We start from the raw sequence: 112,717 nt of genomic DNA, 5'->3' as shown, positions 1-112,717 counted from the left end.
GGCCGTTGAATCGACGATCATCGCGTTGATGCCGCCGGTCTCGGCGATCAGCGGCACCAGCGGGCGGTCGTCGCCTTCGAGGAGCGACGCGGCGATCTTCTTGGCGGTCGGCGTCGAGCCGGTGAAGGCCACGCCGGCGATGCGCGGGTCCGAGGTGAGCGCGGCGCCCACCTCCGGGCCGCCGGTCACCAGCACCAGCGCATCCTCGGGCACGCCCGCCTGATGGGCGAGGCGAACGGCCGCACGGGCGATCTCGGGCGTCTGCGGCGCGGGCTTGGCGACGACGGCGTTGCCCGCGACCAGCGCCGCGGCGGTCTGGCCGAGGAAGATCGCGAGCGGGAAGTTCCAAGGCGCGATCGTCGCCCACACGCCGCGGCCGTCCATGCGCAGCTCGTTGCGCTCGCCCGTCGGCCCGGGGAGGGTGATCGGCGCGAGGCCGGTGCGCGCCTGGAGCGCGTAATAGCGGCAGAAATCGGCCGCCTCGCGGACCTCGCCGAGCGCATCGGGGATGGTCTTGAAGGCTTCCTTGACGGCGAGCGCCATCAGCTCGATGCGATTCTCCTCGAGCAAGTCGGCAAGGCGCTCGAGGATCGCGGCGCGGGTAGCGAGCGGCGTCGCGGCCCAGCCGGGGAAGGCGGCCGTGGCGCGGTCGATGGCGGACCGAACCTCGCCGCCTGCGCTCCCCTCCCGCTTGCGGGAGGGGGCGGGGGAGGGGATGCTTGCAGCGGAATCCGCCCTCGCCACGTCAGTCCCTCCCCTAGCCCCTCCCGCAAGCGGGAGGGGAACGTTCGGGACGGGCGTTGCGGCAATCGCCGCCGCGGTATCCGCAAGGATCGTCCGCTCAGCCAGGTCGATGCCGCTCGAATTCTTCCATGCGCCGAACAGCTCGACGGGCAGGGGGATGCTCGGGTGCCGCGTACCGCCCACCGCCGCGATCTTCTCCACCGGATCGGCGAGCAGCTCGGCCTCGCTCAGCTGCTCGTCGGCGAGCTGGTGGACGAAGCTGGAGTTTGCGCCGTTCTCGAGCAAGCGACGGACCAGATAGGCCAGCAAGTCGCGGTGCCCGCCCACCGGCGCGTAGATGCGGCAGTGATAGCCCTGTTCGTTGACCAGCCGCTCGTACAGCCCTTCGCCCATCCCGTGGAGGCGCTGGAACTCGAAGTCGCGATTGTCGCCCGCCCAGTCGAGGATGGTGGCGACGGTCAGCGCGTTGTGGCTGGCGAAGGCCGGCACGATGTTCCGGGCCGCAAGCATGTCGCGCGCGCAGGCGAGGTACGACACGTCCGTCGCCGCCTTGCGGGTGAACAGCGGGTAGTCCGACAGGCCTTCCACCTGCGTGCGCTTGATCTCGCTGTCCCAATAGGCGCCCTTGACCAGGCGGACGTGCATCGGCCGGCCGAGATCGTCGGCCCAGCCGATCACCGCGCGGGCGCGCTTGCCATAGGCCTGCACCGCCATGCCGAAGCCGTTCCAGCCCTTGAGCTCCGGCCGCCGCGCGACCGAGCCGATGATGTCGAGGCTCATTTCCAGCCGCTCGCTCTCCTCGGCGTCGACGGTGAGCGGGATGCCTTGCGCGGCGGACTCCGAGGCGAGCTGCGCCAGCATGTCGGTCAGCTCGGGCACGCAGCGGTCATATTGCGCGACTTCGTAGCGGGGGTGGAGCGCCGAGAGCTTCACCGAGATCGAATGCCCCGCCTTGGGATCGCGGCCGACGGCGCGGATCGCTTCGAAATAGGCCTGGAAATAGCGTTCGGCATCGGCCTTGGTCCGCGCCGCCTCGCCCAGCATGTCGAAGCTGGCGGTGAAGCCCTTGTTCTCTGGCTTCTTCATCCGCTTCATCGCCTCGTCGATGGTGCGGCCCATCACGAAGACCTCGCCCATCCGCTTCATCGCGGCGCCCACTGCCTGGCGGACGAAGGGCTCGCCGGCGCGCGAGATCAGCCGGCGGAGCGCCCCCGTCTTCTCGTCGCCGACCAGCGCGCGGCCGAGCATCAGGCCCCAGGTGGCGGAATTGACCAGCACCGAATTGGACTTGCCCGAATGCGCCTTCCAGTCGGCATCGCCGATCTTGTCGGCGATCAGCAGGTCGGCCGTTTCGGGATCGGGCACGCGCAGGAACGCCTCGGCGAGGCTGAGCAGCGCGACGCCCTCGGACGAGTTGAGCCGGTATTCCTGGAGGAACTGGTTCACCCAGCCGCGGGTCTGCGCCGCGCGCAGGTCCGCCAGCAGCGCCAGCGCATGATCCATCACCCGCTCGCGCGAATCGGGCGTGAGTCGCGCGCGCTCCAGAAGCGGTTTTAGAACATCGGGTTCGGCCGCACGATGCAGCTTGGCCATCAATTCGCGGTGGTGTGACGGTACGGCAGTCGGCATTTTCCAGTTTCCGGTCGGCTAAAGCTTGCAGGGAGGCCGGTGGCCCCACTAGATATGGCGTGCCTATGAAAGATAATTACGCGAGAGGATAGTCTTGGCGGCGACCGTCACCCCGCAGGAGATGGCCGAACGGATCGGCGCCGAGCATGTCTCGGACTGGGTGGAGGTCACCCAGGCGATGATCGACCAGTTCGCGGAAGCGACCGGCGACCACCAGTTCATCCATGTCGATCCGGTGCGCGCGGCGGAGACGCCGTTCGGCGGCACGATCGCCCATGGTTTCCTCTCGCTGTCGCTGATGCCGATGCTCGCCGCGCGCACCGATGCGCCGGCGATCGCGGGCGCGCGGATGGGCGTGAACTATGGGGGGAACAAGGTGCGGTTCCTCACCCCGGTGCGCTCGGGCAAGCGGGTGCGCGGGCGGTTCACGCTCAGGAAGTTCGTCGAGCGGCAGCCCGGCGTCTGGGAACAGTTGCAGGAATATCAGCTCGAGATCGAAGGCGAGGAGAAGCCGGCGGTGATCGCCGAGTGGATCGCGCTGGTTTACGTCTAATTTCCCCTCCCGCTTGCGGGAGGGGTTAGGGGAGGGGCTGGTCTAGCCTCGAAACAACGGAACCGGAGGGGCTCAGCCCCTCCCCCAGCCCCTCCCGCAAGCGGGAGGGGAGCGAAGAAGGAAGGACAGGAAATGCGCTCCGCAGTCATCGTTTCCACCGCCCGTACGGGCATCGGCCGGGCCTATCGCGGGGCGTTCAACGCCACCCCGGCGCCGACGCTGGGCGCGCACGCGATCCGCGCGGCGGTCGAGCGGGCCGGCATCGAGCCGGGCCAGGTCGACGACGTGGTGTTCGGCGCCGCGCTCCAGCAGGGCAGCCAGGCGCCCAACATCGCCCGCCTCGCGCTGCTCCGCGCCGGGCTGCCGGTGGACGTGCCGGGCATGTCGATCGACCGCCAGTGCGCGTCGGGCCTGATGGCGATCGCGACGGCGGCCAAGCAGATCGTCGTCGACAATATGGACATCACCCTCGGCGGTGGCGTCGAGTCGATCAGCATCGTGCAGACCCCGCAGATGCGCGTCGAGCCCGATCGCGAACTGATCGCGATGCACAACGACACCTATATGCCGATGCTCCAGACCGCCGAAGTGGTCGCCGCGCGCTATGGCATCGGGCGCGATGCGTGCGACGCCTATGCCTTCCAGTCGCAGCAGCGCACCGCCGCCGCGCAGGCCGCCGGCAAGTTCGACGACGAGATCGTCCCCGTCACCGCGACGATGAACCTGGTCAACAAGGAGACCAAGGAAGTCTCGCAGAAGGAAATCACGCTTTCCAAGGACGAGGGCAACCGCCCCGAGACGACGCTGGAGGGCCTGCAGGCGCTGCAGCCGGTGGTACCGAACGGCACCGTCACCGCGGGCAATGCCAGCCAGCTGTCCGACGGCTCCTCGGCGTGCGTGCTGATGGAGGAGAAGCTGGCTTCGCAGCGCGGCTTCACCCCGCTCGGCCGTTATGTCGGCATGGCGGTGGCGGGTACCAAGCCCGACGAGATGGGCATCGGCCCGGTCTATGCCATCCCCAAGCTGCTCGAGCGCTTCAACCTGAAGATGGACGATATCGGTCTTTGGGAGCTCAACGAGGCCTTCGCGGTGCAGGTGCTCTACTGCCGCGACAAGCTCGGCATTCCCAATGAGCTGCTCAACGTCAACGGCGGCGCGATTTCAATCGGCCACCCATACGGCATGTCGGGCGCGCGGATGACCGGCCATGCGCTGATCGAAGGCAAGCGCCGCGGTGCCAAGTACGTCGTCGTGACGATGTGCATCGGCGGCGGCATGGGTGCTGCGGGTCTTTTCGAGACGCTGTAACCACTTGACCGGAGGGTGCGGCGCGCTGCACCCTCCACGCCATGACAGCAGCCAGCTATCGCGACGGGGTGTCGCTGCGGAACGGCCTCCGCGCCATCGGCCAGAGCTTCGTGTTTCAGGGCCGCTCGACGCGCAGCGAGCTGACCAGCGCGCTGATCCTGATCGCGATCGGCGAACTGCTGCTGTTCCTCGGCTTCCACTTCTTCCATCCGCCGACGGCGCTGAGCGTCACCGTCTTCTGGCGCCGTGTCGCGGTGGAAGAGGCGCTGGCGCTGCTGCTGTTCGTGCCGCTGATCGGGCTGATCGTGCGCCGGCTGCACGATGTCGGCCTGCCGGCGATCCCCGGGCTGCTGCTCGCCGCAATCGGCGTGGCGGGCGATCTCGACCGCACCCGGGTGGCTATCGGACTACATCCCGGCGTTCCGATGTTGCCGCTGGCCGGGCAAGTCGCGCTCGCGATCCTGGCAGTCGCGCTCTACTGGTCGCCGGCGATCGGTGCCAATCGTTTCGGCAGCGACCCGCGCACCGCATGAAATAAGAGCAGCGTTCGCTGGTTATTTATTGCTCCCGTAACCATTGTTAGCGATATCGCCTGTCCGAGGCTCGAGAAGAAGCCGGCAGGGGAGAGAGGGCTCGATGGAACATGGCGTAGCGCTGGTGGCCGATATTGGCCGACAATCTGTCCGCTTCGGCCTCACCGGGGGCGTGGAGGGCGACGAGCCGCGCGAGGTCAAGCGCTTTTCCAACAGCGATCATCAGACCTTCACCAGTGCCCTGGTGGCGTATCTTTGCAGCGTAGGCCTGCGCGACGCGCGGCTGCCGAGCGTGCTCGCCGTGGCCGGTGCGGTGCGCGGCGACCTGATCAACTTGACCGGCAGCCGCTGGTACATTTCGCTCGCGGGCGTCGAAGCGGTGCTGCGCGAGAAGCCGGTGGCGCTCAACGAGTGCGCCGCCAATGCGCTGGCGCTCACCCGATTGCCGCCGACAACGTTTACCGCGCTCCCCGGCCCGGCGCCCAAACCGATCGCGCCGGGCGGCAATTATGCGGTGATCGGCGTGGGCACCGGCCTGGGCGTCGCCGCGCTGATCAGCGCCGATGGCCGCCATGTGCCGGTGCAGAGCGAGGCGGGGCATATCGGCTTCGCCCCGCAGACCGGCGACGAGGAGCGGTTCGCCACCTTCTGCAAGACGCGCGGCGGGCTGGTCGAGGTCGAGACGCTGCTCAGCGCCAACGGGCTGCTGCTTGCCTATGAGGCGTTGTCCGGCGGCAAGCGGCTGCCCGCGCCGGAGGACGTGACCCGTAATGCGGGGCGCGATCCGATCGCCGCCGCGGTCGTGCGGATGTTCGTCGAGCATCTCGGTGCGTTCGTCGGCGATCTCGTCCTGACCTTCGATGCCTGGGACGGCGTGTTCCTCACCGGCGCGATCGCGCGTGCGCTGGAGACGCAGCTGAAGCAGCCCGGTTTCCGCCGGAGGATGGAGGCGCGCGCCGCCTTTCGCCGCCAGCTCGCCGAAACGCCGGTCGCGCTGGTCAACCGCGCCGACCTCGAACTGATCGGCGCCGCCGCCGCGATCCGGAACGCCTGAGCGGACCTGCACGTTACCCGACAGTATCCAAACTCGGGAGACGATCATGGCCGACAAGGTCGAACTGAAGAAGCATTTCTGGTCCAAGCTGGCGGACAGCCCCTTCATGATGGCGGGCCTGCAGGACGGCCAGCACAGCGAGCCGCTGACCGCGCAGCTCGACGAGGACCAGGTCGACACGATCTTCTTCTTCATCGGCAAGGACAATCGCATGGCCAAGGGTGGTCCGGCGATGCTGCAGTTCGTGTCCAAGGGGCATGATTTCTTCGCCTGCCTCTCGGGCACCGCGCGCGTCGACAACGACTTCGCGATGATCGACAAGCTGTGGAACAGCCAGGTCGAAGCCTGGTTTCCGGGCGGCAAGCAGGACCCGAACCTCGCGCTGCTCCGCGTCGACATCGATGATGCCGAGCTGTGGGAGACGGACATGTCGCTCACCGGCAAGGTGAAGATGCTGTTCGGCGGCACGATCAAGTCGGACGAGACCGGCAGCCACGCCAAGGTGGAGACGACCGCGGAGCGATGAGCCGAGATTGACGGCGGCACGCGGTCGCGCGATTCAGGGCCATGGGTCCTTCGCTCGCACACCGCGTCCGCACCGAGGCGCATGCCGTATGGCTCGCCATCCGCGATCCGCGTACGCCGATGGCTGCGCGGATCGTTGGCATCCTGGTCGCAGCCTATGCGCTGTCACCGATCGACCTCATTCCCGATTTCATCCCCGTGCTGGGACTGGTGGACGACGCCATCCTGATCCCGCTCGGCGTGTGGCTGTTCGAGCGGCTGATCCCGGCCGAGCAGTTTGCCGAGCACCGCGCGGCGGCGGAGGAAGCCAGCCACCGGCCGGTGAGCTGGGGCGGGATCGCGATCGTGCTGGGAGTGTGGGCGCTGCTCGCCTGGGGCGTGTGGAGCTGGCTGGTGACGAAGTATGATTGAGGCTTGCGTCCTCCACCCCACCTTCGTCATTCCGGCGAAAGCCGGAATCCATTGGGGTCGCCGGATCGGCTCCTGCTACGCTCGAGTGGCGAATGGATCCCGACTTTCGTCGGGATGACGGCTGAAAGGGCGTGGCGCCTTCTCAGCGCTCGCCTTCTTCCTTGTCCACGCGCATCACTGGCGTCACGTCCGGATAGGGCATGATGATCTTGCCATCCGGGGCTGCGGTGTAGGTGGTCTGCGTCGGGTAGGGCATGCTGATGCCTTCTTCCGCCAGCTTGCGGACGATCGCGATCAGGATGCGATCGCGGGTCGGGTGGCCGACATCCCAGCTGCCGGTCGCCACCTCGGCGATCAGCTCATAGTCGAGCGAGCTCGCGCCGAAGCCCGAAAAGCCGTTGCGCACCGCGGTTGCGCCGTTCGCCTCGACGATCTCCTTGAAGATGTCGTGCAGTCGCTCGAGCTTTTCCGGCGGCGTCTCGTACGCCACGCCGATCTTGAACGGCAGCCGGATGCGCGTGCGATCGGTGAGGTTCTGCAGTTCCTTGTCGAGCAGCTGGCGGTTCGAGATGATGTGCATCTCGCCGTCGAACGACCGGACGCGGGTCGATTTGAGGCCGATTTCGGCCACCGTGCCGCTGGTCTGGTCGAACTTGATGTTGTCGCCGACGCGGAAGGGGCGGGTGAACAGGATTGAGAGCGCCGCGATCAGGTCGCCGAAGATGCCTTGCGCGGCAAGACCGATGGCGATGCCGCCGACGCCCAGACCGGCGATCAGGCCGGTCACGTTCACCCCGACATTGCCGAGCACCATCACCAGCGCGATGGCGAACAGCGCGATCGAGATGAGCAGCCGGATGATGCCGACGGCGCTCGCCAGACTCTCGCTGGGATTGTCGCTGCGGGTGCGGTGCTCGATCAGCCCGAAGATCACCTCGCGGATCCAGATCGCGACCTGGAAGGTCACCGCGATGGTGAACAGGAAGGTGATCGTCTTGTCGAGCAGCGGCGGGGTCTCCGCCACGTTCACCACCAGCCGGATCGCCGTCATTACGATGAAGAAGTTGTTGGTACGTGCGATCGTGCGGCCGAAGATCGTGTACCAGTTGGCGCCATTGCCGTCGCTGTTCCGACACAGCCGCATCCCCCAGGAGCGCAGCGTGTGGAGGAACAGCGCGATGCCGATCGCGATGCCGGTGGCGACGAGGATGCTCAGCCAATGGTCGGCGATCCAGTCCGGCGTGTCGCCGATGAATGCCTTGAGTTGGCTTTCGAAATGGGTGGGCTTGGTGCGGGCGGTGATCAGCATCGGGTCTCGTCAGGCTGCCTTGACGGGCTGTTCGGCCGGATCGGTCTCCAGGAAGACGATCAGGCCGCGTTCGTAGCGGTCGAGGTACTGCGTCGTACGGGGCAGGCGCAAGCCGGCGCGGAACAGCGCCTGCCCCGGCTTGTCGCGCGCCAGCTCGATCAGCCGCGGATGGACATAGGATTTGCGGGCGATGGCGGGGGTGTTGCCCAGCGCCTCGGTGACCGGTTCCAGCAGCGTCTTCAGGCCGACATAGTCCTCGGCCTGCGCCAGCGTGCGGAAGGCGATCACGCTCGCCCCCCAGGTGCGAAAATGCTTGGCGCTGAAATGCTCGCCCATCGCCTCGCGGATATAGGCGTTGACGTCGCTGGAGGTGACGGGGTGCGCCTCGCCGGAATCGTCGATCCAGCGGAACAGGTTCTGGCCGGGCAAGTCCTGGCAGCGCTTGACGAAGCGGCTGAGCGACTTGTCGGTCACCGTCATCACCCGCAGCTTGCCGGATTTGGCGCGGAACTGGAGCTTGAGGGTACCTCCGGCGACCTTCACATGGCGCTTGCGCAGCGTGGTGGCGCCGAAGCTCTTGTTCTCCTGCGCATAGGTCTCGTTGCCGACGCGGATCGAGCCGAGGTCGAGCAGCCGGACCACCGCGGCCACCGCCTTGTCCTTGCAAAGGCCGCGCAGACGCAGATCGGCCTCCACCTTGCGGCGCAGGCGGGGCAGGCGTTCGCCGAACATGCCGCAGCGATCATATTTCGCCGCCTCCTGCGCCTCGCGGAAGCCGGTGTGGTAGCGATACTGCTTGCGGCCCTTCACGTCGTAGCCGGTCGCCTGGATGTGACCGTTCGGGTCCGGGCAGAACCACGCATTCTCATAGGCGGGCGGCAGGCCGATCGCGTTCAGCCGGTCGATTTCGTCGCGGTCGGTGATGCGATTGCCGTCCGCGTCGAAATAGCCCCAGCCGTGGCGCATCTTGCGCCGGGTGATGCCGGGGGCCTGGTCTTCGACATAGACGATGTCGGCGCTGTCCATCGCGGTTCCTTGGGGCAGAGCCTAGGCAAATGCGCCGCAGCAACAATTCGTTCCGGAACAAGGGGCAGGGGCTCCGGGTTGGCCCGGCATCTTCCGAAACGGGAAAGGATGCCCCATGGCCAATCTGCAGAATGCGCGCGTGCTGATGCTCGCCACCGACGGTTTCGAGGAATCGGAGCTGTTCGAGCCGCGTCAGGCGCTGCTCGACGCCGGCGCGCAGGTGACGCTCGCCTCGATCAAGACCGACCCGATCACCGGCGAAAGCGGCGGCGAGAAGGGCAAGAGCATCACGCCGGACACGACGCTCGACCAGGTCGAGCTCGATCAGTTCGACGCGCTGGTGTTGCCGGGCGGCGTCGGCAATCCGGACAAGCTGCGGATGAACGAGAAGGCGGTCGAGATCGCGCGCACTTTCATGGATTCGAAGCGGCTGGTCGCGGCGATCTGCCATGCGCCGTGGCTGCTCGCCGAGGCCGATGTGGTCGCCGGGCGCCGGCTGACCAGCTGGCCGTCGATCCGCACCGATCTCGCCAACGCGGGTGCCGATGTGGTGGATCAGGAAGTCGTCACCGACGGCAACCTGATCACCAGCCGCAAGCCCGACGACATTCCCGCGTTCAACCGCGCGGTGATCGCCGCGCTGGAAGACGTGACCGCCCCGGCCTGAACCCGAGGCGGTTGATCCAGCGCTGCGCGGGGCGCTCCACCCAGCGGTGGAGCGCCACCGACGCGGCGAGGACCAGCGCCAAGTACAATGCCGCGAGCGGCCAGCCGATGGTCGCGGTGCGGACAAAGGCGAGCTTGAAGGCGAACCACAGCAGGAAGTGGCTGAGATAGGTCGCGTAGCTGATCTCGCCGAGGCGGTGGAGCAGCGTGCCTTCGAGCGGATTGCCCGGGCGGCCGGCGGTCAGCGCCAGTCCCAACAGCAGCGCGGCTAGGGCTGCAGGAACACTCAGCGCTTCCGGTGCGCCCAGCCGCCACGCGATGCCGAACAGTGCGGCGATGCTGAAGCTGGCAAGGACGGCGCGGCGTTCTCGCCATCGCTGCCAAAGGGCATGGACGAGCGTGCCGGTCGCAAACTCCAGCAGGCAGCGTACGACGCCGAGATGCGGGATATCCTGCCCCAATGTATCGGCACCCCGCAGTGCGAACGCCGCGCCTAGCGTCAGCAGCAGTGCCCCGATCGCGCGCAGAAGGGCGGGCGTGGCCCGGCGGTGCCAGTCGATCGCCATCGCCCAGAGCGGGAACAGCAGATAGGCCGCCAGCTCGCACGAGATCGACCATGCGGGATCGTTCCAGCGCAGCGGTTCGGCGAACCCCCACGCCTGGACGAGCAGCAGATGGGCCGGCAGCGCGGCCAGGGGAAATTCCGGCGCCGCTCGGGCGCTGGCGCGCAGTACGACCAGCAGCAGGACCGCAACGCCGAGCATGACCGCGTGCAGCGGCCAAATCCGCGCGATCCGTCGGCGCAGGAAGTCGGGCACCGCCGCCAGCCCAGCGGCACGCAATCGCTCGCCATGGCTGAGCGCCAGCACAAAGCCGGACAGCAGGAAGAAGAAGTCGACCGCGAGATAGCCCTTGGCGAGGACGGCCTCAACTGCCGTGGGCAGGGCCGCGAGCGCGCCGCGCAGGTGGTAGAGCACCACCCACCACGCCGCGACTCCGCGCGCCGAGGTAAGCGCACGCAGCTCTGCCCGCCCGCTCATGCGGCGGCGGGGCGCGCCTTGCGCAGCGGCCGCCAGTCCGCCGCCGCGCGCTTGCGGGCGCAATAGGTGTCGAGCCCGATCTGCGCGCCGATTAGCATGTAGATGAAGGGCTGGAAGGCGATTGCCACGAACGCCGCGCCGAGCAGGTACACGATATGGCCGTTCTGCAGCGCAGCGGCGAGCGGCGCGATCCAGGCCTCACCCCCCTCGGCCCGCGCGTAGCGGCGGCGCAGTACCTCCATGCGGAGCAGCCCTGCCAGGTTGATAAGCAGCCACATCGCGAGCCCAGGATAGCCCTGTTCGCCGAGCATCTCGAAATAGGCGCTGTGATAGGCCCGCGCCTTGTCGACCTCCAGCGAGCGGTCGACCACCGCCACGCCGCCCTGGTCCTCCACCGCCACCTTCTCGTAGCGGATCTGGTTCTGGCGATAGGCTTCGAACCCGCCTCCCAGCGGGTGCTCGCGGGCATAGTCCATCGTCCATTGCCACACGGCGAGGCGGGTGGAGGCGGAGGCGTCGCCCTGATAGGTCTTGATCGTCCCCATCCGCTCGGTGAAGGCGGAAGGCAGGAAGGGCAGGGCGGCCAGGCCCATCGCCGCCACGCAGCCGAGATAGAGCAGCTTCTTCTGGCTGTCCCGCAGCATCAGCAGCGCGACCAGCCCGATGCACAGCAGTCCGGTGCGGGTCGAGGTGCCGATCGGGATGAGCAGGCAGGCGAAGCACAGCGCATAGGCGAAGGCCTTCATCCGCCAGTCGGGCGCGAAGATCGTGCCGTGGCGGGTGAACCACAGGATCAGCGGCAGGATCGCGATCGCGACCGTCGAGATGGTGCTGCCCTCGTACAGCCCCGAATTGTTCGAGACCATCAAGTTCAGCTCGCCATAGCCGCCCCCCGAAAGGATGGTCTTGATCGCGCCGACGATGATGATCGAGCTGGCCGACAGCACCATGAACAGCAGCAGCGCCTCGATGCGCAGCCGCGTGCGCAGGGTGAGCGGCAGGAAGGCGGCGAAGGCCAGCGCCTTCCACGCCCAGTCCCATTTGTCCTTGGCCTCGACCGGAAAGTCGGCGTGGAGCGTGGTGAACCAGCAATAGCCGATCAGCGCGACGATCAGCAGCTGGCGCGGCGCCACGCGCACGTCGCGCTTGTCGTCGAACAGCAGGAAGCCGCCCAGCGCCAGCGCCGCCGCCATCGCCGAGATCGGTAGGGCGTTGAGCAGCAGATAGGTCAGCCGCTGCGGCGCGACGATGTCGATATAGGCATAGACCAGCACGAACAGGAACGGCTTGCGAAAGCCGCTGCCGAACAGTGCCGCCAGGAACAGGACGAAGACATAGTCACGCACCGCGCTTGCCCCAGCGTCTGTGCGTCTTTTCCCTAAGCGCGGCGTCCTCGCGATCGAGATCGGGCCGGCGGAGCAGCAGGAAGGCCGCGAGCAGCATCAGCCCATGGGTGAGCGCGAGCGAGAGATTGTCGATCATCGGGCGGGCCGTTCCTTCCGCGTCCTCCCTAGCGCAGGCGCAGTTGACGTGCCGTTAAGCGCGCCGTGGCATGCAGGCGGGCATGCGAGTCCTCCATCTTCTGGATCATGGCCTGCCGCTCCACAGCGGCTATGCGTTTCGCACCCGGGCGATCCTGAAGGCCGAGCTGGCCCGCGGCTGGGACGTGGCGGCGGTCACCGGCCCGCGGCACGGGCCCGCGCCCGCCGGCGAGGAGATCGTCGACGGCCTGCGCTTCTTCCGCACCGGTCCGGTCGCAGCCAAGCTGCCCGGCTTGAGCGAATGGCGCGAGATCGACGCCTTTGCGCAGCGCATTCACCAGGTGGTGAAAAACTTTCGCCCCGACGTGCTCCATGCGCACTCGCCGGTGCTCTGCGCCCTGGCCGGGCTGCGGGTGCGGCGCTGGAGCGGGGTGCCCCTGCTCTACGAGATCCGCGCTTTCTGGGAGGATGCCGCCGTCGGCAACGGCACCGGGCGGGAGGGGAGCCTGCGCTACCGCGTGACCAAGGCGCTGGAGACGCACGCCGTCCGCCAGGCCGATGCGGTGGCGGTGATCTGCGAGGGGTTGCGCGGTGACCTGATCGCGCGGGGCATCGACCCGGCCAAGATCGCGGTCTCGCCCAACGGCGTCGATATGGACCTGTTCGGCGAGCCCGTGCCGCAGGATGCCGCGCTTGCTGCGCAACTGGAACTGTCGGGGGCAGAGACGATCGGCTTCATCGGCAGCTTCTACGACTATGAGGGGCTCGACGTGCTGATCGCCGCGATGCCTGCGCTCGTTGCGGCACGCCCGGCGATGCAGTTGCTGCTCATCGGCGGCGGCCCGGCCGAGCCGGCCTTGCGCGCCCAGGCGGCGGCGTCCCCCGTCGCTGACCGCATCCATTTCCTCGGCCGCGTGCCCCACGAGGCGGTCGAGCGCTACTACAGCCTGATCGATGTGCTGGTCTATCCGCGCAAGAAGATGCGGCTCACCGACCTCGTCACCCCGCTCAAGCCGTTGGAAGCAATGGCGCAGCAGCGGCTGGTCGCGGCGTCGGACGTGGGCGGGCACCGCGAGCTGATCGAGGACGGCGTCACCGGCACCTTGTTTCCCGCCGATGACCCGGCGGCGCTGGCAAAGGCGCTTGAAAATCTATTTTGTATGCGCGATCAATGGGATGTGCGCAAAATACGGGCCCGCGCGTATATCGAGGCCGAGCGCAACTGGTTTGTAAATATTGCCGTCTATGACGGTTTGTATGAAAACCTTGCCATAAAGATGGCATGAGAACCACGTGGTCGCACACGTATCGGGTGAACGCATGAAGGTGCCGCTCGTCCCCTTTGCCGCCCTCTTGCTGGGCGGCGTATCGGCTCTGGCCGTGGCCGCCCTGCCGGCGGCGGACCTGAATCTACTGACGGTCGAGGCGATCGGCACGCCCGCTCCGTCCGGCAGCGTTTTCACGTTTTTGTTTGCGGTCGCCGCCGGCACGATCGGGGCGGGTGCGGGAGCGCTGGCCGCACACTGGTTCACGCGACGCACTCCCGTCGCCGCCGCGCCGATTGATCTGGATGACCTGCCGGCGCCGATTATCCGCCGCGCCGATGCCCATCCCGACGCGCGGCCGCGCCCGCCGCTGCGGGCTAGCCACGACCTCGACATGCCCGCCTGGGCGCTGCCGAAAGTACCGGTGGAGCAGGAAACCGCCGCTGCCGAACGCGATTTGCCCGCCGATCTCGATCAGCCGCTCGCCGCGTTCGACCCCAAGGCGATCCCGGCGGTGCCGCTGCCACCCCCTGTTCCGCCGCGTCGCGAGCGCGCCGCGAGCGCCGCGCTGCGGACGCCGGCGAGCCGCGACCCCGGCGACCGGCTGGTGCGCCCCGAAACTGACGCCACGGTGCACGCCCTTCTCGAACGGCTGGAGCGGGGCGTGGTCCGCCGCAACCAGGCGTCCCAAGGGCGCGGACGCGTGCGGACCGATCGCGGGCTGGACGACGCACTCGCCGCACTGCGCAGTCTCGCCCGCCAAGCCTGAGCGGCGCGTCAGCACTCCTCGACGGTAAGCGCCTCGATCGCGGCGTGCAGCACCCCGTCGGCCGTCTCCAGCGTCGCTACGTGCAGATCGGCGAGGAGATGACCGCCGAGCGGCAGCTCCAGCTCGGGTAATGCGACGAACCAGGCATGGGCCACGACGCTCTCGTCCAGCGCCAGCCGCAATCGATGCCGGGCACCGCTGAACGTGATGCTCGCCCACGGCACCCAGCTTGCCTCGATGATCCGCAGCACACAGCCTTCCGCCGCCGCGGCGGCGATCAGCGCGCGTTCGAGTCGCGCGCCGACGTCGCGCCGCCGCGCCGCCCGGGCTTCCAGGCCGGCGGGGCGGCGAGGAAGGCGCGCAGCCGCGCCGTCAGCTCCGGTCCCGGTACGCGGCCCTGCCGCAGATCGCCGACCAGTCGCGGATCGTGCGCCGCCAAGCGCCCGAACCGCGTCGCCGGCATCTGCGTCTGTTCCAGGAACGCTTCGATTTCCCCTTGCAAGGACACCCATGTCCTCCTCCTTCGACTCGGATGATCACGATATGTTCTCATCTGAGTCTTGCCTAGGAAAAATCCTATGTGTAGGAAAGAGGGTATGGAAGCCGATGTTCAACGGGCGAATTTTGCGAAGCTGGTGGCCGCCAAGGGAGTGCGTCTTGCCACGTTGTCGCGCGTGCTCGGCCGCAACCCGGCCTATCTGCAGCAATATCTGATGCGCGGTTCGCCGCGTGAACTGCCCGAGCGCGACCGGGCGCGGCTGGCCGAATATCTGGGTGTCGACGAGACGCTGCTGGGCGGCCGGCCGCAGGCGGCGCTGGTGACGGTGCCGCGGATTGACCTGGGCGCGTCGGCGGGGCCGGGTGGCTGGGCGGAAGACGAGACGCTTCAGGCGCCCTTCGCCTTTCCGCCGTTGCTGCTGCGCCAGCTCGGCGTTCGCCCGGAGGCGGCCTCGATGGTGCGCGTAGCGGGCGATTCGATGGCGCCGACGCTGAACGACAGCGACGAGATTCTGGTCGATCGCGATCGCTGCCGGATCGATCCCCGCAGCATCTTCGTGCTGCGGGTAGAGGGCGAGCTGCTGGTCAAGCGGCTGCGGCCGGCGGTGGGGGGCGTGGAGCTGGTGAGCGACAATCCGGCCTATCCGGTGCGGCTGGCGCGTGCGGGGCGTTTTCAGCTGATCGGACGGGTCGCCTGGCTCGGGCGCGCGCTGTGAGCGCGGACGCGCACGTCGCCGCGTTCATCCGGGAGCATCTGCCGGTCGTGCCGGTTCCGGGCGTGCCGGAGCTGCGGCTGCACAAGGCAGGGCCCGCGAGCGGTGTCGGCCGGCTGGGCGATGCGGCACCCTATTGGGCTTATTGGTGGGGCGGTGGGCTGGCGCTCGCGCGGTACGTGCTGGACCATCCGGCGCAGGTCGCAGGGCGCCGTGTGGTCGATCTCGGCGCGGGGTCGGGGCTGGTCGGGATCGCCGCTGCGCGCGGCGGAGCGGCGCGGGTCACGGCTTCGGAGGAGGATCCCGACGCTCGCGTTGCGATCGGGCTCAATGCCGCGCTGAACGACGTGTCGATGGCAGAAATCGTCGGGGACGTCACCGGCGGCCCGGCGCCCCACGCCGATCTGCTGCTCGTCGGCGACGTGTTCTACGCGCCGGAGGTGGCGGCGCGGGTCACCGCCTTCCTCGATCGCTGCGTGGCCGCGGGCGTGGCGGTGCTGGTCGGCGATCCGTGGCGGTCGCCGCTGCCGGTCGATCGGCTGACGCTGTTGGCGCGCTACGACGTTACCGAAACCGGCGTCACCAAGCCCGCCGGGATATTCGCCTATCGCGCCGGGTGAGGCCGGGGGCAGACTGCCCCCGGCTGCCGTTTACCAGACGTGCACGCGCGCTTCGGGGGCGAGGTACAGCGCGTCGCCCGGCTTCACGCCAAACGCCTTGTACCACGCGTCCATGTTCCGGACGATGCCGTTGACGCGGTACTTGTCCGGGCTGTGCGGATCGGACAGCAGCTGCGCCCGCACGGCGCCTTCGCGTGCCTTGCCCTGCCAGCTGGCGGCATAGGCAAGGAAGAAGCGCTGGTCGCCGGTCAGGCCGTCCAGCACCTTGGGTTCGCCGTGGCGGGCGACATAGCGGCGATAAGCGGCATAGGCGACTTCGAGCCCGCCGAGATCGGCCAGGTTCTCGCCTAGGGTCAGCTGGCCCTTGATGTGCACGCCGGGGATCGGCTCATAGGCGTCGAACTGCTTTACCAGCGCCTGGGCGTGCGCGGTGTAGCGCTCGGCCGACTGCGCCGTCCACCAGTCGCGCAGCTTGCCGCCGGCGTCGAACTGGCGGCCCTCGTCGTCGAAGCCATGACCCATTTCGTGGCCGATCGTGGCACCCGTCTCGCCATAGTTCACCGCCGGATCGGCGGCGGGATCGAAGAAGGGCGGCTGGAGCTGCGCGGCCGGGAAGGTCACCTGGTTCATCACCGGATCGTAATAGGCGTTCACCGTCTGCGGGGTCATGTCCCACAAGGTGCGATCGACCGGCTTGCCGAGCCGCGACAGCTGCAGCTTCCACTCGAATTCATCCGAGGCGAGATCGTTGGCCAGCGGATCGGTCGCGCTGACCGGCATCGACGCATAATCGATATACTTGTCCGGATGGCCGATGCGCGGATCGAAGGCGGCGAGCTTGGCAAGCGCTTCCTTGCGGGTCGGCGCGTCCATCCAGGCGGCAGCCTTGATCTTGTCCGCATAGGATGCGCGCAGATCCTCGACCAGCTCCTTCGACAGCGCTTCCGCCGCCGGTCCCCAGTGGCGCTCGGCATAGATCTTGCCGATCGCCTCGCCCAGCGCGCCGTTGACGACGCGGACGCCGCGCTTCCAGCGCTCCGACTGCGCCTGCACGTCGCGCAGGGTATGGCCGTAGAAATCGAACTGTGCGGCATCGAACGCCTTGGGCAGCACCGCGGCATGATCGCTGATGAAGCGGAAGCGCAGCCAGTCCTTCCAGGTGGCGAGCGGCACGTCGCCGAGCCGCTTGGCGGCCGCGGTGACGGCGGTCGTCTCGCGCACGACGACGGTCGGCATCTTGCCCAGGCCTTGATGCGCGAGCACGGCGTCCCAGTCGAACTCGGGTGCCAGCTTGGCGAGCTGGGCGCGGTCCATCGGGTTGTAGGTCTTCTGCGGGTCGCGGCGCGCCTCGGGCGTCCACTGGTCCTTGGCGAGGCTGGTCTCGAGCGCGAGGATCGCATCGGCCTTGGCTTCGGCGTCGGGGATGTCGGCCAGCTGCTGGATCTTGACGATATAGGCGCGGTACGCCTTGCGGATCGTCTCGTACTTCTCGCCGGGCAGCAGATAATAATCGCGGGTCGGCAGGCCGAGTCCGGCCTGACCGGCCATCACCGTGTAGCGGGTCGGATCCTTCTCGTCGGCCGAGATGCCGATGCCGATCGGGCTGGCATAGCCGTGATCGGCCATCAGCAGCTCCAGCGCCCGGCGGTCCTGCACCGCGTCGATGCGAGCGAGATAGGGCTTCAGCGGCGCGGTGCCGCGCGCCTCGATCCCGGCCTCGTCCATATAGGCATGGTAGTAGGTCGCGACCTGGCGGAGCACCGGATCGCTGGGCGCGGCGCCGGCATCCTCGATCAGCTTGCGCACCTCGACTTCGGTCTCGTCGGGGAGGTCGTAGTTGTAGCCGATCCGCGCCTTGTCGGGCGCGATCGGCGCGTCGCGCAGCCAGCTGCCCAGCGCATAGGCGTAGAAGTCATCGCCCGGCTTCACGGTTCGATCCATCGTCGCGAGATCGACGCCCCATGGGCCGTACTTGGCTTTGTCGGCGGTCTGGGCGAGGGCGGGGGAAGCGAGCAGGGAAGTGCCGAGCAGCAGCGCTGCGAGACGCGGAAGACGCATGGAGGCGGAGTCCTTCTGGGTGATGTAGCTGGCTAGCACGGTGACGGGGCGCGCTCAATCGCTTCCCGGCACCTGCGTGGTGCCAAAAGAAAAGGCGCCCGGATCGCTCCGGACGCCCCTTCTTCAGCGGATCGCGGAAGGATCAGCTCGAATAGTACATGTCGTACTCGACCGGGCTCGGGGTCATTTCCCAACGGGCCACGTCGGCGCGCTTGATCTCGATATAGGCCTCGATCTGGTCCTTCGAGAACACGTCGCCCTTCAGCAGGAAGTCGAAATCGGCTTCCAGGCTGTCCAGCGCCTCGCGGAGCGAACCGCACACGGTCGGCACTTCGGCCAGCTCGGCCGGGGGCAGATCGTACAGGTTCTTGTCCATCGGGTCGCCCGGATGGATCTTGTTCTGGATGCCGTCCAGGCCCGCCATCAGCAGCGCCGAATAGCAGAGATACGGGTTGGCCAGCGCGTCCGGGAAGCGGAACTCGACGCGCTTCGCCTTGCTGCCGGTACCGTACGGGATGCGGCACGAAGCCGAACGGTTGCGGCTCGAATAGGCGAGCAGCACCGGCGCCTCATAGCCCGGGACCAGGCGCTTGTAGCTGTTGGTCGACGGGTTGGTGAAGGCGTTGAGCGCCTTGGCGTGCTTGATCACGCCGCCGATGAAGTAGAGGCAGGTGTCCGACAGACCCGCATAACCGTTGCCGGCGAACAGCGGATTGCCCTTCTCCCAGATCGACATGTGGGTGTGCATGCCCGAGCCGTTATCTTCCTTGATCGGCTTCGGCATGAAGGTCGCGGTCTTGCCATAGGCCTGGGCGACCTGGTGCACGACATACTTGTAGATCTGCATGCGATCGGCGGTGGTCACCAGCGTGCCGAAGGTCAGGCCCAGCTCGTGCTGCGCGGCGGCGACTTCGTGGTGGTGCTTGTCGCAGGGCAGGCCCATCTCCAGCATGGTCGAAACCATTTCGCCGCGGATGTCGACGGCGCTGTCGACCGGCGCGACGGGGAAATAGCCGCCCTTGGCGCGCGGACGGTGGCCGAGGTTGCCGGCTTCATATTCGCGGCCCGAATTGCCCGGCAGCTCGATGTCGTCGATCTTGTAGTAGCTGGTCGAGTAGCTGTTCTCGAAGCGCACGTCGTCGAACATGAAGAATTCGGCTTCGGGGCCGACATAGATGGTGTCGCCGATGCCGGTGGTCTTCAGATACGCCTCGGCGCGCTTTGCGGTCGAGCGCGGGTCGCGGGCATAGAGCTCGCCGGTCGAGGGCTCCACGATGTCGCACACCAGGATCAGCATCGGGGTGGCCGAGAACGGATCGATCCACACCGCGTCCAGATCCGGCTTCAGGATCATGTCGGACTCGTTGATCGCCTTCCAGCCCTCGATCGACGAACCGTCGAACATCAGTCCGTCGGTCAGCTCGTCCTCCCCCAGGATCGACGCGACCATGGTCAGGTGCTGCCACTTGCCCTTGGGGTCGGTGAAGCGCAGGTCGATCCACTCGATCTCCTGGTCCTTCACCATCTTCAGGATGTCACTGGCCGAATTCGCCATCGTAGTTGCCCTTTCGCTCTCTTTCGTCTGCCCGACGAATCGGGCAATAAAATTGCTCGTGCGCCGGCCTCATCGCCGTCGCTTGAACCTTCGTCAAACGGCGTTTTCGTTGCGCTCACCCGTGCGGATGCGCAGCGCGGTCTCGACCGGGATCACGAAGATCTTGCCATCGCCGATCCGGCCGGTCTGCGCGGCTGCGGCGATCGCTTCCACGACGCGCTCGGCCAGCGTGTCTTCCACCACCACTTCCAGCTTCACCTTGGGGAGGAAGTCCACGACATACTCGGCGCCGCGATAGAGCTCGGTATGGCCCTTCTGGCGGCCGAAGCCCTTGGCTTCGGTGACGGTGATCCCCGAGACGCCCACTTCGTGCAGCGCCTCCTTCACTTCATCCAGCTTGAACGGCTTGATGATGGCTTCGATCTTTTTCACATGGTCCCCCAGGCAGCGGTTTCGGGCCGCGACAGGAATGATTCCTGGGTGTTTAGCAACCTGCATGCCAGAACGGGAATAGCCAGCGTGTCCCCACGCGCCGAACGGATTTCGGCGCAGGAATTTGCCTGATAATCAGGCAACGCCTGCCCAATCGCGCGGCAGATCAGGCCGCGCGGACCTCGGCGAGGAACCGGTCGATCCCGTCGGATAGCGCTTCGGCCTTGGTGCGCAGGCCGGTCGAGAGATCGGCGATCGCACTGGCATTGCCCGATGCCGCCTGTGCGGCGGCGCGGACCTGTTCGATATCCGCCTGCACACCGCGCGTTCCGCACACGCTCTCATTGACGTTGCGGGCGATGTTGTGGGTCGCGTGGTGCTGGTCGCGCACCGCAGCTTCGATGCTGGAGGAGAGGCCCGCAATGCCCGTGATTGCCTGCTCGACCCGTGCATGGTTGGTGGTGACGCGGTCCACCACCGCTCGGATGCCGGCGACCTTGGTGCCGACGCTCTGCGCGGCGTGGCGGACCTGGCCCGCCAGCGCCTTGATCTCGTTCGCCACCACGGTGAAGCCGCGCCCGGCCTCGCCCGCGCGCGCCGCCTCGATCGCGGCGTTGAGCGCGAGCAGGTTCACCTGCCCGGCGATTTCACCGATCGTGGCGGTGACCGCGCCGACATTCTGGGCGAAGGCGTCCAGCTCCGCCGTTCCCAGCCGACTGTCGTCGACCAGTGCGACAGCTTCGGCTGCCGAAGCACGCGCCGTAACCGTGTCGCGGCCGATCGCATCGAGCGTGGCGGCCAGCGCTTCCGATTCCCGCGCGATTGCGGCGAGATTGTCGTGGCTCTGCGCAACCGCGGCGGCGAGCGCGGTGGCCGAGGCGCTGTTGGCGCTCGCGCGCTCGACGGTGGCGGCGGCACCTGCGCGCAGTGTGCCGGCGAGATCACGCAACTGCCCGGCCATCGCGCCGACTTCGGCCTCGATCCGCTCGCTCGCGGTTTCGATACGGCGGGCGCGGGCGGTCTGCTCGGCGGCCTCGCGAACGCGGTCCTCGGCGGCGAGCTGGATGATGCGGCGGTTACTGATCGCGGCGAACAGCTCCCCCCCGCGGGTGAGGATCATGCCTTCCTGCCCGTCGGCGGCCGAATAGGCGTCGACCAGCGCGCGTGCCGACTGGGCATAATCGGCGACGGGGCAGGGCCGCACCATCGATTCCAGCCGCCGCCCATAGGCGGGGTTGCGCAGCAGCGCATGACCATAAGGGTTGAGCAGCAGCCGGCGCACGTCCTTTTCGAACACCGCGCCCAGCGGCCGGTGCCGGGCGTCGAGCACCGGCAGGAGCCGCAGCGTCGGATCATCCTGGAAGCAGCGCACCGCCTCGCCGAGCGGGGTTTCCAGCGTCAGCCAGGGCGGCGCGCGTTCGGCCTCGGTAAGCCACGCGAAGAGGAAGCGGAGATGGGCGGGCATGTCGAGCATCGCCGCCTCGGTAGGGCACGGCGGTAAACGAGCGATTAGTGTTTGATGACAGGTTTACGACATTCCCCCATGAAATCTTCGCATATTTGCGGCTGAAGCTGCCCGTGAACGTTAACCGGCAAACGATCACGCGCTGGACAAGGGAAGCTTCGATGCGGTCGCCGCCGATGAATGCGCCAGCCGAGCTGCGACGGCGGATCGTCGATGGCGTCGCGTCGGCGAGCGCGCGCTCGGTGGTGGTGGCGCGGGGCTCGCTGGTGCTGCTGGCGCATGGCCTTTCCGCGGTGCAGCCGGAGCAGCGCGGCGACTGCTGGATCGAGACGAATGGCGAGACGCTGACCGCCGAGGATACCATGGCGCTGCTGCGGCACTGGACGACCGGCGCGCCCTTCGCACACGGCGTTTAGCGGCCCGAAGCGCTACTTTCTGGACGCGGGCGGCTTCTGGTGGCAGAGGGCCGCCTTCATTTATTTCAATCCCGGTACCGCCATGCGGGCGGCCGGGCCGACCAGAGCGTTACGAGGACCCGCTTTCATGACCGTCGACACGCGCGCGCCCGCGCTGCTTCCCGAACATCCCGCCTTCGCCACCGCCAAGGTGCTGTGGGTCCGCCACTGGAACGAGCACCTGTTCAGCTTCGCGATCGAGCGGCCGGCCAGCTTCCGCTTCCGCTCCGGCGAGTTCGTGATGATCGGGCTGGAAGGCGAGGGCGGCAAGCCGCTGATGCGCGCCTATTCGGTCGCCAGCCCCTCTTGGGCGGAAGAGCTCGAATTCCTCTCGATCAAGGTGCAGGACGGTCCGCTGACCTCGAAGCTGCAGAAGATCGTGCCGGGCGACGACATCTATCTCGGCAAGAAGTCGACCGGCACGCTGGTGGCCGATGCGCTGCTGCCGGGCCGCCGGCTGTTCCTGCTTTCCACCGGTACGGGCCTGGCGCCGTTCCTCAGCGTGGCGCGCGACCCCGAGATCTATGAGCGGTTCGAGCAGGTGATCGCGGTGCACAGCGTGCGCCGGGTGAGCGATCTCGCCTATCATGACGAGCTCGCCGCCAAGCTGGCCGACGATCCCTTGATCGGTGAGCAGGCCGCACACCAGTTCCACTATGTGCCGACCGTCACCCGCGAGCCGTTTCATACCAGCGAGCGGATCGGCGCGCTGCTCGAGAACGGCAAGCTGTTCGAAGGCGTGCCGGGCGATCCGGTGCTGCACCCGGAAACCGACCGCGTGATGCTGTGCGGATCGATGGACATGATCCGCGACTTCGCCACGCTGCTCGAAGGCAAGGGCTTCAAGGAAGGCTCGAACAACGCACCCGGCGATTTCGTGATCGAGCGCGCCTTCGTCGGCTGAGGTCTAATTCACCCACTAGCGTCTCCTCCACCGCGAAGCGGGGGAGGGGACCGTCGCTGAAGGCGGTGGTGGAGGGAGAATTCCCTCCGCCGCCGGCAAACCCCCTCCGCCATTTGCTTCGCAAATGGTCCTCTCCCCCGGAGCTGCGCTCCGAAGGAGGAAACACTCAGGCCGCCAGCGCCGTCGTCCCGCTCACGGCGCGGATGTCCGCCGCCAGTTCGTCCACCCGCGCCGGATCGGCATCCCAGGCGAACATGAACCGCGCGCCGCCGCCGATGAAGGTGTAGAAGCGCCAGCCGCGCGCGCGCAGGCCTTCCAGCACCGGTTCGGGCGCGCGAACGAAGACGCCGTTGGCTTCCACCGGGAACATCAGCTCGATACCCGGAAGCCCGTCGATCTGCCCTGCCAGACGCTGCGCACAGCCATTGGCGTGGCGTGCATTGCGCAGCCAGGCACCATTCTCCAGCATCCCAACCCAGGGCGCCGCCAGGAACCGCATCTTGGAGGCGAGCTGCCCGGCCTGTTTGCAGCGATAGTCGAAGTCCTGCGCCAGCGCGCGATCGAAGAAGAGGACCGCTTCGCCCACCGCCATGCCGTTCTTGGTGCCGCCGAAGCAGAGCACGTCGACACCGGCGCGCCAGGTAATGTCGGCCGGATCGCAGCCCAGCGTCGCCACGGCATGGGCGAAGCGGGCGCCGTCCATGTGCAGCTTGAGGCCCAGCTCGCGGCACACGGCTGAAAGCGCCTTCACTTCGTCCACCGTATAGACTTGGCCGGTCTCGGTCGGCTGGGTGATCGTCACCACGCGCGGCTTGGGGAAGTGGATGTCGGAGCGGCTGGTCGCTACCGCGCGTACTGCGGCCGGGGTCAGCTTGCCGTCCTCGCTCTGCGCGACGAGCAGCTTGGAGCCATTGGAGAAGAATTCCGGCGCGCCGCATTCGTCGGTTTCGACATGCGCGGCGGCCGAGCAGATCACGCTGTGATAGGACTGGCAGAGGGCCGCCAGCGCCAGCGAATTGGCCGCCGTGCCGTTGAACGCGAAGAACACTTCGCAATCGGTATCGAACAGCGTGCGGAAGGCATCCGCGGCGGTGTGGGTCCAGCGATCGTCGCCATAAGCGGGGGCGTGGCCCGTGTTGGCTGCTTCCATCGCTGCCCATGCCTCGGGGCAGATTCCGGCATAATTGTCGCTGGCGAATTGCTGGGCTTCGGTCGTCACGCTCTACTGCCTTCTTCCTGTTCCAGGAGGCGGGGCAACGACAGGAGATGTGGCGTGGACACCGTGTTGCCGGGTTCGGCCACATCCCTCCACTTGGTCATGGAGGCACCACCTTGCACGGGGCAGGTTGGTGCCGGGCGTCGGCCCGACTCTTGATGCTGGCGGCGCGGATAGCGGAAGTTGCGAGGGGGCGCAAGATTGTTGCGGAGCGCCATTTGCAGTTGGGCGCGCCCGCGTCACATTATCACCGTCATCCCCGCGAAGGCGGGGATCCATTGGCGCTGAACCCGCGGTTCTTGCCCCCGGCGCACAGGCGAATGGATTCCCGCCTTCGCGGGAATGACGAGGTTTTGGTCTGGGTCAGCCGACCTCAGTACGGCGGCTGATGCAGGCCCTTGGGGCTGGTGGTGAAGATCTCGCAGCCTGTCTCGGTGATGCCGATCGAATGCTCGAACTGCGCCGAAAGCGAGCGGTCGCGCGTTACCGCCGTCCAGCCGTCGTCGAGCAGCTTCACGTCCGGGCGGCCGATATTGATCATCGGCTCGATCGTGAAGAACATGCCCGGGCGCAGCTCGGGGCCGGTGCCGGGGCGGCCGACATGCACCACCTCGGGCGCATCGTGGAACACCTGGCCGAGGCCGTGCCCGCAGAAATCGCGGACCACGCCGTACCGATGCTTCTCGGCATGGCGCTGGATCGCATGGCTGATGTCGCCGAGATGGTTGCCGGGCTTGGCCTGCTCGATGCCGAGCATCAGGCACTCGTAGGTCACGTCGACCAGCCGGCGCGCCTTGATCGGCACGTCACCGACGAGATACATGCGGCTGGTATCGCCGTGCCAGCCGCCGAGCAGCGGGGTCACGTCGATATTGACGATGTCGCCGTCCTTGAGGACGCGGTCGCCGGGGATGCCGTGGCAGACGACATGGTTGATCGAGATGCAGCAGCTATGGGTGTAGCCGCGATAGCCGAGCGTCGCGGGCACGCCGCCGCCAGCCACGGTCATCGCGCGGACGATGTCGTCCAGCTCCTGCGTCGTCACGCCGGGGACGACGTGCGGCACCAGCGCATCGAGGATCTCGGCGGCGAGGCGGCCGGCCCTGCGCATGCCTTCGAAGCCTCCCGGGCCATGGAGCTTGATCGCATGGCTGCGCGCCTGCGGCATGTCCGCCGTCACGTTCACATATTCGGTCATGCTTGCGATATAGGCGCCCCGGGCGCAAAGGGCGAGGGGGCATGGGAGGAATGCGGATGCAGGAATCGAGCGCGGCGTGGCTGGAAGGCGGATGTGCCTGCGGCGAGGTGCGCTACCGCGTTGCCGCCGATCCGATCCTGGTCAACAATTGCTACTGCACCCTCTGCCAGCGCCAGACCGGCTCGACCAGCGTGGTCAACCTGTTCATCGAAAGCGAGAAGCTGGAACTGCTCGCGGGCGAGACCAGCAGCCATGTCGTGAAGGCAGGCTCCGGCGGCCCGCACGAGATCGTCCGCTGCGCGACGTGCAGCACGGCGCTGTGGAGCTTCTACCCGCGGCTGGGTCGACTGGGTGCCGGCGTGCGCGTAGCGACGCTGGACGAACCCGCGCGCATCCGGCCGGACGCGGCCATCTACACCGCCGATCGCATGCCGTGGGTGACGCTGCCCGAAGGCGTGCCGCAGTTCGAGGGCGCTTATGATCCGGCCGCGATCCTGCCGGCCGATCGGCTGGCCCGGATGCGCGCCCTGGCCGAGCGCAAGCGGGCGGAGGGCCTTTGATGGCGCCGCGGATCTGGACCGCCGCCCTGGTGGTGATCGGCGACGAAATCCTGTCGGGTCGCACCCAGGACAAGAATATCGCGCAGCTCGCAACCTGGCTGAATGCGCAAGGCATCCGACTCGCCGAGGTGCGGGTGGTTCCCGACCAGCAGGCGGCGATCGTCGAGGCGGTCAACACGCTGCGCGGCCGCAACGATTACTGCTTCACGACCGGCGGCATCGGGCCGACCCATGACGACATCACGGTGGATGCCATCGCCGCGGCGCTGTCGGTGCCGGTGGTGGTGCATGCCGGTGCACGCGCGGCGCTCGCCGACTATTATGCCAGCAAGGGCGGGCTCACCGAGGCGCGGCTGCGGATGGCGCGGGTGCCGGAGGGCGCCGAGCTGATCGTCAACCGCATGTCGGGCGCACCGGGAATCCGCTGGGGCAACATCTTCATCCTCGCGGGCGTGCCGCACATCGCCGCGGGCATGCTTGATGCGCTGACCGGCACGCTGGAGGGCGGCCTGCCGGTCGTCTCGCGCACGATCGGCTGCTGGGTGGCGGAGAGCGAGATCGCCGATCTGCTGGGCGAAACCGAGCGTGCGCACGAGGGGGTGTCGATCGGCAGCTACCCGTTCTTCCGCGAAGGGTGCGTCGGCGCGAATTTCGTGGTGCGCGCAACAGATTCGACGCTCGTCGACCAGGTCATCGCAGTGCTCGCCGATGGACTGGAAGCGCGCGGCTTCGAATCAGTCGACGGCGGGATCTAAGGAAGGCGCCTTAGCCGCCCGGCGTCAGTAATGCCCGCGCCCGCGCCGCATCCTCGTCCATCTGGGCGGTCAGCGCTTCCAGGCTGTCGAACTTGGCCTCGGGGCGCAGATAGTCGATCAGCCCCACTTCCAGCGTCTGGCCGTACAGGTCGCCGCTGAAATCGAAGAAGAAGCTCTCCAGCAGTTCGATTGGGGGATCGAAGCTCGGGCGGATGCCCAGGTTCGCCACCCCGTCCAGCAGGCGCCCGTCGGGCAGGCGCCCGCGGACGGCGTAGATGCCGTATTTCGGGCGAAGATATTTGCCGAGCCGCATGTTGGCGGTCGGGTAGCCGAGCTGGCGCCCCAGCTTGGCGCCAGCTTCCACCTCGGCTGCGATCACGAAAGGCCGCGTGAGCAGCGTGGCCGCCCCGCGGGGGTTGCCGGCCTTCAGATCGTCGCGGATGCGACTGGACGAGACGATCTGGCCGTCCAGTGCTACCGCGCCCACCGCCTCGGCGGCGAAACCGAGCTCCTCGCCGAGCGTGGCGAGCGTCGCGACACTGCCCTCGCGGCCCTTGCCGAAGGTGAAGTCCTCGCCGGTCACCACACCGGCGGCACCGACCGTGTCGACCAGCTGCTCGGCGAACTGCCGCGCGGTAAGGCGGGCAAGGGTGGCGTCGAAGTGGAAGACCAGCATGCCGTCGGCGCCCGCGGCGGCGAACAGGCGCTCGCGCTGGTCGAGCGTGGTCAGCCGGAAGGGCGGGGCGTCGGGCTGGAAGAAGCGGCGCGGATGCGGGTCGAAGGTGGCGACGATCGCCGGGCGCCCCTCGGCACGCGCACGCGCTACCGCGCGGCCGACCACCGCCTGGTGCCCAAGATGGAAGCCATCGAAATTCCCGAGCGCGACGATCGCGCCCCGGAGAGGAGGCGGAACCGCCGAGCCGCCGTCCAGCCGCTGCATGGCGTGGCTATAGGGATTGGCCGGGGCGATGCCAATGGGGTGGGGGAGCGCGCAAACACTTAAGCCCCTCTTCGAAGTAGGAGGGGCTAAGAGCTCTTCATCCCCGCCCGCAGCACGCGCAATACATTCCCGCCCATCACCTTGGCGATCTCCTGCTCGGAAAATCCGCGATCGACCAGCGCCTGGGTGACCACCACCAGCTGCGACGCATCGAACCCCGTGGTCACCGCACCGTCGAAGTCCGAGCCCAGCCCGACATGATCAATCCCCACCAGATCGCGGACATGCGCGATCGCCGCCGCGACTGCCTTGGGGCTGGTCGAGCAGACCGCGGCCTCCCAATAGCCGATCCCGACAACCCCGCCGGTGCGGGCGATGCCGCGGATCTCGTCGTCGGTGAGGTTGCGGTTGACCTTGCACGTCGCCTGCACGCCGCCATGGCTGGAGACCACCGGCCGCCGCGCCATGGCGAGGATGTCCGCCACCGCCGCATGGCTGGCATGGGCGACGTCGACCACCATGCCCAGCACCTCCATCCGCCGCAGCACCTGCCGGCCGAGCGGCGTCAGCCCGCCTTTGGCCTGCCCATGCATCGAGCCCGCCGCTGCGTTGTCGAAGAAATGCGCGAACCCGGCCATGCGGAACCCGGCCGCGTAGAGGCGATCGAGATTGGCGGGGTTGCCCTCCAGGTCCTGGAGCCCCTCGATCGAGAGCAACCCGCCGGTCACCTTGTGCCCAGCGGCGCGATCCGCGAGCAACCGGTCGAGCTCGGCGGGGGTGCGGATCACGCGCAGCGCGCCGTTCGAGGCCGCCGCCGCGCGCTCCAGCTTCTCCGCATGCCAGAGCGAGCGCTGGAGCAGCGATCCCCAGGTGCGGGGCGGCTGCAACTGGGCGATGGCGAGCAGCGTGATGTTGTCGCTGTCCGCGCCATTGGCATCATAATTCTGGTGCCGCGGCGTCTTGGTGACCGAGGAGAAGACCTGGAGCGCGACATTGCCCGCCTGCAGCCGCGGCAGGTCGACTTGGCCGCGATTGGCGCGATCGAGCAGGTTGCGCCGCCAGAGCAGCGTATCGGCATGCATGTCGGCGATGGCGAGGCTGGTATGCAGCGCGCGGGTCTGCGGCGTGACATGGGGGAGGGACACCGGCACGACGCGGTTCATGCCCGCCTCCACCGCCGCCGGGGCGATCCCGAAAAAGCCGAACGCCGCGATGGCCAGTACCGCCGCGACGCCGATCAGGATCGGGCGCTTCATCGCCGCCGGAGGAGCGTCACGAAGTCATAGGCGGGGCGGTCGCCGTCCGCCGGATGCGGCTCGCGTGCGGTTTCCTCCCAATCCGCGGGGGCGAAGGCAGGGACATGCGCGTCGCCCCCGGCTTCGAGGTGCACCTCGGTCAGCTCGATCCGATCGGCCCGATCCAGGAACAGCGCGAAAACCTCCGCGCCGCCGATCACCGCCACGTCCTCGCCTGCCAGCGCCAACGCCTGCTCCACGTCATGCGCCACCTCTGCGCCCTCTGCCTGCCAGCCAGTATCGCGGGTCAGGACAATGTGGCGCCGGCCGGGCAGGGGGGCGGGGAAGGACTCGAAGGTTTTGCGGCCCATGATCATCGGCCGGCCCACCGTCTGCGCCTTGAAACGCTTCAGGTCAGCAGGCAGCCGCCAGGGCAGCTGGCCGTCGCGGCCGATCACGCCATTGTCCGCGCGCGCGAGGTGGAAGCTGATCATACCGCGACGGGTGCCTTGATGTGCGGCTGCGCGACATAGTCGTGGATCGCGAAATCCTCATATTCATAGGCGTCGATCGACGGCGCCTTGCGGAGGATCTCCAGCCGCGGCAGCGGGCCGGGCGTGCGGCGGAGCTGTTCCTGCGCCTGCTCGAGATGGTTGAGATAGAGGTGGCAGTCGCCGCCGGTCCAAATGAAGTCGCCGACCTCGAGCCCCGCCTGCTGCGCGAGCAGATGGGAGAGAAGCGCATAGCTGGCGATGTTGAACGGCACGCCGAGGAAGATGTCGGCCGAGCGCTGGTAGAGCTGCAGGCTCAGCCGGCCGTTGGCGACATGGCATTGGAACAGGCAATGGCACGGCGCCAGCGCCATCGCGCCCAGCTCGCCCGGGTTCCAGGCGGAGACCACCATCCGGCGTGAGGCGGGATTGGTCTTCAGCGTCTCGATCAGCTCGGCGATCTGGTCGATGTGGCGGCCATCGGTGGCCTCCCAGTCGCGCCACTGCTTGCCGTAGACCGGGCCGAGATCGCCGTTCTCATCGGCCCATTCGTCCCAGATGCTGACCTTGCGCTCCTGCAGCCAGCGGACATTGGTGTCGCCGCGTAGGAACCACAAAAGCTCGATCAGGATCGAGCGGAGGTGGAGCTTCTTGGTGGTCAGCAGCGGGAAGCCCTTGCGCAGGTCGAAGCGCATCTGCGCGCCGAACACGCTGCGCGTGCCGGTGCCGGTGCGGTCCATCACCTCCACGCCGTCGTTCAGTGCGCGGGCCATCAGGTCGAGATACTGGTGCATCGTCCGGAACCTAGCGGGCAGCGCCGCGCGAGTCATCCGGCTTCGCGCCGTTTCGGAGAACCGAACTGGATCGGGTTGCGGTTCGCGTTGGCGGCACGGGGTGGCAAGCCGGGACATGTCGGTTGTTTCTCCGGAACCGTATATCCTGGACTTCGGCGCCGCGCGTGCGCTGTTTGGCGGCCTGGCAGAAGCACGCAGCGAAATCGCCGCCTTCGCCTATCTGGCGCGCGATGGCCGCCTGCTCGGCATGCGGCACATGCACGGCGGCGAGGTGGATGCTGTCGATGTCCCGGTGCGGCAGGTGGTGGCGGACGCGCTGGCCTTCGACGCCGCCGGCGTGGTGATGGCGCATAATCATCCGAGTGGCGATCCGCAGCCGAGCGCGGCCGACCGCGCGACGACCCGGCGGCTGCTCGTGGCACTGGATCCGGTGGATGTTCGCCTGCTCGACCATTTGGTGATCGGCAGCGATCACGTCGTCAGCTTCCGCGCACTCGGGTGGCTGTGATCGAACGTCGATCGCGCCTCGATGTTCGCGTCGGCATCGCCCGCCCAGCCCGAGGAAGCCGCCGCAGCGATCGCCCTCCCTGTTCGGCTGATCCTCACGATCCAGCGGGGAGGGGGCGCAAGCGCTGAAGCCTCCTGCGGACCCGGCCTTCGCAGGCGCCTGGGTGATGACATCCTGTGGGGAAGAACGGGCGATGAGTACGCGCCCCGCAACGCCGAAATTACCGCGACTTACAAAAGGCTATGGGATTCCTTGGGATCGCGAAATGGAGCGGTGAAGGGAATCGAAACGCGATTGCAACCTATTGAAACAGCGAGAAATACTGCGCTGCAGCGAAAAATTTGGCCCTAGCGGGTGGCCCCACTCCCTTTCTGTAAATCGGGTTCGAAGCACAAGCGTGGAAAATGCCTTCCTGGAAGAATAGCCGGAATGCGGTTTCATTGCGGCACGGAAATTTTCAGAAGCGTGTGCCGCAGTTCTGCACCGCCGCGACCGACCAGCTCAAGACATCCAGCGTCATTGACGTGAGTGCCGGCTCTCGCTGAAATCCGCCATTCGTATTGCGCGAACCAGCCGGTCGGCTTTGCGTTTCAACATCGGCCGTTCGCGCCGTTCGGCGGAAGCTCAAAAGCTGCCGCCGTGTCGTTTCGAGCCAGAATGCGCCAAAGCGCAACCTGACGGCATCGAGGCGCTGAACGGGGCCAACAAGCCGACCTATGAAGTTTGGCATGGGGAGTCGGTTGCAGGACATCTTGGCTGAGCCGGGCTTATGGCGGATCGGCACGATGCTTGCGAGATCTCACCAGCGTCCGTCCGCGACGCGCTGCAGTTCCTTCCAGTGGTCATCTTCCTCCGCTCGAGTCACTCGCGCAAGAACGCGAGCGGGTGGATCCGCTGTGGATCCAGAGTCTAAAATCGGCAGCCCGCAATAGCTTGTACGCAATCGATGACGCAGAAGCTTAACTAGAATATCCCAATTTGGTGGAAATTTGACGTCCTGTCTGGTCACCACGCGCGAAGATGTTAGGTTGTGACGGAGTTGGGGAAACAGAGCAGTGCAGAGTGAAAGGAAGAGGCGCAACGACGCCCGATTGAACACGGCGGTGCGCGCCCACGTCAATGGTTACGCTTGCCCAAAAAGGCGGTTGCCGAGATGATAAGTGACGCTGTTCCCATCGCCCGACATTTCACGCCCGTTCCATCACCTTATCAAGCAGAGGATGTGCCGATCGAGGAACTGTGGCCGGGCTTGTCGCGGGGAGAGCGCAAGCGTTGGGCTAATTTGCTCGGCGAGTACCGCGTGATAATCTTGGCCGACGCCGGCGCGGGCAAGACGCACGAGCTGCGCGGCGCGGCGATACAGCAGTTGAGCCTGGGAAAATTGGCCTTTTTCCTAAGGCTGGAGGATATCAATGCGGCATTCGGCGAAGCGTTCGAGATCGGCTCGACGGACGCGTTCGAGACTTGGTTGACCGGCTCGGGCGAAGCATGGTTCTTCCTCGATTCCGTCGACGAATTACGCCTGTCTGAGCCTCGCGCGTTCGAAGCTGCGATACGGGCGTTCGCTAACCGGCTGGCAGGCGCGCTCCAGCGGGCGCACATCTACATCACCAGTCGGCCCTATGCGTGGCGAACGTCTCTGGACCGTGCTCTCGTCAACGAGATACTGCCGCACCAGCCGCTCGTCGAGCAGAAGCTTGGCGGTACTAGCGACGACGAGGACGACGGCGGTTTCGACGGAGTGGCTGGCGCGGTCGATGTCGTTGAGCGCGGTGTAGAAGCGCCTGAAGAGGACAATCAGGGCGACGACCATCCCCTTCAGACCAGCGGAGACGGGAACAGTGACAGCGGCGACGCGCCCAAAGGCGAATTGTCGGTCTATATCCTGGCACCACTTAGCGATGACGATATCCGCCAGTTTGCTGCGGCCGCTGGGATCCCCGACCTTGATGCGTTCTTGGCAGCGTTGGAGCATCGCAATCTGCTCGCGCTGGCACGTTCGCCATTCGATTTGCGCGATCTGATTGAGGCGTGGGCCACCGATGGAGCTCTTGGCAATCGTCTTGATGTGTTGCGCGGAAGCGTACGGCGTCTGCTGAGGGATGCCAGTTTAGGTGACCAGCAGCACGAAGCGGCGCTTGCTGCCGCACGACTATTGGCGATCGCAACTAGCCTGACTGGCAAATCCAACATCCGTTTGCCAGGGCTAGGCGGCCAGGGAGCAATAGACGCTGAACCCTTGCTGTCGCGGTGGGACAAACCGAGGATCAGCCTGCTGCTGGGGAGCGGTGTGTTCGGCGATCCGGTTTTCGGTGAGGTGCGTTTTCGTCACCGCGAAGTCCGCGATCTGTTAGCCGCCGAGTGGGCCAGCACGCAATTCAGCAACGATGTTGGGCGTGCAGAGATCGAAAGACTGATTTACGCTGCGCCCTATGGTGTAGACACGCTCACGCCGCGCCTCCGCCCGTTGTTACCGTGGCTGATCCTGTTCGATGCCATCGTCCGCGAGCGTGTTTTGAAAATGCATCCCGAAGTCGCGATCGAGGGCGGCGACGCCGCGAGCCTCGAGCTTGCGCCGCGTGAAGCCCTGCTGGCGACGCTCATGCAACATGTAGTCGACCCGGCCTCGCTGATGCACGGCCTCGACAATGCTGCCATCGCGCGCATTGCGCAGACTGACCTGGAAGGGTTCGTCCTGACTCTGATAGAAAGGTATCGCGAAAACGACGATGCGATCTTCGTGCTCGGCCGGCTCGTCTGGCAAGGTGAACTAGCTTCTTGCCTGCCCCCGCTGATTGCTGTCGCGGCGGACTCGACGCGTGGTATTTACGCGCGCCTTGTATCGGTTCGCGCAGTTGCCACGATTGGCAGCGCCGATCAAATTCATGCGCTCTGGGCTGCGGTGAATGCGAACAGGGGGGCGATGCCGCGCCGGTTGCTAGCCGAGTTCGCCGAATATGCCGTAGTCGATCGAGAGTCGGTCGACCTGTTGCTTGCATCAATCGAACGTCTGGAAGCCCGGGAGCAGTTCGAAGCGACAGGCCTCACGCACGCGATCAACCACTTCATCGAGCGCGCTCAGATGGATGGCGGAGAGGCGACCGGCGGAGTGATCGGACAACTGGCAGACGGCTTTCGCAGGTTGTTCGAGCGACCCCCATATGTCGAGCGCGGCGAATGTCACGTGTCTGAAGAATTCCAGTGGCTTATGAGCCCCGCGCTCCACATCGTCGAACGGCTCATTACGCTTCGCTCTGCATATGCGATGTCCGAGTCAGCTTTGTTCATTCTTGCGTCGGTGCCGGCGCTGCGGTTCTGGCGCGCAGACGATTATCAGGAACGCAAATCCACCGTCGATGTTTTGGTGCCGGCATGGACCGCACTAAACGATGCGCTCTTCTGGCATACCGTCGCCGCCTATCGGGCGGCGAAGAGCGCGACTGGCGGTCAACTTACCGATGACTGGCCGATCAACTTTATCGGCCATTTCTGGTTTTTCGATGGCCCCAGCTTCGACCGCACGCTCGCTTGGGTGACCTCGCGCGAACTTCCCGACGACCGGCAGGTTGCCCTGGCACGCTCGTTTACGACTTACGTGCAGAACGGTCGGCCTGACACTTGGCTGGCAGCGATGAAGGCCGTAGTCAGCGGCGACCCAGTGCTTGAGGCTGCGCTGGCAGCGAAAGTCGCCCCGCCGGAGACGGAATCGAGCCGGCAGCATGCGGCTTGGGAGCGCCGGCATCAGCGGGAGCGCGCAAAGCGAGAGCGCCGCGAGAAACGCAATCGCGCGATGTTCGTTGCTGAACTCACCGCCGATTCCGGTCGGGTGCGCAACCCCCCGGGTATCAAACAAGGGCAATTCGCGCGGATCCACTATAATCTGCTGCGCTTGGTGGAGGGCGAGGGGCTGCGTGAAAGTCGCGCGCAAGGCTCCAACTGGACTTCGCTGATTCCAGAGTTTGGTCGCGACGTCGCCGAAGCTTATCGTGACGCAGCGATCGCATTTTGGCGTGGGTACAAGCCCGGACTGCGCTCGGAAGGCGCCGACACCAATCAAATTCCCTATGCGTTGATCTTCGCCATGGCGGGCCTCGATATCGAACTGTCGATCAAGGGCGCCGCGGCCAACCTTAGCGTCCCGCATGTTCGTCGCGCATTGCGCTATGCGATGTGGGAGCTAAACGGATTTCCACGCTGGTTTCAGACGCTTTATCGGTCTCGGCCCAAACTTGGGTTCGAATTCATCTGGACAGAGATTGCGTGGGAACTTTCTAACACGCCTGCCAACGAAGCGCTCCACTATGTGCTGAGCAAACTCGTCTATTACGCGCCGTGGCTCCATGCCGATTTGGCAGCGCCTCTGTTCGACTGGCTGAAGGTAAGTCAGGCACCAAGCCTCGGCACGCTGCGCTATCTGCGCACTATCGTCATGAGCGGAAAGGGTGCTACATCCTTCGATGTCGCCTTGCTCGCCCGTCAAAAATTGGCGGATAGCGCGACACCTGATGACCAACGGCCGACTTGGTACGCAATATGGGTCGACAGCGAGCCGGGGGCGGCCGTTGCGTCGCTCGATCGCCTCCTCGCGGGTGGTACGCTTGCCGACAACCTTCGGTTCGCAATGGCGTTCGTGAATGCGCTGCTGGGGGGGCGGAGCGATACCAGTCCGACGCATAGCTTCGGGCTTTTCAAGACGCCGACATATCTCAAGCAGCTTTACCTGCTGATGCACCGCGAAATCCCGGTAGCGGACGACCTGCATCGCGCCGGCACCGGAGTCTACTCACCCAATGCTCGAGATGACGCTCAGGATGCGCGCGAGCGTCTGTTCCAGCTGCTAGACCAGATTCCCGGCCCGATGGCCTATGATGCGATCCGTGAACTTGCCGAGACGCACCCCGTACCGCGCTACCGGGATACGATGGCAGGTTATGCCTACTCGCACGCGGTCGCCGACGGCGATCTTGCGGCATGGAGTGTAGATAATGTGGCTGCGCTGGCGCGACGTTTAGGCTCGCGTGACGATTGAATGGGAGGGGCAGGTGCAACAGATTGAACGTCCTGACAACGTCCCGACCGTTCTCCGTTCAAAGGCTGCAATCGCGGGGCGCGAACGCATGCGGGCGTTCTTCGCTTTGCCGCCCTCGCAGCGTGCCCAGTCACCGGTTCCTCCGCCCGGCCTGCGGAGTGATGACAGTGAACTCGTTGACGCGCTGGCTGACATGTCGGCGGCGAAATGCGCGTTCTGCGAGGCCCGAGACGATCTGATCGCACACCGCTTTCGCCCGTCCGGCAATGCGCTACCGCTGTCCGACAACAAGAACATCGCGCATCTCTATTACTTATGGCTGTCCGATGCATGGCAGAACCTTTATCCGATCTGCCGAGGCTGTCTGCCGTTGGAAACGCAGTTTCCGATTGCAGGTGAGCGCACACAGCTCCCGCAAAAACGCCAGATCAACAACTATCTCGAGCGCGGCGACGGATTGTGGCCATCGTTTCCGCCCAAGGAAGAACCGCTCCTCCTCGATCCCGTGCAAGACTGGGGGTTTGAGCGGCATCTCATTCCTAAGCTCAACGGCGAGATCGTAGGCGAATCCCGCCGTGGTGAGATCACCACGGCGGTCTATGACCTCAACCGCGAAGAGCGCAGAGGTCAGCGCTACCAGATCTACGCGGAGCGGATCGATCGGCTGCTGACCCTGGTCGCCGAAGAGGCGCCAAACGCCGATGCCGAGGACTGGCAGGCTTTGTTCGATTTCAATGCGATGGAATTCGGCGGCAGTTGGTTCCTGATGCTGCGCCGGATCGCGCGTTGGGTCGGCGGGTCGAGGGGGGTGCGCTGGCGCACGTCTCGCAAATTTATCCGCGCTTTCTTCATACGGCTCAGCGCCACCGACGACGCAACCGATGTTGTGCAAAATGCCCTCGCCGCCATGGCTCGAGAGGACGAAGGCCTGCGCTCCGGTCGCTGGAGACTTGCGTCGATTTACTCGCTGCGCACGCCGATCTCAGAAGTCGAACTGACTAACTTCAAGGCAATTGAGAAGCTTCACCTGAAGTTCACGGCACCCCGGCAGCCGAACCCTGAGGCACCGGGACCAAATGCGCCATCGCTCGTCATTCTCGGCGAGAACGCCACCGGCAAAAGCTCGATCCTAGAAGGGATCGCGCTCGCGCTCGCGAGCGGGCCAGCGCGTACCGCGCTTGATATTCCATGGTCGAGCCTGGTGCTCGATGCATCGCAAATGGGCGGGGAACGACGCGACAGTCCAAAGCGCGCTGAGGTGAGGGTCACGCTGGTCAACGATCAGTCAGTTAGACTAATGATCGATCAGGGCTCGCCCATTGTCCGCAGTGAATTCGGAAATCAGCAAGTGCCGGTATTCGCCTATGGTGCGTTTCGGCGCTATCTGACGCAGACGCGTCGTGCGGCGCCGCACAAGCATATCCGCAATCTGTTCGACGGTAGCACGCTCTCCAATCCCGAACCATGGCTGAAGAGCCTGCCTGCCGACACATTCAATCTGGTGATCCGCACTCTCCATGATCTGCTTTCGATCGAGGGCAAGTTCGATGTGATTCAGAAGGTCGGCAGCCAGCTGCGCATGGTCACGTCGATTACCGATCCGGATGGCGAAGTGAGGTTCAACAGGGCGCCGCTGCAGTCGGTCTCGTCGGGCTACCGCTCGATGCTGGCGATGGTGTGTGACATCATGCGCGGGCTTCTAGATCCGCAGGTCTATGAAAAGTTCGAGAGCTTCGAGACCGCGCAGGGCATTGTGCTGATCGACGAGATTGAGGCGCACCTCCATCCGCGCTGGAAAGTGCAGGTGATGACCAGCTTGCGCAGCGCATTGCCAGGCATGACATTCATCGTCACGACCCATGATCCGCTCTGCTTGCGTGGAATGGGAGAAGGCGAGGTTTGCGTGCTTCAGCGCGTTGCTGCGTCCGACAGCGATCAGGCGAGCAACCTGCCGATCCTGGTCGAACAAATCCCGGACCTGCCCGAGGTCGCTACCCTGCGTATCGAGCAGTTGCTAACCTCTGACTTCTTTCAACTGCTGTCGAGTGATGATGCCGATTCCGACCGTCGGCTCGCGCATATCGCCGAGCTGATCCGCGACAAGCGTGCCAACGCTTTGAGCGGCAGCGACGCAGCTGTGTTGAAGAAATTCGAGGAAGATATCGCCAGCGCACTACCGGTCGGCTCGAGTGAAATCCACCAACTCGTTCAAAGCGCAGTGGCGGATTATCTAAAGAACCGCCGCGACGCGAGCAGCAAGACCTTGGCGAAACTGCGTGCCGAAGCCAAGGCCGACATCCTGCGCGCCCTGGAGACTATTTAACAATGCGCAAGGTTGAACGCGACACGGTCGATACTCCCAAATCGATGCTGCCGGGTGCAGCCGGACCGAAAGAACTCGCGGATGCGATCGCGCATCGCAACGAACCGTCCCCCAAGAAGGCGTTCGAATATAAGGCGTACAAGCGCGCCGATGTCCGCCTTGCGCTGGAGCTCCTGTTTCACGGCAAATGCGCCTATTGCGAAACATCCTATGCGGCGACGGCGCCAGTGGACATCGAACACTATCGTCCCAAGGGCGCCGTTGCTGAAGACGCCGCGCATGGCGGTTATTGGTGGTTAGCGATGGACTGGGCAAATCTCCTCCCCAGTTGCATCGATTGTAATCGGAAACGCGGGCAGCAGGTCTTCGTGGTCTCGACCAACCTGGAAGAACTTGCCCGTACCTCGAAGCCGATCAGCAGACAGGCCGGTAAGAAGGATAGCTTCCCGCTTGCAGGAACCGGCGCACGGGCGATTTACGATGCGACCGATTTCAGCGGCGAACATGCGCTCTTGCTCAATCCGTGCATTGACGATCCAGCGGCTAGCCTCGCCTACAGCTTCGACCCCAATCATCCCGCCGGGCTGATTTTGCCAACGGGGCCGCAAGCCCAGGCCGAACGCGGAGCCGTGTCTATTCAAGTCTACGGTCTTAATCGCCAGAAGCTCGTCGAGGATCGAACCCGGTTACTGCGTCGTCTCGAATACCTCGGTGACATGGTGATTGATCTTGCCGCATCGATCCAAGAGCTCGAAGAGCCTGCGGTCGCGGTCAAGCTCGCAGGAACACCGGCGGCGGGCGTCGCGACACGGCTGCGCCTGCTGCGCGACCGCACTCTTGCGGAGATAAAGGCTGCCAAAGCTGATGATGCGCCTTACTCATCAATGGCAGCGGCATGGTTCAACCAATTTGTCGTCCAGTTCGCGGGAACCTTGCCCGTTGCTGGCGGCGCCGGAGTGTCCTAGATATCCCACAATGCGCTCGATCTACCATTACGCCGCGCCATCGAGACCATAGGCGTTGCTTCGTGGGACGCCTCCGCGCGAGTATTGGAGCAGCAGAGATTATGGCAGCTTTCGCAAAACGATTGCCCAAAACGTGACAGTCCGCAACCTGCCCAGCGTCGGTCGTTCTCAGCCAACCGTCGGGTGGTCGCAAACCTTAGGTTTAACCGAAACCCGACCTTCACGGCCACCCTCACGAACGACGGCTTCGTCCCAATGCACGTCCTCCCACTTCCGGCAGCAGTCGACCAATATACGCCGCTCCGGTGCTGCGCCCGGAAGGTCGGTTTATATCATCCCTTATTATGGATTATCTTTATGGCGTAGTCGTGCAGAAAGCGTCGAGGCATGCGCCACGGTTAGCCGTACCAGCTCGCGATGGAGAATATCTTCACCGGAACTTAACGGAACAGTGTAGAGGCCATAATCATGGTCTCTAGGCGGCGCGTCTAACCCTGCCGTATAGCCGGCTTGGCTGAGATTGTTGACGGCACGATTTAAAAAATTGGCGTCTTCAGAGCCAATGTATTCAAGAGCAGCATCGCGGATACAAAATGCTAGCCAGTCAGATCGTGTCCTTAGCTCAGCAATGGTAACTGCCCTGCCCAGGTAATCATCAGGGAAATTACGCTTCGCCGAGTCTCGAATTTTAGCAAAGAAATCGGACGGAAGTGAATTAATTATTCTGCGATGCATTTCTTCAGCCACATGGGGTAAAACCATCCATTGTGCACCATTTACATCCTCACTCCAAATATGTTTGTGCAGGAAGTCTCTCGCTTCGCTATGCCCAGCTCGACCAAGTTCTTTGCTAATGGCTTCGAATCGATCGATCATATAAAATAGGAGATTGATCTTCTTTTTTCCTGCGGCGTGCCCGGCGTCTCCCCATGCCAAAGGAGTGCTAAGCAAAGCTGGCAAGTGACTGTCTATGTTAAATAGAGGCATGTCAGGAAGAACTTCTACACCGAATGGCATGCCGATTTCATTGGCCCATCGCTTTATCTTAGTAAGATCTCGGACATGTCTAGTCTCGCGCACGGCGCTAGCGTTCATGCGGACGCGCAGGGCAATCGCTCCAAATCTTGACGCGCCGATTTCCCTGCGAAGGGCTTCAGCCATTTTGCTGAAGCGACTTCCTGTGATAGCATCGTCGATGTAAACGACGAACGAGGCTTCTTTGATCAAATCGATTGTCGCTAGGTCTTTAGCCGAAATCGCTACTGTATTCCCAAGAAGAGCGCGATCATTGCGCGGGCATCCCCATTCTACGACATCGACAATGACCCCCTTTGTACGAAGTACACTTGCAAGGACGGCAACGGGCACCGTATTCCCAAGTGGAGCCTCAATAAGAACCACCTTGCCGTATCGGCTGTGGCAAATCCACTCAGCGATATCAACGGCGACCTGCGCCAGTGACTCGAACTGCGCGCATCCGAGCTGGTAGAGGCCGTGAGCGCCAAGCTGCATGACCTTGTGCACCAGGGGAACCGAGATAGCGCCTCCTGCTTCAAAGTTATCGATGTCAAACAGTAGTGAGAAACTCTGCGCCGCCATAAAGTTGGCTGCCGATTGACCTAGGGAATCCCGTGCTGGGCTGGGAGCGAAGTATTCTTTGCGATTTTCAAGGAACTTCACAAGATTGCTGTGGAATACTTTGTTTTCTTCCATTAGGGCGATGGAAATTGGTTCATCTATGTCAAGGTCGATGCAGAATTGATATAGTACCTTCCTCAATTCTTCTGGTTTAGCAAACCTGTAACGGGCTGCAATCGCGGCCGACGTTCCAAATGACACGTCTGGCTTGAGCATGTCAAACTCGCCTTTCAATAATTGGCTGGCCCCGATCAAGTTCGAGCTCAAAAGAAGGCTTCGCCTGTAAAATTTTATCCTGCTCCTAAAACTAGATTTGGTTACAGTTTCACTGAACAAGGGTAATGTTGATCGCATATAGGAGAACCTTTCTTAATCACCCTAATGCGCCAAACACTTGGATTTGCCAACCATGCAGGCAGAGCGTCCGTTTAAGCCGCACCAATTTCGCCAGGTAGCGTTAAAGGGTGGTTTTCTTAAGGTCTCGCGGAGTGGGGCATGGCTAACGGCTTCGGTCCATGGTGCACGATCGCCTGCCTGGTCCCCAACAGAGCGGGAAGCTTTCGTTTCGGCTTCAACGTGTCGGGCAGAGCCGGTCGCAAGCGAGGGTGGCTAGGTGTTTGGTCCCAGAGGCAGTCAATTTTTCTCAGGTATGTGGTCATTGTCGGCGACGCGATTATCGCGAGTGGCGTGTTCCGTCCCCAGCGTCCGCGCCGCCATCCACTGCGGTACATGCCAGCTGCCGGGAAGAGACCGCGCCACCACCCCTGGCAAGAAAGACCAAAGCAGAATCCCGAAGAGGAATGCGCCGAGCATCATCCGTAGCTCGCGCTTACGCTGGAGATCGGTCGACCGCGCCCGAACGACTAGCCCATCCATCCGTCCGATCACTTTATGTAGGTCGGCACGCGCGTCATCCATCTGACGCTTATCATCCGCCCTCGCATCGGCCGCCGCCTTCGCCAGCTGCTGGACCATCATGGATGGGGTAAGTTTCACGGCCGGTGCCTGCTCGATGCGGGCGATGCCTTCGGTCACTGCGGCGAGCTGCCGACTGATGGCGCCCAGCGTCGGGCTGTAATCCGGTATTTTCTCGCGCGCGGCGGTCAGTCCCTGGATGGCTGTGTGGAGGAGCGAAATCTCCTGCCGCAGGCTTTCGAAGGCCTGGGTGGGATCATCGGCGATGCCATATTGGCGGGAAATATCGTTCATGCGCGCGAGCCTACATCCCAATGTTGAGGCCGCGCGAGCGGCCGAGCCATTCGTGGAGGTCGTGAGACATCGACGCGCCACCCTGAGACTTCAAACCCAGCTCCAGTGCGCGATTGCGCAGCAGCGACTCGAGCTGGGGGTCGCGGTGGAGCGCTTTGGCCATCGTGGTCATGGCATCCCTGGTGGACCGCGCGGCATCGTAATCGCCGCTCCGCTCCAGAGTTTTCAGCTGCTGCGCCTTGTTCTGCCAATCGGCGACGAAGCGGTCGGCGCGGTTGGCGGCATCGATGCGGATTTCGCCCTCGGCGATCATCGCCTGGATAGCGCGACAGGTGCGGCCATTCGCGGCTTCGCTGATAAGGGCAGGGTCCTTGTTCATCGCGACGCGCATGTCTTCGCCGCCGCCGGGGCGAAGTGCCTCGATCTCCTTGCGGGCGCTGCCAAAGGCTTCGCGCTGGTGGGGCAGGGGCTCGAAGCCCTGACGCTTCATGCCGACGATGTCCTGCGCCGCCCGGCCAAATCGCTGCACCGCCTGTTCGAGCGGACTGGGCCGGGTCGGCATGCGGATTGGCGCGCTGCTGAGCTTCAGCCCGTCGAACATCCCGCGACGGGGCGGGGTCGGCGCTGGCGATAGCGCCGGCTGCACGTCGGGCGCGCGGGTATAGTCCGACGCCATGTCCTTCCCGCGTTCGCGCGCCAGCGTGCGGGCCAGCCGCCCGGCATCGGCGAAATCATCCCGGCCATAATGCAGATCGACACGCTCCCGATGACGCGACAGCGCGACATAGGCAGCGTGACGGTCCAGCCCCGGCGTTGCGAGCACATGGACACGGTCGACGGTCATACCCTGCGCCTTGTGGATGGTCGCGGCATAGCCGTGATCGACATGGGCATAATCCTTGAGGTCGAAGGCGACACTTCGCCCGTCATCGGTGCGCACGCGCATCGCGATTCCGCTGACCTGTTCGATCGTGCCCAGCGTGCCGTTCTTCACCTCCAGGCTGCGCTCATTCTTGAGGAACATGATGCGGTCGCCCGCCGCAAACGATCGGCGTCCCCGTTCGACGACGAGATCAACGTCGCTGCCCAGCATCTGCGCCGCCCGCATCCGGTCACGCGCTGCCGTGTTCAACTCGCGCACTTCGTCATTGGTGTGGATGAGGATGATGCGGCTGGTCTCCGGGGCAGCCTGCCGGTCGTTGTCCCAGCGTTCGATCAGCACCTCACGAGCAGCTTCGCGCGTCTCGGCGGCATGGACATGGCCAGCCTCCGTATAGGCGGCCAGCGCTTCGGCGGTGCGGCCGGTCGCGAGCTGTCGTGTTGCATCGCGCTGCCAGTCTTCGGACTGGCGGCGGATGGTGGTGATTTCCACAGCGCCATGCCGCTCGGCAATCGAGCGGAACGCAGCACCCGCTTCGATCGCCTGGAGCTGTTGCGGATCGCCGACCAGCACGACCTTCGCGCCGCGCTTCTCTGCTTCGCGGATAATGCGCTCCATCTGCCGCGTGCCGATCATCCCGGCCTCGTCGATGACGAGGACGGATTTGTCGGTCAGCAACTCGCGACCCTGGCCCCATTGATGCTCCAGACTGGCGATGGTGCGCGACGCGATGCCCGAGCCGCTTTCCAGATTCTCCGCGGCGATGCCGGACAACGCCGCGCCGTGAATAAAATAGCCCGCCTTTTCCCACGCCTCACGTGCGACGCCGAGCATCGCGCTCTTGCCGGTGCCGGCATAGCCGATGACGCTGCTGATGCCCCTCGCGGCGGTCACCTGCTCCAGCGCGCCACGCTGTTCGGGCGAGAGGCGAAGCCCGCGCTGTTCGGCGACGCCGAGCGCGCGTTCCAGATGGCGCTCGGCAACCGCATGGTGACGGCGCGCATCGAGCGTCGCAGTGGCGTGTTGGAGCCGCTGTTCGGTTTCCAGCATCGCGCGTGAGGTAAAGCGATCGTCGCCGCGCCCGTCCTTGCCCAGGTTCACCAGCTCGGGCGATGCTCGCACCGCCGCCATCACCTGGTCGAACTGGTCCTTCCCCTCGCTATGCCGGTGCACGAACATCGCCAGATCGCGGGTGGTGAAGGTTGCCTGGTTGTGGGTGATCGCGTCGAGCGCGATGCTGGGATTGCCAAGGATCTTCTCGCCATTGGTGAGGGCGATGGCGTGATGTTCTTCGAGCCGCTCGCTGAAACGCCCCTGCGTCACCATGCGCGACGCGGCGGGGCCGATCTTGTGCTGGGGCTCCAGATCGATGCCCTGCGCTTCCAGGCTGCGGTGATCGACCCGCGCGTCGATATCGAGTTCGGCGAGGCGCTGATTGACGTGCTCCGCCCAGGCTCCGCGCCAGTGGGTCAGCAGCTCGGTCCGGTTCCAGTCGCGGACCTTCGCGCCGAACCCATTTTCGCTGACACCGCGAAGTCCCAGCATCACATGCGCATGGGGCTTCACCAGTCCATCGGCGCCGATATCCCAATGGACATTGAGATCGGCGACCATGCCGCGATCGACGAATTCGCGCTGGACGAACGACCGAGCTAGTCCAATACCATCGGCCTGCTGCATCTCGCGTGGAAGGGCGAACTCGATTTCGCGGGCCAGCTGCGCGTCCTTGCGCAGCTCGGCGGCCTCGACAGCGTTCCACAGCGGCTCGCGGTCGCGCCACGCCTCGGGCGCGTTCTCGGGCAGCAGCACTTCGCTGTGCACGACGCCGGCCTTGTTGGAGAAGTCATGGTCCCGGCCTAGCCGCTGATCGTGCAGCCGTGATGCCGACCGATAGGCCGCAGCCGCCACTGCGCTCGATCCGGCAGCGCGGGACATGACTTTGGCCGAGAAGTGGTAGATCGCCATGACGACGCACCAGATACGCCTAAAAGTGCACGTCGGCACGACGTATAAGCGCGCCCTCGAACGATTTCATCGCTCTCTGGACCGCGAGATCTCACGAAGTTTCAGGCTATTGGCGTGTTCTGGCTGTAGCGATATCTGGTCTGTCCGACCGACACAAGGGAAGGACCGGACGATGCGAAAGCCCCGAGACTATGATGTGGACCTGAAAGCGCTCGCCGACAAGGCGCGCCAACTGAAAACGCGCAAACAGAACCAGCTCGGCGAACTGGTGATGGCGACCGGCGCGGATACGCTGGGCGTAGAGGAACTGGCCGGCGCGTTGCTCCATGCAGCAGGCATCGATGCAGCGACGCGGGAGGCGTGGCGCAAACGGGGCGCCGCTTTCTTTCAGCGTAAACAGCAAGGCGCTGGCGGCCGCACTGGCCGCGAGCCGGGCGGCGCTGCGGCGAGTGACTGAGGCGCGGAATCGACTCCAGGCGAAGCAGGCGCGGCATGTCGCCGTAAATGGCAGGTGAAACGGCGCGAACGCACGCGGCAGCTGATTGAGCTGGGCGGGCTTGTGGCTAAGGCGGGGCTGGTCGAGCTGACCGACGACGACCGTGCGGCAATCCTCGGGATCTTGATCGAAGCGGCGGCGAAACTTCGCGCGAGGGACGGCGCCGACCGCGAGCAATTGGTCGCCATCTGGCGCAGGCGGGGACGCCGCGCGTTCAGCGAAGATGAGGTGGGCCCGCGCTGACCGTTGCTGGCGCTACGCCTTCAGTTCCGATTGAGGCCCATCTCGCGACTTTGCAGCTTCCGCTTCCATAGGCTTTCGAGGAAAAGAACCTGTTCGTAGCTCGCAGCCGACCCGGCACATTCGAGAATGGCGATCTGATAATCGCTTGGATCGGCGCTTTTCAGGCCGATGTTGCCGCCATGCCCGTCCGATGCATAGTTGAGCCAACGGGCGTAGAATCCTCCTTCGCCGGTAGCCGATCCAACATACTGTTCTTTCGTACGTGCCGATGTCAGCAGATAGACACCGCGTGCCGCCCGCAGCGCCTCGACCCAGCCGAGCGGAAGCGTGGCAACGTCCGAGACGTTTGCGATGAACCGATCGTATCCCGGGAATGCATCTTCGCGGAATTCCCGTGTGAGCTGAACGATTGCCTTGTCCTGGTTGTCGGCTCGCTGGATCCAACTCCGAGTGCCGGCGCCCCATTCGATCCAAAGCTTGCCGACGTAACTGACGAGCAACGGCGAAGGCGTCACGCGATATCGATCGAGTTGGCTTGTCGTCAGTTCGCTACCGGGTCTCTCGTACAGCGGGTCGACCCAGTCGCTCGCCGCTGGCCCGATCCGCTCGGCGAGGTAGAGCCCGGAAAACAGGGTGCCACCATTTGCCGGGACCACGAAGCTTGCCCAGAACGGGGCCGCGAGTTTCGCGCGGTTCGCGTCGCTCTGCACGGACTGATATTCGTCAAAGGCGGTCCGCTGATCGCGCCAGAGGAGATAGGGCGTGCGGCCCGAAGGCGATTTGGCCTGGTGACGCAATAGGCGCACATCGGAACGCGCCAAGCCGCATTTCGCCAAGGCATCACCGAAGGTCAGGCTCATGGCTAGCCCCGCATCATCCTGCATTCCGTGCGGTCGCCTCCAGCTGGGCGATGCGCTCCGAGCAAATTTCTTGCACGACGCGGCCCAGTTCCTCGACCCGCTCTACGAGCCAAGTCAGCTCCTCGATGCTGATCCGGTAATGCTTCGAATATCGCGCCTTCACATAGGCTTCCTTGAGCTTCTCGAACATGCCACGCTGCTTGCGGTTGTCGCCGGGCCAGACATGCGTCAGGCGCGCGTCAAGTCGTTCGGCTTGGGTACGCAGGAAGGCCAGATTGTGAACGTGCGGCGTGTAGAAGGTCACCACCAATAGGACGCAGTGATATAGGCGCTCGGCGGACTGGTGAAGGATGAACGCCGGCTCTTTGGTTCGTCCTTGGGCGACGAGATCGCGAGCAGTTGCCAAATAGACCAGCGCGCTGGGAAACCACTCGTCGTAATACTCCTTCGCCAAGGTGAGCGCCGCATGCGGCGACTTCGGCTTGGGCTGGTGCAGCTCGCTCTTGTCGCTCTGGTAGAGCGCGATGCCGTCGCGGGCGACGTCCATGAAGAAATAGCGGCCATGGGCGAGCCCGTCGTTCACCTCCTGCAGGCTGTGAACGATGAAATTGACGGGGGTCTTGATGCTGCCGGTGATGCCAAATTCGCGCATCAGCCGATCATCGACATTCGCCCAATATTTGATGCGGTCGGTCAGGCGCTTGTCGTTGACGATGATCAGCAGGTCATAATCGGACTTGTAGCCTTTGGCGGTATGCGGCTCGTCGATCCAGTTGCCGCGCGCGTAGCTGCCGTACAGGATGACCTTGAGGATGCGGCCCTTCTTCTTCCACTCGTGGCTGGCGAGGGCGAAGGCGTCATCGAATTCCTCGAAGACGATCTGCACCACGCGCTCCAGCTCGCGCTGCTTGGCAGGCGGAAGATGATCGAGATTGCTGCGCATGGCGGAAGCTACCCTGTCGGGCTTGCCGCCCGATGGCAAGCCACCCGGCGGCAAGCGGTCTGTTCGAATGCCGGCGATCACCAAGGCCAAAGCCGGCGCCACCACGGTTCCGGCGTATCGATGATCCGCATGAAAAGGGTGAGGGCGGCAGCAAATTCCGCCTCCACTTCCTCCGCGCTGATGCCGTGGCGTCGCCCAAGCGTCGGATAGTCGATCTCCTCGAACCGCATCGCCCAGAAGATCGCGCGCTGCCGCTCGGTCATCCGACGAAGGGCACGAAAGCCCCGGCGTCGGAAGACATGGGGTGGAAGCCGCCCGGTCATGACCGTGCCTCCCCACCGGAAAGGAGGAAGTCCGCCGCCTTGCTCGCCGCACTGGCAGCCCGGAAGATCGCCTTCTCGTCACCGCGCAGCACCGCGAGCCACGACCCGATATAGTCGCTGTGCCGGACGCTGGGCACAATGCCGAGAGACGCGCAGGTGAACGCGGCCGACATTTCCGCGACGAGTTCCTCTTTTGCGTACGACGCCGATCCGAAGGCACCGGACTGGTCGCGGTCCAAGCGGCTCCGATGGCCGGTGAAATGGCCAAGCTCGTGCAGCGCCGTCCGGTACCAGTTCACTGGATCATGGAAGGCGGCCTGCGGCGGCACCTGCACGACGTCCTGCAATGGCGAATAATAGGCCTCGCTCCCGCCGATCCGGAAATCCGCGCCGCTGGCTGCAATCACCCGATCCGCCTCGGCAATCGCCAAAACGGGATCGGGCAGAACCGGAATGCTGGTCATCGCCTCGGGCAGGCCGTCGCACTGGTCGACATTGAACACGGTGAAGCGCTTCAGAAAGGCAATGGTCCGCGCCTCCCGGTCTTCGCCTTGGGCCTTCTCGGCCTCGTCCTTCGGGGTGAAGCGGTCCGCATAGCAGACCACCGTGCCCTTTTCGCCGCGCCGAACGTGCCCGCCCGCCGCTTCGGCCTGCCGGTAGGTCAGCCAGCGCTGGCCAGCATAGCCGCCATCGATCGCCGCCGCCCACAGGATCAGCACATTGATCCCCGAATAGGCTCGGGCCGATACGGCGTTCCTCGGCATGGTACAGGGGCACCGCGCCGCATCCCAGGGCTGTACCCACGGCAACCGGCCTTGCTCCAGCTCCGCGATGATCCGGGCGGTCACCTCGCCGTAGAGGCTCTGACGTTCGTTGCTCTGCATCTCCTTGCTCCTTCCTAAAACCGCCATCGACCGGCGCCGGGGTGGCGAGGGGCGGCAGGAGCGGACCGACAGCCCCGCCGGACGAAGGCGGGGCGCACCCGAAGGGCAGGAACGAACGTGGATGACCCGGCAGCAAGGCTGCCGGGTTGCGCCGCGCCGAGGCGGGGCTACAGGGCCGTGACGCCCCCTGCCACCATGACGCCGAAGGCACCGCGCCGCCGCGCCACCGGCGCGGCGACCGCCAGAGGCATGGCGCCCATGCCGACCGGTCAGCGACGCGGACCGGTCAGCGTCATGCGATCGTCACGGCGAAGCCGCCGAGACGCCGCAAGGCGGCTCGGCTGGAGCGGCACGCGGAAGTAGAGCGCGGTCAGGCTGGAACAGCCTGAGGCGCCACGTCATCCGCCCTCAAAGTAATTTTCCCGCACTTTTGGAACGGTAGCGGACGAATGGGAACGTCTAGGGACAAACTCCCGTAAAACAGCCAATTTTCATGCCATTGACGACGGCGATCGTCACCCCAACTCTGTCTCCGACAAGCACAAAAGGACCCCGCAAGACACAGGAGACTGAACCATGATCCAACAGCAACCTGACCGCTTCCTTCGCCTCAAGGAGGTGCTCCGCAGGACCAGCCTGTCTCGCGCGACGCTCTACCGGAAGATCCAGAAGGGGACCTTCCCCAAGCAGGTGCGCATCGCCACCCGCTGCGCCGGCTGGCGGGAATCCGCCGTCAACGAGTGGATGCACAATCCCATCTTCTACCATGTAGACGACGTTCGCTGATCGCCTGCCATATTGCTACTCGTGGCAGAGAAGCCGATTCACAGTCCGCCGCTTCCGCGCGAGGTTGCCTGCGCTCTGCGTTCGCGCCAAAAGAACTTCCAAGCGATGATTACAGAAGCCGATACCTGCCGGAAGTTGATCGTTCCTCGGTTGCAAGCAGCCGGATGGGAGGATGCGCCTTGCGCGATTCAGGAGCAGCGCACCTTCACCGATGGGCGGGTGATGTTCGTCGGCGGAACCCCGCGCCGCGGACAGAAGAAACGCGCCGACTACATCCTGCGCTATCGTCCAGATTATCCGATCGCGGTCATCGAGGCCAAGGCTGGGTATCGATCGGCGCAGGATGGGGTTCAACAGGCGCGGGACTATGCCGAAGTGCTGGGATTGCGCTTCGCCTATGCCAGCAACGGGCATGAGATCATCGAGATCGACATGGTCGCGGGCACCGAAGCGGTGCGCGCCGACTTCCCATCGCCGGACGAACTGTGGCAGCGGCTCCGGGAGCGGCTGGACCTTCCTGAACCCGTAGCCGACCGTGTGCTCGAGCCCGGCTTCCCGGATGCCGAGCGACCGCTGCGTTACTATCAGGAGATTTCGGTCAACCGCTCGCTGGAGGCGATCCATGGTGGCCAGCGACGCCTCCTGCTCAACCTGTGCACTGGCGCCGGAAAGACCGCCGTTGCGTTCCAGATCTGCTGGCGGCTTTGGTCCGCCAGCTGGAACAAGCGCGGGGACCACCGGCGGCCGAAGATCCTGTTTCTCGCCGATCGCAACATTCTGGTCGACGATCCCAAGGACAAGACCTTCATCCCGTTCGGCGATGCCCGGTGGAAGCTCGGCGCAGGCGCGGTCAGTCATGGCCGCGACATCTATTTTTCCACCTACCAAGCCATCGCCGCAGACGAGCGGCGCCCCGGCCTCTACCACGAGTTCGCCCGCGACTTCTTCGACCTGATCGTCATCGACGAATGCCACCGCGGCAGCGCCCGATCCGACAGCAGCTGGCGCGAGATCCTCGAATGGTTCGAACCAGCCTATCAGCTCGGCATGACGGCGACGCCGCTGCGCGAAGAGAGCCGCGACACCTACCGCTATTTCGGCGACGCGCTCTATACCTACAGCCTGGCGCAGGGCATCGCCGACGGCTTCCTGGCCCCATACCGCGTGCACCGGATCGTAACCGATCTCGACGCCGTTGGCTGGCGACCCAGCGCGGGCGAGTTGGACCGGTTCGGCCGCGCGGTGCCGGACGAGGAATATCAGACCCGCGATTTCGAGCGCACCGTTGCGCTCCGTGCGCGCACCGAAGCCATCGCCCGGCACCTCACCGATTTCCTGAGGAACACCGATCGCTACGCGAAGACGATCGTCTTCTGCGTCGATCAGGATCATGCCAGCGAGATGCGTGCCGCCCTGGTGCGGCTGAACGCGGACATGGTCGCGCGTCACCCCGATTATGTCGCCCGTGTCACCGCCGACGAAGGCGACATCGGCAAAGCGATGCTCGGCCGCTTTCAGGACGTCGAGGCGGAAACGCCGGTCATCCTGACGACCTCGCAATTGCTCACCACCGGCGTAGATGCGCCGACCTGCAAAAACGTCGTCCTGGCGCGGGTCGTCGGCTCGATGGCCGAGTTTAAGCAGATCATCGGCCGCGGCACCCGGATGCGGGAGGATTACGGCAAGCTGTGGTTCTCGATCCTCGACTATACCGGCACCGCCACCGAGAAGTTCGCCGACCCGTCTTTCGACGGGGAGCCGAGCGCCGAAACCACGACTGAAATCGACGAAACCGGCGAGACCGTCACGACGGAAACCGTCGAAGACGAGGCGCCGGATAATGCGGCACCCGATCAACAACCGAGCGGTCCCACCGATGTGCCGCCGGACGACGAAGACGACGGCCTTCCCCGCAAATTCTATGTCGACGGCGGCGAGGTCGAAGTCGTCGCGCACATGGTCTACGACCTTGACGCGGACGGCAAACGCCTGACCTGCCGCAAGCTCACCGACTGGACTGGCGAAAAGGTCCGCACCCTGTTCGCCACCCCGGCCGCATTCCGTGCGGAATGGGCGATGCCGGACAAGCGCGGCGCCGTCATCGATGCCCTGGCCGAACGCGGCATTGATCTCCACGCGCTCGCACAGGAAGCGGGGCGCCCGGAAGACGATCCGTTCGACCTGATCTGCCACCTTGCCTGGAACGCACCGCTTACCACTCGGGCCGAGCGGGCACGCAGGGTGCGCGACACTGATCTCTTCAGCAAATATGGCGACGATGCCCGCGCGATCCTCGACGCGCTGCTCGATCGCTATGCCGGCGGCGGTGCCGAGGAACTGGTGCTGCCGCAGGCGCTGAAGGTGCAGCCGGTCTCCGATTTCGGCAATCCCAGCGAGATCGCGCGCCGATTTGGCGGCCCGCAGGCGATGCGGCAGGCGGTGGACGCGCTCCATCAGGCACTTTACGCGGCTTGACTTTCGCTGCTTCGCTGCCAATGTAGCAACATATCGTCAAGCGCTAGGAGGGCGTCATGGGCATCACCAGCGTTACCAGCCGAGAGTTCAATCAGGACGCCGCCCGCGCCAAGAAAGCGGCCCTGAACGGCCCCGTTTTCATTACCGATCGCGGTCGTCCCGCACATGTCCTGCTGTCGATTGAGGAATATCAGCGGCTGACCGGCAAAGGCCGAACGCTGGCCGATGCGCTGGCCGATTGGAACGGCGGCGATTTCGACTTCGATCCGCCCAAGATGGATTTCGTATCGCGTCCGGCCGAATTCGACTGATGTTCCTGCTCGATACCAACGCGATCTCTGCGCTGCGCCGTCCGAACCAGGGGAATCCAAATGTCCTCGCCTGGGCCGCGCGGATCAACCTGGCCGATTTCTTTCTCTCCACGATCACGGTGTTCGAGATTGAACGCGGCATCCTGCTTCTGAATCGCCGCGATCCCGCCCAAGCCGCCAAGTTGCGCGCGTGGATGGACGATCGCGTAATGGCCGATTTTGCCGACCGCATCCTGCCGGTCGATATTCCCGTCGCGCGCCGTTGCGCCGCGCTGCACGTGCCAGATCCGCGTCCCGAGCGCGACGCGATGATCGCTGCCACCGCCCTTGTCCACGGCCTCACCGTCGTCACCCGTAACACCGCCGATTTCCTTGCGACCGGCGTTCCGCTCCTCAATCCTTGGGAAGACCCCGCCTGATGGCCCGCGCGCCGCGTACCACGACCCCGCAGACCACCGCCCAACGCCTCGACACCATCGTGAAATCCGCGCGCAAGATCATGCGCAAGGACAAGGGGTTGAACGGCGACCTCGATCGGCTGCCGGTGCTCACCTGGGTGATGTTCCTGAAGTTTCTCGACGATCTGGAGCGCGTCCACGCCGATGAAGCCGAATTGGCGGGCCAGCCGTTCCATGCGGCCATCGACGCACCGTATCGCTGGCGCGACTGGGCAGCGGACAAGGAGGGCATTACCGGCCCGGACCTGCTCAACTTCATCACCGCCGAGGAAGCGACCCGACCCGATGGCTCCACCGGACCGGGCCTGTTCGCTTATCTGCGGTCCCTGCGCGGCACCAATGGCGGACGTGATCGGCGCGACGTGATCGCGACCGTCTTCCGCGGTGTGCAGAACCGCATGGAAAGCGGCTATCTGCTGCGCGACGTGATCAATCTGATCCACGGCATCCATTTCGACAGCTCGGAAGAGATGCACACGCTCGGCCGCCTGTACGAAACGCTGCTGCGTGAAATGCGCGACGTGGCCGGCGATAGCGGCGAATTCTACACGCCCCGCGCCGTCGTGCGCTTCATGGTCGAGCGGATCGACCCGAAGATCGGCGAAACCGTGCTCGATCCCGCCTGCGGCACCGGCGGCTTCCTCACCGAATCCTATGCCCATATGGCCGCCCAGGCGAACAGCGTGGAGAAGCGCCGCCAGTTGCAGGCCGGTTCGCTGCTCGGCGGCGAAGCCAAGCCGCTGCCCTATTTGCTCGCGCAGATGAACCTGCTGCTCCACGGGCTGGAGGCACCGGACATCGACGCGGGTAACGCGCTGCGTTTCCGCCTGACCGACATTGGCGAGCGCGAGCGCGTGGACGTGATCCTCTCCAACCCGCCCTTTGGCGGCGAGGAAGAGGCGGGCATTCTCGGCAACTTCCCCGCCGATCGCCGTACCTCGGAAACCGCGTTGCTGTTCCTCCAGCTCATCATGCGGCGACTGAAGCGCAAGTGCAAAGGCCGGGCGGCGGTGGTCGTGCCGCATGGCGTGCTGTTCGGTGACGGTGTCGCTGCGCGGATCAAGGCCGATCTGCTCGAACAGTTCAATCTGCACACCGTGGTGCGCCTGCCTGAGGGCGTGTTCGCTCCCTATACCGACATCGCCTCGAACCTGCTGTTCTTCGACACCACCGGGCCGACTAGCGATATCTGGTTTTGGGAACAGCCCGCGCCGGAGGGTCGCAAGAAATACAGCAAGACCGCGCCGCTCCAATCGGCCGACCTCGCCGATCTCGCCGCCTGGTGGGACGTGCGCGGCGAAGACCCTCGCGCCTGGAAGGTCAGCGCCCCGGCGCTGATCGAGCGCGACGAGGCCGGCGCGGTGCGAGCCGTCAATCTTGACCAGAAGAACCCTAACACCAAGGCGGTCGAGGACCACCGAACGCCTGCCCAGATCGTGGCGGCGGCGCTGGAAAAGGAAGCCGAGGTGTTGGCGATCCTCGAAGATCTGCGCGGCCTGGTGGCGGAGCGGGGCGCGGCATGACCTGGCCGATAGTGGCTCTGGGGGAGGTCGCGCGACAGCGTAAGTCCTTCATCACGATTGATAACGAGGCGATGTACAAGCGTTGTCGGGTTCAGACCGGAGCCCGTGGGGTCGTGCTTCGCGACGCTGTCCCTGGTAGCGAGATCAAAACGAAGAAGCAGCAGGTTTGCAGATCTGGTGACTTTATTGTTGCGGAGATTGACGCCAAGGCGGGTGGCTATGGGCTGGTTCCGGCTGCTTTGGAGGGTGCGGTCGTCAGTAGCCACTATTTCCTTTTTGAGGTTGATGAGGATCGTCTAGACCGAGAATTTCTTGGCTGGTACTCAAGATCGAACCAATTTTTCAATCAGGTCCGTGCGGTCGGCTCGACGAACTACGCGGCGATCCGACCTGCAAACGTCCTGAGCTATAGAGTCCCTCTTCCTTCGATCCCGGAACAGCGCCGGATCGTGGAAAGGCTGGACGCGGCAGCGACCGCAATCGACGCGCGGTCGCGCACGGCGACCTGTGTCGATGCTGAAATCGACGCGATGCTGGCTGCCGCGTTCGCCCGTATCATCGCCGATGCACCACCTCGTCCCATGGCCGAGGTAGCCCCGCTGGTCCGCCGTTCTGTAGCCATAGATAGCCAGGCTGAGTATGGCGAAATTGGCGTTCGGAGCTTCTACCGGGGCATCTTCCTTCGCAGGACGATGACAGGCGAAGAATTTTCGTGGCAGAAGCTGTTCAGAATTGAAGAGAATGATCTTGTCTTCAGCAACCTCATGGCATGGGAAAGGGCAGTCGCTTTGGCCGGCAGTGAGCATGCGGGCGCAGTGGGGAATCATAGAATGTTGACGTGCGAGGTTGATCAATCGATTTGCCTCCCTCACTTTATTTATTATTTCTTCAAGACTGAAGAAGGTTATAGGAAAATACTTGCTGCCTCGCCGGGAACAATGGTTCGGAACAAGACGCTCTCAAATAAGCTGTTGCCGAAGATTGAGGTGCCGATCCCGTCACTCGATGCGCAGCACTGGTTTGACGGCCTTCAGGCCAAGGCTCGATCGGCCCGGCTGGCCCAAGCCGCGGCCGCGACCGAACTTGCGGGCCTTTTGCCCTCGATGCTTCATAAGGCATTCGGCGACAGCGCGCGCACCGTCTGAACTGGGGAACAGCATTGGCAAAACTCAGCAGCAAGCAAATTCATGGCGAGGTCCGCCAAATACTCGATCAGCACCCCGGCGGGCTGCGCTGGGCCGAGGTGCTCAAGCTGATCGCTGCGACGCACCCAGAGACGCCGTGGAACACTCTGCGCGGGGCGACGCATGCGCTGTTCCAGAGCGGCGACGGCATCGTCAAGATCGCGCGCGGCACCTACCAGCTCGCCAAATATGCCGAGGCCGAGGCCGCCGACGCTGTGGCGCAGGACGAGGCCGTCGCCGCCACCCCCGTGGCGATCGACACCCCCGATCGCGGCACTGCATCGGTTTCCGAACAGGACTTCTACGCCAGCTTCGCCGAATGGCTGGAGGAGAATGACGAGGTCACCGTAGCGGGAGCGCTGGGCGGCAGCAGCCTGGGCGGTAAATGGGGCACGCCCGATGTGATCGGCGTGCTGAAGCCGCGCGCGCAGGACATCTTTAAGTTCGAACCGCAGATCGTCACCGCCGAGATCAAGGCGACGCCCGCCCAGCCGGTCGTTGCCTTCGGTCAAGCAGTTGCCTATCGCCTGTTCTCGCATAAAAGCTACATCGTCGTGCCGCGCACCACGAGCAGCGACGATATGAGCCGCCTGAAATCGCTGTGCAGCATCCACGGTGTCGGCCTGGTGGTCTTCACACTCGACAAGGATCTGCCCGATTATAACGTCGTCGTTCTGCCGGCGATCGCCAGCCCGGACATGTTCTACGTCAACAACATGCTCGATCGCTTGAAGAACAGCGAACCGCACTTGCTGAACCGCCTGTTCTAGGCTTGATGAGCCGCTTCACGACGACGGAAGATCTTTCGGCGGGGGCGGTCATCGATGGGGAAGCGTAGCATTACCGATGAGGAGATCGCCCTTATCAAGGCGATGCTCCACCGCGGCATGCGGAACGCGGCCATTCAATTCTATTTCAATCGCCCGGATCGGCCGGTCAACTCAGGCAGGATCACCAATATCGGTGACGGCACCTACAGCGACTCCGCACTCATACCGATGGCGGACGACGCAACACTGGATGCCTTTCTCGCCGGTTTCGGGCAGGCTTCCCTTGTCGTCCCGCCGGCACCAGGTGTTCAGGTTGCGCCCGCGCCGTGGGGGCCGCTCGACCGGGAGACACTGCTGGCGATGTTCCAGCAGGATGCGGACGGCACTTGGCGTTTTCGGCCTGGCGAAACCGACGCGCATGAATGCAAGGCCAGCTTTCGGCTGCGCAACGCGCATGTCTGGCTTCGTGCGGTGGCGGCGTTGGCGAACAATCGCGGCGGCTATATCCTCTTCGGGGTGCACGACAAGGACGCCGCCTGCGCCGATGGCCTTGACAAGAGCTTCGCCGTCATCGGCCTGACCGGCTCCGATTTTGCGAATCTCGATCCGGCTGATCTCACCTCGCACATCAAGGCGAAGCTCGATCCCACCCCTCGTGTCGGAACGGCGACGATCGAACTGGGCGGGAAGACCGTAGGCGTCCTGCACGTCGAACAGCACCCAAGCCGGCCCGTGATCGCCACCCGGCAAGAGGGGGACATCCGCGAAGGTGATATCTTCTTTCGCTATCCAGGGCAGTCTTCCCGGATCAAATATGGCGATCTGCGCACGATGCTGGACGAGCGGGACGCAATTGCCCGCCAGCAGATCCTTCCGATGGTTGAGAAGCTGCTGCAGCGCGGTCCCGATCGCGTGCTGCTGGCCGATTTGGAGGAGGGGGTTCTTGATGACGGCAAGCGGCCGATCACGATCGACAAGTCGCTGCTCGACCAGTTGAGCTTCATCCGCGAAGGCGAGTTCAACGAGGTGGTGGGCGCGCCGGCGCTCCGCCTGATCGGAGAGGTTCGGGCGGCGGGCGAAGAACGTATCGGAAGCCGCGGCGTGGTGACCGACGTCAATCTTCTGACGAACTTTCTCAACCGAGAGACGCTGTTCCGGCCAGTCGAGTATATTCGTTTCGCGGTGGAGGCATCGCACGCCGAGTGGTTGCCGATCTTCTATTTCGCGCAGGAGTCGCAGCTGGATCGCGCAGATCTCGCCGCCTTCATCGGCGGGTTGGGTGGGTCCGCGAAGCGTCGGGAGATGTTCGCGAGCCGCGCCATGGGAACCAAGGCGGCGTTCAAGAAGCCGGTCGGAACGCCCGCCACAATGCTGCAGGAGATCGAACTCGGCTTGCTGCCCGAACCTGCGAACAGCAAGGATGCGAACAACGTCGCAATGGCGATTTGCGGCTTGGTATCTCCGGAAGGCTTCGAGCCAGCGACGCTGCTCGACCTGCTGTCGCGCTGCGTCGCCCTGGCCAGCACCGATTCGAAGGGTGGCATCATGAGCAACATCAGGCGAGCGGCCTGCCGCCTAGACGAACTACTATTCGCCCCCGTTGGCAAAGGATGATGGTTCACCTCGCTTGTTTCAGGCGGTTATTTGACGGCTGTGCCCATGATGCTCGGTGACCGAAGGTGTTCAGCCGAGCATCACTCCCGGAAAGGGCAAAATCGTGGCTCCGCTGCGCAGGCTATCGAGCAGGTTCGACCACCACTGCGCCATCGCTACTCGCTCCTTCCAGTGCGTGCCGCGATGATAGGCAGCGCGTACCTTGTCGGTATCGCCATGGGCCAGCGCGCGCTCGATCGCGTCGTAGGACCACTTGCCGGATTCGTTCAGCAGGGTGCTCGCCATGGCGCGGAAGCCATGGGCTGTCATTTCATTGGTTGAATAGCCCAAGCGGCGGAGCGCGGCGTTGAGGGTGTTGTCTGACATCGGCCGCGTGCGCGATCGCATCGATGGGAAGACATAGCCGTTGGACCCGGTGATTGACCGGATCTCCAGCAGAATGGCGATGGATTGGGTCGAGAGCGGGACGTGATGCGGCTTGCGCATCTTCATCTTCTCGGCTGGGATGGTCCACACGGCGGCGTCGAGGTCGATCTCATCCCATCGCGCATGGCGCAGTTCTCCGGGGCGCACGAACACATGCGGTGCCAGTTGCAGCGCCCATTTGGTCATGCCCTGGCCCTCGTAGGCGTCAATCGCGCGCAGCAGTTTGCCGACTTCCTCGGCCTCTGTGACAGCGCCATAGTGCGTGACCGTCGGGGTCATCAGGGCGCCGCGTAGATCCCTCGTCGGGTCGGATTTCAGCCGGGCAGTGGCAACTGCGTAGCGGAACACCGCGCTGGCCAATTGCAGGGTACGGCGGGCGCTCTCCAGCTTGCCTCGCTTCTCGATCTTCCGAATCGCGGCAAGAGCGTCGATAGGCTCGATCTCATGGATCGGCATTTTGCCGATAGAGTTGTCGAGCAGGCTGAGGAGATGTTCGCAGCGCGCGGCTGTGGAGGGCGCCCAGGCTCGGTCGCCGTCGCGACGACGCTTCCGACAATATTCGTTCGCGATGCTAGTGAACGTGTTTTCTGCCAGCGCCCCGGCACGAAGCTTCTCGCGCTGCTTCTCCAGGCCGGGGTCCTTGCCCTCGGCTAATAGATCTCGGGCCTCATCCCGCTTCTTCCGGGCGTCGCGCAGGCTGACCTGGGGGTATGTGCCCAGGCCCAGCTTCTTCTCAACACCGCCCACGCGGTACTTCATCCGCCAGAGCTTGCCCCCTGAGGGTTGGACCAGAACAAATAGGCCCTGCATGTCGCAAAGCTTATAGGCCTTCTCGCGCGGCTTGGCCTTACGAATAGCTATATCTGTCAAAGGCATAGTGGAGCCCTTTCCGAGGCGTGGCCCCCACGTTGGGGGCCACGGGCGTTTTTCGGCCCGCTTTTCTCGCAAAGTGGCCCCCACCTTCGGGAGCTTTCCTGAAATCTTGCGCGATCCAGTGAGCCGGACAACGCCAAAAATACCGCAGATTTCCGCGGTTTACAAAGCTCTGTGGGATGTCGTGAGATAGAGAATTGGAGCGGGTGAAGGGAATCGAACCCTCGTCGTAAGCTTGGGAAGCTTCTGCTCTACCATTGAGCTACACCCGCGTACGCGTCACATGGCTGCGGCCTGGCAGCGTCGCTGTCGGGCGGAATAGCGTCGCTTCGGCGTAGTGGCAATGGGATAGTTGTCGCTATTGGCGGGGCCGCGCGGCGGCAATATGGCGCGGGAGGCAGGCGCTGCGCTTGGCAGGATCCGTTATGCAGGATAACGATCCGGTCATGAGGTCCTATGGGAGTGGGTTCTTGGAAAGCTACGATATTCTGGTCGTCGGCAGTGGTCATGGTGGTGCGCAGTGTGCGGTGGCGCTGCGGCAGGCAGGGTTCGCGGGTACGCTCGCGGTGATCGGCGAGGATCCCGAGTTGCCCTATGAGCGGCCGCCGCTCTCCAAGGACTATCTGAAGGGCGAGAAGAGCTTCGAGCGCATCCTGATTCGCGCGTCCGGCTTCTGGGAGGAGCGGGCGGTGACGATGCTGACCGGCCGCCGCGTGGTCGCGGTCGATCCCGCGGCGAAGACCGTCACCGACGCGGCGGGTGCGAAGATCGGATATGGCGCGCTGGTCTGGTCAGCAGGGGGCAGCGCACGGCGGCTGGCGTGCAGCGGGCATGACCTTGCCGGCGTCCATGCGATCCGTACCCGCCGCGATGTCGACCAGCTACTCGCCGAACTGCCTGCCACCAAGCGGATCGTCGTGATCGGCGGCGGCTATATCGGGCTGGAGGCGGCGGCCGCGCTGATCCAGGCCGACAAGCAGGTGGTGGTGCTGGAGGCGATGGACCGGGTGCTCGCCCGCGTCGCCGGGGAGCCGCTGTCGCGCTTCTATGAGGCCGAGCACCGCGCCCACGACGTAGAGATCCGCACCGGCGCGATGGTCGAGTGCCTGGAGGAGCAGGAGGGGCGCGTATGCGGCGTGCGGCTGGCGGGGGGCGAGGTGCTGCCGGCCGACATGGTGATCGTCGGCATCGGTATCGTCCCCGAAGTCGCGCCGCTGATCGAGGCGGGCGCGGCTGGCGGCAATGGCGTTCGGGTGGACGCGCAGTGCCGCACCAGCCTACCGGACATCTATGCGATCGGCGACTGCGCGCTGCACGTCAACGCCTATGCCGACGGCGCCGAGATCCGGCTGGAATCGGTGCAGAACGCCAACGACCAGGCCAACGTCGTCGCCAAACTGCTCACCGGCCAGGACGCGCACTATGACGCGGTGCCGTGGTTCTGGTCGAATCAATATGACCTCAAGCTGCAGACCGTCGGCCTGTCGATCGGTCATGACGAAACGGTGCTGCGCGGCGATCCGGCGGTGCGATCCTTCTCGGTACTCTACCTCAAGCAGGGGCGGGTGATCGCGCTCGACTGCGTCAACGCCATGCGCGACTATGTCCAGGGCAAGCGGCTGGTGGCCGAGCGGATGACAGTTGATCCCGCGGTGCTCGCCGATCCGGCGACGGTCCTCAAGGAGCTTTGAGTTGCGCAAGCCCGCCCGCGCGGGCATCCCGTCTCCCAACCAGAAGGAGAAATGAGGATGTCCGACGCGCCGGTGCTGCTTGCGATGGAAGGCGATGTCGCGGTGGTGCACCTGAACCGCCCCGACCGGCTCAATGCGCTCACCCCTGACATGCTCGATCTGCTCGCGGCGACGCTACGGCGTGCGGCGGAGGACGGCGCCCGCGCGGTGCTGCTCACCGGCGAGGGGCGGGCGTTCTGCGCGGGCGCGGATCTTACCGCCAGCGTCGGCATGCGCGATTCGGGCGAGGCGCTGCGGCGGCACTATAATCCGGTGATCGCGACCATGGCGGAGCTGCCGATTCCGATCGTCGCCGCGGTCAACGGTGCGGCGGCGGGGGCGGGGGCCTCGATCGCGCTGGCGGCGGACATCGTGGTGATGGCGCAGTCCGCCTATCTGCTGCTCGCCTTCGCCAATATCGGGCTGGTGCCCGATGCCGGCGCGACCTGGCTGATCGGCAAGGCGGCGGGCCGGGCGCGGCTGCTCGAGATGGCGCTGCTCGGCGAGCGGATGCTGGCCGAGGAGGCGCTGGCCAACGGGCTCGTCACGCGCGTGGTGGAGGATGGCGGGCTGCTGCAGGTGTCGCACGGGCTGGCGGCGAAGCTGGCGGGGATGCCCACGGTCGCGCTGGGACTGATCCGCAAGCAGGTGAGCGTGGCGCTTTCCGGCACGCTTGCCGAGACGATGGAGATCGAGGCCGACCACCAGAGCATCGCCGCCAAGACCGACGATTGCCGCGAGGCGATCGCGGCGTTCCTCGAAAAGCGCGAGGCGCATTTCACCGGCCACTGAGCGACGCCACGAAATCGGTTCTCGGGCGTTACGAGGGCCATGCAGACGCTCTGGTTCATCACCAATCCCAATTCCGGCACCACGTCGCAGGCCAAATGCGATGCGATGGAAGCGGTGTTCGAGGAACGCGGCCTCACGCTTGCCGGCCGTACCAATTTCCCGCAGGACGCCCTGCCCGAAGGCGCGGCGCTCGATGCGGCGGGGGTGGATACGGTGGTGCTGTTCGCCGGCGACGGCACGATCAACGCGGCGCTGCGTGCGCTGGCCGCATGGGAAGGCGCGTTCCTGATCCTTCCCGGCGGGACGATGAACCTGCTCGCCAAGGCGCTGCACGACGAGACGGACCCGCACAAGATCATCCACGCGGCGCATGGCTGCGACCGGCGCGTGGCGCTGCCCTATATCGTCGCGGGCGAGCATCGCGCGTTCGTCGGGCTGATCCTCGGTCCGGCGGCGAGCTGGTTCCGTGCCCGCGAGGTGGTCCGCAAGGGCCGGTTCGGCCGGCTGGCCGCGGCGGTACGCGGGGCGTGGCGCGCGACCTTCCACCGCCGCGGCGTGCGCGTGGAAGGTGCACGCGCGCTTGGCGACCGCTACCAGGCGGTATTCGTCACGCCGACGCTGGAGGGACTGGAGGTCGCCGCGGTCGATGCCCGCGACTGGCGCTCGATCGCGCAGCTCGGCTGGGAGTGGGTCACCGGTGACTGGGTCGCCGCGCGGGCGGTGACCGAAGGCCGTACCGAGCAGCTCAACCTCGCCGAGCGCAAGCCGGTGCTGGCGCTGTTCGACGGCGAGCCCGAGACGCTCGATCCCGGCACGACGATCCGCGCCGGGCGCAGTCTGGAAACCTTCATCGCCACCCGCGCGGAGGTGAAGGCCGCATGACCCGTTTCTTCCATGTCAGCGACGTGCATTTCGGCCGCGAGAACCGCGAAGCTGTCGACTGGTTCAACGCCAAGGTGCGCGACGAGAAGCCGGCCGCGGTGATCATGACCGGCGATCTCACCATGCGCGCCCGCGCAAGGGAGTTCGCCGCCGCCGCCGAATGGCTGGAGAGCCTGGCAGTGCCGATCACGGTGGAGGTGGGCAATCACGACCTGCCCTATTTCAATCCCTTCGCGCGGCTGGCGATGCCGTACCGCCGCTACCGCGCACTGGAGCGGATGATCGAGCGGCCGCTCGATATTCGCGGCGTGTCGATCGTCCCGCTCAAGACCACCGCGCGCTTCCAGTTCCGCACCAACTGGTCGAAGGGCCATGTCAGCCGCCACGCGCTGCAGAAGTCGCTGGCGCTGGCAGAGGCGGTGCCGGCGGGCGGGCTGGTGTTCGTCGCTGCGCACCATCCGCTGATCGAGGCCGGCACCCGCGCCACCTCCCGCACCCGCGGCGGGCGGCGGGCGCTCGAGGCGCTGGCCCAGGCGGGCGCGAATGCGGTGCTGACCGGGCATGTCCATGACCCGTTCGACATCGAGCATTCGGTCGGCGACCGCACGGTGCGGCTGATCGGAGCTGGCACGCTTTCCGAACGCACCCGCGACCAGCCGCCTTCGTTCAACGAGATCACCGTGGACGGCGCAAGCTTCTCCACCCGCGCCCGCTTCCTCGGTGAGCCGAGCGTCGCGCTCTAGCGGAACAGCGAAATCGGTCCTCGGCCAGCGGTCGACCAGGTCTGCCAGTTGGGGAAGACATAAGGCAGGTCTGCATTGCTCACCCCGTGCCACCGGGCAATCGCGCCGAGATACTCCTCTTGCGCGATACCGGGGATGAAGCGGCCTTCGTTGGTGATGTCGTCGGCGCCGCCCAGTACCGGGTCGGGATAGGTGCCGAAGATGCCGCCCTTCGTCACGTCGCCGCCCATCACCAGATGGTTGTTGCCCCAGGCGTGATCGGTGCCGTTCTGCGCGTTGCTTGCATAGGTCCGGCCGAAATCGCTCATCGTGAAGGTGGTGACATTGGCGCCTACGCCCAGCGCCTTCATCGCGCGGTGGAACGCGGCCATCGCCTCGGCTAGGGCCCCCAGCTGGCCCGCGTGGTCGCCTCCGGTGGCGCTCCCCTGGATCTGGTTGGCATGGTAGTCGAACCCGGCCATGCTGAGCAGGAACGTCTGGCGGTTATGCCCCAGCGTGCCGCGCGCCTCGATCATCTTGGCGGTCGCGAGCAGCTGCGCCGCGATGTCGCTGGTGAGCGCCCGGCCGTTCGCATCGACGAAATAGCGAGAGACGCTGTTCGCGCCCGTCAAGAGGCTGTTGGCGAGATCGGCCTGGTCGAGCGTGTCGCGCAGGGTCGTCTTGACGCCGTCCATGATCGGCCCGCCTTCGCTCGCAGCGAGCAGGGAGGTGGCGAGGTTCTTCGCGGTATCGCGAGCGCTGTAGCCTGCGCGCGCGGGCAGGCCCGAGGCGGGCAGTACCAGCGGCACCGCGGTCTTGCCGATCAGGGCCAGCGTCGATCCGCTGAGCGAGATCAGCGGGGGCAGGCGACCGCCCGGCATGCGATCGGCCATGCGGCCAAGAAAGCCGTCGGTGGCGGCGTCGCGGGCGCGCAGGCCCTGCCAGTGCGCCTGCTCGTCCGAATGGCTCATCAGGTTGCTGGGACGCAGGTCGGGGCGCGACAGGTAGGTCGCCTTGGTGAGGGGGGCGAACAACGTGCCGGTATTGAGCACGAGCGACAGGGCACCCTCGTCCCAGATCGGGCGGAGCGCGGCCATGGCCGGGTGCAGCGCGTAGCTTGCGTTGGTCAGCGGCGTCAGCGTGTTGCGGGGCAGGGCGACGACACCGCGCGCTGCCTGATAGGCGGCATGCCGGTCGTCGGTGGGCACCACCATGTTCCAGCCGTCATTACCGCCATAGAGGAAGATCCCTACCATCGCACGGTAGCTGCCGCTGGGGGCGGCGACGGCCGAGGTACGGCCGAGCTGGCCCATGGCCGCCAAGGCCCCGGTACCGGCGGTGAGGCGAACGAAATCGCGTCGGGAAAGCGTCATCGGAACGGTTCCTTACCGGTCGACCAGGAATTGCGGGCTGGTTGCGGCGATATAGAGCAGCATCTGCGCACGCTTGCGGGCGCGTACTTGCGAATTCTTGTCATTAATGGCGAGGGCGGCGGTGCGGAGCGCGGCGCGCTGGCCTGGTGTAATGCTATTGCCTAGCAATAACACATCGACCGCGGCTACCATCGCGTCGACATTGTCGCCGAACGACGCCCAGGTAGACCAGGCGAACTGCGTGCCGGAGGCGGCGCCATAGCCGGTCGGCGCCTTGAACTCGACCTTCGAGACCTCGGTGCGCACCGTCCATTCGTACATCATGTTATGCAGGCGCAGCACCGTGCTGCTGTTGAGCAGCTTCGATGCCGGATTGTAGAGCGTTGCGCTGCCCTGCAGCGGATAGTCGATCGGATAGAAGTTGAAGACCGAAGGCGCGTGCATCACCGGCTGACCCAAGCCGGTATCGCGCATCACGAAGGCATAGCCGTCGGTGGTCATGCCGATCGCGCGGGCCAGCGAGACCATTGCGAGCACCGGTTCCTTCAGCTTGCCGCGATCGTCGCGCGGGGCGGTGCGCGCCTCGGGATCGGTGAGGATCGCATGGACCACGGCCTTAAGGTCGCCGCGGACGCCCTGACCGTTGTTGGCGAACACCGCCGCCACCCGGCCGATATAATTGGGGCTCGGGTTGGCGGTCACCAGGTGGACGATCAGGTGGCGTGACACGAAGGGCGCGGTGGAGGGGTGGTTGAACGCGGCATCCACTACCGCATCGACGCTTGCTTCCTGGCTGGCGCCGGCAGGCACGCGGGTGCCGAGGAACTGCTTCTCGCCCGCGTCGTAGCGATCGGGCACCGGGATCATCGGCTTCACGTCGTCGCCGGCGAGCCCGTTGGTGATCGGAGCATTGCCGATCCGCGCGCGATCCCAGCCGGTAAGCGCCCGGGCGACGCCGCGAATATCGTCGGGCCCGTAATTGGGCACGGTACCGCCGGTTGCGTCACGGCGCGGCGAGCCGTTCTGATTGAGCATGTTCGGGCCCATCGAGAACAGCTGAAGCAGCTCACGCGCGTAATTCTCCGACGGGGCTGCCTTGCTGCTCCCCGCCATGTTCAAGTAGCGGCCCATATAGGGGTTGAGCGTCACCGCCTTGAGCAGCGTACGGTAATTGCCGAAGGCGTTGTCGAGAAACAGCTGGTTGAAGGCCGCGATGCCGGCGGCGGAGCGCACTTCCTGCTCGGAAGCCACGATCATCTGCGAAAGTGCGAAGGCGACGCGCTGGCGCAATTGGTCGGGTGCCGAGACAGCGTTCGCATAGAAGCGCATCGCAACCGGGGTACGGCTGAAGAAGCGGCGATTGCAGGGAACGTCCTTGCAGTAATCGATCCGCCGCGCCACGGCGAGATCGGCATAGGTGCTGCCGCGCGCGGCAAATTGCTGGTTGAGCCAGCCCTCGGTCCCCAGCTTGGAGATCTGCTCCAGCACCTGCGGCGTCGGGCCGAAGGTCGTCTGCCGCGCCAGGCGAATGCCATCGGTCACTTGAGATTGCGCCGGCGAGAGGCCGGCATTGGCAGCGGACAGATCGACCAGTCCGCTGGTCATCCGGCTGTCCGCCAGGTTGATGTTGTCGCTGCTGCCGTCGCAAGCCGACAGCAGGCCCGCCGCGCCTAGCGCAGCCGCCGTCCATATCCGTCGCATGTCTGAATTCCCCGCCCGCAGGTTTGCCGCGTTGCACCCAAGCTGTACGGCGTCGCGATTTTTTAAGGAAGGCCTGTCCCAGACTGGGATCGGCTGCACGGATGTGAAGAAGGGCGATTTTCAGGGCAACGATACGGACTCGTATCGAAATGCGATGCGATCGGCCGTTGCGGTACAGCGGCGGCTGCGCGGGAACGGATGCATCCGATCAGCGTGTCGACACGTAGCAACGCGAATCTGATGCTGCCGGCGAGCGTGGCTGCGTCTCTTCGATGCGCGCGCTACCGGTTGAATTGCACCAATTTGAGTAGGGTGGCCGCGGTCGGGGTGGCGTGTCTTCCACGAAAAAGGGCGGCCCGTTGCCGGACCGCCCCCATTTCCTTGGCCGAAGCCGAGACGCTTAGCGCTTCGAGAACTGGAAGCTGCGGCGGGCCTTCGCCTTACCGTACTTCTTACGCTCGACGGCGCGGCTGTCACGGGTCAGGAAGCCGGCCTTCTTCACCGGGGCGCGCAGCACCGGCTCATACTTGGTCAGCGCCTGCGAGATGCCGTGCTTGACCGCACCGGCCTGGCCCGAGAGACCGCCGCCCTTGACGGTGCAGATCACGTCATACTGGCCCTCACGCTCGGCGACACCGAACGGCTGGTTGATGACGAGACGCAGCGTCGGGCGCGCGAAATAGATTTCCTGATCGCGACCGTTGATCGTGATCTTGCCGGTGCCCGGCTTCAGCCACACGCGGGCCACGGCGTCCTTACGACGGCCGGTGGCGTAGGCGCGGCCATACTGGTCCAGCTCCTGCGCACGCAGCGGCGTGGTCGGGGCGGCCGGCTCATCGATCTGGCCGGCGAGATAGGCGTCGGCAGCGGCGGCAGCCGGAGCGGCGGCCTGGCCCTCGGTCAGCGCGGCGGGCTGCTGGCCCAGCGCTGCGCCCAGGTCGGAAAGCGACTGGCGGTTGTCAGACATTATGCACCCACCTTGTTCTTGCGGCTCATGCCGGCGATGTCGAGAACCTCGGGGTTCTGAGCTTCATGCGGATGCTCCGAACCGGCGAAGATGCGCAGGTTGCGCATCTGCTGGCGACCGAGCGGACCGCGCGGGATCATGCGCTCCACGGCCTTCTCCAGAACGCGCTCCGGGAAGCGGCCCTCGAGAACCTTGGCGGCGGTGATGCCCTTGATGCCGCCCGCATAGCCGGTGTGCTTGTAGTACACCTTCTGGCCGAGCTTCTTGCCGGTGAAACGGATCTTGTCCGCGTTGATCACGATGACATTGTCACCGCAATCGACGTGCGGGGTGAAGCTGGTCTTGTGCTTGCCGCGCAGGACGTTCGCGATCACCACCGCTGCACGACCGACGACGAGCCCTTCGGCGTCGACGATGTGCCACTTCTTCTCCACCTCGGCCGGCTTGGCCGACTTGGTGGTCTTCATCAGCGCCTTCATGGCCTGTGACCTTTCGCGTAGGAAATGCATGCGCGCCACCGTTACCGGCAGCGCGATCCACGCCCCAATGCCGATAGAGGGGCTGAAAGTCAAGAAATGCGTGGGTTTGCTGACGGGTAAAATAATACCTGTCGGTTCAGCGCGTCTCTTCGGCGATCCAGCGGGTGGCGGCATTGCCCGCTTCGACCGGCCATTGTTCGATCACCGGCAGGTCATAGCCATGGATTGCCGCGATCCGCTCACGCAGGCGGAGCGCCAGGGCAGGGCGGGTCTTGAACAGCGCAGGCACTTCCTCGCCGCGCTCGATGCCGCCCTGCCAGCGATAGATCGAGGTGCAGGGCGCGAGAATGTTGACGCAGGCCGCCAGCTGCTCCGCGAGCACCGTCTCCGCCACGCGCTCGGCGTCGGCGCGGCTGGCGAAGGTGACATAGAGCAGGGCGGTGTCGCTCACCGCGTGCGGCCGATGGCGTGGACGCCCCAGACGGTCGCGCAGACCAGCAGCGCGCCGACCAGCTGGTGGGTGGCGGCGAGGTGGAGGTTCACGCCGGTCATCACTGTGGCGATCCCGAGCAGGATCTGGATGCCGAACGCCGAGTGGATCGCGATCGAGGCGCGGCGATCGCCGGCTGCCTTGGCCTTGCGGGCAAGCACGATCAGCCCGGCCACCACGACCCAGGCCCACCAGCGGTGGATGAAGTGGACGATCGCCGGATCGTAGAGCGCGGCGTGCAGCGGGCTCTCGCCGATCTGGCTGAGGCCGGGGAAGAAATGGTCGTTCATCAGCGGCCACTGATCGGTGACCAGCCCCGCATCGAGGCCTGCTACCAGCGCACCGTAGAAGAGCTGGATCGCCAGCAGCGCGAGCACGCCCGCGCCGAGCCCGGTCAGCCGGGCGGGGCGCTCGGCATGGTTGGCGGCGAGCGCGCGCAGGTCTAGCATCGTCCAGACGATGCCGCCCAGCGTGAACAGCGCGGTCATCAGGTGGGTCGCCAGCCAGAAATGGCTGACCGAGGTGCGGGTGTGGTTGAGGCCCGACTTCACCATCCACCAGCCGAACGCGCCCTGCAGCCCGCCGAGCGCCAGCAGCGCCACCAGCCGCCAGCCATAGCCCTGGGGGATCTGCTTGCGGATGGCGAACCACAGCAGCGGCAGCGCGAACACCATGCCGATCAGCCGGCCGAGCAGGCGGTGGATATATTCCCAGAAGAAGATCGACTTGAAGCCAGCCAGCGTCATGCCCTGGTTGAGCTGTTCATACTGGCCGATCTGCTTGTAATGCTCGAACTCGGCCTGCCACTGCGCATCGTTGAGCGGCGGGACGATGCCGGAGATCGGCTTCCATTCGGTGATCGACAGGCCCGACTCGGTCAGCCGGGTAATGCCCCCGACCACGACCATCGCGACGATCATCGCGGCAACGACGAACAGCCAGTGCGCGAGCGCGCGGGGGCGGGCGGTGAGGGGAAGGATGGTCATTTTCAGCACGTACCGCGATGTACGCGCTCGGGGAAGCGGGCGCTAGCTGCCCGCCTGTGGACTTTCGGGAAGCGCGGGCGGCGCCGGCGGGGCTGGGGGCTGCCGCTTCATGGCGATGTCGATCAGCGTTTCGAGCCGGATCACCCGTTCGCGCGTCTCGATCGAGTGGCGGCGCGTCTCCTCGGCGGTGGTCAGCGCCTGATCCACCTTGTGCTGGAGGAGTGCGACCTGCTGGAGAGCGCGCAGCGCATCGGTCCAGAAGCTCACTGCCGGGCCCAGCCGGACAGGGCAGTGGAGAGCGCATCCCAGTCGATCGAGGAGTCGGTCAGCAACTGTTCGCGCACCTCGGCGCGATACGCCTCCTCGTCGAACGCGGCGGCGGCGGTGCGGGCCGCTTCGAGCTGGGCAAACGCCTCGTCCGTGCGGGCATTGGCCTGTTCAAGCTGGGCGAGCAGGTCGCGCATCAGCGCCATCTCAGCCTCGGTCGGTTCGGTATAGCGTTCGGCGGCGGTGCGCATAAAGTCGCTCACCGTCATGTCCGCCGCTTCCGCATTGGCGGAGATGCGCCGCTTTTCCTCGGGCGATACCAGCACGACGACACGGCTGGAGCGAGTCTGGGGAAGCTGCGTTGCCATGTGCATGTACATGGCATGTGCATGTTGGAGATTCAAGGTGGGGGTAGTCCAAAATCCTCCCCGGCACGGGGAGGGGGACCAAGGCCCGAAGCGGCTTGGTGGAGGGGGAGCGCAGCGGGCGAGTCCCTCGTGGAGATCCCCCTCCACCACCGCCTGCGGCGGCGGTCCCCCTCCCCGTGCCAGGGGGGGGGATCGAAAATCAGGCCCGCACGCCGTCTGCCAGCTCGGCCTCGTTGTAGCGCAGCGCCTTCAGTACCGTGTCGACGATGTTGGCGGCGTTGAGCCCCGCTTCGTCATACTGCTTCTCGGGCTTGTCCTGGTCCTGGAATATGTCGGGCAGGCGCATAGTGCGCAGCTTGAGGCCGGCATCGATCAGGCCGGTGTCGCTGGCGAGCGTCAGCACATGCGCGCCGAGGCCGCCGATCGCGCCTTCCTCGATCGTCACGGCCACTTCGTGGGTGGTGAGCAGGCGACGGATCAGCTCCTCGTCGAGCGGCTTGGCGAAGCGCAGATCGGCAACCGTGGTCGAAAGCCCCTTGGCCTCGAGCGTGTCGGCGGCCTTGAGCGCTTCCGAAAGCCGGGTGCCGAGCGACAGGATCGCCACCTTCTTGCCTTCGCGTACCACGCGGCCCTTGCCGATCTCCAGCCGCTCGGGAACCTTGGGCAGTTCCAGCCCGACGCCGTTGCCGCGCGGATAGCGCAGCGCGATCGGTCCGCTGTCGTGCAGCGCCGCCGTGTGGGTCATGTGGACGAGCTCGACCTCGTCCGCCGCCGCCATCACCACAAAATTGGGCAGGCTCGCGAGATAGGTGACGTCGAAGCTGCCGGCATGGGTCGCGCCGTCCGCACCGACCAGCCCGGCACGGTCGATCGCGAAGCGCACCGGCAGGTTCTGGATCGCGACGTCGTGGACCACCTGGTCATAGGCGCGCTGCAGGAAGGTCGAATAGATCGCGCAGAAGGGCCGCATGCCCTGCGCGGCGAGACCCGCCGCGAAGGTGACGGCGTGCTGCTCGGCGATACCCACGTCGAAGGTGCGATCGGGGAACATCGCCTGGAACTTGTCAAGCCCGGTGCCCGAAGGCATCGCCGCGGTGATCGCGCAGACGGCAGGGTCGCGCTCGCCCTCGGCGATCAACGCATCGGCGAAAACCTTGGTATAGGCCGGCGGGCCCGGAGGCGCCTTGGCCTGGGCGCCGGTGATCACGTCGAACTTCTGGACGCCGTGATATTTGTCCGCCGCCGCCTCGGCCGGGGCGTAGCCCTTGCCCTTCTTGGTCACGACATGGATCAGGATCGGGCCCTGCTCGCTGTCGCGGACATTCTCCAGCACCGGGATCAGATGCTCGAGATTATGGCCGTCGATCGGGCCGACATAATAGAAGCCGAGCTCTTCGAACAGCGTGCCGCCGGTCGCCATGCCTCGGGCGAATTCCTCCGCCTTGCCCGCCGCCGCGGTGAGGCGGCGCGAGAGCTTGCGGGTGAAGCGCTTGGCCAGCTCGCGCAGCCCGAGATATTCGGACGAGGAGATCAGCCGCGCCAGATAGGCCGAAAGCCCGCCCACCGGCGGTGCGATCGACATGTCGTTGTCGTTGAGGATCACCACCAGCCGGTTGCCCGCGGCCTCGGCGTTGTTCATCGCCTCATAGGCCATGCCGGCGCTCATCGCGCCGTCGCCGATCACCGCGATCGCCTTGCCCGGCGCCTCGTTCAGCTTGTTGGCGATCGCGAAGCCGAGCGCCGCCGAGATCGACGTCGACGAGTGCGCGGCGCCGAACGGATCGTACTCGCTTTCGCTGCGCTTGGTGAAGCCGGAGAGGCCGCCGCCCTGGCGGATCGTGCGGATCCGGTCGCGGCGACCGGTGAGGATCTTGTGCGGGTAGCATTGGTGCCCGACGTCCCAGATCAGCCGATCGTCGGGGGTGTTGAACACATAGTGGATAGCCACCGTCAGTTCGACGACGCCCAGGCCGGAGCCGAGATGTCCGCCGGTGGAGCCCACCGCACTGATGGTTTCGGCACGAAGCTCGTCGGCCAGCTGGCGCAGCTGGGCGGGGGCGAGCTTCCGGAGGTCCTGCGGCGTGTCGACCGTGTCGAGCAGCGGCGTCTTGGGTAGGTCAGCCATGGTGTTTGTTAGCGCAACGTTACACTCAAGTCGAACGATCAAATGGGCAGGTCAGTCACACTTGCCGCACTTGCCGCGCACCTCGATCACCGGGCGTACCGGCGAAAAACCCGCATGCTGTGCGGCCGACCGTACGTTCTTGGTGATCGAATCGTCGTCGATATGCGTGGTCTGGCCACAGCTGTCGCACACCAGGAAGATGCAGTCGTGCAGGCATTCCGGATGGGCATTGGCGACATAGGCGTTCGCGCTCTCCACCCGGCGTGCCAGATTGGAACCGACAAACAGATCGAGGATGCGATAGACGCTGTTGGCCGCGACACGGCGCCCTTCGGCCTTCGACACCGCCTCGGCAATGTCATAGGCCGAGGCAGGCTTGTCGAAGCCGGCCAGTGCCTCAAACACGCGCTCGCGCATCGCCGTCCACTGCTCCCCGGCCGCTTCCAGCCGGGTGCGGGCTGCCTTGGTTAGATCGGCCCCGTGGTGCTCGTGATGATTGTGCGCGGACATGCAGGGGATTTAGGCGTTGCGAGCGCTTCCGGCAAGCAGCGGCCGGGGGCGACTCAATAGGTCGCGCGACGGTTGAGGTCGTGGCCGAGCGCCACCAGCGACACGCCGATCAGCGTCCACAGCGTCTCGAACCCACCATGCGGCAGCGTCAGCGCGCCGCCCATGATGCCGAGCCCGAACGCACCTACGGCGGCCGGCGCCATATAGCCGTGATGGACGATACCGCGACCGAGCGCGTAGATGCCGAAACCGATCGCCAGCACCAGCCCATATTCATGGATGTGCGGGTTGAGCAGGCCGCCTGCGGTCGACACGATCGTCAGAAGCACGGTCGTTGCGATGCAATGAATGAGGCACAAGCCGCTGATCCCGATCGCAATGCGATCGAAAGCGCCATCCAGGCCCGCCCACCAGCGGGCTAGAGGGGTACTCAACGACATGGGCGCCATATAGACCTGCGGTAGAGGCGGTACAATATATCATGGCGCAATTTCGCGGTTAATCCGCATGAGGCTGCGGACAGGGCGCGCGAGAGCCTGCTGCTCAGCTGGATTGGTACCGACGATGCAATCGCGGTGAACAAAGTTCGGCGAGGCAGTTGCAAGGAGTGCAACTGCTGTTTGCCAAATCATGTTACAATTTGGTGAAGTATACCATCGGCTGCGAAGGGTAGGCCGGATGACGCTCTAGGGTACGTCACCCGACCATGCCCATGGCGAGTATTATAGGTTATCCTCCTTGTGTTTACCAGTGTGCTTGCGTCGATTTGATCGCGTTTTGAGGGGCGTTAGCCGGCCTGTTGCCGAGATAATGCGCCTGCGCCGCATCGGTGGCGTTGATCGCAAGGAGCGACCGCGCCTCGGCAGTGGTCCGCACCGATCCGCTGCGCTCGGCGGCGGTGTCGAGCAGGCGGTCGAGCAGCGCCTGGCCTTCCTCCCACCAGCCGATACCGCTGGCGGCGTTGAGATGCCCCTGCGGCCCGGCATCGACGAACAGGCTGCCCCAGCTGCGGGCGAGATCCTCGGACCGCGCGATCGACATCCAGGGATCGTCGCTGCTTGCCACCACCACGCTGGGGAAGGGAAGGATCGTCGCGGGCGTCGGCCGGAAGGCGTGAAGCTCGGCGGGGGCGGACTCGCGATCAACATCGGCGGGCGCCACCAGCAGCGCGCCGGCAACCGGGGCGCCGAAGGTCTGGCCGGCAAGCGCCGCCCACCAGGCGACGGCAAGGCAGCCCAGGCTGTGCGCGGCGAGCACCACCGGTGCCTGCGCCTGCCGGATCGCCTGGTCGAGCTTGGTCACCCAGGCGTTGCGGTGGGGTGTATCCCACATACCGAGTTCGACGCGGTGGGTGTCGGGCCGGGATTGCTCCCACAGCGTCTGCCAGTGCGACGGCCCGGAGCCGCCGAGGCCGGGGACGGTGAGGATGATCGGCGAGCGATCATCGATCGGCGAAAAGATCGTCATTGCGTTCCTCTCCTTGTGTCCTGGGAGGGACTGGCCGGACCTCTTCTATAATCCCTATCAGATTAGTGGGCAATAAGCCTTGCGCTGAATGGAGGAGCGGTTGCGCCGGGGCGTTGGCCGCGCCTAAAGGGTGGGCATGGCAAAGCTTCGCGCCGATCAACTGCTCGTCGACCGCGGGCTCGCCGAGAGCCGCACGCGGGCACAGGCACTCATCATGGCGGGGCTCGCCTTCACCGGCGAGCGCAAGATTGAGAAGGCGGGCCAGATGCTGGCCGCGGACGCCGCGATCGAGGTGCGCGGACGCGACCATCCCTGGGTGTCGCGCGGCGGCATCAAGCTGGCCCACGCGCTCGAGCATTTCGGCTGGGACGTGACCGGCGCAGTGGCGATCGACGTCGGTTCCTCCACCGGCGGCTTTACCGACGTGCTGCTGACGAACGGCGCGGCGCGCGTCTATGCGGTGGACAGCGGGACCAACCAGCTCGCCTGGAAGCTGCGCCAGGACGAGCGTGTCGTGGTCCACGAACAGACCAGCGCGCGCATCCTCACGCCCGCGCACATCCCCGAGCCGATCGACCTGGTGGTATGCGACGCGAGCTTCATCGGGCTGGCCAAGGTCCTCGACGTGCCTTTGGGCTTCGTGCGGCCCGGCGGACGGCTGGCGGCGCTGATCAAGCCGCAGTTCGAGGCGGGGCGCGATGAAGTCGGCAAGGGCGGAGTGGTGCGCGATCCTGCCGTGCACGAGCGGGTCTGCGCCGAGGTGGCCGCATGGCTGGAAGGCAAGGGCTGGCAGGTGCTGGGCGTGACGCGCAGCCCGATCACCGGGCCCGAAGGGAATGTGGAGTTCCTGATCGGGGCGGTTCGCGGTTAGGGGGTGGGCAAGCTGAAAACGATCGGCCTTATACTGGCAGGACTCGCGATGCTTGCTGCCTGTGGCGCCGCTGCGGTCGAATCGACGCCCAAGAACGGCGCATGTCAGGACGTGCAGGATCGGGATCGGATCGTCGACGCGCTCGGGTATTTTCCTAATCGCCTGTCGCCGCTCGGTGCCGCCGTGCTGTGCAATGACGCGGCGGGTGTCGAGAGGGCGCTGAAGGGCGGCGCGAGTCCCAATGCGCGAGAGCCGGGCGGGGAAACGCCGCTGCTGATTGCCGCGGCCATTCCGCGCACCGATCTGCTCAAGCGATTGCTCGCGTCAGGCGGCGATCCGAACAGCTGGGAAAAGGACGCGCGGACACTCGCGCTGCACTACGCTCTCTCCGCCGGCGTCCAGCGGGACGATTGGAGTGCTTGGGACGTGCTGCTGGCCAGTCATGCCGACATCAATTTCCGGCCACCCGGCGGCGCGACGATCGCCGAGGATGCGGTGAGTTTGGGTGCGGTCGACAAGCTCCTGCAGTTGCTGGACCGTGGCTATCACGTCGATCCCGCACGGCTCGTCCGCGAGTTGGAAGCGGTGCGCTATGATGCCAACACCGAGCCCCTGCGGCTGCAGGCAATAGAGCGGGTGCGCGCACTGATGCGATAGGCGCATGTCTTTGCAGTTCCCGCGCGATCGCCTAGGCGTACGGCAACTGCAATGGGGAGACGGGCGTGAACGCACTGGCATCGAAGGCGCAACTGCGGCGTGGTTTCTGGCGGCGCGCGCTGGTGACGGTGCCGATCGTGGTGCTGCTCGGCTTCGGGTCGGCGATGGTCGCGCCCGCCGGGGATCAGAACCCCTGGTTCACCGCGCTCGCCAAGCCTGCGATCCAGCCGCCCAACATTGCCTTCCCGGTCGTCTGGACGATCCTCTACGTGCTGATGGGGCTCGCCCTCGCGCTGGTGCTGAGCGCGCGCGGGGCGCGGGGGCGGGCGGCGGCGGTCGTGCTGTTCGTGATCCAGCTCGCGGTGAACCTCGCATGGTCGCCGATCTTCTTCCGCTTCCATATGCTCGATCTCGCGCTGATCGTGATCGTGGCGCTGGCGGTGCTGGTGGCAGTGACGATGGTCGCCTTCTGGCGCATCCGCACGCTCGCCGGGCTGATGCTGCTGCCTTATCTCGCCTGGGTGTGCTTCGCGAGCGTGCTGTTTTCGCAGGTCCGCGATCTCAATCCGGATGCGGAAAAGATTGCGTCGGCGGCCCCGAACGCCCACATCCACCCCGAAACGCTTTGAGTGGGGTTTTTTGACATGCAGACCGACAATCGCCTGTTCGACGATCTGGTGAAGATGGTGAACGGCGCCGCCGGCACCTTCGCCGGGGTGGCCCGCGAAGCCGAGGCCGGCGCCCGCGAGCGCGCCCGCGAATGGATCGGCGGGCTCGATTTCGTCAGCCGCGACGAGTTCGAAGCCGTGAAGGCGATGGCCGCCGCCGCGCGCGACGAGGCCGATGCGCTGAAGGCGCGCCTCGATGCGCTCGAGGCGAAGCTGAACCCGCAAGGGAATGCGTGACGCTGGCTGAAACTTCCTTGTCCACAGTTTTGAGCGGCGGGGCGCAGGCGCAAGCTTGTGCCCCGTCCGCGCGCTTGGCACTAGCGGGCATGGCTACACGACCGGGGGCGACATGGGCATGCTAGACGAAGCGGAATTCGACCGCGACGCCGCGGCACCCATCGACATGCTCGAGACCTATTTCGCCGCGCATGGCTGGACCCATGAGCGCGAGGACGACGAGATCGTCGCCAAGGTGAAGGGCAGCTGGACCCAGTACGAGCTTCGCGCGATCTGGCGCGAGGACGACGGCGTGCTGCAGTTCATGGGCTTTCCCGACGTGCGCGTCCCCGAGGAGCGGCGCGGGCTGGTCTACGAGACGATCGGGCTGGTCAACGAACAGCTCTGGATCGGCCATTTCGAGCTCTGGTCGTCGACCGGCATCCTGCTGTTCCGCCACGCCGCGCTGATCGACGGCGACGAGGGCGCGTCGCTGACGCTCGCCCAGGCCGAGCTGCTGGTGGAAAGCGCGATCGACGAGTGTGAGCGCTTCTATCCCGTCTTCCAGTTCGTCCTGTGGGGCGGCAAGACGCCGAGCGAGGCGATCGCCGCCGCATTGATCGAGACCCAGGGCGAGGCCTGACATGGCGCTGCTGTCGCGGATCTGGCTGGTCGGTGCCGGCAACATGGGCGGGGCGATGCTCCGCCGCTGGGCCGGCGCGGGGATCGATCCCGCCGCGATTACCGTCATCGATCCGGGCAGCCCGGCCATTCCCGAGGGCGTACGGCATCTGACTGCGCCGCCCGAGGGCGAGCGGCCGACCGCGCTGGTGCTGGCGGTGAAGCCGCAGCAACTCCACACCGTCGCGCCGGTTCTGGCGCCGTTCGTCAGCGGCGTGCCACTGCTGGTTTCTATCCTGGCGGGCGTGGAGGTTGCGACGCTGGCGGACGCGCTCGGCGCGAAGACCGTGGTGCGCGCGATGCCCAACCTGCCGGTCGCAATCGGCAAGGGCGTCGTCGGCCTCACTACGCCGAGCAACGATGCCGAGGCGCGTGCCGCTGCCGAGACGCTGATGGCGCCGCTTGGGCTGGTCGAATGGGTGCCTAGCGAGACGATGCTCGACGCGCTGACCGCGCTCGCCGGTTGCGGCCCGGGCTTTGTCTTTCGCTTTGTCGACGCGCTGGCCGAAGCCGGGACGGCGTTGGGACTGCCCGCCGATCAGGCGCAGCGACTGGCGCTCGCCATCGTCGAGGGGTCCGGCCTGATGGCCGCGGCTGCCAGCGAAAGCCCGGCCGTGCTCGCGGACCGTGTCGCGAGCCCCGGCGGTTCCACCCGCGAAGGGCTGAACGTCCTCGACCGTGACGATGCGCTCAAGACGCTGCTGCGCGATACGCTCGCCGCTTCCGCCCGACGCAATGCCGAGATGGCCGCCGAAGCGCGCAAATAGCGCGGTACGCTACGGAACGCCTGGTATTCCTGATGGTTACCCTCCCGATCCCACGTATCGACGGAGGCTATCATGGCTACGACGACCGAATCGAAGCGTAACACCAAGACCAACGCGAACAACACCGCCAAGACCAGCAGCAACGGCGCCAGCCTGGGCGTGATCGCCGGCGCAGCGGCGGGCGGTGCGGCGCTGGGTCTGCTCGCGATGCTCGGCCGCAAGGCGGCGGTACAGGCGCCGAGCGCGCTCGCGGGCAACTGGGACGATGCATTGAAGGCCGAGCACAAGGCAGTGCTCAAGGCGTTCGACACGCTCGAAGCGACCGACGACAAGGCGACGATCCGCCGCAACATGCTGCTTGCGCACATCAAGCATGCGCTGGTGAAGCATGCGATCGAGGAAGAGAATGTCATCTACCCGGCGCTCCGCGAAGCGGGGAAGACCGAACAGGCCGACGAGCTCAACGCCGAGCATGGCTATGTGAAGCAGTTCCTCTACGAGCTCGAGAACATGCCGAGCACCTCGCCCAAGTGGCTGGAGAAGGTGAAGGAATTCCGCGCCGCGCTCGAAAAGCACATCCGTGAGGAAGAGGACCAGCTGTTCCCCGAGCTCCGCGCCCAGCTGAGCGAGGAAAAAAACAAGGCACTCACCCTTGCGATGAACAAGGAAGGCTTCAAGGTCGCCTGATCGACCTTCCGTCATTCCGGCGAAAGCCGGAATCCATTGGGGCCTCCGTCTCGGCTCTTGCCTTGAAAGAGTGGCGTCTGGATCCCGGCTTCCGCCGGGATGACGGTTTTCGGAGTGCTGCGGCCTAGCGCCCCAGCGTCGCCACCCGGCCGCGCTCGTCCTCCGGCATCAACCCTTCGAGCACGGCCCAGAATCCCCCGACGGCTCCCTGGCCGGCGCTCGAATAGGCGCCGGCCATTTTTTCGCGCAGCGCTTCGAACAGTTCGGATTCGAGCTTCGCGCCCGCCTCGGTGAGCCGCAGCAGCCGCTGACGCCGGTCGCGGGTGCCCGCGCGCGTCTCGACCAGCCCGCGCTCGGCCAGCTCGCCAAGCACCCGCCCCAGCGACTGTTTGGTGATCGCCAGCAGCGAGAGCAGCTCGCTCACCGTCAGGTCGGGCTTGCGGGCGATGAAATAGAGCGCGCGGTGGTGCGCGCGGCCCAGCCCCTGGCGTGCCAGCCCGTCGTCGATCGAGCGGGTGAGGTGCGAATAGCCGAAATAGAGCAGCTCGATGCCGCGCCGGATTTCGGGTTCGCGCAGGAAGAGGGGAGAGGCAGGAATTGGGGCAGCCATGTTGACCGTTTCTGCCACCGCGCCTAGTCCTGCGCAACCCGAGGCTCTGGGGACGAGAAAGACCGAGTGATGGAAGACGCGACGATCCTGGATTTCGAATTCGAAGCCCACACCAACCCGCGTGAGCGCGACGAGCGCGCGACGATCCTCGCGAACCCCGGCTTCGGCAAGGTATTTACCGATCACATGGCGGTGATCCGCTATTCGGCCGACAAGGGCTGGCACGATGCGCGCATCCAGCCCTATGCGCCGCTCCAGATCGACCCCGCTTGCGCGGTGCTCCATTATGCGCAGGAGATTTTCGAAGGCCTCAAGGCCTATCGCCTGCCCGATGGCGGCGCGGGGCTCTTCCGCCCCCGCGAGAATGCCCGCCGCTTCCGCGAATCCGCCGAGCGCATGGCGATGACGCCGCTGCCGGAGGACCTGTTCCTCAGCTCCATCCGCGCGCTGGTGAAGGCCGATCGCGACTGGATCCCCGAAGGCGAGGGCGCCTCGCTGTATCTCCGCCCCTTCATGTTCGCGAGCGAGACCTTTCTCGGCGTCAAGCCGGCGAGCGAGTATCTTTACCTCGTCATTGCCTCGCCCGCGGGCGCCTATTTCAAGGGCGGCGCGCCCTCGGTGACCCTGTGGGTGTCCGACCATTACACCCGCGCGGCACCGGGCGGCACGGGTGCAGCCAAGTGTGGCGGCAACTATGCCGGCAGCCTGGTCGCCCAGGCCGAGGCGATCCGCCAGGGCTGCGACCAGGTGGTGTTCCTCGACGCGGTGGAGAACCGATATGTCGAGGAGCTGGGCGGCATGAACGTGTTCTTCGTGTTCGATGATGGGTCAATCGCGACCCCGCCGCTCTCGGGCACGATCCTGCCGGGCATCACGCGCGAATCGCTGATCACGCTGGCGCGCGGGGCGGGCGTCGATGTGCGCGAGGAGCGCTATTCGATCGACAAGTGGCGCGAGGACGCCAAGAGCGGCCGCCTGCGCGAGGCCTTCGCCTGTGGTACCGCCGCGGTGGTGACGCCGATCGGCGCGGTGCGGGGGCAGGGCTTCGAGTTCCAGATCGGCAATGGCGGCCCGGGCCTGCTCACCGAGCGGCTGCGCGAGCAGCTCGTGGGAATCCAGCGCGGCGTGGCACCGGATCCGCACGGGTGGCTTGAACGTCTGTTCTGAAGCTTTATAAGCCCGCTTCCCGTTGGGGCGTCGCCAAGTGGTAAGGCAACGGTTTTTGGTACCGTCATTCGGAGGTTCGAATCCTCCCGCCCCAGCCAGTTTCTTGAAATTCTGATCCGAAGCGGAGCGCGCCCTCACGGGCGCGCTCCCTTGGTTCACCCGCGCAGCTGCTTCACCGCATGGTCCGCGGCGCGCATCGTCAGCGCCATGAAGGTCAGCGACGGATTGACGCAGGAGGCCGAGGCCATCTGGGCGCCGTCGGTGACGTAGAGGTTGGGGGCGTCGTGCGCCTGGCTGAAGCCGTTGAGCACCGAAGTGCGCGGGTCCGCGCCCATGCGCGCGCCGCCCATTTCGTGGATGGCGTCGCCGGGGACATGCTCGCCCTCGTTGCTCGTCACGTTCTGCAAGCCGGCTGCGCGCAGCATCGCCTCGCCCTGCACCTTGGCGTCGGCGATCAGCTTCAGCTCGTTCTCGCGGAAGGTCACGTCGAAGCGCATCAGCGGCACCCCGAAGCGATCGACCTTGCTGGGGTGGAGCGAGACGCGGTTGTCCTTGTAGGGCAGGCACTCGCCGAACGCGCCCATGCTGAACCGCCAGGGGCCGTAGCGGCGCATGCCGTGCTTCATCTCGGCACCGAAGCCGACCGGGCCCGCCGGCTGGCGCCAGGCGCTGCCCTGATAGCCATAGCCGCGCTTGAAGCCGACGCCTTCCTCGCCGCCGATGTTGCGGAAGCGGGGGATATAGACGCCGCCGGGGCGCCGGCCATATTCGATCAGGTCGGTCATGCCCGGAATCTCCCCGTCGATGCCGACGCGGAAGATATGGTCCATGACATAGCGGCCCAGCGTGCCGCTGCTGTCGAAATGGCTGCGCTCGCTGCCCGGCGCGCGCGAGTTGAGCAGGATTTGGTTCGATCCCATCGCCGAGGCGCAGAGGAAGACGAGATCGGCGTTCACCACCTGCGCCTGGCCGGTCTTGGCATCGACATAGCGCACGCCGGTGACGCGCTTCTTGGCCGCGTCATATTCGATGTTGGTCACCACCGCGTCCGACTGGAGCGTCAGCTTGCCTGTCGCGCGCGCAGCGGGGAGGGTGACCGCCTGGGTCGAGAAATAGGCGCCGAACGAGCAGCCATTGCCGCACTGGTTGCGGAACTGGCACTTGGTGCGGCCCTGGTCCGGCTTGTCCTCGGTCATGTTGGACAGACGGGTGTTGATCAGCTTGCGGCCGGGGAACTTGGACTCCAGCCGTTCCTTCAGCCACTTCTCGGCGACGTTCATCGGCATCGGCGGCTGGAAGTTGCTGTCGGGTAGATAGGGCAGGTTCTCGCGCGAGCCCGAGACGCCGATATAATCCTCGACCTTGGCGTACCACGGCGCGATGTCGTCATAGCCGATCGGCCAGGCGCCATCCACGCCCTCGCGCTTGTTCGCCTCGAAATCCTCGGGCGCCCAGCGGAAGCTCCACCGGCCCCAGATCAGCGACTTGCCGCCGACCGCGCCGGGGCGGATCCAGTAGAATTTGCTGCCCTCGTCGAAGGCATAGGGGTTCATGCGGTCGTTATTGTAGAAGCCCATGCTGCTGGGCTGCACATAGCCGCGCTTGGCGATGAAATAATCGCGCTCCTGCAGCGGCTTGGGCATGATGTTGTGCGCGGGCACCTCATAGGCGGGCTTGCCGTCATACGGATAGTCCTCGCCATGCTCGACCATGCGGCCGCGATCGAGCATCAGCACGCGGAGGCCCTTTTGGGTCAGTTCCTTGGCAGCGAAGCCGCCGCTTACGCCGGAGCCGATGACGATCGCATCGAACCTGTTGGTTGCAGCCATTTTGTGTCCCTCTCCCAGGGAGTGTTGTTGGTTTAGAAGCGCAGCGCCTGCAGCGTCTTGAAGCTGGTGGTGATGTCCGGAAGATAGGGCGCGGGCGCCTCGTCATTCTCGACATAGAAGTGGCGGACATGCGCGCTGGACGGACGCTTGAACAGCGCTGCGAAGTCGATCGTGCCGGTGCCCACCGCGGTCATCTTGCCATCGGGGCGCATGTCCTTGACGTGGTAGGAATAGAGCCGGTTGCCGAGCCGGTCGATCAGCGCGCCCAGATCCTGGCCTGCACGCTTGGCCCAGTAGAGGTCGAGCTCCACCTTCACCAGCGCGGGGTCGGTTTCCTTGAGGAACCGGTCGTATAGGCTCACGCCGCCAGGCTTGTTGGTGAACTCGAAATCATGGTTGTGATAGGCGAAGTCGAAGCCGGCCTTCTTGAGGTCGCGGGCGAACTTGCTGAAATTCGGCAGCGCGGCGTTCCAGCCCGCCTCGGTGCGGTGCTCGTCGGTCATGTAGGGCAGGATTACCGTCTTGGCGCCGAGGGTGCGGGCCATCGCCACCGACTTGTCGAACTGGCCGAGCAGCGCGTCATAGCCGATGTGGAGCGACGGGCAGCGAAGCCCTGCCTTGTCCATCGTGGCGCGCAGCATCGCCGGGTCCATGCTGTCATAGCCGCCCCCGCCGAACTCGATCTCGCGATAACCGATCTTGGCGATCGCATTGAGTGTGCCGACCGGATCCTTCTGGAAGATGTCGCGGACGGTGTAGAGCTGGATGCCGACCGCGGGGATCTGCGCGGCGAAGGCCTGCGGGATCAGGCGATCCATCAGCGCGAGGGCGGTGACGCCGCCGGCACCGGCGAGCAGGGTACGACGGGTGATCATCATGCGCTGTACACCTTGTTGACCTGGGAATAGGGGAAGGCGCCGTTATATTCGCCCGGCACCGGCAGATATTCGCGTTCCTGGGTGATGCCGATCTCCGAGGTATAGTACCCCGTGATCACCAGCTGGCGGAACGCCTCGAAGAAGGTCTTGCCGCCCGCGATCTGGCCGTTCATCGCCAGGGTGAGCAGCGCGTCCTGCTGCGCCGGCGTCGCCTTGGCGGCCGAGACCTTGTAATCCTGCTGCGAGCGCGCCTCGATCGCGTCGAGCCCGGCGACGATCGGCACGCGATCGTCTGGCATCGCCCAATCTGCGAGCAGCTTTTCGATGAAGGCGGGCACGCCCGCGGCGATCGCGCCCGGCGTGTCAGTCGTGGGGATCACCCGCTCGCTGAGCGCGGTCATCAGCGCGCGCTGGGCGGGGCTGAACACGGCGACGCTGGGCGGTCCCTCCTGGATCATCTGCGTCGCGGTCATCTGCGCGGCGCGGGCGATGGGGGCGAACACGCCCGCCCCGAACAGGGCGAGCACGCCGGTGAGCGCGGCGCGACGGTCGATGTTCATTTGCGGTCTCCCGGAAGGTCCTGCGCGATTGCGCTTTCTGGCAGCGGGCGCACCCAGATGTTGCGGAATGACACCGGCGAGTCATGGTCCTGCAGCTGAATCGGCAGGGCATCGGCATGCGCGGTATATTCGGCGACATGACGCCAGTTGGTGGTGCCGAGCATCGCCTGGTGGTTCTGCACCAGCACGCCGTTGAGGAAGGCGGTGATATAGGCCGGGCGCAGCAGCTTGCCGTCGGCGGCGAAGCGGGGGCGCTCGAAGACGATGTCGTAGCTCTGCCACTCGCCGGGCTTGCGCGACGGGTTCACCAGCGGGGGCTTCCAGCCATAGACCCCGCCCACCGTGCCGTCGGCATAAGTGGGGTTCTGATAGCCGTCGAGAATCTGGATCTCGTAGCGCTGCATGAACCAGATGCCGCTGTTGCCGCGATCCTGCGAGCTCTTGGTCGGCGGATTGGGCGAGCGGAACTCCAGGTGGAGCTGGACGTCGCCGAAATTCTGCTTGGTGATCAGCGCATTCTCGCCGCCGCTGCTCGCGCGGGTCGGCACGGTGAGCACGCCGTTCGCCACCGGCCACAGCTTGCGCTGCGCGGTCCAGGCGTCGAGCGAGCGGCCGTCGAACAGCACGATGGCGTCCGAGGGCGCGCCGCCGGGCTGCGCTGCGGGGGTGACGACGGTCGGGTAGGGGCGGTCTGAATCATGGACGTGCCAGTTCCCGCCGCCCGGCAGGATCGGGGTATCCTTGAACCCCGGCTTTTCCTGTGCCGCGGCGGGCGTGGCGGCAAGCACCGCCAGACCCGCGAGCAGCACCTGTGTGCGTCTCGACATGCTTCTCTCTCCCCTCAGACGGCGTCGATCGTGCGATAGGCGGCGATCAGCCGCTCCTCGCCCGCGCGCCCTTTGACCGAATTGCCATGTTCCATGCCGATCGTGCCGGCATATTTCCGCTCGCGCAGCCAGCGGACGATATTGGTGAAATTGATTTCGCCGGTGCCCGGCTCGTTGCGGCCGGGATTGTCGCCGAACTGGATATAGCCGATCTCGCTCCAGCAGGTGTCGAGCGCCGGGATCAGGTTTCCGGACTGGATCTGCTCGTGATAGAGATCGGCGAGGATCTTCACCCCGGGGCTATTCGCCCCGCGCGCCACTGCATAGCCCTGCGCGATGCTCTGCATGTAGACGCCCGGATGGTTGGTGCGGGTGTTGAGCGGCTCCATCACCAGCGCCATCCCGTGCGGCGCGACGAGATCGCCTGCGCGGCGCATCAGGTCGATCACGCGCGCGGTCTGGATGTCGAGCGGCACCTTGGGATCCAGGAAGCCGGTCACCACCGTCATTCGCGTGGCGTTCAGCCGCTTGGCGACGTCGATTGACGCGCGGATATCGGCCAGGAACGCCTCGCGCTCGGCACCGTCGTTCGCGCCCAGGATCGGGCGCGACTTCCCCCATTTGGGCATCGAGGCGACGAACACGCCCATCGTCATGCCGCGGCTGGACAGCGCCTTGGCCATCGCTACCTGCTCGTCGACCGGGCGGGTGGCGGCCTCGTTATCCTCCCAGGCGGTGAAACCCTGGTCGGCGGCGAAGGCGATCTGCTCCAGCCGGTTGCCCCGGCTGGCGAAGCTGCCCTCGTGCGGCGCGAAATGGAGCGAGAAACGCGCCGCATTCGACTGACCCCGCGCCGAGGATGCCACCAGGGGCATCGCCGTCGCGCCGGCCAATACGGTGCGGCGCGTCACGCTCATTTGCCGCTCATCGCCTTGAGGTACGCGATGATCTGCTGGCGCTTGGCGGGATCGGCCATGCCGATCGGCATGCGGGTGCCCGGCACCTTCTTCATCGGCGCGGCGATGAACTGGTCGAGCGTCGCCGGGTCCCAGGTCAGCTTGGAATTCTTGAGCGCCGTCGAATAGTTGAAGCCGGGCGCCGAGGCCGCCGGGCGGCCGACCACGCCGTTGAGGTTGGGGCCGACGCCGTTCTTGCCGCCCTTCTCCACGGTGTGGCACGCCTTGCACGCGGCAAAGGCGGGCGGGGCGGCGGTCTGCGCCCAGGCGGGCGCGCTCGCCGTCAGCGCCGCGGTTGCGGCAAGTGCCATCCAGAACTTCATCTACGCTCTCCGGTTACGATCTCGGTCCATTTGGTGTCGGCCTTGGCATTGGCGATCATCGCCTCGACAAAGGCCATCGTCCGCAGCCCGTCCGCGACGCCCGGCACTTGGGCCGAATCGCCGCGAACAATGCGCGCGAATCCACGATAAAGGTTTGCAAACGCTTCGATATAGCCTTCCGGATGTCCGGCAGGTGTACGCAGCAAAGGCGTGGTGCTCGGGCCAAGGCCGGGGCCACCTGCACGCAGAATCTCCGCCGGCCGATCGAGCCAGCGCAAGGTGAGCGTGTTGGGCTCCATCTGCGCCCATTCGAGGCCGCCGCGTTCGCCATGGATGCGCAGGCGGAGGCCGTTTTCCTCGCCGGCGGCAACTTGGGTCGCCTTGAGCGTGCCGCGTGCGCCGCCCTCGAAGCGGAGCAGCGCGCTGACGTCGTCATCCAGGCGCCGGCCCGGGACATGGGTGGCGAGTTCGGCGGAAAGCGTCTCGACGCGCAGGCCGGAGACCAGCTCGGCCAGGTGGAAAGCGTGGGTGCCGATGTCGCCGAGGCAGCCGCCGAGACCGGCGCGCGCAGGATCGGTGCGCCACTCGGCCTGCTTGTTGCCTTCGGTGTCGAGCGAACCGCTCAGCCAGCCCTGGATATATTCCACCTGCACCAGCCGGATCGCGCCGAAATCGCCGCGGGCCACGCGAGCCCGCGCCTCCTCGACCAGCGGATAGCCGCTATAGGTGAAGGCGAGGGCGAACTGCTTGCCGCTGTCTCGCGCAGCGGCGGCGATGGCGCGGGCCTCGTCGCTGTTCATCGCCATCGGCTTCTCGCAGAAAACGTGGAAGGCCGCGTTCAGCGCGGCGATGGCGACGGGGGCGTGGAGGTGGTTCGGGGTGACGATCGCCACCGCGTCGATGCGCTCGTTTTCCGGCAGCGCGGCCTCGCAAGCGAGCATCGCATCATAGGTCGCATAGACCCGCGCCGGATCGAGCCCGAGCAGGTCGCCGGTGCGCGCGTTCTTGCCGGCATCGGTGCTGAACGCGCCGGCGGTCAGCCGCCAGTCGCCGTCGAGCGCTGCCGCCATGCGGTGCACGGCACCGATGAACGCGCCTTCGCCGCCGCCGACCATGCCGAGTTTCAGCGGGTGCCGGATCATGCGTCGCGGCTTCCCAACCCGAGCAGATTGCGGATCGCCGCCTTGTCGACGCCGCTCGAGGCGAAGTCGTCAAAGGCGCGCTCAGTGACGCGGATGATATGGTCGCGGATGAAGGGCGCGCCTTCGCGGGCGCCGTCCTCGCTGTTCTTCAGCGCGCATTCCCACTCGATCACGGCCCAGCCGCGATAGCCATACTGGGCGAGCTTGCTGAAGATGCCGACGAAATCGACCTGGCCGTCGCCGGTCGAGCGGAAGCGGCCGGCGCGGTTCACCCAGCTCTCGTATCCGCCATAGACACCGCTGCGCCCGGTCGGGTTGAACTCGGCGTCCTTCACATGGAAGCACGAGATCCGATCGTGATAGCGATCGATGAAGTCGAGATAGTCGAGCTGCTGCAGCACATAATGCGACGGATCGAACAGGATGCGCGCGCGGGGGTGATGGTTCACCGCCTCGAGGAAACGCTCCCACGTAGCGCCGTCATGAATGTCCTCGCCGGGATGGATCTCATAGGCGCAGTCGACGCCGGCTTCCTCGAACACGTCGAGGATCGGCAGCCAGCGGCGGGCGAGTTCGGCGAAGGCTTCCTCGACGAGGCCCGCGGGGCGCTGCGGCCAGGGATAGACATAGGGCCAGGCCAGCGCGCCGGAGAAGGTGGCATGTGCCTTCAGCCCCAGCCGGCCGCTCGCGCGCGCGGCGAGCTTGACCTGCTCGACCGCCCAGGCCTGGCGCTCGGCGGGCTTGCCGTGCAGCTCTGCCGGCGCGAAGCCGTCGAACAGCGTGTCGTAGGCCGGGTGCACCGCGACCAGCTGGCCCTGCAGGTGGGTCGAAAGCTCGGTCGGCTGGATGCCGAACTTGTCGAGCCGGGCGCGGAGATCGTCGCAATAGGCTTGGCTTTCGGCCGCCTGTTTCAGATCGATCAGCCGCGGATCGCACGGGATCTGCACCCCGACATAGCCGAGCCCCGCGGCCCACTCCGCCATATGGTCGAGCGTGTCGAACGGCGCGGTGTCGCCGAGAAACTGGGCGAGGAAGATGCCCGGACCCTGCATCGCGGTCATGCCTGCACCTCGTTACGGTTGTTCTTGAAGGTGAACTGGAAGAGGAGCGCAATCACCGCCGCGGCGATCGCAGGATACCACCAGAGATGGTGCCAGTCGGCGACGGTCGCATTGGCCGGCAGCTGCGCATAGAGTAGGCCGCCGATCTGCGAGCCGAGCAGCATGCCCACGCCGTAGGTGAACAGCGTCAGCATGCCCTGCGCCTGCGCGTTGACGCCCTTGGGCGTCGCGATGGTGCCGGTGTAGATGGCGCCGGCGACGAAGAAGAAGTCGTAGCACACGCCGTGCAGCGCGACGCCGAGATAGATCGCCCAGATCCCCGCGCCGCCATCGCCGATCGCGAACAGCGCGTAGCGTAGCGCCCAGGCGACCATGCCGACCAGCAGCAGCGGCTTCACCCCGAAGCGGCGATAGAGCCAGGGCATCGAGAACATGAAGACGAGCTCGGACATCTGCCCGATCGCCAGCGTGCCGCCGACATTCTCGATCCCCGCCGCGCCCACGTACGGCGAGGCATAGGCGTAGTACATCGCCAGCGGGATCGAGATCAGCGTCGCGCAGAGGATGAAGATCAGGAAGGAGCGGTTGCGCATCAGCCCGAAGGCTTCGGTGCAGAACACCTCGGCGACCAGGCTCTTGCCCTGCGGCGCATCGGGCTGAACATTGGGCAGGGTGATGCTGTAGAGACCCAGCGCGAGCGAGACGACGCCCGCCACCTGGAAGATCTGCGGGCTGGCGGAGAGGTGCGCCCAGCCGATGATCAGCCCGGCGACGATCCAGCCCAGCGTGCCGAAGGCGCGGACGAAGGGAAAGCGGTCGACGCGCTCGCCGAAGCTCTTGAGCGCGATGGTGTTCGCGAGGCCCACGGTCGGCATGTAGAGGATCATGTAGCCGAGCAGCAGCCAGACGAAGCTGGCGCCGTGCTCCGGGGTGAGCAGCGTCGGCAGGATGAAGAGCAGCACGCCGCCGACCAGGTGGAGCACCACCATCAGCATCTTGGGGCTGAGGAATCGCGCAGCCGCCATGCCGAGCAGGAACGAGCCGACGATCGAGGCGATCGGGCCGACCGAAAAGGCATTGGCGATCAGGCTGCCGACGCCGACGGTCTGCATCACCAGACCCAGCGTGACGTTCCATGCACCCCAGACGAAGAACTGCATGAACATCAAGGCGCTGAGCCGCCCCGTGAGCAATCCCGATACCGGCTGCGTGCTGTTCATGGTGATCCCTCCAGCAGCGACCATGCGCTTCCTCTCCCCCGCGCGGCTGTGCCGCTCTTCGACCAATGCGGCTTTGCCGCTGTTCGAATCGCAGCCTATGCAGAGCCGGATACGATGTAAAGGATTACATTCGCGGGGCTCGACACGGCGCGTCGCACGCTACAAAGATATCTGCATGGCTACGATTATCGAAGTCGCCGCGGCCGCGGGCGTTTCCACCGCCACGGTGTCGCGCGTGCTCAGCCAGCCGGGGCGGGTGGCGGAAGCGACGCGGGCGCGGGTGATGGAGGTGGTCGAGGCGCTCGACTATCGGCCCAATGTCGCGGCGCGGACGCTGCGTACGCTGCGCGCCGCCAAGATCCTGCTGACCGTGCCGGATATCTCCAACCCCTTCTTCGCCAGCGTCATCCGCGGCGCGGAGGAAGCGGCGCGCGACGCCGGCTATGCGGTGGTGCTGGGGGATACCCGGCACGATCCCGAGGTCGAGGACCAATATGCCGAGATGCTGTCGCGCCGCGAGGTCGACGGGCTGGTGTTCCTCGGGCACCGACTGCCGGCGAGTTTAGAGGCGCTGGTCGCCCGGGAAGGGGCCTCGGCCCCGATCGTCAACGGCTGCGAGTACAGCCCCGAGATCGGCGTTCCGAGCGTGCATATCGACAATGCGGCCGGGAGTGCCGACGCGATCGAGCATCTGGTCGAGCTCGGCCACCGCGCGATCGGCATCATCACCGGACCGCCGATCAGCCCGATCAGCCGCGACCGCTTGGCTGGCGTGCTGCGCGCGGCCGATCGCCACGGCCTCAAGGACCGGCTGCACCTGCGCGAAGGCGACTATGGCGCCGACTCCGCCCACCGCGCTGCCCGCGCGCTGATCGCGGAAGGCGTGACCGCGCTGTTCTGCTTCAGCGACGAGATGGCGCTTGGCGCGATCAGCGCGGTGGGGGCGGCGGGGCTGTCCTGCCCGGGAGACGTCTCGGTGATCGGTTTCGACGACCTGCCGCTCGCGCGCTTCTTCCATCCGGCGCTCACCACCATCGCGCAGCCCAAGGGAATGATCGGCGGGCGCGCGGTCGAGGTGCTGGTCGGCATCCTGCGCGGCATCGAGCCGATCGAGCGGCAGCTGACGCTCGCCCATGAACTGATCCGCCGCGCCAGCACCGGGCCCGCGCCGAACCCCCGGTGACACGCGGCACGGGCGTGCTATGCTCCTGGAAAGGCGATCGAAAGCATCGCCGCCCGGGAGAGACACGATGCCGATGTTCCGCAAGCTGACCGCGCTCGGCCTGGTTGCCGCGACGATGATCGGCGCAGCGCCGCCGGACGCGGGCCGGCCGCCGATCACCGGCATTTCGCACCTTGCGGTCTATGCGACCGACATGGCGGCGAGCGATCATTTCTACCGCGTCGTGCTCGGCGCGCGGAAGGGGGCCGACCCGGAAGATCCGGCGGGCGTCCGCTATTATTTCAGCCCGCGCCAGTTCGTCGAGGTGCTGCCCGCGCCCAAGGATCATGGCCCGAGCATGCTCGCCCATGTCGGCTACGTCACCGCCGATGCCGCGCGGCTCCGAACCTGGCTCAGTGCCCACGGCGTCCGTGACCTTACACCGGTGCAGCGCGGGGCAGGCGGCGACCAATGGTTCAGCGGCCACGATCCCGAGGGCAACCCGGTCCAGTTCGTCCAGCCGGGCAGCAGCGCCACCACGGCGGAGAACGGCGCAATCAGCGGCCGGATCATCCATGTCGGCCATGCGGTGCACGATCGCGCGAAGCAGGACGGCTTCTACCGCACGCTGCTCGGCTTCCGCCCCTATTGGTTCGGCGCCTTCCACGACGACAAGGTCGACTGGGTCTCGCAGCAGCTGCCCGACGGGCGTGACTGGCTCGAATATATGATGGTGGGCGAAGGCTCGGACGTGTCGGCCGACAAGGTCGATGCGCGGCAGCTGGGCGTGCTCAATCATCTGTCGCTCGGCGTGGTCAACATGCAGGCGGCGGTAACCATGCTCTACCGCGAGAACCGGCTGAGCTCGCGGCATGACGGCCCGCAAATGGGCCTGGATGGCAAGTGGCAAGCCAACTTCTACGATCCCGACGGGACGCGGGTGGAATTGATGGAGTTCAAGCCCGCGACGAAGCCGTGCTGCTCGCCCTTCACGGCCGAAAGTCCGGACCCGTAACGCACCCTGTCCTCGGCTGGGACGGCAATCCTGTGGAAAACGCAACGCTTGCGTTACAAAAACGGGGTAGATGGGGGTGGTGCAGGAACAGCGGAACTTGCGGGTGCGGGCGGAGGCGCCAGGCGTACCATATTTCAACGTCTCGAACGCGCCGCCCGAATTGCGCTTCGACGCCTATGCCGAATCGGTCGATCCGATCTTCGACACGCGGCGTGAGGCGGTGTCCGGCGACTTCAGCGTAGGGCTCGACGGGTTCAACGCCGGGCCGGTGCTGATCGGCCGCTCGCGCATGTGGGGCGCCGGGTTCCACTATGACCGCGACATCCGCAAGGTGGCCCGGACCGGCGTCGAGGCGGTGCTGGTTCAGATCATCACCCGCGGCGGCGACGTGCGGCTGCACGACGGCGAGGCCACGGTAACCCGACCCGGCGACATCTGCATCGCCGACATGACCCGCCCCTTCGCCACCCGCACCGATGGCTGCGAGAATATCAGCATGGTGGTGCACCACGGTGCGTTGGGGCTGGACGAGCCGCGCCTTGACGGGCTGCACGGGGTGGTGCTCCGCCGCGAGACGTTGGCGGCGCAGCTGCTGGGCGAACATGCCCGGATGCTGGTGGAGCGGCTGCCCCAGGCGGGCGCGGACGATGCGCTGGCGGTGGCGCGCGCGACGGGGTTGATGATGGGCGGGCTGATCGCGCCCACCACCCAGGAGGGCGGCCCCCGCGCTTCGGGTGCGGTGGCGGCGCTGTTCCGGATCAAGCGCTTCATCCGGGCCAACCTCGCGCATCCGGAGCTTGGGCCGGACATGGTGGCGCGGGCGATGGGCATGTCGCGCGCGTCGCTCTACCGTGCCTTCGCGCCGCTGGGCAGCATCGGCGACTTCATTCGGCGGCAGCGGCTGGAACGGGTGCTGAGCGACCTGGCCGATCCGGCACAGCGCGGCAAGTCGATCGCCGAGATCGCCTATGGCTGGGGTTTTGGCGACTGGTCTACCTTCTCGCGCGCGTTCAAGGCGGCGTTCGGAATCACGCCCAGCGAGGCGCGGGCAGGTGCGGACATTCCGCTCGCGGCACCCCAAGCCGGGGCGGGCGACGTGCTGCTGCCGCACTGGATCCGCACCATGGAGACGCTACGCCTCCCGGGCTGACGCCGCGCCACTAGCCGTTCGTATGGTTCTGCGCGAGGGGGCTAGGCGCTGGAGGGTTGCCTCCCTATTCGGCGGGGAACGCGGGTCCTGTTGGCCGGGCCTGCAATGCCACGCAACCAAATGGCCCCTCGGCGCTTGGTGCGGCGCGACATAAAAGGATATGCAATGAAGCGTGGGAGTTGGCGCGTAGGGCAGGGGGCCCTGCTCGCAATCATGGCGTTCGGCACGGTAGCGCCGGCGGTTGCACAGCAGGTGGACGTCGGCGCTCCGCCGCCGCCAGCGGACGAACTCAACAAGCCCAAGCCCGACGCGACGCAGGAAGATGCCGGTTCCGGCCCGCGCGCCGATACCCAGCGCCGCGCCCGCAGCCACGCGCTGCATCCGCGCGATCCGTCGCCTTCGTCTCTTGCCGGTGATACGCAGAGTTCGCCGCCGCCGGGGCTGATCGGCGACTGGCAGGAGATCCGCACCCGCATGGGCGAGCGTGGCATCGGCCTGTCGGCGCGCTATGCCTCGGAAACCGCCTACAACTTCACCGGCGGCGATCGCAGCCTGGTGGCCGAGACCGGCCAGTTCGACGTCGGCGCGCTGCTCGACCTCGACAAGCTGGTCGGCTGGGGTGGGGCGGCGCTGCAGGGCACCGTCACCTGGCGGCGCGGCATCGACCTGACCACCACCGCCGGCCTCGGCGCGCTGCAGCAGGTGCAGGAAGTCTATGGCCGCGGCCAGACCGTACGCGTGACCCAGCTCTGGCTTCAGCAGAAGCTGGGCGACAAGGTGGAAGTGAAGCTGGGCCGCACCAATCCGGGCGAGGATTTCGCGGTCTTCTCCTGCCATTTCCAGAATCTGAGCTTCTGCGGCGCGCAGTCGGGCAATCTCGTCGGCGATTACTGGTACAACTGGCCGGTCAGCCAATGGGGCGCGAACGTCCATGTCGACGTGGCGCCCGGCATCTACGTCCAGGGCGGCGCCTATGAGGTGAACCCGCGCAACCTGGAGAGCAGCTTCTTCATCGGCCATTTCAAGGGCGCGACCGGCGTGCTGGTGCCCGCCGAGATCGGCTGGACGCGTGGTGGCGACGAGGGGCGCGTCGGTTCGTACAAGCTGGGCGGCTGGGTCTCGACCGCGGACGGCGACGATCTGGTGCTCGACATCAACCGCCAGCCGCGCGCGGTGACCGGCCTCGCGCCGCTCCAGCATTCGAGCCGCTACGGCGTATTCGCCAGCGTCCAGCAGCAGCTGACCGGCACCTCGAAGGATGGGCGCTCGCTGACCGGCTTCAGCATGTTCGCCAATGTCACCTTCGCAGATCGCGCGACGTCGCTGACCGACAACCAGGTGTCGGTCGGGCTATTCTACAAGGGGCTCGCGCCGAGCCTGCCGGGCGACGTGATCGGGCTTGCGGTCGCGCGGACCAATGTGAATGGTCGGATCGACACTGCGGATCGCCTGGCGGGCAAGCCGGCGCGCGATGCGGAATATGCGGCGGAGCTCTACTACAGCGTCTCGCCGACCGAATGGCTGGTAGTGCAGCCCAATGTCCAGTGGATCCACCAGCCGGGCGGCGTGAAGAACGCCAAGGATGTCGGCGTGCTCGGGCTGAAGTTCGCGCTGACGCTGTAGGGTACGCGTCTAAGCCCCTCCCCTTCAGGGGAGGGGTTTGGGGTGGGGCAGTGTCTCACCGAGCCCAACGGACGTTCTGGAATCCCTTCACCCCCAACCCCTCCTCCAAGGAGGAGGGGCTTAAGTCCTGTCACCCCTCGACCACCGTCGCGAGTTGGTCGAACTGTTCGAAGATTCCGCCTTCCATCCCCTCGAACGCGTCGTCGAGCGACTCCTTCGATCCGTGCCGGTCATGATAGGTGACCAGCGTCTTGCCGTCGGTCTCCTCGAAGGTGACCGTAGTCAGCGCGCCATCGTCGCTTTCCTCGTTGGTCCAGACGATCTTCTCGTTCGCCACGACCTCGACATAGCGGCCGAAAAACGCGTGCACCGGCCCTTCGTCGGCGCCGAATTCGAGCCGGTAGCTGCCGCCGGTCCGCACATCCATCTCGCAGGTCCGCAGGCGGACGGGCGCGGACGCGGGCACCCACCAGCGGCGGAACAGCGTCGCATCGCTCCAGGCCTGGAAGACGAGGTGGGCAGGGGCGTCGAAGGTCCGTCGGACGACCAGGTCCACGTCCGAGGTACGCTCCACCTTGGTCCGCGGCGAGGCGGTGTCATGCATGCTCAGGCCCATCCGACTGCTCCTTGCGTTTGAGTTGCTCTACGACTCCGTCCAGCGCGTCGAACCGCGCATCCCAAAGCTGCTGTACGCCGTCGATCCAGGCGGCTTCGGCCCACAGGCCCCGGCCGCCCAGCCGGCAGGTCCGGACCCGTCCGACCTTTTCGGTGGTGACGAGACCCGCCTGCTCCAGCACGGCGATATGCTTCTTCATGCCGGTAAGGGTCATGTCGAACGCATCGGCGAGCGCAGAGACCGAGCTTTCCTGCTGCCCGAGCCGCTCCAATATGCCGCGACGCGTGGCATCGGAGAGCGCGGCGAACGACGCATCCAGCGCGGCGCTGCTATACTGAACCATGTGGTTCAGTGTTAGGTGGAGTCGTCGGGAAATGCAAGGGGGGCGAGCACTAGCCCCTCCCGCTTCAGGGGAGGGGCTAAGGAAGACGGATTACCCCAGCGTCCGCCGTAGGGCGTCGTGCCATCCGGCCAGCAGCGTCGTGCGATGCCCGGCCTCCATCGCCGGCTCGAAACAGGCCTGCCGCGACCAGATCGCCGAGAGCTCGTCCAGCCCCGACCACAGCCCTACCGCGAGGCCGGCATGGAAGGCGGCGCCGCGTGCGGTTGTTTCCAGATCGTCCGGCCGCTCGACCGCGACGTCGAGGATGTCCGCCAGGAACCGACATAGCCAGTCGTTCGCCGCCATGCCGCCGTCGACCCGCAGCATCGCCGGTCGCACGCCGCCGTCCTGCACCATCGCCGCGACGAGATCGTAGGTCTGGTAGGCGACCGCCTCGAGGGCCGCGCGGGCGAGATGGGCCTGGGTGGCGCTGAGCGTCAGCCCGAAGATCGCGCCGCGCGCCTCGGGGTCCCAGTGCGGCGCACCGAGGCCGACGAACGCCGGGACCATGTAGACGCCGTGGCTGTCGGACACGCGCGTCGCCATGTCGTTGGTCTGGCGGGCATGGGTAATCACGCCGATCCCGTCGCGCAGCCACTTGATCGCCGCCCCCGCCACGAAGATCGAGCCTTCCAGCGCGTAGGATGTCCGGCCGTTGATCCGATAGGCGGGGGTGGTGAGCATCCGATGCTCCGAGGCGACGGCCTTGTCGCCGGTGTTCAGCAGCAGGAAGCAGCCGGTACCATAGGTCGACTTGGCGGTGCCCGGCGCGAAGCAGCACTGGCCGAACAGCGCCGCCTGCTGGTCCCCCGCCATCCCGGCGATCGGGATGGGCAGGCCGAACCATTCGGGATCGGTCGTCCCATAGACATGGGCGTTGTCATGCACTTCGGGCAGCAGCGCCATCGGGATGCCGAATAGCCGGCACAGCTCGGGGTCCCACGCGCCCGTATGGATGTTGAACAGCGAGGTGCGGGACGCATTGGTCACGTCGGTCGCGTGCACCGCCCCCTTGGTCAGCCGCCAGAGCAGGAAGCTGTCGATCGTGCCGAAAGCCAGTTCGCCGCGCTCGGCCCGTGCCCGCGCGCCGGGCACATGGTCGAGGATCCAGCCGAGCTTGGTCGCCGAGAAATAGGGGTCGACCAACAGTCCGGTGCGGGCCCGTACCTCGCGTTCGGCGCCCTCTGCCTTCAGCTCGTGGCAGCGCTCGGCGGTGCGGCGATCCTGCCAGACGATGGCGCGGTGGATCGGCGCGCCGGTGACGCGGTCCCAGACCAGCGTCGTCTCGCGCTGGTTGGTGATGCCGATCGCGGCGATGCTCGCCACCCCGACGCTGCTCTTTAGCAGCGCCTCGCGCGCGGTGGTCAGCGCATCGCGCCAGATCGTCTCGGGATCATGCTCGACCCAGCCCTGGTCGGGATAGTGCTGCTCGAACTCGGTCTGCGCGGTGGCGACGCGGCGGCCGGCGGAATCGAAGATCACGCTGCGCGTCGAGGTCGTGCCCTGATCGATCGCGAGAATGTGATTCCGGTCCACCAAAGCCTCTCCCATGTTCGTTCGGACGCTCGTAGATTTTCGTTCGCGCGTCAACGCTTTCGTTTGTGTTCGCTTGCTGCTATAAACGAAAAATAGCGAACATGAGGCGAAAGATGACGGCGGCACAACCCGACGCGCATATCGATCTTCTGGTGGTGGGTGGCGGCATCAACGGTGCCGGTATCGCGCGCGACGCGGCCGGGCGAGGCCTGTCGGTGCTGCTGGTCGAGAAGGAAGACCTGGCCAGCCACACCTCCTCGGCTTCGACCAAGCTGATCCATGGCGGTCTGCGCTATCTCGAATATGGCGAGTTCCGGCTGGTGCGCGAGGCGCTGATCGAGCGCGAACGTCTGTGGGGCATGGCGCCGCACATCATCTGGCCGCTGCGTTTCGTCCTGCCGCAGACCCAGTCGCCGCGCCCGGCCTGGATGGTGCGGCTGGGGCTGTTTCTCTACGACCATCTCGGCGGGCGCAAGAAGCTGCCGGGCACCGACACGATCAATCTTGCCCGCACGCCTTTCGGACGGGGCCTGAAGACCGCCAAGGGCAAGGCCTTCGTCTATTCGGACTGCTGGGTGGAAGACAGCCGGTTGGTGGTGCTCAACGCGATGGATGCGGCGGAACGGGGTGCGGACATCCGCACCCGCACCGCGCTGGTGGGCGCGCGTCGCGAGGGGCGCGAATGGATCGCGACCATCGCCGACGAGGCCGGCGAGCGGACGGTGTGCGCCAAGGCGCTGGTCAATGCGGCGGGCCCCTGGGTGGCGGACGTTCTGGGCCGCGTGCCCGACGTGGTCGCCGATCGCGGGCTGCGGCTGGTCAAGGGCAGCCACCTCGTCGTGCCGAAGCTCTATCCGGGCGACCATGCCTTCATGTTGCAGAACCCCGATCGCCGCATCGTGTTCACCGTCCCTTATGAGGGTAAGTGCACGCTGATCGGGACGACCGACCAGGTTTGGGACGGCCCGCCGGGCAAGGCGCATATCAGTGCCGAGGAAACCCGCTACCTGCTCGATACCGCCGCGCGCTACTTCGCCGATCCGCCGTCCGAGAAGGACGTGGTGTGGAGCTATGCCGGTATCCGCCCGCTCTATGACGACAAGGCGGGCAATGCCTCTGCCGTGACGCGCGACTATGTGCTCGATCTCGACGGCGATGAGGCGCGTGCACCGATGCTCAGTATCTTCGGCGGCAAGATCACGACGTACCGCAAACTCGCCGAGCACGCGATGGCCGAGCTGGCGCGCTTCTTCCCGCAGGCGACGGGTGCCTGGACCGCAGGCGCGGTCCTGACCGGCGGCGACCTGCCCGAGGGCGATTTCGATCACTTCGTGGCCAATCTCCAGCACGCGCGGCCGAGCATGCCCGCGGAGCTGCTGCGGCGGCTGGCGCGGGCCTATGGCACGCGGGTGGAGGCGCTGCTCGGCAATGCGATGACGCCGTTCGATCTGGGCGCCGATCTCGGCGGTGGGCTGACGCTGCGCGAAGTCGATTATCTGCGCGCCAACGAATGGGCGGTGACCGCCGAGGACATCCTCTATCGCCGCAGCAAGCTGGGCCTGCACGTGCCGCCAGGCACTGCGGAGCGGCTTGCCGACTATCTCGGCGGCGAGCCCCGGCGGATGGCGCGATCGGCCTGATGGCCGAGGACCTGCCCGATCTGGTCGCGGGGCGCCATGCGCGGATCCTCGAACTCGCCCGCCGCACCGGCAGCGTGAGCGTCGAGGCGCTGGCGACGGCGCTGGAAGTGACCCCGCAGACAATCCGTCGCGATCTCAACCAGCTCGCCAAGCAGGCGATGCTGTCGCGCGTCCATGGCGGCGCGGTGGTCACCTCGGGGGTCGACAATCTCGATCGCGAGGCCCGGCGCCAGGTGGCGGCCGATGCCAAGGCGGCGATCGGCATCGCGGCGGCGGCGCTGGTGCCCGACGGTGCCAGCCTGTTCATCAATATCGGCACGACAACCGAGGCGATTGCCCGCGCGCTGGTCCAGCACCGCCACCTGCTGGTGGTAACCAACAACCTCAACGTCGCCGACATCTTGGGCGGCGTGCCGACGATCGAAGTGGTGGTGGCGGGTGGCCGGGTGCGCGCGAGCGACCGTGCGGTGGTGGGCGCGCTGGCGATGGATTTCCTGCGCGGCTTCAAACTCGATTATGCGCTGATCGGCGCCTCGGCGATCGACGAGGAGGGGACGCTGCTCGACTTCGACATGGACGAGGTTCGCGTTTCCCAGACGATCATCGAGCAGGCCCGCACCGTGATCCTCGCAACCGACCAGACCAAGTTCGGCAGGCCCGCGCCGGTGCGGATCGCCGAGATCGACGTCGTTGATCATTTGGTCACCGATCGCCTCCTACACCTCGGTGTCGCCGCCGCCTGCGCGGCGGGGCACGTGCAGGTCACGCAGACGGATGCCTGATTGGTCAGGCCAATCCGTGCAGGATTGCCGAAACCAAAGAACAGAATGGCCGCGGCGCCGTTCAGAGGGGGCAGTGAAAGGTTTATGCGGCGTATTGCCCATCTTCGCTGGTGGATCGTCGGGCTGATCTGCGCCGGCACCATTGCCAATTATCTCGCGCGCAACTCGCTCGGTGTCCTCGCGCCCGAGCTGAAGACCGTGATGCACATGACGACCGAGCAGTACAGCTATGTCGTCGGTGGCTTCCAGCTCGCCTATACGGTGATGCAGCCGATCGCGGGCATGATCGTCGACCGCATTGGCCTGCGCGCGGGCTTTGCGCTGTTCGGCGCGGCCTGGTCGGTCGCCAACATGCTGCACGCGCTGGCGGCAGGGTGGCTGGGACTGGTGTTCTTCCGCGGCCTGCTCGGCATGTTCGAATCCGCCGCCATCCCCTCGGGCATCAAGGCGATCGCCGAATGGTTTCCGGCGCGCGAGCGTTCGGTTGCGGTGGGCTGGTTCAACGCCGGCACGTCGCTCGGCGCGCTGCTGGCGCCGCCGGTGGTGGCGATCGTGATGATCTATACCGACTGGCGGATGGCCTTCGTCGTCACCGGCGCGGTGGGGCTGCTCTGGTCGCTCGCCTGGTGGGTGTTCTATCGCAGCCCCGGCAGCCATCCCAAAATCACCCATCACGAACGCATGCTGATCGCCGAAGGAAGGCCGGCTCCGCTCGACCGTCGTGCCTCGGCGCGCGAGATCCTGGGCACCGCGCGCTTCTGGATCATCGCGGTGCCGCGCTTTCTTGCGGAGCCTGCGTGGCAGACCTTCAGCTTCTGGATCCCGCTCTACCTCGCCACCGAGCGGGGCATGGACCTCAAGCAGATCGCGTTGTTCGCTTGGCTGCCCTTCCTCGCCGCCGATCTGGGGGGCGTGCTGGGCGGCTATCTCTCGCCCTTCCTGGTGACGCGCTTCCGCCTGCCGCTGATCGCCTCGCGCGTGGCGGGCGTCGCGCTGGCGGCGGTGATGATGATCGCGCCAGGCTGCATCGGGCTGGTGTCGAGCCCCTACAGCGCGATCGCGCTGTTCTGCATCGGCGGTTTTGCCCACCAGATGATCTCGGTGCTGATCAACACGCTTTCCGCCGACGTGTTCACCGCTGAGGAAGTCGGCGCCGCCAACGGCTTTATCGGCCAGGCCGGCTGGGTCGGCGGGCTGCTCTTCTCGCTGCTGATCGGGCAGTTGGCCGATACCGTCGGCTATGCGCCGCTGTTCGGCATGCTTTCCGTGTTCGACATCATCGGCGCGGTCGTGCTGATCGCCGGCCTGCGCCATCTTCGCCTTCCGGAGCCTGTGAAATGAGACGCGCCACGCTTTCCAATCCCCCGCGGTTCACGGTTGCCGAGGAGGGGCAGGGGCGGATCACGCTGGAATCCGATACCGGCGCGGTCGCGCACCTGTTCGTGCTCGAGCAGGATATCGTGCGGCTGTTGCTGCTCGCCGGGGGTACTGTCACCAGCCCGCCGAGCTGGGCGATCGCGCCGGGCCAGGAGGACATTGCCGAGCCGGGCCGCAACCGCATGGACGTGTCGGGCTTCACCTGTCCGGACTATCGCCTGTCCCACGATGCCGAGCAGCTGGTGCTGGAGACCGATCGCATCCGCCTCACCGCGCTGCTGCACGGGCTCCACTGCCGCTGGGAGCAGCGCGACGGCGATGCCTGGGTGCCGATGGCCGAGGATCGTCCGACCCATGCCTATGATTTCGGCTGGTGGGACGGCAAGGCGCACCATTATGTCGCGCGCCGTCCGGGCGAGCGCTTCTACGGCCTGGGCGATCGCACCGGCGATGCCAATCGCGCGGGGCGCAGCTTCCGCCTGACCAATCTCGATCCGATGGGCTATGACGCGGAGACGAGCGATCCGCAGTACAAGTCGATCCCCTATGTGCTGGGCGCCGACGAGGTCGGCCGCTGCCACGGCGCCTTCTACGACACGGTGGCTGATGTCGCGTTCGATTTCGGGCGCGAGCTCGACAATTACCACGGCTTCTACCGGCACATGGTCGCCGAGCACGGCGATGTCGATCTGTGGATGATCGCTGGCCCCGATCCGCTGGCGGTGACCAAGCGCTTCACCTGGCTGACCGGTCGACCAGCGCTGATGCCGCGCTGGTCGCTCGGCTATTCGGGCTCGACCATGACCTATACCGACGCGCCGGACGCGGCGGCGCAGATGGGCGGGTTCCTGGAGAAGCTGGCCGAGCACGACATCGGCTGCACCTCGTTCCATTTGTCCTCGGGCTACACCTCGATCGGCGACAAGCGCTATGTGTTCCACTGGAACCGCGACAAGTTCCCCGATCCCAAGGCCTTTGTGCACAGCTATGCGGACGCGGGCGTCGAGCTGGTGCCGAACATCAAGCCGGCGCTGCTGCGCAGCCATCCGCGCTATGACGAGATCGCGGCGGCGGGTTATTTCGTCAGCGACGCCGAAGGCCAGCCGGTCGAGGCGCAGTTCTGGGACGAGGTCGGCAGCTATATCGATTTCACCAACCCCGACGCCGCCGCCTGGTGGCGCGCGCAGGTGAAGTCGGCGCTGCTCGACCAGGGCATCCGCTCGACCTGGAACGACAACAACGAATATGAGGTGTGGGACGCCCGCGCGCGCTTCGCCGGCTTCGGCACGTCGGTGCCTGCCGCGGCGATGCGCCCGGTGCAGCCGCTGCTGATGATGCGCGCCTCGCGCCGTGCGCAGATCGAGGCGCGGCCGGACGAACTGCCCTATGTCGTCACCCGTGCGGGCATGGCCGGGCTGCAGCGCTACGCCCAGACCTGGACGGGCGACAACCGCACCGAGTGGAAGACGCTGCGCTACAATGCGCGGATGGCGATCGGCCTGGCGCTGTCGGGCGTGTCCAACAGCGGGCACGACGTGGGCGGCTTTGCCGGTCCGGCGCCCGATGCCGAGCTGCTGGTCCGCTGGGTGCAGGCGGGCGTGCTGATGCCGCGCTTCAGCATCCATAGCTGGAACGACGATCGCAGCGTCAACGAACCCTGGATGTATCCGGAGGCGCTGCCCGCGATTCAGGCGCTGATGCGGCTGCGCCAGCGGCTGGTGCCCTTCTTCCACGATCTGCTGCACCGTTATCACTCCGACTATATGCCGATGGTGCTGCCGACCTGGGCGGTGTTCCCCCACGATCCGCAATGCTGGGCGGAAAGCGACGAGCATCTGCTCGGCATTGATGTGCTCGCCGCCCCCGTGGTGGAACAGAGCGCGACCGAGCGCCGGCTGTATCTGCCGGCCGGTACCGACTGGACCCATGTGTGGACCGGCGAGACCTTCACCGGCGGAGCATGGGTAACGGTCGCGGCGCCACTCGATGGCCCGCCGCCGCTGTTCGCCCGGGTGGGCTCGGCGATGCTGGTCGACCTCGCAGAAGGCGGCTGGCGCCCGGGTGCGCAGCGCCCCGGCATGTGGCTGTTCCCACCCCGCGCAGGCGCCTTTGCGTGCGAAGCGAGGGACGGGGACGGGGATGCCCTCGTGCGCTGGTATATTCAGGGTGAGGCGCAGGAGGACCGGGTCGTGGTTCATGTCACGTCGAAAGGTAGGCAATTGGACAGCTCAGATATAACCTTGTTGCTACCAAGTAACGATCGCCGTACGCTAGTCGTGGAGGTTGCCAGCGTTGTCAGTGTGGCGTCGCTGCAACAGAATGCGCGTGATCTGAAGTAAAAAACGATTGCACACCGTGTTTCCCCGATATTTCCCGGAGTGTCGGGGAACCTGTTGTCCGGCTGTCTAAAAAAGAACTGCGGGTAGAACCCTGCCGGACAAGGGGAGTATTAATGAGAGGTTACCAAGTATCGGTCGCGCATGCCGCTCTGGTTGCGGCGTGCATGGCGGGCAGTGCGCAGGCGCAGGCGCAGACGGTGGACACCGCCGCCGCTACGACGGTTGCCGCTGGTGCTGCCGCGGCCCAGTCGGCAGGCAAGATGGCGCAGGACGACGGCGAGATCGTCGTCACCACGACCGCGCAGAAGCGCTTTGAAAACATCCAGAACGTGCCGCTCGCGGTGCAGGTGGTGACGCCCGCACAGCTCGAAGCCCAGGGCGTTCGTAACTTCCAGGATCTCGGCAAAGTTGCCCCGTCGCTGACGATCCGCCCGGCGGAGCATCCGGTCAACGCCAACGTCTCGCTGCGCGGCGTCGGCACCTTCGCCTTCGGCATCGGTGTGGAATCGAGCGTCGCCGTCACCGTGGACGGGGCGGCGCTGGCCTTCCAGGCGCGCGCCTTCACCGATCTGCCCGATGTGGCGCAGATCGAAGTGCTGCGCGGTCCGCAGAGCACGCTGTACGGCAAGGCCGCCTCGGCCGGTCTGATCAAGATCATGACCACCCAGCCGACCAATGATTTCCACATCAAGGTCAACACCACCGTCACCGACGACAATGAATATGGTGGCAACTTCAGCGTCAGCGGCCCGCTGAACGACAAGCTGGGCTATGTCTTCTCGGCCAGCTATTCGAACTGGGACGGCAACGTTCTCAACGCCTTCAACGGCAAGAAGGTCAACGGTCGCGAGACGCTGAATACGCGCGGCAAGCTCAAGTGGAAGGCGTCGCCAGATGTCGTGTTCACGCTGTCGGGCAATTATTTGAACGGCAACACCACGGTCGGCCGTCCGTTTATCCGCGTCGCGCCGAACGCCAACTTGCGCGGCACTCCCGGTCAAACCACCAACGTGGTGCTGCCCGGCGTGGTGATCAGCCCGGGCAACCAGACCGTCAGCAATGATTATAACTCGCGCACCAAATATTGGGGCGCAGGTGGCCTGCTGCGGACCGACATCAACATCGGCAAGCTGCAGCTGCTCGGCCTGACCAACTACGACCGCTTCCGTCTGGACGACTATCTCGACCATGACGATACGTCGTCGACCACGATCAAGAACCTCCAGATCGGCGCGTTCAAGTCGAAGATGTTCACCCAGGAAATCCGGCTGCTGTCGCCGGGTACCGATGCGTTCCGCTACGCCCTCGGGCTCTACTACGCCAACACGCAGTTCCAGCGCCCGTTCCTGCGTGGCCCGGCCTATTCGCCGGCCGACTGGTACGCAACGGCGGGCTCGCGGCAGATCGCCGGGTTCGGCCAGATCGACTGGGAGTTCATCAAGAACCTGACCGCGACCGTCGGCGGCCGTGCGCAGAATGAGCGTGTGGAATACACCTTCCGCGACAATCTTGCGAAGACCAACTTCGCGGGCCACGCCAGCGATAACGCAACCACCTACCGCCTGGGCCTGAACTGGCAGGCCACGCCGGACGTGATGCTGTTCGGCAGCTACGCCACCGGCTACAAGGGCCAGACCTACGATCTGACCACCGGCTTCAACCAGAACCGCGCCAATGCGGGGCCGATCAAGCCGGAAACGTCGAAGGACAAGGAGTTTGGTGTCCGCACCCAGTTCTTCGATCGCCACGTGACGTTCAACGTCACCTATTTCGACACGAACTACACCAATCTGCAGGCGCAGACGATCGAACCGCTGCCGGACGGCACGTCGAACTTCCGTCTCACCAACGTCGGCGGGATGAACACCAAGGGTCTGGAGTTCGAACTGGCCGCGCGGCCGACGCGGGAACTGACCTTCACGGGCTCGGCGACCTATCTCGATGCCACCTACACGTCGTTCCCGGCCGCCCAATGCTACCCGACGCAGACCCTCGCACAGGGCTGTCTGCAGACCACGCCGAACGGGCCCAAATTCCAGAACCTGAACGGCACGCGCGCCGTCCAGTCGCCGGAATGGAAGACGTCCGCCGCACTCGACTTCGCGCCCGCGCTGACCGAGACGCTGAACGGCGTTGCACAGCTCAGCTGGCAATATCAGTCGAGCGTCTATTATGCAGCGCGCGATCCGCAGCAGTTCCAGCCGGTGTTCAGCATCTTCAACCTGGGCGTGGGCGTGCGCGATCACAAGCGTCGTTGGGAAGCCACGGTCTTCGTGAGCAACCTGTTCGACAAGCAATATTATCCGTCGCTGGTCAACTCGGCGGGCAACTGGGGAAACCAGCTTGCCACCCAGGTTATCCTGCCGCGTGATTTCCGGCGCTATGCCGGAATCCGCATCGGTGTGAACTACTGACACACCTCCCCGGAGGGAGAAAATCAAAAGGCGGGAGCGATGCTTCCGCCTTTTTTGTGCGATACATAGCAAACGTTTGCGCAACTGTTGCGGATACAGCACACTGCCCTGCGTTGTGTGGCAAACCTCTCAGATAATCATCAAGCAAATTTGGGAATTCTCCCGCTGGTCCTACAATTGTCAGGACAGAGCGACCGGTGGCCAGAGCGTATACCGGCGCGGGGGAGAGGAGGGATGAGGTTCACCTTCCAAAGGGGCATGACACATGAGGGGTTACCAGTTTCCGCTGTGCACGCTTGCGCTCGCCGCATCGTTCATCGGCAGCGCCGCGCACGCGAATGCGGCGGAAGAGCATCGTGAGCCGGCCGCAGCGCCTGCGCCGGTGCAGGCCAAGGCGCCGGTAAAGGACGACGGCGAGATCATCGTCACCACCACCGCGCAAAAGCGGTTCGAGAACATCCAGAACGTGCCGCTCGCGGTGCAGGTCGTCACGCCCGCCCAGCTCGAGGCGCAGGGCGTCCGCCACTTCCAGGATCTCGGCAAGGTCGCGCCGTCGCTGGTGATCCGCACCGCCGAGAACCCGGTCAACTCGAACGTCTCGCTGCGTGGTGTCGGCACCTACGCCTTCGGCATCGGCGTCGAGTCCTCGGTCGCGGTGACGGTCGACGGCGTGCCGCTCGCCTTCCAGGCACGCGCCTTCACCGATCTGCCCGACGTGGCGATGATCGAAGTGCTGCGCGGTCCGCAGAGCACGCTGTACGGCAAGGCCGCCTCGGCCGGTCTGATCAAGATCATGACGACCCAGCCGACCAACGACTTCCACGTCAAGGCCAACCTGACGGCCACGGACGACCGTGAATATGGCGGCAATTTCAGCGTCACCGGCCCGATCAGCGAGACGCTCGGCTATGTCTTCTCGGCCAGCTATTCCAACTGGGCCGGCAATGTCCGCAACGTCGTCGACGGCAAGGACGTCAACGGCCGCGAGACGCTGAGCACCCGCGGCAAGCTGAAGTGGAAGGCGAGCCCGGACGTCGTCTTCACCGCCTCGGCCAACTATCTCAACGGCAACACCACGGTCGGTCGTCCGTTCATCCGCATGGCGCCGGGCGCGCTGCTGCGCGGCCAGGCGGGGCTCACCGCCGACGTCGTGCTGCCGGGCATCACCATCAGCCCGCTGAACCAGAAGGTCGCGAACAACGATCGCGCCGGCACCAAGTACTGGGGCTGGGGCAGCATGCTGCGCACCGACGTCAATGTCGGCAAGATGCAGGTGCTGGGCCTGACCTCCTACGACAAGTTCCGCATGGACGATTACATCGACCATGACGACACGGCGGCACCCGGGCCCTTTGGCCGCAACATCCAGGTCGGCGCGTTCAAGTCGCGGCTGTTCACGCAGGAAATTCGCCTGCTGTCGCCCGGCACCGATGCGTTCCGCTACGCGCTGGGCCTCTACTACGCCAATACCGGCTTCCAGCGTCCGTTCATGCGCGGGCCGATGTTCGCGCAGCAGAACTGGTACGCCACGTCCGGCTCGCGCCAGGTCGCCGCGTTTGGCCAGATCGACTGGGAGTTCGTGAAGAACCTGACCGCGACCGTCGGCGGGCGCGCGCAGAACGAGCGGGTGAAGTACACCTTCCGCGACAACAACGCGAAGGGCAGCTGGGCAGGCCATGCCAGCGACAACGCCACCACCTATCGCCTTGGCCTGCAATACCAAGCGACCCGCGACGTGATGCTCTTCGGCAGCTACGCCACCGGCTACAAGGGCCAGACCTACGACCTGACCAGTAACTTCAACCAGGCGCGCGCCGATGCCGGCCCGATCCGGCCGGAGACGTCGAAGGACAAGGAGTTCGGTGTCCGCACCCAGTTCTTCGGGCGCCGGATGACGTTCAACGTCACCTATTTCGACACCAACTACAAGGACCTGCAGGCGCAGTCGATCGAGACGGTCAACGGCTCCAGCAACTATCGCCTGACGAACGTGGGCGGGATGAACACCAAGGGCCTGGAGTTCGAGAGCGCAGCGCGCATCACCCATGATCTGACGATCAGCGGTGCGGCGACCTATCTCGACGCCACCTACACCTCGTTCCCGGCGGCGCAATGCTATCCGCTGCAGACCCAGGCGCAGGGCTGCAATCCGGGCAAGCCGGCGTTCCAGAACCTCACCGGCACCCGTGCGATCCAGGCGCCCGAGTGGAAGAGCAACGCGAGCATCGAATATGCGCCCGCGCTGACCGAGAAGCTGACCGGCGTGTTCCAGGGCAGCTGGCAGTACCAGTCGAGCGTCTATTATGTGGCGCACGATCCGGAGACCTTCCAGCCGGCCTACAGCATCTTCAACGTCAGCGTCGGCGTGCGCGATCACAAGCGCCGCTGGGAAGCGACGCTGTTCGTCAACAACCTGTTCGACAAGCAGTATTTCCAGTCGCTGGTGAACACCTCGTCAAACTTCATGAGCGCCGGGGCGAATGCGTCGAACGTCATCGCCACCCAGGCGCTGCTGGCGCGCGACTTCCGCCGCTATGCGGGCGTTCGCTTCGGGCTCAACTACTGATCCTTCGCCTGCGAACGGAACCCGGGGAGGGGCGGAAGCGATGCTTCCGCCCCTTTTTCATGCGCCGACGCGCGAGCGCGCAACATGTGGAAACAGGTCGGACCAAAAACATTTTCGGGTGATTTTCCGGTCTGGCCACAACACTTATCCTATAATTCTCACAAAATCAGTGTCGGCGCGCGCGTGCGCAGCAGGCCGTTTCCAGCTCGGGAGAGGCAAACGATAGCATCACGCAAGGGGTTCAAGTTTCATGAGGGGTTTCCCATTCTCGGCACGCGCCGTTGCGCTCGCCGCCACGTTCCTCGCCGGCAGCGCCTATGCCGCGACGCCCGAGGACGCTGACAATGGTGCGGGGGCACCCGCCCAGGCCGCACCGGCTGCCGGCCAGGATGACGGCGAGATCATCGTCACGACGACCGCGCAGAAGCGGTTCGAGAACATCCAGAACGTTCCCCTCGCGGTGCAGGTGGTGACGCCCGCCGATCTCGAGGCGCAGGGTGTCCGCCACTTCCAGGATCTCGGCAAGGTCTCGCCCTCGCTGGTGATCCGTCCCTCGGAAAACCCGGTCAACGCCAACGTCTCGCTGCGCGGCATCGGCACCTTTGCCTATGCGATCGGCGTCGAATCCTCGGTCGCCGTGACGGTCGACGGCGTGCCGCTCGCCTTCCAGGCGCGCGCCTTCTCCGACCTGCCCGACGTGGCCATGATCGAAGTGCTGCGCGGGCCGCAGAGCACGCTGTACGGCAAGGCGGCCTCGGCCGGCCTGATCAAGATCATGACCACCCAGCCGACCAAGGACTTCCACGTGAAGGCCAATGTGCTGGCGACCGACGACCGCGAATATAGCGGAAATTTCAGCGTCACCGGTCCGATCAACGACAATCTCGGCTATGTCGTCTCGGCGAGCTATTCGAACTGGGACGGCAACGTCCTCAACGTGTTCGACGGCAAGCGCGTCAACGGCCGCGAGACGCTGAACACCCGTGCCAAGCTGAAGTGGAAGGCGACGCCGGACGTGACCTTCACCCTCTCCGGCAACTATGTCGACGGCAAGACCGATTTCGGCCGCCCGTTCATCCGGATGACTCCCGGTGTGACGCTGCTCAACCGGCCCGGCCTGACCACCGACGTGGTGCTGCCGGGGATCACGATCGATCCGCAGAATCAGAAGATCGCCAACAATGATCGCGCCGGCACCAAGTTCGCCGGCGGCGGCGGCATCCTGCGCACCGACATCGCCATCGGCAAGATGCAGGTGCTGGGCCTGACGTCGTACGACAAGTTCCACATGAACGACTATATCGACCAGGACGACACCGTCGCACCGGGTGCGGTCGGTCGCAACATCCAGGACGGCCGCTTCCAGTCGCGCCTGTTCACCCAGGAAATTCGCCTGCTGTCGCCGGGCGAGGACGCGTTCCGCTATGCGCTGGGCGTCTACTTCGCCGACGCCGCGTTCGAGCGCCGCTTCTATCGCGGCCCCGCCACCTCGGCACGTAGCTGGTCCGCTACCTCGGGCTCGCGCCAGATCGCCGCGTTCGGCCAGATCGACTGGGAATTCGTCAAGCACCTGACCGCCACCGTCGGCGGTCGTGCGCAGAACGAGCGGGTGGAGTACACCTTCAACGACAAGCTGCTTGCCACCAACTATGGCAACCATGCCAGCGACAACGCCACCACCTACCGACTGGGGCTGAACTGGCAGGCGACCCGCGACATCCTGGCCTTCGGCAGCTACGCCACCGGTTATAAGGGCCAGACCTACGACATCAGCAGCGGCTTCGACCAGAACCGCGCCGACGCCGGTCCGATCCGTCCGGAGGCCTCGAAGGATTGGGAATTCGGCCTCCGTACCCAGTTCTTCGACCGGCACCTGACCTTCAACGTCACCTACTTCAACACCGAGTACACCGATCTGCAGGCGCAGACGATCGAGCCGCTGGCGGACGGTACCTCCAACTTCCGTCTTACCAATGTCGGCAAGATGAAGACGCAGGGTCTCGAGTTCGAGGCGGCGGCGCGCGTGATGCGGGACCTGACCATCAACGGCGGGCTCACCTATCTCGATGCAACCTACACCTCCTGGCCGGCCGCACCATGCTATACCCAGCAGACGCTCGCGACGGGCTGCATTCCGCAGGGGAAGCTGAAATATCAGGTGCTTACCGGCACCCGCGCGGTGCAAGCACCGGAGTGGAAGGGCTCGATGTCGTTCGACTACACCCCGGCGCTTACCGACAAGCTGAACGGCGTCGTGGTGGGCAGCTGGCAGTACCAGACCAGCGTCTATTATGCGGCGCGCGATCCTGAGACCTTCCAGCCCGCCTTCAGCATCTTCAACCTGAGCGTCGGCGTGCGCGAGCATAGCCGCCGCTGGGAAGCGACGCTGTTCGTCAGCAACCTGTTCGACAAGCAGTATTTCCCCGCGCTGGTGAACTCGGGCGGCAATTTCGGCCCCGCAGGCGTCACCATCGCCACCCAGTCGGTGCTGCCGCGCGATTTCCGTCGCTATGCAGGCCTGCGCTTCGGTGTAAATTACTGATGCAGACACGGGAGGGCGGGGGCGATGCCTCCGCCCTCTCCATCAGGAGAGGAGGCCGGATGATCGGCAGAATTGGAATCGCGGCCGCAGCATGCGCAGCCGCGATTTTTGCGTTTGAGGGGCAGGCGCAGCAGGCGCCCGCCAAGCCCAGCGTCGACGCGCCGGAACTGGCCGCGCTTGGCAGCTACGGCGTCGGCGTCGCCGATCTCGAGTTCGTGGAAGCGGGCCGCGCCGATCCGCTCCAGGGCGCCGACAAGCCGGCGGTCGTCGACCGGCACATCCCCATCAAGCTCTGGTATCCGGCCGCGGCGAAGGGGGCGGGCACAAGCTATCGCACCGCGCTGCCGGGGGAGAAGGGCAGCGACGTGCCGTTCGAGGTGCCGGGGCTCGCCACGCCCGGCGCGGCGGCGGCCAAGGGGCGCTTCCCGCTGGTGATCCTCGCCCATGGCTATAGCAACACCCCCGAGGTGCTGTCCTGGCTCGGCGAGAATCTGGCGAGCAAGGGCTATGTCGTGGTCGCGCCCGCGTTCCGCGATCCGCCGATCACCATCCGCACTCCGGCTGCCCGCGCCGGCCCGCTGACCAGCCGCCCGCTCGACATCGCCTTCGTCGCGGCCGAGGCGCAGCGCCGGGCACGGGCCGGGCAGGGGGCATTTGCGGTGGCGGATGCGGCCAGTACCGCGCTGATCGGCTATTCGATGGGCGGCTACGGCGTTCTCACCGCCGCCGGGGCGCCGCTCGATCCCGCGGTGGCGGCTGCGACCCGCGGTGCGCTGGCCCCGTTTGTGGCGGGGGCGGAGAAGGCGGAGACGCTCAAGGTCGCCGCCCTCAAGGCGGTGGTGGCGATCTCGCCCGCGAGCAACCTCTACGGCACCCCGCTCTGGGCGGCGCCCGGCGTGGCCGCGATCCGCGCACCGACGCTGTTCGTCGTCGGCAGCCAGGACCATGTCGTCGGCTATGATCCCGGCGTGCGCACGCTGTTCGACCAGGAAATCCACGCGCCGCGCTATCTGCTCACCTTCCGCGAGGCGGCGCACAGCATCGCGCTGATCGGCGCCCCGCCCGCGATGCGCGAGAGCTTCTGGGACCTCGATTGGTTCGAGGATGCGGTGTGGCGCAAGGACCGGCTGATGGCGGTGCAGGCGCATTTCATCACCGCCTTCCTCGATCGCTATGTGAAGGGCGAGGAAGCCAAGGCCGCCTATATCGACGGGCTGGTGCCGAACTCGAACGACGGCAAGTGGCAGGGCGCCCCGGGCGGCCGCTATGCGGGGTTCAGCCCCGGCGCGCCGGCCTCGACGATCTGGAAGGGCTTCCAGCCCAGCCGCGTCTCGGGAATGAACTTCGAGTTCAAGCCCGCCCAGCCCTGAGCCGGCTCAGCACTCGACGACGTTGACCGCCAGGCCGCCGAGGCTTGTCTCCTTGTATTTGGAGCGCATGTCGAGGCCGGTCTGGCGCATCGTCTCGATCACCGCGTCGAGCGAAACCTTATGCGTGCCGTCGCCGTGGAGCGCGAGCATCGCGGCGTTGATCGCCTTCACCGCGCCCATTGTGTTGCGCTCGATACAGGGGATCTGCACCAGCCCGCCGATCGGATCGCAGGTGAGGCCGAGATTATGCTCCATGCCGATCTCTGCGGCATTTTCGATCTGGCCGTTGGTGCCACCCAGCACGGTGGCCAACCCCGCCGCCGCCATGGAACAGGCGACGCCGACTTCGCCCTGGCATCCCATCTCGGCAGCGGAAATGGAGGCACGCTTCTTGTAGAGGAAGCCGATCGCGGCGGCGGTCAGCAGGAAACGGCGCTCGCCGTCGCGATCCGCGCCGGGCACGAAACAGCGGTAGTAATGCAACACCGCAGGGATAACGCCCGCCGCACCATTAGTGGGCGCTGTGACGACCCGACCGCCAGCGGCATTCTCTTCGTTCACCGCGAGCGCGAACAGGCTGACCCATTCGAAAATCTGCGCCGGTCCAAGCGCGTCCTTTTGCAAGCGCAAGCGCTGATGGATGGCTCGCGCACGGCGACGGACCTTGAGGCCGCCGGGCAGAAGCCCCTCCTGCTCCAGCCCCCGGTCGATCGAGGCCGACATGGCATCAATGACATTGTCGAGAAATGTTTCGGTTTCACCCTGCGTGCGCCACGCGCCTTCGTTGCGCAGCACCAACGTCGCGATCGACAGGCCGTTCGCTTCGCCCTGCGCCAGCATTTCCTCGCCGGAGGAGAAGGGATGCGGCTGGACGACATTATGGCCAAGCGGCGTGTCCGCATCCGGTACCGAGCCGGGCAGAACCGCGCCGCCGCCGATCGAGTAATAATCCTGCACGATCGGTTCGGCCTGCCCGTCGAACCACGCGGAAAAGCGCATGCCATTGCTGTGCGCCTCCAGAAAATCACCCATGCGAAAAAGGAGGTCTCGGGCTTCCTCGAACGGGACGAAGGCGTCGTGCGCGCTGCCCGCGCGGATGCGGCCGTCATCGCGGATGGCGCAAAGGATCGCGGGAATTTGATCGGGATCGACGCTTTCGGGCCGATAACCGGACAGGCCGAGCAGGATGGCGCTGTCCGTGGCGTGGCCCCTGCCCGTCAGCGCGAGTGAGCCGAACAGTTCGCACTGGACGCGGATCGGCGAGCCGGAAAGCGAGTCCATGAACATCAACGCTGCGCGCATGGGTCCTACGGTATGCGAGCTGGATGGCCCTATC

105 protein-coding genes, 2 tRNA genes and 1 riboswitch (1 of these 108 cut by a window edge) are annotated in these 112,717 nt (G+C 65.8%); of the genes, 54 read left to right on the top strand and 53 right to left on the bottom strand.

The annotated features are described in order from the left end of the window. Window positions 1-2,373: the 5' portion of a bifunctional proline dehydrogenase/L-glutamate gamma-semialdehyde dehydrogenase PutA gene (gene putA / locus QZ670_RS04260; RefSeq protein ID WP_294252549.1), read on the bottom strand. Its footprint begins 693 nt before the window's first position; only the first 2,373 of its 3,066 coding nucleotides appear in the window; it begins with the start codon at window positions 2,371-2,373; the stop codon falls past the left edge of the window. Window positions 2,374-2,494: 121 nt separating this feature from the next. Here putA and QZ670_RS04255 point away from each other — a divergent pair, with 121 nt between their 5' ends. The 6 genes from QZ670_RS04255 (at window position 2,495) to QZ670_RS04230 (ending at window position 6,757) form a co-directional block, all read left to right on the top strand. Beyond that, window positions 2,495-2,926 (top strand): MaoC family dehydratase, encoded by a 432-nt coding sequence (locus tag QZ670_RS04255; protein ID WP_294252769.1) that lies wholly within the window; start codon window positions 2,495-2,497, stop codon window positions 2,924-2,926. Between the two features lie 132 nt (window positions 2,927-3,058). Beyond that, window positions 3,059-4,234, top strand: a complete 1,176-nt coding sequence (locus tag QZ670_RS04250; RefSeq protein WP_294252548.1) for an acetyl-CoA C-acyltransferase — start codon at window positions 3,059-3,061, stop codon at window positions 4,232-4,234. A gap of 41 nt (window positions 4,235-4,275) precedes the next feature. After that, window positions 4,276-4,767, top strand: coding sequence for a DUF805 domain-containing protein (locus tag QZ670_RS04245; RefSeq protein ID WP_294252547.1), 492 nt, complete (start codon window positions 4,276-4,278; stop codon window positions 4,765-4,767). A 103-nt stretch (window positions 4,768-4,870) separates the two neighbouring features. Further along, a complete protein-coding gene (locus QZ670_RS04240) occupies window positions 4,871-5,821 on the top strand; it encodes a glucokinase (RefSeq protein WP_294252546.1) in 951 nt (316 codons plus the stop codon). Window positions 5,822-5,867: 46 nt separating this feature from the next. Next, the gene (locus QZ670_RS04235; protein ID WP_294252545.1) at window positions 5,868-6,347 is read left to right on the top strand and encodes a pyridoxamine 5'-phosphate oxidase family protein; all 480 of its coding nucleotides are present in this window, start codon (window positions 5,868-5,870) and stop codon (window positions 6,345-6,347) included. Between the two features lie 41 nt (window positions 6,348-6,388). Then, window positions 6,389-6,757: a YkvA family protein gene (locus QZ670_RS04230; RefSeq protein ID WP_294252544.1), complete on the top strand. Its 369-nt coding sequence runs from the start codon at window positions 6,389-6,391 to the stop codon at window positions 6,755-6,757. A 142-nt stretch (window positions 6,758-6,899) separates the two neighbouring features. Here the strand turns inward: QZ670_RS04230 and QZ670_RS04225 are convergent, their stop codons facing one another. Then, window positions 6,900-8,066: a mechanosensitive ion channel family protein gene (locus QZ670_RS04225; RefSeq protein ID WP_294252543.1), complete on the bottom strand. Its 1,167-nt coding sequence runs from the start codon at window positions 8,064-8,066 to the stop codon at window positions 6,900-6,902. 9 nt (window positions 8,067-8,075) lie between these two features. Beyond that, entirely contained in the window at window positions 8,076-9,092 is a 1,017-nt protein-coding gene (locus QZ670_RS04220) for a DNA topoisomerase IB (protein ID WP_294252542.1), read from the bottom strand. A 115-nt stretch (window positions 9,093-9,207) separates the two neighbouring features. Here QZ670_RS04220 and QZ670_RS04215 point away from each other — a divergent pair, with 115 nt between their 5' ends. Then, a complete protein-coding gene (locus QZ670_RS04215; protein ID WP_294252541.1) occupies window positions 9,208-9,759 on the top strand; it encodes a type 1 glutamine amidotransferase domain-containing protein in 552 nt (183 codons plus the stop codon). Here the strand turns inward: QZ670_RS04215 and QZ670_RS04210 are convergent. From QZ670_RS04210 to QZ670_RS04200, 3 genes are read right to left on the bottom strand one after another with little or no spacing between them, the layout of a single operon-like run. Further along, the gene (locus QZ670_RS04210; RefSeq protein WP_294252540.1) at window positions 9,710-10,798 is read right to left on the bottom strand and encodes an acyltransferase; all 1,089 of its coding nucleotides are present in this window, start codon (window positions 10,796-10,798) and stop codon (window positions 9,710-9,712) included. The two genes, QZ670_RS04215 and QZ670_RS04210, sit on opposite strands and share 50 nt — an antisense overlap. Then, the gene (locus QZ670_RS04205) at window positions 10,795-12,144 is read right to left on the bottom strand and encodes a putative O-glycosylation ligase, exosortase A system-associated (RefSeq protein WP_294252539.1); all 1,350 of its coding nucleotides are present in this window, start codon (window positions 12,142-12,144) and stop codon (window positions 10,795-10,797) included. Before QZ670_RS04205 ends, QZ670_RS04210 begins: the two co-directional genes overlap by 4 nt. Further along, window positions 12,137-12,280 (bottom strand): hypothetical protein, encoded by a 144-nt coding sequence (locus QZ670_RS04200; RefSeq protein ID WP_294252538.1) that lies wholly within the window; start codon window positions 12,278-12,280, stop codon window positions 12,137-12,139. The genes QZ670_RS04205 and QZ670_RS04200 overlap by 8 nt, the downstream gene beginning before the upstream one ends. A gap of 82 nt (window positions 12,281-12,362) precedes the next feature. Here QZ670_RS04200 and QZ670_RS04195 point away from each other — a divergent pair, with 82 nt between their 5' ends. Together QZ670_RS04195 and QZ670_RS04190 are read left to right on the top strand one after the other, a co-directional pair. Beyond that, window positions 12,363-13,565, top strand: a complete 1,203-nt coding sequence (locus QZ670_RS04195) for a TIGR04063 family PEP-CTERM/XrtA system glycosyltransferase (RefSeq protein WP_294252537.1) — start codon at window positions 12,363-12,365, stop codon at window positions 13,563-13,565. 34 nt (window positions 13,566-13,599) lie between these two features. Next, window positions 13,600-14,313, top strand: a complete 714-nt coding sequence (locus QZ670_RS04190; protein ID WP_294252536.1) for a hypothetical protein — start codon at window positions 13,600-13,602, stop codon at window positions 14,311-14,313. A gap of 8 nt (window positions 14,314-14,321) precedes the next feature. Here QZ670_RS04190 and QZ670_RS04185 read toward each other — a convergent pair whose 3' ends face one another. Both QZ670_RS04185 and QZ670_RS04180 read right to left on the bottom strand, forming a co-directional pair. Further along, the gene (locus QZ670_RS04185; protein ID WP_294252535.1) at window positions 14,322-14,564 is read right to left on the bottom strand and encodes a hypothetical protein; all 243 of its coding nucleotides are present in this window, start codon (window positions 14,562-14,564) and stop codon (window positions 14,322-14,324) included. A 26-nt stretch (window positions 14,565-14,590) separates the two neighbouring features. Next, window positions 14,591-14,821, bottom strand: a complete 231-nt coding sequence (locus QZ670_RS04180) for a hypothetical protein (protein WP_365894604.1) — start codon at window positions 14,819-14,821, stop codon at window positions 14,591-14,593. Window positions 14,822-14,948: 127 nt separating this feature from the next. On the opposite strand from QZ670_RS04180, the gene QZ670_RS04175 reads away from it, so the two are divergent. Further along, window positions 14,949-15,527 (top strand): S24 family peptidase, encoded by a 579-nt coding sequence (locus QZ670_RS04175; protein WP_294252534.1) that lies wholly within the window; start codon window positions 14,949-14,951, stop codon window positions 15,525-15,527. Further along, on the top strand, window positions 15,524-16,144 hold the full coding sequence (locus QZ670_RS04170; RefSeq protein WP_294252533.1) for a 50S ribosomal protein L11 methyltransferase: 621 nt from the start codon (window positions 15,524-15,526) through the stop codon (window positions 16,142-16,144). The genes QZ670_RS04175 and QZ670_RS04170 overlap by 4 nt, the downstream gene beginning before the upstream one ends. A 30-nt stretch (window positions 16,145-16,174) precedes the next feature. Here QZ670_RS04170 and QZ670_RS04165 read toward each other — a convergent pair whose 3' ends face one another. The 4 genes from QZ670_RS04165 to QZ670_RS04150 form a co-directional block, all read right to left on the bottom strand. Further along, the gene (locus tag QZ670_RS04165) at window positions 16,175-18,202 is read right to left on the bottom strand and encodes a M13 family metallopeptidase (RefSeq protein ID WP_294252532.1); all 2,028 of its coding nucleotides are present in this window, start codon (window positions 18,200-18,202) and stop codon (window positions 16,175-16,177) included. A 142-nt stretch (window positions 18,203-18,344) separates the two neighbouring features. Then, window positions 18,345-19,757, bottom strand: a complete 1,413-nt coding sequence (gene glnA, locus QZ670_RS04160; RefSeq protein ID WP_141986329.1) for a type I glutamate--ammonia ligase — start codon at window positions 19,755-19,757, stop codon at window positions 18,345-18,347. A gap of 93 nt (window positions 19,758-19,850) precedes the next feature. Next, window positions 19,851-20,189 (bottom strand): P-II family nitrogen regulator, encoded by a 339-nt coding sequence (locus tag QZ670_RS04155; protein ID WP_010544265.1) that lies wholly within the window; start codon window positions 20,187-20,189, stop codon window positions 19,851-19,853. Between the two features lie 166 nt (window positions 20,190-20,355). After that, complete coding sequence (locus QZ670_RS04150; protein WP_294252531.1) at window positions 20,356-21,663, bottom strand: methyl-accepting chemotaxis protein; 1,308 nt, start codon at window positions 21,661-21,663, stop codon at window positions 20,356-20,358. A gap of 152 nt (window positions 21,664-21,815) precedes the next feature. On the opposite strand from QZ670_RS04150, the gene QZ670_RS04145 reads away from it, so the two are divergent. Then, window positions 21,816-22,070 carry a hypothetical protein gene (locus tag QZ670_RS04145; RefSeq protein ID WP_294252530.1) on the top strand — a complete coding sequence of 85 codons (255 nt, stop codon included), beginning with the start codon at window positions 21,816-21,818 and terminating at the stop codon, window positions 22,068-22,070. A 127-nt stretch (window positions 22,071-22,197) separates the two neighbouring features. Then, entirely contained in the window at window positions 22,198-23,013 is an 816-nt protein-coding gene (locus QZ670_RS04140; RefSeq protein ID WP_294252529.1) for a ferredoxin--NADP reductase, read from the top strand. 166 nt (window positions 23,014-23,179) lie between these two features. Here QZ670_RS04140 and QZ670_RS04135 read toward each other — a convergent pair whose 3' ends face one another. Beyond that, window positions 23,180-24,232: a low specificity L-threonine aldolase gene (locus QZ670_RS04135; protein ID WP_294252528.1), complete on the bottom strand. Its 1,053-nt coding sequence runs from the start codon at window positions 24,230-24,232 to the stop codon at window positions 23,180-23,182. A gap of 52 nt (window positions 24,233-24,284) precedes the next feature. Continuing rightward, window positions 24,285-24,396, bottom strand: a riboswitch (SAM-I-IV-variant riboswitch). Between the two features lie 206 nt (window positions 24,397-24,602). Then, the gene (gene map, locus QZ670_RS04130; protein WP_294252527.1) at window positions 24,603-25,427 is read right to left on the bottom strand and encodes a type I methionyl aminopeptidase; all 825 of its coding nucleotides are present in this window, start codon (window positions 25,425-25,427) and stop codon (window positions 24,603-24,605) included. 56 nt (window positions 25,428-25,483) lie between these two features. Between map and QZ670_RS04125 the strand changes: the two genes are divergently transcribed. Together QZ670_RS04125 and QZ670_RS04120 are read left to right on the top strand one after the other, a co-directional pair. Continuing rightward, the gene (locus QZ670_RS04125) at window positions 25,484-25,987 is read left to right on the top strand and encodes a GFA family protein (RefSeq protein ID WP_294252526.1); all 504 of its coding nucleotides are present in this window, start codon (window positions 25,484-25,486) and stop codon (window positions 25,985-25,987) included. Further along, window positions 25,987-26,742, top strand: coding sequence for a molybdopterin-binding protein (locus tag QZ670_RS04120; protein WP_294252525.1), 756 nt, complete (start codon window positions 25,987-25,989; stop codon window positions 26,740-26,742). Before QZ670_RS04125 ends, QZ670_RS04120 begins: the two co-directional genes overlap by 1 nt. A 10-nt stretch (window positions 26,743-26,752) precedes the next feature. Here QZ670_RS04120 and QZ670_RS04115 read toward each other — a convergent pair whose 3' ends face one another. The 4 genes from QZ670_RS04115 to QZ670_RS04100 all read right to left on the bottom strand — a co-directional run bounded on the left by QZ670_RS04115 (window position 26,753) and on the right by QZ670_RS04100 (window position 30,202). Further along, the gene (locus tag QZ670_RS04115; protein ID WP_294252524.1) at window positions 26,753-27,682 is read right to left on the bottom strand and encodes a bifunctional riboflavin kinase/FAD synthetase; all 930 of its coding nucleotides are present in this window, start codon (window positions 27,680-27,682) and stop codon (window positions 26,753-26,755) included. 86 nt (window positions 27,683-27,768) lie between these two features. Next, window positions 27,769-28,938: a dipeptidase gene (locus QZ670_RS04110; protein WP_294252523.1), complete on the bottom strand. Its 1,170-nt coding sequence runs from the start codon at window positions 28,936-28,938 to the stop codon at window positions 27,769-27,771. Next, window positions 28,935-29,411 (bottom strand): dihydrofolate reductase, encoded by a 477-nt coding sequence (locus QZ670_RS04105; protein ID WP_294252522.1) that lies wholly within the window; start codon window positions 29,409-29,411, stop codon window positions 28,935-28,937. The genes QZ670_RS04110 and QZ670_RS04105 overlap by 4 nt, the downstream gene beginning before the upstream one ends. After that, entirely contained in the window at window positions 29,408-30,202 is a 795-nt protein-coding gene (locus QZ670_RS04100; protein ID WP_294252521.1) for a thymidylate synthase, read from the bottom strand. Before QZ670_RS04100 ends, QZ670_RS04105 begins: the two co-directional genes overlap by 4 nt. Before the next feature lie 115 nt (window positions 30,203-30,317). Here QZ670_RS04100 and QZ670_RS04095 point away from each other — a divergent pair, with 115 nt between their 5' ends. From QZ670_RS04095 to QZ670_RS04080, 4 genes are all read left to right on the top strand, one after another. Then, window positions 30,318-30,710 carry a JAB domain-containing protein gene (locus tag QZ670_RS04095; RefSeq protein ID WP_294252520.1) on the top strand — a complete coding sequence of 131 codons (393 nt, stop codon included), beginning with the start codon at window positions 30,318-30,320 and terminating at the stop codon, window positions 30,708-30,710. 1,129 nt (window positions 30,711-31,839) lie between these two features. After that, on the top strand, window positions 31,840-35,739 hold the full coding sequence (locus QZ670_RS04090) for a hypothetical protein (RefSeq protein WP_294252519.1): 3,900 nt from the start codon (window positions 31,840-31,842) through the stop codon (window positions 35,737-35,739). Next, entirely contained in the window at window positions 35,729-38,062 is a 2,334-nt protein-coding gene (locus QZ670_RS04085; protein ID WP_294252518.1) for an AAA family ATPase, read from the top strand. The genes QZ670_RS04090 and QZ670_RS04085 overlap by 11 nt, the downstream gene beginning before the upstream one ends. A 2-nt stretch (window positions 38,063-38,064) precedes the next feature. Next, window positions 38,065-39,027 (top strand): hypothetical protein, encoded by a 963-nt coding sequence (locus QZ670_RS04080; RefSeq protein WP_294252517.1) that lies wholly within the window; start codon window positions 38,065-38,067, stop codon window positions 39,025-39,027. 342 nt (window positions 39,028-39,369) lie between these two features. Here the strand turns inward: QZ670_RS04080 and QZ670_RS04075 are convergent, their stop codons facing one another. The 3 genes from QZ670_RS04075 to traA all read right to left on the bottom strand — a co-directional run bounded on the left by QZ670_RS04075 (window position 39,370) and on the right by traA (window position 44,719). Beyond that, window positions 39,370-40,881, bottom strand: coding sequence for a hypothetical protein (locus QZ670_RS04075; protein ID WP_294252516.1), 1,512 nt, complete (start codon window positions 40,879-40,881; stop codon window positions 39,370-39,372). A 417-nt stretch (window positions 40,882-41,298) separates the two neighbouring features. Further along, window positions 41,299-41,874 carry a DUF6118 family protein gene (locus tag QZ670_RS04070; protein WP_294252515.1) on the bottom strand — a complete coding sequence of 192 codons (576 nt, stop codon included), beginning with the start codon at window positions 41,872-41,874 and terminating at the stop codon, window positions 41,299-41,301. Window positions 41,875-41,884: 10 nt separating this feature from the next. Next, window positions 41,885-44,719, bottom strand: a complete 2,835-nt coding sequence (traA, locus tag QZ670_RS04065; RefSeq protein ID WP_294252514.1) for a Ti-type conjugative transfer relaxase TraA — start codon at window positions 44,717-44,719, stop codon at window positions 41,885-41,887. Between the two features lie 172 nt (window positions 44,720-44,891). Here traA and QZ670_RS04060 point away from each other — a divergent pair, with 172 nt between their 5' ends. After that, the gene (locus QZ670_RS04060; RefSeq protein ID WP_294252513.1) at window positions 44,892-45,176 is read left to right on the top strand and encodes a conjugal transfer protein TraD; all 285 of its coding nucleotides are present in this window, start codon (window positions 44,892-44,894) and stop codon (window positions 45,174-45,176) included. A gap of 54 nt (window positions 45,177-45,230) precedes the next feature. Beyond that, window positions 45,231-45,458, top strand: coding sequence for a conjugal transfer protein TraD (locus QZ670_RS04055; protein WP_294252512.1), 228 nt, complete (start codon window positions 45,231-45,233; stop codon window positions 45,456-45,458). Window positions 45,459-45,478: 20 nt separating this feature from the next. Here QZ670_RS04055 and QZ670_RS04050 read toward each other — a convergent pair whose 3' ends face one another. The 4 genes from QZ670_RS04050 to QZ670_RS04035 form a co-directional block, all read right to left on the bottom strand. Then, window positions 45,479-46,318, bottom strand: coding sequence for a GIY-YIG nuclease family protein (locus QZ670_RS04050; protein ID WP_294252511.1), 840 nt, complete (start codon window positions 46,316-46,318; stop codon window positions 45,479-45,481). Between the two features lie 13 nt (window positions 46,319-46,331). After that, entirely contained in the window at window positions 46,332-47,261 is a 930-nt protein-coding gene (locus QZ670_RS04045) for a HEPN domain-containing protein (RefSeq protein ID WP_294252767.1), read from the bottom strand. 77 nt (window positions 47,262-47,338) lie between these two features. Continuing rightward, the gene (locus QZ670_RS04040) at window positions 47,339-47,524 is read right to left on the bottom strand and encodes an RNA polymerase subunit sigma (RefSeq protein WP_294252510.1); all 186 of its coding nucleotides are present in this window, start codon (window positions 47,522-47,524) and stop codon (window positions 47,339-47,341) included. Window positions 47,525-47,580: 56 nt separating this feature from the next. After that, window positions 47,581-48,468 (bottom strand): zincin-like metallopeptidase domain-containing protein, encoded by an 888-nt coding sequence (locus QZ670_RS04035; protein ID WP_294252509.1) that lies wholly within the window; start codon window positions 48,466-48,468, stop codon window positions 47,581-47,583. A gap of 576 nt (window positions 48,469-49,044) precedes the next feature. Here QZ670_RS04035 and QZ670_RS04030 point away from each other — a divergent pair. The 8 genes from QZ670_RS04030 (at window position 49,045) to QZ670_RS03995 (ending at window position 57,589) form a co-directional block, all read left to right on the top strand. After that, window positions 49,045-49,254, top strand: a complete 210-nt coding sequence (locus QZ670_RS04030) for an AlpA family transcriptional regulator (RefSeq protein WP_294252508.1) — start codon at window positions 49,045-49,047, stop codon at window positions 49,252-49,254. Window positions 49,255-49,359: 105 nt separating this feature from the next. Next, on the top strand, window positions 49,360-51,729 hold the full coding sequence (gene hsdR / locus QZ670_RS04025) for an EcoAI/FtnUII family type I restriction enzme subunit R (protein WP_365894602.1): 2,370 nt from the start codon (window positions 49,360-49,362) through the stop codon (window positions 51,727-51,729). A gap of 56 nt (window positions 51,730-51,785) precedes the next feature. Then, a complete protein-coding gene (locus QZ670_RS04020; protein ID WP_116469585.1) occupies window positions 51,786-52,040 on the top strand; it encodes a type II toxin-antitoxin system Phd/YefM family antitoxin in 255 nt (84 codons plus the stop codon). Then, window positions 52,040-52,459, top strand: a complete 420-nt coding sequence (locus QZ670_RS04015) for a type II toxin-antitoxin system VapC family toxin (protein WP_294252506.1) — start codon at window positions 52,040-52,042, stop codon at window positions 52,457-52,459. The genes QZ670_RS04020 and QZ670_RS04015 overlap by 1 nt, the downstream gene beginning before the upstream one ends. Next, window positions 52,459-54,021, top strand: a complete 1,563-nt coding sequence (locus QZ670_RS04010; RefSeq protein ID WP_294252505.1) for a class I SAM-dependent DNA methyltransferase — start codon at window positions 52,459-52,461, stop codon at window positions 54,019-54,021. Before QZ670_RS04015 ends, QZ670_RS04010 begins: the two co-directional genes overlap by 1 nt. Further along, a complete protein-coding gene (locus QZ670_RS04005) occupies window positions 54,018-55,166 on the top strand; it encodes a restriction endonuclease subunit S (protein ID WP_294252504.1) in 1,149 nt (382 codons plus the stop codon). Before QZ670_RS04010 ends, QZ670_RS04005 begins: the two co-directional genes overlap by 4 nt. 14 nt (window positions 55,167-55,180) lie before the next feature. Further along, window positions 55,181-55,975 (top strand): hypothetical protein, encoded by a 795-nt coding sequence (locus tag QZ670_RS04000; protein ID WP_294252503.1) that lies wholly within the window; start codon window positions 55,181-55,183, stop codon window positions 55,973-55,975. Window positions 55,976-56,029: 54 nt separating this feature from the next. Beyond that, on the top strand, window positions 56,030-57,589 hold the full coding sequence (locus QZ670_RS03995) for an ATP-binding protein (protein WP_294252502.1): 1,560 nt from the start codon (window positions 56,030-56,032) through the stop codon (window positions 57,587-57,589). A 69-nt stretch (window positions 57,590-57,658) separates the two neighbouring features. Here the strand turns inward: QZ670_RS03995 and QZ670_RS03990 are convergent, their stop codons facing one another. Continuing rightward, window positions 57,659-58,891: an integrase arm-type DNA-binding domain-containing protein gene (locus QZ670_RS03990; RefSeq protein ID WP_116469579.1), complete on the bottom strand. Its 1,233-nt coding sequence runs from the start codon at window positions 58,889-58,891 to the stop codon at window positions 57,659-57,661. A 195-nt stretch (window positions 58,892-59,086) separates the two neighbouring features. Then, window positions 59,087-59,160: transfer RNA gene (locus tag QZ670_RS03985), tRNA-Gly, on the bottom strand. A 198-nt stretch (window positions 59,161-59,358) separates the two neighbouring features. On the opposite strand from QZ670_RS03985, the gene QZ670_RS03980 reads away from it, so the two are divergent. From QZ670_RS03980 to QZ670_RS03965, 4 genes are read left to right on the top strand one after another with little or no spacing between them, the layout of a single operon-like run. Next, window positions 59,359-60,579, top strand: coding sequence for an FAD-dependent oxidoreductase (locus QZ670_RS03980; protein WP_294252501.1), 1,221 nt, complete (start codon window positions 59,359-59,361; stop codon window positions 60,577-60,579). 57 nt (window positions 60,580-60,636) lie between these two features. Then, the gene (locus tag QZ670_RS03975; protein WP_294252500.1) at window positions 60,637-61,410 is read left to right on the top strand and encodes an enoyl-CoA hydratase-related protein; all 774 of its coding nucleotides are present in this window, start codon (window positions 60,637-60,639) and stop codon (window positions 61,408-61,410) included. 39 nt (window positions 61,411-61,449) lie between these two features. Beyond that, window positions 61,450-62,292: a diacylglycerol kinase family protein gene (locus QZ670_RS03970; RefSeq protein WP_294252499.1), complete on the top strand. Its 843-nt coding sequence runs from the start codon at window positions 61,450-61,452 to the stop codon at window positions 62,290-62,292. Next, on the top strand, window positions 62,289-63,035 hold the full coding sequence (locus QZ670_RS03965; RefSeq protein ID WP_294252498.1) for a metallophosphoesterase: 747 nt from the start codon (window positions 62,289-62,291) through the stop codon (window positions 63,033-63,035). Before QZ670_RS03970 ends, QZ670_RS03965 begins: the two co-directional genes overlap by 4 nt. On the opposite strand, the gene QZ670_RS03960 is transcribed toward QZ670_RS03965, so the two are convergent. From QZ670_RS03960 to QZ670_RS03905, 12 genes are all read right to left on the bottom strand, one after another. After that, window positions 63,032-64,387 (bottom strand): DUF1501 domain-containing protein, encoded by a 1,356-nt coding sequence (locus QZ670_RS03960; RefSeq protein ID WP_294252497.1) that lies wholly within the window; start codon window positions 64,385-64,387, stop codon window positions 63,032-63,034. The two genes, QZ670_RS03965 and QZ670_RS03960, sit on opposite strands and share 4 nt — an antisense overlap. Window positions 64,388-64,399: 12 nt before the next feature. Next, window positions 64,400-66,088, bottom strand: coding sequence for a DUF1800 domain-containing protein (locus tag QZ670_RS03955; RefSeq protein WP_294252496.1), 1,689 nt, complete (start codon window positions 66,086-66,088; stop codon window positions 64,400-64,402). A 400-nt stretch (window positions 66,089-66,488) separates the two neighbouring features. Beyond that, window positions 66,489-67,055 carry a 30S ribosomal protein S9 gene (gene rpsI / locus QZ670_RS03950; RefSeq protein WP_294252495.1) on the bottom strand — a complete coding sequence of 189 codons (567 nt, stop codon included), beginning with the start codon at window positions 67,053-67,055 and terminating at the stop codon, window positions 66,489-66,491. Further along, window positions 67,055-67,534 (bottom strand): 50S ribosomal protein L13, encoded by a 480-nt coding sequence (rplM, locus tag QZ670_RS03945; RefSeq protein ID WP_019369452.1) that lies wholly within the window; start codon window positions 67,532-67,534, stop codon window positions 67,055-67,057. Before rplM ends, rpsI begins: the two co-directional genes overlap by 1 nt. Before the next feature lie 136 nt (window positions 67,535-67,670). Then, a complete protein-coding gene (gene cutA / locus QZ670_RS03940) occupies window positions 67,671-67,985 on the bottom strand; it encodes a divalent-cation tolerance protein CutA (protein WP_294252494.1) in 315 nt (104 codons plus the stop codon). After that, window positions 67,982-69,010: a COX15/CtaA family protein gene (locus tag QZ670_RS03935; RefSeq protein WP_294252493.1), complete on the bottom strand. Its 1,029-nt coding sequence runs from the start codon at window positions 69,008-69,010 to the stop codon at window positions 67,982-67,984. The genes cutA and QZ670_RS03935 overlap by 4 nt, the downstream gene beginning before the upstream one ends. A 42-nt stretch (window positions 69,011-69,052) precedes the next feature. Beyond that, window positions 69,053-69,277: a hypothetical protein gene (locus tag QZ670_RS03930; protein ID WP_294252492.1), complete on the bottom strand. Its 225-nt coding sequence runs from the start codon at window positions 69,275-69,277 to the stop codon at window positions 69,053-69,055. Beyond that, window positions 69,274-69,645, bottom strand: coding sequence for a hypothetical protein (locus QZ670_RS03925; protein ID WP_294252491.1), 372 nt, complete (start codon window positions 69,643-69,645; stop codon window positions 69,274-69,276). Before QZ670_RS03925 ends, QZ670_RS03930 begins: the two co-directional genes overlap by 4 nt. A gap of 199 nt (window positions 69,646-69,844) precedes the next feature. After that, on the bottom strand, window positions 69,845-71,770 hold the full coding sequence (gene dxs / locus QZ670_RS03920; RefSeq protein WP_294252490.1) for a 1-deoxy-D-xylulose-5-phosphate synthase: 1,926 nt from the start codon (window positions 71,768-71,770) through the stop codon (window positions 69,845-69,847). Between the two features lie 51 nt (window positions 71,771-71,821). Further along, window positions 71,822-72,280 (bottom strand): transcriptional repressor, encoded by a 459-nt coding sequence (locus QZ670_RS03915; RefSeq protein WP_294252489.1) that lies wholly within the window; start codon window positions 72,278-72,280, stop codon window positions 71,822-71,824. Between the two features lie 53 nt (window positions 72,281-72,333). Beyond that, complete coding sequence (locus QZ670_RS03910; RefSeq protein WP_294252488.1) at window positions 72,334-72,729, bottom strand: MerC domain-containing protein; 396 nt, start codon at window positions 72,727-72,729, stop codon at window positions 72,334-72,336. A 295-nt stretch (window positions 72,730-73,024) separates the two neighbouring features. Beyond that, a complete protein-coding gene (locus QZ670_RS03905) occupies window positions 73,025-73,747 on the bottom strand; it encodes an alpha/beta hydrolase (protein ID WP_294252487.1) in 723 nt (240 codons plus the stop codon). 136 nt (window positions 73,748-73,883) lie between these two features. Between QZ670_RS03905 and QZ670_RS03900 the strand changes: the two genes are divergently transcribed. The 7 genes from QZ670_RS03900 to QZ670_RS03870 all read left to right on the top strand — a co-directional run bounded on the left by QZ670_RS03900 (window position 73,884) and on the right by QZ670_RS03870 (window position 78,294). After that, window positions 73,884-74,618 (top strand): TlyA family RNA methyltransferase, encoded by a 735-nt coding sequence (locus QZ670_RS03900; RefSeq protein ID WP_294252486.1) that lies wholly within the window; start codon window positions 73,884-73,886, stop codon window positions 74,616-74,618. Window positions 74,619-74,621: 3 nt separating this feature from the next. Then, entirely contained in the window at window positions 74,622-75,275 is a 654-nt protein-coding gene (locus tag QZ670_RS03895) for an ankyrin repeat domain-containing protein (RefSeq protein ID WP_294252484.1), read from the top strand. Window positions 75,276-75,340: 65 nt separating this feature from the next. Beyond that, entirely contained in the window at window positions 75,341-75,904 is a 564-nt protein-coding gene (locus QZ670_RS03890) for a TspO/MBR family protein (protein ID WP_294252482.1), read from the top strand. A gap of 15 nt (window positions 75,905-75,919) precedes the next feature. Further along, on the top strand, window positions 75,920-76,180 hold the full coding sequence (locus tag QZ670_RS03885; RefSeq protein WP_064310044.1) for an accessory factor UbiK family protein: 261 nt from the start codon (window positions 75,920-75,922) through the stop codon (window positions 76,178-76,180). Window positions 76,181-76,292: 112 nt separating this feature from the next. Continuing rightward, entirely contained in the window at window positions 76,293-76,802 is a 510-nt protein-coding gene (locus QZ670_RS03880) for a YbjN domain-containing protein (RefSeq protein ID WP_010544228.1), read from the top strand. Between the two features lies 1 nt (window position 76,803). Then, window positions 76,804-77,607 (top strand): pyrroline-5-carboxylate reductase, encoded by an 804-nt coding sequence (gene proC / locus QZ670_RS03875; protein WP_294252476.1) that lies wholly within the window; start codon window positions 76,804-76,806, stop codon window positions 77,605-77,607. A gap of 72 nt (window positions 77,608-77,679) precedes the next feature. Further along, the gene (locus QZ670_RS03870) at window positions 77,680-78,294 is read left to right on the top strand and encodes a hemerythrin domain-containing protein (RefSeq protein ID WP_294252474.1); all 615 of its coding nucleotides are present in this window, start codon (window positions 77,680-77,682) and stop codon (window positions 78,292-78,294) included. 124 nt (window positions 78,295-78,418) lie between these two features. On the opposite strand, the gene QZ670_RS03865 is transcribed toward QZ670_RS03870, so the two are convergent. Beyond that, window positions 78,419-78,904, bottom strand: a complete 486-nt coding sequence (locus tag QZ670_RS03865; RefSeq protein WP_093293810.1) for a helix-turn-helix domain-containing protein — start codon at window positions 78,902-78,904, stop codon at window positions 78,419-78,421. Window positions 78,905-78,973: 69 nt separating this feature from the next. Between QZ670_RS03865 and QZ670_RS03860 the strand changes: the two genes are divergently transcribed. Both QZ670_RS03860 and QZ670_RS03855 read left to right on the top strand, forming a co-directional pair. Then, window positions 78,974-80,071, top strand: a complete 1,098-nt coding sequence (locus QZ670_RS03860; RefSeq protein ID WP_294252465.1) for a branched-chain amino acid aminotransferase — start codon at window positions 78,974-78,976, stop codon at window positions 80,069-80,071. A gap of 23 nt (window positions 80,072-80,094) precedes the next feature. Beyond that, window positions 80,095-80,169: transfer RNA gene (locus QZ670_RS03855), tRNA-Gln, on the top strand. Window positions 80,170-80,226: 57 nt separating this feature from the next. Here the strand turns inward: QZ670_RS03855 and QZ670_RS03850 are convergent. Genes QZ670_RS03850 through QZ670_RS03810 form a run of 9 tightly spaced genes read right to left on the bottom strand, consistent with a single transcriptional unit; the run spans window position 80,227 to window position 88,867 of the window. Next, window positions 80,227-81,900: a GMC family oxidoreductase gene (locus QZ670_RS03850; RefSeq protein WP_294252463.1), complete on the bottom strand. Its 1,674-nt coding sequence runs from the start codon at window positions 81,898-81,900 to the stop codon at window positions 80,227-80,229. Between the two features lie 32 nt (window positions 81,901-81,932). Next, window positions 81,933-82,778 (bottom strand): sugar phosphate isomerase/epimerase, encoded by an 846-nt coding sequence (locus QZ670_RS03845; protein ID WP_294252461.1) that lies wholly within the window; start codon window positions 82,776-82,778, stop codon window positions 81,933-81,935. Continuing rightward, the gene (locus tag QZ670_RS03840; RefSeq protein WP_294252459.1) at window positions 82,775-83,338 is read right to left on the bottom strand and encodes a gluconate 2-dehydrogenase subunit 3 family protein; all 564 of its coding nucleotides are present in this window, start codon (window positions 83,336-83,338) and stop codon (window positions 82,775-82,777) included. Before QZ670_RS03840 ends, QZ670_RS03845 begins: the two co-directional genes overlap by 4 nt. Then, a complete protein-coding gene (locus QZ670_RS03835) occupies window positions 83,335-84,165 on the bottom strand; it encodes a DUF1080 domain-containing protein (RefSeq protein WP_294252457.1) in 831 nt (276 codons plus the stop codon). Before QZ670_RS03835 ends, QZ670_RS03840 begins: the two co-directional genes overlap by 4 nt. 14 nt (window positions 84,166-84,179) lie before the next feature. Beyond that, the gene (locus QZ670_RS03830) at window positions 84,180-85,082 is read right to left on the bottom strand and encodes a TIM barrel protein (RefSeq protein ID WP_294252456.1); all 903 of its coding nucleotides are present in this window, start codon (window positions 85,080-85,082) and stop codon (window positions 84,180-84,182) included. Beyond that, window positions 85,079-85,444, bottom strand: a complete 366-nt coding sequence (locus QZ670_RS03825; RefSeq protein WP_064310063.1) for a c-type cytochrome — start codon at window positions 85,442-85,444, stop codon at window positions 85,079-85,081. Before QZ670_RS03825 ends, QZ670_RS03830 begins: the two co-directional genes overlap by 4 nt. Continuing rightward, on the bottom strand, window positions 85,441-86,586 hold the full coding sequence (locus QZ670_RS03820) for a Gfo/Idh/MocA family oxidoreductase (protein WP_294252451.1): 1,146 nt from the start codon (window positions 86,584-86,586) through the stop codon (window positions 85,441-85,443). The genes QZ670_RS03825 and QZ670_RS03820 overlap by 4 nt, the downstream gene beginning before the upstream one ends. Continuing rightward, window positions 86,583-87,647 (bottom strand): sugar phosphate isomerase/epimerase, encoded by a 1,065-nt coding sequence (locus QZ670_RS03815; protein WP_294252449.1) that lies wholly within the window; start codon window positions 87,645-87,647, stop codon window positions 86,583-86,585. The genes QZ670_RS03820 and QZ670_RS03815 overlap by 4 nt, the downstream gene beginning before the upstream one ends. Continuing rightward, window positions 87,644-88,867: an MFS transporter gene (locus tag QZ670_RS03810; RefSeq protein ID WP_294252447.1), complete on the bottom strand. Its 1,224-nt coding sequence runs from the start codon at window positions 88,865-88,867 to the stop codon at window positions 87,644-87,646. The genes QZ670_RS03815 and QZ670_RS03810 overlap by 4 nt, the downstream gene beginning before the upstream one ends. A gap of 175 nt (window positions 88,868-89,042) precedes the next feature. Between QZ670_RS03810 and QZ670_RS03805 the strand changes: the two genes are divergently transcribed. From QZ670_RS03805 to QZ670_RS03790, 4 genes are all read left to right on the top strand, one after another. Further along, window positions 89,043-90,050: a LacI family DNA-binding transcriptional regulator gene (locus tag QZ670_RS03805; protein WP_294252445.1), complete on the top strand. Its 1,008-nt coding sequence runs from the start codon at window positions 89,043-89,045 to the stop codon at window positions 90,048-90,050. A 67-nt stretch (window positions 90,051-90,117) separates the two neighbouring features. Continuing rightward, window positions 90,118-91,044: a VOC family protein gene (locus QZ670_RS03800; RefSeq protein WP_294252443.1), complete on the top strand. Its 927-nt coding sequence runs from the start codon at window positions 90,118-90,120 to the stop codon at window positions 91,042-91,044. A 70-nt stretch (window positions 91,045-91,114) separates the two neighbouring features. Further along, window positions 91,115-92,194: a helix-turn-helix domain-containing protein gene (locus QZ670_RS03795; protein WP_294252441.1), complete on the top strand. Its 1,080-nt coding sequence runs from the start codon at window positions 91,115-91,117 to the stop codon at window positions 92,192-92,194. A 165-nt stretch (window positions 92,195-92,359) separates the two neighbouring features. Beyond that, window positions 92,360-93,817 (top strand): carbohydrate porin, encoded by a 1,458-nt coding sequence (locus QZ670_RS03790; RefSeq protein ID WP_294252439.1) that lies wholly within the window; start codon window positions 92,360-92,362, stop codon window positions 93,815-93,817. A 130-nt stretch (window positions 93,818-93,947) separates the two neighbouring features. On the opposite strand, the gene QZ670_RS03785 is transcribed toward QZ670_RS03790, so the two are convergent. The 3 genes from QZ670_RS03785 to glpK all read right to left on the bottom strand — a co-directional run bounded on the left by QZ670_RS03785 (window position 93,948) and on the right by glpK (window position 96,366). Then, window positions 93,948-94,433, bottom strand: a complete 486-nt coding sequence (locus tag QZ670_RS03785) for an SRPBCC domain-containing protein (RefSeq protein WP_294252436.1) — start codon at window positions 94,431-94,433, stop codon at window positions 93,948-93,950. After that, window positions 94,414-94,776, bottom strand: a complete 363-nt coding sequence (locus tag QZ670_RS03780) for a metalloregulator ArsR/SmtB family transcription factor (protein WP_294252434.1) — start codon at window positions 94,774-94,776, stop codon at window positions 94,414-94,416. The genes QZ670_RS03785 and QZ670_RS03780 overlap by 20 nt, the downstream gene beginning before the upstream one ends. Window positions 94,777-94,866: 90 nt before the next feature. Further along, window positions 94,867-96,366 carry a glycerol kinase GlpK gene (gene glpK, locus QZ670_RS03775; RefSeq protein WP_294252433.1) on the bottom strand — a complete coding sequence of 500 codons (1,500 nt, stop codon included), beginning with the start codon at window positions 96,364-96,366 and terminating at the stop codon, window positions 94,867-94,869. Window positions 96,367-96,452: 86 nt separating this feature from the next. Between glpK and QZ670_RS03770 the strand changes: the two genes are divergently transcribed. The 8 genes from QZ670_RS03770 (at window position 96,453) to QZ670_RS03735 (ending at window position 111,381) form a co-directional block, all read left to right on the top strand. After that, complete coding sequence (locus QZ670_RS03770) at window positions 96,453-97,991, top strand: glycerol-3-phosphate dehydrogenase (RefSeq protein WP_294252431.1); 1,539 nt, start codon at window positions 96,453-96,455, stop codon at window positions 97,989-97,991. Next, on the top strand, window positions 97,991-98,773 hold the full coding sequence (locus tag QZ670_RS03765; RefSeq protein WP_294252428.1) for a DeoR/GlpR family DNA-binding transcription regulator: 783 nt from the start codon (window positions 97,991-97,993) through the stop codon (window positions 98,771-98,773). The genes QZ670_RS03770 and QZ670_RS03765 overlap by 1 nt, the downstream gene beginning before the upstream one ends. 84 nt (window positions 98,774-98,857) lie before the next feature. Further along, window positions 98,858-100,114, top strand: coding sequence for an MFS transporter (locus QZ670_RS03760; RefSeq protein ID WP_294252425.1), 1,257 nt, complete (start codon window positions 98,858-98,860; stop codon window positions 100,112-100,114). Next, window positions 100,111-102,489, top strand: a complete 2,379-nt coding sequence (locus tag QZ670_RS03755; RefSeq protein WP_294252423.1) for a TIM-barrel domain-containing protein — start codon at window positions 100,111-100,113, stop codon at window positions 102,487-102,489. Before QZ670_RS03760 ends, QZ670_RS03755 begins: the two co-directional genes overlap by 4 nt. A gap of 113 nt (window positions 102,490-102,602) precedes the next feature. Then, the gene (locus QZ670_RS03750; protein WP_294252420.1) at window positions 102,603-104,903 is read left to right on the top strand and encodes a TonB-dependent receptor; all 2,301 of its coding nucleotides are present in this window, start codon (window positions 102,603-102,605) and stop codon (window positions 104,901-104,903) included. Between the two features lie 265 nt (window positions 104,904-105,168). Further along, window positions 105,169-107,469, top strand: a complete 2,301-nt coding sequence (locus tag QZ670_RS03745) for a TonB-dependent receptor (RefSeq protein ID WP_294252418.1) — start codon at window positions 105,169-105,171, stop codon at window positions 107,467-107,469. Window positions 107,470-107,719: 250 nt separating this feature from the next. Beyond that, complete coding sequence (locus QZ670_RS03740; RefSeq protein ID WP_294252417.1) at window positions 107,720-110,011, top strand: TonB-dependent receptor; 2,292 nt, start codon at window positions 107,720-107,722, stop codon at window positions 110,009-110,011. Window positions 110,012-110,070: 59 nt separating this feature from the next. Then, entirely contained in the window at window positions 110,071-111,381 is a 1,311-nt protein-coding gene (locus QZ670_RS03735) for a dienelactone hydrolase (RefSeq protein ID WP_294252415.1), read from the top strand. A 6-nt stretch (window positions 111,382-111,387) separates the two neighbouring features. Here QZ670_RS03735 and QZ670_RS03730 read toward each other — a convergent pair whose 3' ends face one another. Continuing rightward, complete coding sequence (locus QZ670_RS03730) at window positions 111,388-112,716, bottom strand: L-serine ammonia-lyase (RefSeq protein WP_294252413.1); 1,329 nt, start codon at window positions 112,714-112,716, stop codon at window positions 111,388-111,390. Window position 112,717: the final 1 nt, after the last annotated feature.

The organism is uncultured Sphingomonas sp. (assembly GCF_913774285.1).
Taxonomy (GTDB): domain Bacteria; phylum Pseudomonadota; class Alphaproteobacteria; order Sphingomonadales; family Sphingomonadaceae; genus Sphingomonas.
This window is presented reverse-complemented; position numbering and strand designations above follow the sequence as displayed.

Bases quoted from the DNA above. Each gene is read 5' to 3' on its own strand.
- QZ670_RS04255 (WP_294252769.1), top strand. From the start codon at position 2,495: ATGGCCGAACGGATCGGCGCCGAGCATGTCTCGGACTGGGTGGAGGTC.
- QZ670_RS04250 (WP_294252548.1), top strand. From the start codon at position 3,059: ATGCGCTCCGCAGTCATCGTTTCCACCGCCCGTACGGGCATCGGCCGG.
- QZ670_RS04245 (WP_294252547.1), top strand. From the start codon at position 4,276: ATGACAGCAGCCAGCTATCGCGACGGGGTGTCGCTGCGGAACGGCCTC.
- QZ670_RS04240 (WP_294252546.1), top strand. From the start codon at position 4,871: ATGGAACATGGCGTAGCGCTGGTGGCCGATATTGGCCGACAATCTGTC.
- QZ670_RS04235 (WP_294252545.1), top strand. From the start codon at position 5,868: ATGGCCGACAAGGTCGAACTGAAGAAGCATTTCTGGTCCAAGCTGGCG.
- QZ670_RS04230 (WP_294252544.1), top strand. From the start codon at position 6,389: ATGGGTCCTTCGCTCGCACACCGCGTCCGCACCGAGGCGCATGCCGTA.
- QZ670_RS04225 (WP_294252543.1), bottom strand. From the start codon at position 8,066: ATGCTGATCACCGCCCGCACCAAGCCCACCCATTTCGAAAGCCAACTC.
- QZ670_RS04220 (WP_294252542.1), bottom strand. From the start codon at position 9,092: ATGGACAGCGCCGACATCGTCTATGTCGAAGACCAGGCCCCCGGCATC.
- QZ670_RS04215 (WP_294252541.1), top strand. From the start codon at position 9,208: ATGGCCAATCTGCAGAATGCGCGCGTGCTGATGCTCGCCACCGACGGT.
- QZ670_RS04210 (WP_294252540.1), bottom strand. From the start codon at position 10,798: ATGAGCGGGCGGGCAGAGCTGCGTGCGCTTACCTCGGCGCGCGGAGTC.
- QZ670_RS04200 (WP_294252538.1), bottom strand. From the start codon at position 12,280: ATGATCGACAATCTCTCGCTCGCGCTCACCCATGGGCTGATGCTGCTC.
- QZ670_RS04195 (WP_294252537.1), top strand. From the start codon at position 12,363: ATGCGAGTCCTCCATCTTCTGGATCATGGCCTGCCGCTCCACAGCGGC.
- QZ670_RS04190 (WP_294252536.1), top strand. From the start codon at position 13,600: ATGAAGGTGCCGCTCGTCCCCTTTGCCGCCCTCTTGCTGGGCGGCGTA.
- QZ670_RS04165 (WP_294252532.1), bottom strand. From the start codon at position 18,202: ATGCGTCTTCCGCGTCTCGCAGCGCTGCTGCTCGGCACTTCCCTGCTC.
- glnA (WP_141986329.1), bottom strand. From the start codon at position 19,757: ATGGCGAATTCGGCCAGTGACATCCTGAAGATGGTGAAGGACCAGGAG.
- QZ670_RS04150 (WP_294252531.1), bottom strand. From the start codon at position 21,663: ATGCTCGACATGCCCGCCCATCTCCGCTTCCTCTTCGCGTGGCTTACC.
- QZ670_RS04145 (WP_294252530.1), top strand. From the start codon at position 21,816: ATGCGGTCGCCGCCGATGAATGCGCCAGCCGAGCTGCGACGGCGGATC.
- QZ670_RS04140 (WP_294252529.1), top strand. From the start codon at position 22,198: ATGACCGTCGACACGCGCGCGCCCGCGCTGCTTCCCGAACATCCCGCC.
- map (WP_294252527.1), bottom strand. From the start codon at position 25,427: ATGACCGAATATGTGAACGTGACGGCGGACATGCCGCAGGCGCGCAGC.
- QZ670_RS04125 (WP_294252526.1), top strand. From the start codon at position 25,484: ATGCAGGAATCGAGCGCGGCGTGGCTGGAAGGCGGATGTGCCTGCGGC.
- QZ670_RS04120 (WP_294252525.1), top strand. From the start codon at position 25,987: ATGGCGCCGCGGATCTGGACCGCCGCCCTGGTGGTGATCGGCGACGAA.
- QZ670_RS04115 (WP_294252524.1), bottom strand. From the start codon at position 27,682: ATGCAGCGGCTGGACGGCGGCTCGGCGGTTCCGCCTCCTCTCCGGGGC.
- QZ670_RS04110 (WP_294252523.1), bottom strand. From the start codon at position 28,938: ATGAAGCGCCCGATCCTGATCGGCGTCGCGGCGGTACTGGCCATCGCG.
- QZ670_RS04105 (WP_294252522.1), bottom strand. From the start codon at position 29,411: ATGATCAGCTTCCACCTCGCGCGCGCGGACAATGGCGTGATCGGCCGC.
- QZ670_RS04100 (WP_294252521.1), bottom strand. From the start codon at position 30,202: ATGCACCAGTATCTCGACCTGATGGCCCGCGCACTGAACGACGGCGTG.
- QZ670_RS04095 (WP_294252520.1), top strand. From the start codon at position 30,318: ATGTCGGTTGTTTCTCCGGAACCGTATATCCTGGACTTCGGCGCCGCG.
- QZ670_RS04080 (WP_294252517.1), top strand. From the start codon at position 38,065: ATGCGCAAGGTTGAACGCGACACGGTCGATACTCCCAAATCGATGCTG.
- QZ670_RS04075 (WP_294252516.1), bottom strand. From the start codon at position 40,881: ATGCTCAAGCCAGACGTGTCATTTGGAACGTCGGCCGCGATTGCAGCC.
- QZ670_RS04070 (WP_294252515.1), bottom strand. From the start codon at position 41,874: ATGAACGATATTTCCCGCCAATATGGCATCGCCGATGATCCCACCCAG.
- traA (WP_294252514.1), bottom strand. From the start codon at position 44,719: ATGGCGATCTACCACTTCTCGGCCAAAGTCATGTCCCGCGCTGCCGGA.
- QZ670_RS04060 (WP_294252513.1), top strand. From the start codon at position 44,892: ATGCGAAAGCCCCGAGACTATGATGTGGACCTGAAAGCGCTCGCCGAC.
- QZ670_RS04050 (WP_294252511.1), bottom strand. From the start codon at position 46,318: ATGAGCCTGACCTTCGGTGATGCCTTGGCGAAATGCGGCTTGGCGCGT.
- QZ670_RS04045 (WP_294252767.1), bottom strand. From the start codon at position 47,261: ATGCGCAGCAATCTCGATCATCTTCCGCCTGCCAAGCAGCGCGAGCTG.
- QZ670_RS04040 (WP_294252510.1), bottom strand. From the start codon at position 47,524: ATGACCGAGCGGCAGCGCGCGATCTTCTGGGCGATGCGGTTCGAGGAG.
- QZ670_RS04035 (WP_294252509.1), bottom strand. From the start codon at position 48,468: ATGCAGAGCAACGAACGTCAGAGCCTCTACGGCGAGGTGACCGCCCGG.
- QZ670_RS04030 (WP_294252508.1), top strand. From the start codon at position 49,045: ATGATCCAACAGCAACCTGACCGCTTCCTTCGCCTCAAGGAGGTGCTC.
- hsdR (WP_365894602.1), top strand. From the start codon at position 49,360: ATGATTACAGAAGCCGATACCTGCCGGAAGTTGATCGTTCCTCGGTTG.
- QZ670_RS04020 (WP_116469585.1), top strand. From the start codon at position 51,786: ATGGGCATCACCAGCGTTACCAGCCGAGAGTTCAATCAGGACGCCGCC.
- QZ670_RS04015 (WP_294252506.1), top strand. From the start codon at position 52,040: ATGTTCCTGCTCGATACCAACGCGATCTCTGCGCTGCGCCGTCCGAAC.
- QZ670_RS04010 (WP_294252505.1), top strand. From the start codon at position 52,459: ATGGCCCGCGCGCCGCGTACCACGACCCCGCAGACCACCGCCCAACGC.
- QZ670_RS04005 (WP_294252504.1), top strand. From the start codon at position 54,018: ATGACCTGGCCGATAGTGGCTCTGGGGGAGGTCGCGCGACAGCGTAAG.
- QZ670_RS03995 (WP_294252502.1), top strand. From the start codon at position 56,030: ATGGGGAAGCGTAGCATTACCGATGAGGAGATCGCCCTTATCAAGGCG.
- QZ670_RS03990 (WP_116469579.1), bottom strand. From the start codon at position 58,891: ATGCCTTTGACAGATATAGCTATTCGTAAGGCCAAGCCGCGCGAGAAG.
- QZ670_RS03975 (WP_294252500.1), top strand. From the start codon at position 60,637: ATGTCCGACGCGCCGGTGCTGCTTGCGATGGAAGGCGATGTCGCGGTG.
- QZ670_RS03970 (WP_294252499.1), top strand. From the start codon at position 61,450: ATGCAGACGCTCTGGTTCATCACCAATCCCAATTCCGGCACCACGTCG.
- QZ670_RS03965 (WP_294252498.1), top strand. From the start codon at position 62,289: ATGACCCGTTTCTTCCATGTCAGCGACGTGCATTTCGGCCGCGAGAAC.
- QZ670_RS03960 (WP_294252497.1), bottom strand. From the start codon at position 64,387: ATGACGCTTTCCCGACGCGATTTCGTTCGCCTCACCGCCGGTACCGGG.
- QZ670_RS03955 (WP_294252496.1), bottom strand. From the start codon at position 66,088: ATGCGACGGATATGGACGGCGGCTGCGCTAGGCGCGGCGGGCCTGCTG.
- rpsI (WP_294252495.1), bottom strand. From the start codon at position 67,055: ATGTCTGACAACCGCCAGTCGCTTTCCGACCTGGGCGCAGCGCTGGGC.
- rplM (WP_019369452.1), bottom strand. From the start codon at position 67,534: ATGAAGGCGCTGATGAAGACCACCAAGTCGGCCAAGCCGGCCGAGGTG.
- QZ670_RS03935 (WP_294252493.1), bottom strand. From the start codon at position 69,010: ATGACCATCCTTCCCCTCACCGCCCGCCCCCGCGCGCTCGCGCACTGG.
- QZ670_RS03925 (WP_294252491.1), bottom strand. From the start codon at position 69,645: ATGGCAACGCAGCTTCCCCAGACTCGCTCCAGCCGTGTCGTCGTGCTG.
- dxs (WP_294252490.1), bottom strand. From the start codon at position 71,770: ATGGCTGACCTACCCAAGACGCCGCTGCTCGACACGGTCGACACGCCG.
- QZ670_RS03915 (WP_294252489.1), bottom strand. From the start codon at position 72,280: ATGTCCGCGCACAATCATCACGAGCACCACGGGGCCGATCTAACCAAG.
- QZ670_RS03910 (WP_294252488.1), bottom strand. From the start codon at position 72,729: ATGGCGCCCATGTCGTTGAGTACCCCTCTAGCCCGCTGGTGGGCGGGC.
- QZ670_RS03905 (WP_294252487.1), bottom strand. From the start codon at position 73,747: ATGACGATCTTTTCGCCGATCGATGATCGCTCGCCGATCATCCTCACC.
- QZ670_RS03900 (WP_294252486.1), top strand. From the start codon at position 73,884: ATGGCAAAGCTTCGCGCCGATCAACTGCTCGTCGACCGCGGGCTCGCC.
- QZ670_RS03885 (WP_064310044.1), top strand. From the start codon at position 75,920: ATGCAGACCGACAATCGCCTGTTCGACGATCTGGTGAAGATGGTGAAC.
- QZ670_RS03880 (WP_010544228.1), top strand. From the start codon at position 76,293: ATGGGCATGCTAGACGAAGCGGAATTCGACCGCGACGCCGCGGCACCC.
- proC (WP_294252476.1), top strand. From the start codon at position 76,804: ATGGCGCTGCTGTCGCGGATCTGGCTGGTCGGTGCCGGCAACATGGGC.
- QZ670_RS03870 (WP_294252474.1), top strand. From the start codon at position 77,680: ATGGCTACGACGACCGAATCGAAGCGTAACACCAAGACCAACGCGAAC.
- QZ670_RS03865 (WP_093293810.1), bottom strand. From the start codon at position 78,904: ATGGCTGCCCCAATTCCTGCCTCTCCCCTCTTCCTGCGCGAACCCGAA.
- QZ670_RS03860 (WP_294252465.1), top strand. From the start codon at position 78,974: ATGGAAGACGCGACGATCCTGGATTTCGAATTCGAAGCCCACACCAAC.
- QZ670_RS03850 (WP_294252463.1), bottom strand. From the start codon at position 81,900: ATGGCTGCAACCAACAGGTTCGATGCGATCGTCATCGGCTCCGGCGTA.
- QZ670_RS03845 (WP_294252461.1), bottom strand. From the start codon at position 82,778: ATGATGATCACCCGTCGTACCCTGCTCGCCGGTGCCGGCGGCGTCACC.
- QZ670_RS03840 (WP_294252459.1), bottom strand. From the start codon at position 83,338: ATGAACATCGACCGTCGCGCCGCGCTCACCGGCGTGCTCGCCCTGTTC.
- QZ670_RS03835 (WP_294252457.1), bottom strand. From the start codon at position 84,165: ATGTCGAGACGCACACAGGTGCTGCTCGCGGGTCTGGCGGTGCTTGCC.
- QZ670_RS03830 (WP_294252456.1), bottom strand. From the start codon at position 85,082: ATGAGCGTGACGCGCCGCACCGTATTGGCCGGCGCGACGGCGATGCCC.
- QZ670_RS03825 (WP_064310063.1), bottom strand. From the start codon at position 85,444: ATGAAGTTCTGGATGGCACTTGCCGCAACCGCGGCGCTGACGGCGAGC.
- QZ670_RS03820 (WP_294252451.1), bottom strand. From the start codon at position 86,586: ATGATCCGGCACCCGCTGAAACTCGGCATGGTCGGCGGCGGCGAAGGC.
- QZ670_RS03815 (WP_294252449.1), bottom strand. From the start codon at position 87,647: ATGACCGCGATGCAGGGTCCGGGCATCTTCCTCGCCCAGTTTCTCGGC.
- QZ670_RS03810 (WP_294252447.1), bottom strand. From the start codon at position 88,867: ATGAACAGCACGCAGCCGGTATCGGGATTGCTCACGGGGCGGCTCAGC.
- QZ670_RS03805 (WP_294252445.1), top strand. From the start codon at position 89,043: ATGGCTACGATTATCGAAGTCGCCGCGGCCGCGGGCGTTTCCACCGCC.
- QZ670_RS03800 (WP_294252443.1), top strand. From the start codon at position 90,118: ATGCCGATGTTCCGCAAGCTGACCGCGCTCGGCCTGGTTGCCGCGACG.
- QZ670_RS03795 (WP_294252441.1), top strand. From the start codon at position 91,115: ATGGGGGTGGTGCAGGAACAGCGGAACTTGCGGGTGCGGGCGGAGGCG.
- QZ670_RS03790 (WP_294252439.1), top strand. From the start codon at position 92,360: ATGAAGCGTGGGAGTTGGCGCGTAGGGCAGGGGGCCCTGCTCGCAATC.
- QZ670_RS03785 (WP_294252436.1), bottom strand. From the start codon at position 94,433: ATGGGCCTGAGCATGCATGACACCGCCTCGCCGCGGACCAAGGTGGAG.
- QZ670_RS03780 (WP_294252434.1), bottom strand. From the start codon at position 94,776: ATGGTTCAGTATAGCAGCGCCGCGCTGGATGCGTCGTTCGCCGCGCTC.
- glpK (WP_294252433.1), bottom strand. From the start codon at position 96,366: ATGGGAGAGGCTTTGGTGGACCGGAATCACATTCTCGCGATCGATCAG.
- QZ670_RS03770 (WP_294252431.1), top strand. From the start codon at position 96,453: ATGAGGCGAAAGATGACGGCGGCACAACCCGACGCGCATATCGATCTT.
- QZ670_RS03765 (WP_294252428.1), top strand. From the start codon at position 97,991: ATGGCCGAGGACCTGCCCGATCTGGTCGCGGGGCGCCATGCGCGGATC.
- QZ670_RS03760 (WP_294252425.1), top strand. From the start codon at position 98,858: ATGCGGCGTATTGCCCATCTTCGCTGGTGGATCGTCGGGCTGATCTGC.
- QZ670_RS03755 (WP_294252423.1), top strand. From the start codon at position 100,111: ATGAGACGCGCCACGCTTTCCAATCCCCCGCGGTTCACGGTTGCCGAG.
- QZ670_RS03750 (WP_294252420.1), top strand. From the start codon at position 102,603: ATGAGAGGTTACCAAGTATCGGTCGCGCATGCCGCTCTGGTTGCGGCG.
- QZ670_RS03745 (WP_294252418.1), top strand. From the start codon at position 105,169: ATGAGGGGTTACCAGTTTCCGCTGTGCACGCTTGCGCTCGCCGCATCG.
- QZ670_RS03740 (WP_294252417.1), top strand. From the start codon at position 107,720: ATGAGGGGTTTCCCATTCTCGGCACGCGCCGTTGCGCTCGCCGCCACG.
- QZ670_RS03735 (WP_294252415.1), top strand. From the start codon at position 110,071: ATGATCGGCAGAATTGGAATCGCGGCCGCAGCATGCGCAGCCGCGATT.